104 protein-coding genes, 2 tRNA genes and 2 pseudogenes (2 of these 108 cut by a window edge) are annotated in these 115343 nt (G+C 68.4%); 48 read left to right on the top strand and 60 right to left on the bottom strand.

Translation table 11 applies throughout. The features are described 5' to 3' along the window. Together C471_RS15185 and C471_RS15180 are read left to right on the top strand one after the other, a co-directional pair. Positions 1-1569 carry the 3' portion of a nucleotide sugar dehydrogenase gene (locus tag C471_RS15185; protein WP_004050503.1) on the top strand. The gene continues 1182 nt to the left of window position 1, outside the view, so only the last 1569 of its 2751 coding nucleotides appear in the window; its start codon lies beyond the left edge, outside the window; the stop codon is at positions 1567-1569. Positions 1570-1628: 59 nt separating this feature from the next. After that, on the top strand, positions 1629-2519 hold the full coding sequence (locus tag C471_RS15180) for a DUF7847 domain-containing protein (protein WP_049909471.1): 891 nt from the start codon (positions 1629-1631) through the stop codon (positions 2517-2519). 56 nt (positions 2520-2575) lie between these two features. Here the strand turns inward: C471_RS15180 and C471_RS15175 are convergent, their stop codons facing one another. Continuing rightward, positions 2576-3922, bottom strand: a complete 1347-nt coding sequence (locus tag C471_RS15175) for an alkaline phosphatase family protein (RefSeq protein WP_004050500.1) — start codon at positions 3920-3922, stop codon at positions 2576-2578. Positions 3923-4135: 213 nt separating this feature from the next. On the opposite strand from C471_RS15175, the gene C471_RS15170 reads away from it, so the two are divergent. Next, positions 4136-5107: a phosphoadenosine phosphosulfate reductase family protein gene (locus C471_RS15170; protein ID WP_004050498.1), complete on the top strand. Its 972-nt coding sequence runs from the start codon at positions 4136-4138 to the stop codon at positions 5105-5107. Between the two features lie 125 nt (positions 5108-5232). On the opposite strand, the gene C471_RS15165 is transcribed toward C471_RS15170, so the two are convergent. Then, on the bottom strand, positions 5233-6156 hold the full coding sequence (locus tag C471_RS15165; protein ID WP_004050496.1) for an NAD-dependent epimerase/dehydratase family protein: 924 nt from the start codon (positions 6154-6156) through the stop codon (positions 5233-5235). 104 nt (positions 6157-6260) lie between these two features. Here C471_RS15165 and C471_RS15160 point away from each other — a divergent pair, with 104 nt between their 5' ends. Both C471_RS15160 and glmM read left to right on the top strand, forming a co-directional pair. Beyond that, positions 6261-8102, top strand: a complete 1842-nt coding sequence (locus C471_RS15160; protein WP_004050494.1) for an SLC13 family permease — start codon at positions 6261-6263, stop codon at positions 8100-8102. Positions 8103-8210: 108 nt separating this feature from the next. Further along, positions 8211-9533, top strand: a complete 1323-nt coding sequence (glmM, locus tag C471_RS15155) for a phosphoglucosamine mutase (RefSeq protein ID WP_004050492.1) — start codon at positions 8211-8213, stop codon at positions 9531-9533. Here the strand turns inward: glmM and C471_RS17520 are convergent. Further along, positions 9530-9697 (bottom strand): hypothetical protein, encoded by a 168-nt coding sequence (locus tag C471_RS17520; protein WP_160163155.1) that lies wholly within the window; start codon positions 9695-9697, stop codon positions 9530-9532. The two genes, glmM and C471_RS17520, sit on opposite strands and share 4 nt — an antisense overlap. A 337-nt stretch (positions 9698-10034) precedes the next feature. On the opposite strand from C471_RS17520, the gene C471_RS15150 reads away from it, so the two are divergent. Then, the gene (locus C471_RS15150) at positions 10035-11258 is read left to right on the top strand and encodes an orc1/cdc6 family replication initiation protein (protein WP_004050490.1); all 1224 of its coding nucleotides are present in this window, start codon (positions 10035-10037) and stop codon (positions 11256-11258) included. A 330-nt stretch (positions 11259-11588) separates the two neighbouring features. After that, entirely contained in the window at positions 11589-12818 is a 1230-nt protein-coding gene (gene glmU, locus C471_RS15145; protein ID WP_004050487.1) for a bifunctional sugar-1-phosphate nucleotidylyltransferase/acetyltransferase, read from the top strand. Positions 12819-12872: 54 nt separating this feature from the next. On the opposite strand, the gene C471_RS15140 is transcribed toward glmU, so the two are convergent. Next, a complete protein-coding gene (locus C471_RS15140) occupies positions 12873-15107 on the bottom strand; it encodes a hypothetical protein (RefSeq protein WP_152421918.1) in 2235 nt (744 codons plus the stop codon). Positions 15108-15362: 255 nt separating this feature from the next. Here C471_RS15140 and C471_RS15135 point away from each other — a divergent pair, with 255 nt between their 5' ends. After that, positions 15363-16478, top strand: coding sequence for a sensor histidine kinase (locus C471_RS15135; RefSeq protein ID WP_049909515.1), 1116 nt, complete (start codon positions 15363-15365; stop codon positions 16476-16478). A gap of 47 nt (positions 16479-16525) precedes the next feature. Here C471_RS15135 and C471_RS15130 read toward each other — a convergent pair whose 3' ends face one another. The 3 genes from C471_RS15130 to C471_RS15120 are packed head-to-tail and all read right to left on the bottom strand — an operon-like array spanning position 16526 to position 20108. After that, positions 16526-18478, bottom strand: coding sequence for a glycosyltransferase family 2 protein (locus C471_RS15130; RefSeq protein ID WP_004050481.1), 1953 nt, complete (start codon positions 18476-18478; stop codon positions 16526-16528). Next, on the bottom strand, positions 18475-19731 hold the full coding sequence (locus C471_RS15125) for a HEAT repeat domain-containing protein (protein WP_004050479.1): 1257 nt from the start codon (positions 19729-19731) through the stop codon (positions 18475-18477). The genes C471_RS15130 and C471_RS15125 overlap by 4 nt, the downstream gene beginning before the upstream one ends. Then, a complete protein-coding gene (locus C471_RS15120) occupies positions 19728-20108 on the bottom strand; it encodes a response regulator transcription factor (protein ID WP_004050477.1) in 381 nt (126 codons plus the stop codon). The genes C471_RS15125 and C471_RS15120 overlap by 4 nt, the downstream gene beginning before the upstream one ends. Positions 20109-20205: 97 nt before the next feature. Between C471_RS15120 and C471_RS15115 the strand changes: the two genes are divergently transcribed. The 6 genes from C471_RS15115 (at position 20206) to C471_RS15090 (ending at position 28753) form a co-directional block, all read left to right on the top strand. After that, positions 20206-21390 carry a sugar phosphate nucleotidyltransferase gene (locus tag C471_RS15115; protein WP_080505618.1) on the top strand — a complete coding sequence of 395 codons (1185 nt, stop codon included), beginning with the start codon at positions 20206-20208 and terminating at the stop codon, positions 21388-21390. 2 nt (positions 21391-21392) lie between these two features. Then, positions 21393-23273, top strand: coding sequence for a glutamine--fructose-6-phosphate transaminase (isomerizing) (gene glmS, locus C471_RS15110; protein ID WP_004050473.1), 1881 nt, complete (start codon positions 21393-21395; stop codon positions 23271-23273). A 74-nt stretch (positions 23274-23347) separates the two neighbouring features. Beyond that, positions 23348-23818: an FKBP-type peptidyl-prolyl cis-trans isomerase gene (locus C471_RS15105; protein WP_080505617.1), complete on the top strand. Its 471-nt coding sequence runs from the start codon at positions 23348-23350 to the stop codon at positions 23816-23818. Between the two features lie 319 nt (positions 23819-24137). Further along, a complete protein-coding gene (locus C471_RS15100; RefSeq protein WP_004050469.1) occupies positions 24138-24638 on the top strand; it encodes an MOSC domain-containing protein in 501 nt (166 codons plus the stop codon). Between the two features lie 301 nt (positions 24639-24939). Beyond that, positions 24940-27882, top strand: coding sequence for a PAS domain-containing protein (locus C471_RS15095; protein WP_004050467.1), 2943 nt, complete (start codon positions 24940-24942; stop codon positions 27880-27882). A 250-nt stretch (positions 27883-28132) separates the two neighbouring features. After that, the gene (locus tag C471_RS15090) at positions 28133-28753 is read left to right on the top strand and encodes a class I SAM-dependent methyltransferase (RefSeq protein ID WP_004050466.1); all 621 of its coding nucleotides are present in this window, start codon (positions 28133-28135) and stop codon (positions 28751-28753) included. A 281-nt stretch (positions 28754-29034) separates the two neighbouring features. On the opposite strand, the gene C471_RS15085 is transcribed toward C471_RS15090, so the two are convergent. Continuing rightward, positions 29035-31539: a heavy metal translocating P-type ATPase gene (locus C471_RS15085; RefSeq protein ID WP_049909509.1), complete on the bottom strand. Its 2505-nt coding sequence runs from the start codon at positions 31537-31539 to the stop codon at positions 29035-29037. A 378-nt stretch (positions 31540-31917) separates the two neighbouring features. Between C471_RS15085 and C471_RS15080 the strand changes: the two genes are divergently transcribed. Then, complete coding sequence (locus tag C471_RS15080; protein ID WP_004050462.1) at positions 31918-33360, top strand: FAD-dependent oxidoreductase; 1443 nt, start codon at positions 31918-31920, stop codon at positions 33358-33360. 30 nt (positions 33361-33390) lie between these two features. Here C471_RS15080 and C471_RS15075 read toward each other — a convergent pair whose 3' ends face one another. The 6 genes from C471_RS15075 to C471_RS15050 form a co-directional block, all read right to left on the bottom strand. After that, positions 33391-33927 (bottom strand): hypothetical protein, encoded by a 537-nt coding sequence (locus tag C471_RS15075; RefSeq protein WP_004050460.1) that lies wholly within the window; start codon positions 33925-33927, stop codon positions 33391-33393. Next, a complete protein-coding gene (locus C471_RS15070; protein ID WP_004050458.1) occupies positions 33924-34418 on the bottom strand; it encodes a phosphopantetheine adenylyltransferase in 495 nt (164 codons plus the stop codon). Before C471_RS15070 ends, C471_RS15075 begins: the two co-directional genes overlap by 4 nt. Before the next feature lie 60 nt (positions 34419-34478). Further along, complete coding sequence (locus C471_RS15065; RefSeq protein WP_004050457.1) at positions 34479-35108, bottom strand: winged helix-turn-helix domain-containing protein; 630 nt, start codon at positions 35106-35108, stop codon at positions 34479-34481. Positions 35109-35184: 76 nt separating this feature from the next. Continuing rightward, the gene (locus C471_RS15060) at positions 35185-36264 is read right to left on the bottom strand and encodes a glutamate--cysteine ligase (RefSeq protein WP_004050455.1); all 1080 of its coding nucleotides are present in this window, start codon (positions 36262-36264) and stop codon (positions 35185-35187) included. A gap of 128 nt (positions 36265-36392) precedes the next feature. Continuing rightward, positions 36393-37148, bottom strand: a complete 756-nt coding sequence (locus C471_RS15055; protein WP_152421917.1) for a hypothetical protein — start codon at positions 37146-37148, stop codon at positions 36393-36395. A 469-nt stretch (positions 37149-37617) separates the two neighbouring features. After that, positions 37618-38172, bottom strand: coding sequence for a DoxX family protein (locus tag C471_RS15050; RefSeq protein WP_004050450.1), 555 nt, complete (start codon positions 38170-38172; stop codon positions 37618-37620). A gap of 176 nt (positions 38173-38348) precedes the next feature. Here C471_RS15050 and C471_RS15045 point away from each other — a divergent pair, with 176 nt between their 5' ends. After that, on the top strand, positions 38349-38828 hold the full coding sequence (locus C471_RS15045) for a hypothetical protein (protein WP_004050448.1): 480 nt from the start codon (positions 38349-38351) through the stop codon (positions 38826-38828). A 146-nt stretch (positions 38829-38974) separates the two neighbouring features. Beyond that, a pseudogene (locus C471_RS15040) lies at positions 38975-40640 on the top strand (RNA-guided endonuclease InsQ/TnpB family protein). 177 nt (positions 40641-40817) lie between these two features. On the opposite strand, the gene C471_RS15035 reads toward C471_RS15040, so the two are convergent. Next, entirely contained in the window at positions 40818-41324 is a 507-nt protein-coding gene (locus tag C471_RS15035; protein ID WP_004050446.1) for a GbsR/MarR family transcriptional regulator, read from the bottom strand. Between the two features lie 145 nt (positions 41325-41469). Here C471_RS15035 and C471_RS15030 point away from each other — a divergent pair, with 145 nt between their 5' ends. Continuing rightward, positions 41470-41814, top strand: a complete 345-nt coding sequence (locus C471_RS15030; protein WP_049909468.1) for an ArsR/SmtB family transcription factor — start codon at positions 41470-41472, stop codon at positions 41812-41814. 109 nt (positions 41815-41923) lie between these two features. On the opposite strand, the gene nth is transcribed toward C471_RS15030, so the two are convergent. Then, complete coding sequence (nth, locus tag C471_RS15025; protein ID WP_004050442.1) at positions 41924-42607, bottom strand: endonuclease III; 684 nt, start codon at positions 42605-42607, stop codon at positions 41924-41926. Between the two features lie 111 nt (positions 42608-42718). Here nth and C471_RS15020 point away from each other — a divergent pair, with 111 nt between their 5' ends. From C471_RS15020 to C471_RS15000, 5 genes are all read left to right on the top strand, one after another. Continuing rightward, on the top strand, positions 42719-43084 hold the full coding sequence (locus C471_RS15020; RefSeq protein ID WP_049909466.1) for a hypothetical protein: 366 nt from the start codon (positions 42719-42721) through the stop codon (positions 43082-43084). Positions 43085-43166: 82 nt separating this feature from the next. Beyond that, complete coding sequence (locus tag C471_RS15015; protein WP_004050439.1) at positions 43167-44222, top strand: VOC family protein; 1056 nt, start codon at positions 43167-43169, stop codon at positions 44220-44222. After that, on the top strand, positions 44219-44929 hold the full coding sequence (locus C471_RS15010; RefSeq protein ID WP_004050437.1) for an alpha/beta hydrolase: 711 nt from the start codon (positions 44219-44221) through the stop codon (positions 44927-44929). Before C471_RS15015 ends, C471_RS15010 begins: the two co-directional genes overlap by 4 nt. Positions 44930-44996: 67 nt before the next feature. Next, the gene (locus C471_RS15005) at positions 44997-45539 is read left to right on the top strand and encodes a DUF2249 domain-containing protein (protein ID WP_004050435.1); all 543 of its coding nucleotides are present in this window, start codon (positions 44997-44999) and stop codon (positions 45537-45539) included. Positions 45540-45599: 60 nt separating this feature from the next. After that, positions 45600-45884, top strand: a complete 285-nt coding sequence (locus C471_RS15000) for a transcriptional regulator (RefSeq protein WP_004050433.1) — start codon at positions 45600-45602, stop codon at positions 45882-45884. Between the two features lie 16 nt (positions 45885-45900). Here C471_RS15000 and C471_RS14995 read toward each other — a convergent pair whose 3' ends face one another. Both C471_RS14995 and C471_RS14990 read right to left on the bottom strand, forming a co-directional pair. After that, the gene (locus tag C471_RS14995; RefSeq protein WP_004050431.1) at positions 45901-46578 is read right to left on the bottom strand and encodes a type 1 glutamine amidotransferase domain-containing protein; all 678 of its coding nucleotides are present in this window, start codon (positions 46576-46578) and stop codon (positions 45901-45903) included. A 104-nt stretch (positions 46579-46682) separates the two neighbouring features. After that, positions 46683-46967: a DUF357 domain-containing protein gene (locus C471_RS14990; protein ID WP_004050429.1), complete on the bottom strand. Its 285-nt coding sequence runs from the start codon at positions 46965-46967 to the stop codon at positions 46683-46685. 79 nt (positions 46968-47046) lie between these two features. Between C471_RS14990 and C471_RS14985 the strand changes: the two genes are divergently transcribed. From C471_RS14985 to C471_RS14965, 5 genes are all read left to right on the top strand, one after another. Beyond that, the gene (locus C471_RS14985) at positions 47047-47787 is read left to right on the top strand and encodes an RNase P subunit p30 family protein (RefSeq protein WP_004050427.1); all 741 of its coding nucleotides are present in this window, start codon (positions 47047-47049) and stop codon (positions 47785-47787) included. Beyond that, complete coding sequence (locus tag C471_RS14980; RefSeq protein ID WP_004050424.1) at positions 47771-48394, top strand: class I SAM-dependent methyltransferase; 624 nt, start codon at positions 47771-47773, stop codon at positions 48392-48394. Before C471_RS14985 ends, C471_RS14980 begins: the two co-directional genes overlap by 17 nt. Before the next feature lie 7 nt (positions 48395-48401). Continuing rightward, positions 48402-48881, top strand: coding sequence for an Rpp14/Pop5 family protein (locus C471_RS14975; protein ID WP_004050423.1), 480 nt, complete (start codon positions 48402-48404; stop codon positions 48879-48881). 4 nt (positions 48882-48885) lie between these two features. Next, on the top strand, positions 48886-49689 hold the full coding sequence (psmA, locus tag C471_RS14970) for an archaeal proteasome endopeptidase complex subunit alpha (RefSeq protein WP_004050420.1): 804 nt from the start codon (positions 48886-48888) through the stop codon (positions 49687-49689). 109 nt (positions 49690-49798) lie between these two features. Continuing rightward, positions 49799-50716, top strand: a complete 918-nt coding sequence (locus C471_RS14965; RefSeq protein WP_004050418.1) for an SDR family oxidoreductase — start codon at positions 49799-49801, stop codon at positions 50714-50716. A 29-nt stretch (positions 50717-50745) separates the two neighbouring features. Here the strand turns inward: C471_RS14965 and C471_RS14960 are convergent, their stop codons facing one another. Then, positions 50746-51255 (bottom strand): hypothetical protein, encoded by a 510-nt coding sequence (locus C471_RS14960; RefSeq protein ID WP_049909507.1) that lies wholly within the window; start codon positions 51253-51255, stop codon positions 50746-50748. A gap of 229 nt (positions 51256-51484) precedes the next feature. Between C471_RS14960 and C471_RS14955 the strand changes: the two genes are divergently transcribed. From C471_RS14955 to C471_RS14940, 4 genes are all read left to right on the top strand, one after another. Continuing rightward, on the top strand, positions 51485-53410 hold the full coding sequence (locus tag C471_RS14955; RefSeq protein ID WP_004050410.1) for a beta-CASP ribonuclease aCPSF1: 1926 nt from the start codon (positions 51485-51487) through the stop codon (positions 53408-53410). Positions 53411-53737: 327 nt separating this feature from the next. Further along, positions 53738-55501 carry a histidine kinase N-terminal 7TM domain-containing protein gene (locus C471_RS14950; RefSeq protein ID WP_004050407.1) on the top strand — a complete coding sequence of 588 codons (1764 nt, stop codon included), beginning with the start codon at positions 53738-53740 and terminating at the stop codon, positions 55499-55501. A gap of 32 nt (positions 55502-55533) precedes the next feature. Further along, complete coding sequence (locus tag C471_RS14945) at positions 55534-55905, top strand: methylglyoxal synthase (RefSeq protein WP_004050405.1); 372 nt, start codon at positions 55534-55536, stop codon at positions 55903-55905. A gap of 134 nt (positions 55906-56039) precedes the next feature. Next, positions 56040-56576 (top strand): DUF7332 family protein, encoded by a 537-nt coding sequence (locus C471_RS14940; RefSeq protein ID WP_004050402.1) that lies wholly within the window; start codon positions 56040-56042, stop codon positions 56574-56576. Here the strand turns inward: C471_RS14940 and C471_RS14935 are convergent. The 10 genes from C471_RS14935 to C471_RS14890 form a co-directional block, all read right to left on the bottom strand. Further along, on the bottom strand, positions 56573-57133 hold the full coding sequence (locus C471_RS14935) for a hypothetical protein (RefSeq protein ID WP_004050400.1): 561 nt from the start codon (positions 57131-57133) through the stop codon (positions 56573-56575). The two genes, C471_RS14940 and C471_RS14935, sit on opposite strands and share 4 nt — an antisense overlap. Before the next feature lie 71 nt (positions 57134-57204). Next, a complete protein-coding gene (locus C471_RS14930) occupies positions 57205-57525 on the bottom strand; it encodes a transcription factor S (protein ID WP_004050398.1) in 321 nt (106 codons plus the stop codon). A gap of 70 nt (positions 57526-57595) precedes the next feature. Beyond that, positions 57596-58495, bottom strand: coding sequence for an alanyl-tRNA editing protein (locus C471_RS14925; protein WP_004050396.1), 900 nt, complete (start codon positions 58493-58495; stop codon positions 57596-57598). A gap of 61 nt (positions 58496-58556) precedes the next feature. Then, positions 58557-59366: a DUF7289 family protein gene (locus C471_RS14920; protein WP_004050394.1), complete on the bottom strand. Its 810-nt coding sequence runs from the start codon at positions 59364-59366 to the stop codon at positions 58557-58559. Next, a complete protein-coding gene (locus C471_RS14915) occupies positions 59363-59818 on the bottom strand; it encodes a DUF7266 family protein (protein WP_004050392.1) in 456 nt (151 codons plus the stop codon). The genes C471_RS14920 and C471_RS14915 overlap by 4 nt, the downstream gene beginning before the upstream one ends. Positions 59819-59864: 46 nt before the next feature. Beyond that, entirely contained in the window at positions 59865-60857 is a 993-nt protein-coding gene (locus C471_RS14910; RefSeq protein WP_004050390.1) for a DUF7261 family protein, read from the bottom strand. Beyond that, positions 60845-61480 carry a DUF7288 family protein gene (locus C471_RS14905; RefSeq protein ID WP_049909462.1) on the bottom strand — a complete coding sequence of 212 codons (636 nt, stop codon included), beginning with the start codon at positions 61478-61480 and terminating at the stop codon, positions 60845-60847. Before C471_RS14905 ends, C471_RS14910 begins: the two co-directional genes overlap by 13 nt. Before the next feature lie 2 nt (positions 61481-61482). Beyond that, positions 61483-62052, bottom strand: coding sequence for a DUF7287 family protein (locus C471_RS14900; protein WP_049909460.1), 570 nt, complete (start codon positions 62050-62052; stop codon positions 61483-61485). Beyond that, positions 62042-64072, bottom strand: a complete 2031-nt coding sequence (locus tag C471_RS14895; protein ID WP_004050385.1) for a type II secretion system F family protein — start codon at positions 64070-64072, stop codon at positions 62042-62044. Before C471_RS14895 ends, C471_RS14900 begins: the two co-directional genes overlap by 11 nt. 27 nt (positions 64073-64099) lie before the next feature. Then, entirely contained in the window at positions 64100-67792 is a 3693-nt protein-coding gene (locus tag C471_RS14890) for an ATPase, T2SS/T4P/T4SS family (protein WP_004050383.1), read from the bottom strand. A 109-nt stretch (positions 67793-67901) separates the two neighbouring features. Here C471_RS14890 and C471_RS14885 point away from each other — a divergent pair, with 109 nt between their 5' ends. Continuing rightward, positions 67902-68603, top strand: coding sequence for a DUF1405 domain-containing protein (locus tag C471_RS14885; protein ID WP_004050380.1), 702 nt, complete (start codon positions 67902-67904; stop codon positions 68601-68603). Positions 68604-68709: 106 nt separating this feature from the next. Here C471_RS14885 and C471_RS14880 read toward each other — a convergent pair. Then, positions 68710-68782, bottom strand: a tRNA-Arg gene (locus tag C471_RS14880). A gap of 52 nt (positions 68783-68834) precedes the next feature. Next, complete coding sequence (locus C471_RS14875; RefSeq protein ID WP_004050378.1) at positions 68835-69110, bottom strand: Sec-independent protein translocase subunit TatA/TatB; 276 nt, start codon at positions 69108-69110, stop codon at positions 68835-68837. A 189-nt stretch (positions 69111-69299) separates the two neighbouring features. Between C471_RS14875 and C471_RS14870 the strand changes: the two genes are divergently transcribed. Further along, positions 69300-69770, top strand: a complete 471-nt coding sequence (locus C471_RS14870; protein WP_004050377.1) for a redoxin domain-containing protein — start codon at positions 69300-69302, stop codon at positions 69768-69770. Positions 69771-69780: 10 nt separating this feature from the next. On the opposite strand, the gene C471_RS14865 is transcribed toward C471_RS14870, so the two are convergent. The 5 genes from C471_RS14865 to C471_RS14845 form a co-directional block, all read right to left on the bottom strand. Continuing rightward, positions 69781-71820 carry an AMP-binding protein gene (locus C471_RS14865; RefSeq protein WP_004050374.1) on the bottom strand — a complete coding sequence of 680 codons (2040 nt, stop codon included), beginning with the start codon at positions 71818-71820 and terminating at the stop codon, positions 69781-69783. A gap of 51 nt (positions 71821-71871) precedes the next feature. Further along, positions 71872-72258, bottom strand: a complete 387-nt coding sequence (locus C471_RS14860) for a hypothetical protein (RefSeq protein WP_004050373.1) — start codon at positions 72256-72258, stop codon at positions 71872-71874. Between the two features lie 110 nt (positions 72259-72368). Further along, entirely contained in the window at positions 72369-74900 is a 2532-nt protein-coding gene (gene gyrA, locus C471_RS14855) for a DNA gyrase subunit A (protein WP_004050371.1), read from the bottom strand. Then, a complete protein-coding gene (gene gyrB / locus C471_RS14850) occupies positions 74897-76831 on the bottom strand; it encodes a DNA topoisomerase (ATP-hydrolyzing) subunit B (RefSeq protein ID WP_004050369.1) in 1935 nt (644 codons plus the stop codon). Before gyrB ends, gyrA begins: the two co-directional genes overlap by 4 nt. A 97-nt stretch (positions 76832-76928) precedes the next feature. Continuing rightward, the gene (locus tag C471_RS14845) at positions 76929-77840 is read right to left on the bottom strand and encodes a hypothetical protein (protein WP_004050367.1); all 912 of its coding nucleotides are present in this window, start codon (positions 77838-77840) and stop codon (positions 76929-76931) included. Between the two features lie 158 nt (positions 77841-77998). Between C471_RS14845 and C471_RS14840 the strand changes: the two genes are divergently transcribed. Next, the gene (locus tag C471_RS14840) at positions 77999-79198 is read left to right on the top strand and encodes an iron-containing alcohol dehydrogenase family protein (RefSeq protein ID WP_004050366.1); all 1200 of its coding nucleotides are present in this window, start codon (positions 77999-78001) and stop codon (positions 79196-79198) included. A 37-nt stretch (positions 79199-79235) separates the two neighbouring features. Here the strand turns inward: C471_RS14840 and C471_RS14835 are convergent, their stop codons facing one another. The 4 genes from C471_RS14835 to C471_RS14820 all read right to left on the bottom strand — a co-directional run bounded on the left by C471_RS14835 (position 79236) and on the right by C471_RS14820 (position 84379). Continuing rightward, complete coding sequence (locus tag C471_RS14835) at positions 79236-80738, bottom strand: MATE family efflux transporter (protein ID WP_004050365.1); 1503 nt, start codon at positions 80736-80738, stop codon at positions 79236-79238. Between the two features lie 101 nt (positions 80739-80839). Then, a complete protein-coding gene (locus C471_RS14830; RefSeq protein ID WP_004050364.1) occupies positions 80840-81268 on the bottom strand; it encodes an EamA family transporter in 429 nt (142 codons plus the stop codon). Positions 81269-81298: 30 nt separating this feature from the next. Then, entirely contained in the window at positions 81299-82984 is a 1686-nt protein-coding gene (locus C471_RS14825; RefSeq protein WP_049909458.1) for a histidine kinase N-terminal 7TM domain-containing protein, read from the bottom strand. Positions 82985-83191: 207 nt separating this feature from the next. Then, positions 83192-84379, bottom strand: coding sequence for a UbiA family prenyltransferase (locus C471_RS14820; RefSeq protein WP_004050362.1), 1188 nt, complete (start codon positions 84377-84379; stop codon positions 83192-83194). A 192-nt stretch (positions 84380-84571) separates the two neighbouring features. Between C471_RS14820 and C471_RS14815 the strand changes: the two genes are divergently transcribed. Further along, positions 84572-85342, top strand: coding sequence for a VOC family protein (locus C471_RS14815; RefSeq protein WP_004050361.1), 771 nt, complete (start codon positions 84572-84574; stop codon positions 85340-85342). 15 nt (positions 85343-85357) lie between these two features. On the opposite strand, the gene C471_RS14810 is transcribed toward C471_RS14815, so the two are convergent. From C471_RS14810 to C471_RS14770, 9 genes are all read right to left on the bottom strand, one after another. After that, positions 85358-88135 (bottom strand): hybrid sensor histidine kinase/response regulator, encoded by a 2778-nt coding sequence (locus tag C471_RS14810; protein WP_004050360.1) that lies wholly within the window; start codon positions 88133-88135, stop codon positions 85358-85360. Positions 88136-88185: 50 nt separating this feature from the next. Further along, entirely contained in the window at positions 88186-88587 is a 402-nt protein-coding gene (locus tag C471_RS14805) for a Zn-ribbon domain-containing OB-fold protein (RefSeq protein WP_004050359.1), read from the bottom strand. Next, positions 88584-89750 (bottom strand): thiolase domain-containing protein, encoded by a 1167-nt coding sequence (locus C471_RS14800; protein WP_004050358.1) that lies wholly within the window; start codon positions 89748-89750, stop codon positions 88584-88586. The genes C471_RS14805 and C471_RS14800 overlap by 4 nt, the downstream gene beginning before the upstream one ends. An 80-nt stretch (positions 89751-89830) precedes the next feature. Continuing rightward, the gene (locus C471_RS14795) at positions 89831-90583 is read right to left on the bottom strand and encodes a proteasome assembly chaperone family protein (protein ID WP_004050357.1); all 753 of its coding nucleotides are present in this window, start codon (positions 90581-90583) and stop codon (positions 89831-89833) included. Between the two features lie 75 nt (positions 90584-90658). Then, positions 90659-90841 carry an RNA-protein complex protein Nop10 gene (locus C471_RS14790; RefSeq protein WP_004050356.1) on the bottom strand — a complete coding sequence of 61 codons (183 nt, stop codon included), beginning with the start codon at positions 90839-90841 and terminating at the stop codon, positions 90659-90661. Between the two features lie 37 nt (positions 90842-90878). Then, positions 90879-91679, bottom strand: a complete 801-nt coding sequence (locus C471_RS14785; RefSeq protein WP_004050355.1) for a translation initiation factor IF-2 subunit alpha — start codon at positions 91677-91679, stop codon at positions 90879-90881. 18 nt (positions 91680-91697) lie between these two features. Then, the gene (locus tag C471_RS14780) at positions 91698-91871 is read right to left on the bottom strand and encodes a 30S ribosomal protein S27e (protein WP_004050354.1); all 174 of its coding nucleotides are present in this window, start codon (positions 91869-91871) and stop codon (positions 91698-91700) included. 2 nt (positions 91872-91873) lie between these two features. Beyond that, a complete protein-coding gene (locus C471_RS14775) occupies positions 91874-92155 on the bottom strand; it encodes a 50S ribosomal protein L44e (protein WP_004050353.1) in 282 nt (93 codons plus the stop codon). A gap of 82 nt (positions 92156-92237) precedes the next feature. Beyond that, on the bottom strand, positions 92238-92912 hold the full coding sequence (locus C471_RS14770) for a cyclase family protein (protein WP_004050352.1): 675 nt from the start codon (positions 92910-92912) through the stop codon (positions 92238-92240). A 212-nt stretch (positions 92913-93124) separates the two neighbouring features. Between C471_RS14770 and C471_RS14765 the strand changes: the two genes are divergently transcribed. The 4 genes from C471_RS14765 (at position 93125) to C471_RS14750 (ending at position 99472) form a co-directional block, all read left to right on the top strand. Beyond that, positions 93125-95788, top strand: coding sequence for an alkaline phosphatase PhoX (locus C471_RS14765; RefSeq protein ID WP_049909457.1), 2664 nt, complete (start codon positions 93125-93127; stop codon positions 95786-95788). 137 nt (positions 95789-95925) lie between these two features. Then, positions 95926-96648: a hypothetical protein gene (locus tag C471_RS14760; RefSeq protein ID WP_004050342.1), complete on the top strand. Its 723-nt coding sequence runs from the start codon at positions 95926-95928 to the stop codon at positions 96646-96648. Positions 96649-96717: 69 nt separating this feature from the next. After that, positions 96718-97182, top strand: a complete 465-nt coding sequence (locus C471_RS14755) for a hypothetical protein (protein ID WP_004050340.1) — start codon at positions 96718-96720, stop codon at positions 97180-97182. 58 nt (positions 97183-97240) lie between these two features. Continuing rightward, the gene (locus C471_RS14750) at positions 97241-99472 is read left to right on the top strand and encodes a S9 family peptidase (protein WP_004050338.1); all 2232 of its coding nucleotides are present in this window, start codon (positions 97241-97243) and stop codon (positions 99470-99472) included. A gap of 36 nt (positions 99473-99508) precedes the next feature. Here the strand turns inward: C471_RS14750 and mce are convergent, their stop codons facing one another. Continuing rightward, positions 99509-99895, bottom strand: coding sequence for a methylmalonyl-CoA epimerase (mce, locus tag C471_RS14745; RefSeq protein WP_004050335.1), 387 nt, complete (start codon positions 99893-99895; stop codon positions 99509-99511). 118 nt (positions 99896-100013) lie between these two features. Between mce and C471_RS14740 the strand changes: the two genes are divergently transcribed. Both C471_RS14740 and C471_RS14735 read left to right on the top strand, forming a co-directional pair. Beyond that, complete coding sequence (locus C471_RS14740) at positions 100014-100817, top strand: formate/nitrite transporter family protein (protein ID WP_004050333.1); 804 nt, start codon at positions 100014-100016, stop codon at positions 100815-100817. A 139-nt stretch (positions 100818-100956) separates the two neighbouring features. Next, a complete protein-coding gene (locus C471_RS14735; RefSeq protein WP_004050331.1) occupies positions 100957-101271 on the top strand; it encodes a YbjQ family protein in 315 nt (104 codons plus the stop codon). A 35-nt stretch (positions 101272-101306) separates the two neighbouring features. Here the strand turns inward: C471_RS14735 and C471_RS14730 are convergent, their stop codons facing one another. Beyond that, positions 101307-102983: an acyl-CoA mutase large subunit family protein gene (locus C471_RS14730; protein ID WP_004050329.1), complete on the bottom strand. Its 1677-nt coding sequence runs from the start codon at positions 102981-102983 to the stop codon at positions 101307-101309. A 142-nt stretch (positions 102984-103125) separates the two neighbouring features. Between C471_RS14730 and C471_RS14725 the strand changes: the two genes are divergently transcribed. Together C471_RS14725 and C471_RS14720 are read left to right on the top strand one after the other, a co-directional pair. Further along, positions 103126-103791, top strand: a complete 666-nt coding sequence (locus tag C471_RS14725) for an O-methyltransferase (RefSeq protein WP_004050327.1) — start codon at positions 103126-103128, stop codon at positions 103789-103791. 521 nt (positions 103792-104312) lie between these two features. After that, positions 104313-104984, top strand: coding sequence for a metallophosphoesterase family protein (locus C471_RS14720; RefSeq protein WP_004050325.1), 672 nt, complete (start codon positions 104313-104315; stop codon positions 104982-104984). Positions 104985-105025: 41 nt separating this feature from the next. On the opposite strand, the gene C471_RS14715 is transcribed toward C471_RS14720, so the two are convergent. Beyond that, positions 105026-105343 carry a hypothetical protein gene (locus tag C471_RS14715; RefSeq protein WP_004050323.1) on the bottom strand — a complete coding sequence of 106 codons (318 nt, stop codon included), beginning with the start codon at positions 105341-105343 and terminating at the stop codon, positions 105026-105028. A 157-nt stretch (positions 105344-105500) separates the two neighbouring features. Between C471_RS14715 and C471_RS14710 the strand changes: the two genes are divergently transcribed. Further along, positions 105501-106577 carry an NAD(P)/FAD-dependent oxidoreductase gene (locus C471_RS14710; protein ID WP_004050321.1) on the top strand — a complete coding sequence of 359 codons (1077 nt, stop codon included), beginning with the start codon at positions 105501-105503 and terminating at the stop codon, positions 106575-106577. Positions 106578-106903: 326 nt separating this feature from the next. Here C471_RS14710 and C471_RS14705 read toward each other — a convergent pair whose 3' ends face one another. From C471_RS14705 to C471_RS14690, 5 genes and pseudogenes are all read right to left on the bottom strand, one after another. Continuing rightward, a complete protein-coding gene (locus C471_RS14705; protein WP_004050319.1) occupies positions 106904-107254 on the bottom strand; it encodes a hypothetical protein in 351 nt (116 codons plus the stop codon). 141 nt (positions 107255-107395) lie between these two features. Further along, positions 107396-107833, bottom strand: coding sequence for a hypothetical protein (locus C471_RS17515; RefSeq protein ID WP_160163154.1), 438 nt, complete (start codon positions 107831-107833; stop codon positions 107396-107398). 196 nt (positions 107834-108029) lie between these two features. Beyond that, positions 108030-108379, bottom strand: a pseudogene (locus C471_RS14700) (type II toxin-antitoxin system PemK/MazF family toxin). Then, positions 108376-108747, bottom strand: coding sequence for a MarR family transcriptional regulator (locus tag C471_RS14695; protein WP_004050316.1), 372 nt, complete (start codon positions 108745-108747; stop codon positions 108376-108378). Before C471_RS14695 ends, C471_RS14700 begins: the two are co-directional and overlap by 4 nt. A 349-nt stretch (positions 108748-109096) precedes the next feature. Continuing rightward, positions 109097-109167: transfer RNA gene (locus C471_RS14690), tRNA-Gly, on the bottom strand. Positions 109168-109401: 234 nt separating this feature from the next. Here C471_RS14690 and C471_RS14685 point away from each other — a divergent pair. Both C471_RS14685 and C471_RS14680 read left to right on the top strand, forming a co-directional pair. After that, on the top strand, positions 109402-109926 hold the full coding sequence (locus tag C471_RS14685) for a DoxX family protein (protein WP_004050314.1): 525 nt from the start codon (positions 109402-109404) through the stop codon (positions 109924-109926). A 13-nt stretch (positions 109927-109939) separates the two neighbouring features. Further along, positions 109940-110230: a hypothetical protein gene (locus C471_RS14680; RefSeq protein ID WP_004050312.1), complete on the top strand. Its 291-nt coding sequence runs from the start codon at positions 109940-109942 to the stop codon at positions 110228-110230. 118 nt (positions 110231-110348) lie between these two features. On the opposite strand, the gene C471_RS14675 is transcribed toward C471_RS14680, so the two are convergent. The 3 genes from C471_RS14675 to C471_RS14665 form a co-directional block, all read right to left on the bottom strand. Beyond that, on the bottom strand, positions 110349-111017 hold the full coding sequence (locus tag C471_RS14675; protein ID WP_004050310.1) for a class I SAM-dependent methyltransferase: 669 nt from the start codon (positions 111015-111017) through the stop codon (positions 110349-110351). A gap of 73 nt (positions 111018-111090) precedes the next feature. After that, positions 111091-113250, bottom strand: coding sequence for a type II secretion system F family protein (locus tag C471_RS14670; RefSeq protein WP_004050309.1), 2160 nt, complete (start codon positions 113248-113250; stop codon positions 111091-111093). After that, complete coding sequence (locus tag C471_RS14665) at positions 113247-114908, bottom strand: type II/IV secretion system ATPase subunit (RefSeq protein ID WP_004050308.1); 1662 nt, start codon at positions 114906-114908, stop codon at positions 113247-113249. Before C471_RS14665 ends, C471_RS14670 begins: the two co-directional genes overlap by 4 nt. Before the next feature lie 175 nt (positions 114909-115083). On the opposite strand from C471_RS14665, the gene C471_RS14660 reads away from it, so the two are divergent. Beyond that, positions 115084-115343, top strand: partial view of a DUF5793 family protein gene (locus C471_RS14660; RefSeq protein WP_004050307.1) — the 5' portion only. 202 nt of this gene lie beyond the right edge of the window; 260 of the gene's 462 nt are visible here — the first part of the coding sequence; its start codon is at positions 115084-115086; its stop codon lies beyond the right edge, outside the window.

The following is a 115343-nucleotide window of genomic DNA, read 5'->3' as shown; positions in this document are numbered from 1 at the left end:
GATCCGGTCAGTCACTTCGACCTGATCGAACTCATTGCGGACGATCCGAACTTCCCGACTGACGAGGTGTATCTCAAACCCGACTTCGACCTCTCAGATCGGAAAGATCACTTGCGGAACGTACTCGACGGATACAACCGCCGGCATAGCTACGACCGGGTACACGAGTTCTGCCGGAACAACTACCTCTCACTCGATGTTTTCCTCGAATACGAGGATGAAATCGAGTTCGACCGAAAAGCTCTATCGCTGTATACGACGAGAGGCGGCGGTCAAACCTACGTCCCGGCGATCGTTTCCGCCGACGAAGCCTTCTGGCGGTTCATCGGCTACTACATCAGCGAGGGTCACGTCAACGACGACGAGTCCGGACACGGATCGACGACACGGCGACGCGTCGCCCTGAGTTTCCATCCCACGGATGAGCCGGAATACGTCTCGGATGTCGAGTCATTCTTCGAGTCACTGGGAATTCGACACATGACAAGGCAGCGGGAGACCACGACACAGATTGAAGTGTCGAGCCGGATCTTCGCACGATTCCTCGAACAGCTGGGTTGCGGAACAGGATCGTACACCGCGGCGCTCCCCGACGCGGTTTACCAGGAACCGGAGTCACATCGTAAAGCCGTCCTGTCAGGACTGTTTCGGGGCGACGGACACATCGCGTATCCGAGTCACTCGAACGCCGTCGTGTACGAGTACGGCTCCGTGAGCGAAGAGCTGATAGCCGGAATGCAACTGCTGTTACACAGTATCGGGATCATTCCCAGCTACAAGACATCGACATCCGCGAAGTCTACCAAGCCGGCACATTTTCTCAGGGTGAGTTCCAGCGAGCAGATCGACCAACTCAAAGAGCTGTTCTTGGACACCGATATCGCGAAGATCGATCGGCGACTGGACAGCTACGCGAAACAGATTGCCCCCACAGGCCACACGGACGGTGGATCACACACGGCGGTTCGCGTCCGGGATATCGAAACGGTCGATCTGGACGAACCGATATCCGTCTACTCTCTCGAAGTCGATGACGACCACACGTTCGTCACGACAGATGGAATCGCGGTCCACAACTGCTTTCCCAAAGACGTCGACGCCATCCGCGCCGCGGCCCGCGACGCCGGCTACGAGCCAGCGCTCCTCGACGCCGCGGTCGCGGTGAACGACGGGCAGCCGGAGCGCATGCTCGAACTGCTCGACGCTCACGTCGAGGTCGCGGGCAAGCGCGTCGCGGTGCTCGGGCTCGCGTTCAAGCCCGGCACCGACGACATCCGGAACTCCCGCGCGATTCCGATCATCGAGGGGCTGCAGGCGCGGGGCGCCGACGTGGTGGGGTACGACCCCGTCGCGACCGAGAACGCCCGAGAGCGGTTCCCCGACATCGAGTACGCGGATTCGGCCGCGGCCGCGCTCGACGGGGCGAGCGCGGCGCTCGCCGTCACCGACTGGGACGAGTTCGCGGCCCTCGACGACGCGTTCGACGCGATGGCGGATCCCGTCGTGATAGACGGCCGCCGAGTGATCGATCGGCGCGAGGGACTCACCTACGAGGGACTCACCTGGTAGCCGATCTCTCTTCGGTCAGACACCTGCTTATTTATATATCTCGAATGAAATAACCGGGTATGGCGGCCCTCCAATCCCTCCGTCCGGCGGTCAGCGGCGTCGTTCGCAACCCTATTTTGGTGCTCGTCACGGCGCTGTACGGGCTCTTTCAGCTCCCGAACCTGCTCGTGCAGTCGGCCGGTCCGCTGCTCGCGTCGGCGATTTCGCTCGTCACGTTCGGCGTGATGGTCCTCGTCCTCCCGTTCTTCCAGGGCGGTCTGCTCGGGATGGCCGACGAGGCGGTCGCGGGCACGACGCGTCTCGGCACGCTGGTCGCGGTCGGGAAGGCGAACTACGTCCCGCTCCTCCTGGGCTACTTCGCCCTGCTCGCGGTGAACATGGTCTTCGGATTCCTCGCGTTCACGGGCGCGATCGTCGTGGTCATCGGCGGGTCGATCGCCGGGATGAACGGCGGAACCGGGGGCGGAATGGGCGGGGCCGGCACGGGCGTCGATGCGCCCGCCTTCGGCTTCGATCCCACGCTGCTCGTGGTGGTGGCCGTCGTCGCGGTCGGCCTCGTGTTAGTCTACCTCCTGATCACCTTCTTCCTCCAGTTTTACGCCCACGCCGTCGTCCTCGACGACACCGAGCTCGTCGATGGGTTCCGCCGCAGCGCGGGGCTCGTCCGGTCGAACTTCCTCAGCGTGTTCGGCTACACGGTGGTGCTCACGATCGGCGGCGTGCTGGTCGGGGTGTTGGCCGCGGCCGGATCGCTCGTCTTCGGGCCGCAACAGCCCGCCGGCTCCCCGTTCGCGGAGGTCGTCTCGATCGATCCGACCCCGGCGATCGTCGCCGCCGTCGCCATCGGTTACGTCCTCCTGACCGGGATAGCCGGGGCGTTCTACGCGACGTACTCGGTCGCGTTCTACCGGGAGATTAGCGGGGGAGCGGGAGGCGACGCGCCGCGTTGACGCCGGGCGAGCGGCGGTCGCTTCTCTGGGAGCCCGGCTTCGGACGCTCTGACGGCTTACGTGTCTAGGAGGCTTTCGCCGTCGAAGTCGGCGTCGGCCTCGACGTCCATCAGATCGAGGATCGTCGGGGTCACGTCGAAGAGGTTCGAGCCCTCGACGTCGAGGTCGGCGTCGGTCGAGTAGAGCAGCGAGTTCTCGAACTTGTGCATCCCGTTGCGCGGGCCCTCGGTGAAGACGGCCTCCTTGCCGCTGAATCCGGACTTCAGGTCGAAGCCGTCCGCGGGGATGACCACGAGGTCGGGCGCGATCTCGTCGTTGTCGCCGTCGAAGACGGTCTCGCCCCGCACGATCCGCTTGCACACCCGCCGGCCATCGGGGCCGGTGAGCGATTCGAGGTCGTCGACGAGCTCGTCGCGGACCGCCTCGTACTCCGACTCGGGGACGACGCCATCCGGCTCGCGGCCCTCCAGATTGAGGTAAAATCGGCCGGGAATGAGCGAGTACGCGCGGGTCTCGTCGTCGATGTCGGTCAGCGAGTCGTGGTCGTCGTCCTCGTAGGAGAGCCACCCCTCGTCGGCGAGGAACTGGTTGCAGTTCACCTCCCACTCCAGCTCGGTGAACCCGTGGTCGGAGGCGACGACGAGCGTCGTGTCGTCGTCGAGCCGATCGCGGATCTCGCCGACGTACTCGTCGAGCGTCCGGTAGAAGTCGAGGAACTCCTCGGCGTACTCCCCGTCGTTCTCGTAGTCGCCGAACAGGAAGTGGTTGACCCGGTCGGTGCTCATGAAGACGCCGAAGAAGAGGTCCCAGTCGTCCTCCGCGAGGTAGTGAGTGAACACGTCGTAGCGGGCGTCGAGCGTCGCGTGCGCGTTCTCGACGAACTCGGTCTTGTCGTCGTCGTGACCGAGCTTCGCGTTCACGTCGATCTTGTAGTCGTGGTCCTCCAGCACCTGTCGGACCGCGTCGTCGCTCGCGGCCGCGTCGAGCGAGGGCGAGAGGAACCCGGAGACCTGCCGCTGGATCCGGCTCGACGGGGGGAACGTGACGGGGACGTTGAGCACGGTCGCGTCGCGGCCGTCGTCCGTGACGCGGTCCCACAGCCGCGTCGCCGACACGTGTTTCCCCATCGGAACGTACGTCTCGTAGGAGTCGACCTCGCGGTCTTGGAAGCCGTACACGCCGGTCTCGCCGGGGTTTTTCCCCGTCGTGAGGCTCGGCCAGCACGCGCTCGACTCGGGCGGCACGATGCTCTCTAACCGGCCCGCCGAGCCCGTCTCGGCGATGTCGGTCAGGTTCTCGAAGACGTCGGGGTGATCCTGCACGAGGTCGTACGGTACGCCGTCGATGCCGAGGAAGACCACGCGCTCGTCGTCGCCGCCGCGCAGCCGATCGAACAGTCCCATGGACGAGGGGTGACTTCGAGCCGACAAATCCCTTGTGTTCTGGCGAGTCGCGCCGCGATCCGCCGATTGCGGCGAGTCATGCCGGCGTCGGTCGCCGAGGCCGAGAGACGCCGTCGCCCGCCGTTCGCGGCGAATGACGCCGGGGTTCGCGCGCGCTGGCAAGCCGCGCCGATTCAGAAGGCCTATTCCCCTCCGCGGGGACATATCCGGCGTATGACCGACGACTTCCCGGCGAGCGTCGACGTCGACTACGCCGACGGCGAGGGCGAGGATCCGGCGGATTACCCGTCGCTGCAACACAAGATCGAGAAGGCGATCGAGGTCACGCGCCGCGGGTTAGAGCAGTACGACAACCCGGCCGTGATGTGGACCGGCGGGAAGGACTCCACGCTGACGCTGTACTTCATCAACCAGGTGGCCGAGGAGTTCGGTTACGAGAAGCCGACCGCGGTGTTCATCGACCACTTCCAGCACTTCGACGACATCACTGACTTCGTCGAGCGCTGGGCCGACGAGTGGGACATCGAGCTCGTGTACGCCCGCAACGAGGACGTGGGCGCGTACGTCGACGAGCACGGCTTAGAGCCGGGCGACGACATTCCGGTCGACGAGCTGAACGAGCAGAACCAGCACCACATCCGCGACATCCTGGAGTTCGAGGAGGACTCCTTCCCGTTCCTGCTCGACACCTACGTGGGGAACCACCTCCTGAAGACGGTCGCGCTCAACAACGCCCTCGAAGCGCACGACATCGACGGCGTCATCTCCGGCGTCCGCTGGGACGAGCAGGAGGCTCGCGCCGACGAGACGTTCTTCTCGCCGCGCCACGACCCCGACCTGTTCCCGCCGCACGACCGCATCCAGCCCATCCTGCAGTTCGCCGAGGCCGACGTGTGGGACGCCTTCTGGAACTACGTCGTCCCCGACACCGTCGAGGCGTTCCCCGACGAGGGGTACGTCCCGCAGGCCGACGACGACCTCCCCGAGGGCGTCACGCAGGAGGACGTGCCGATCTCGCCGAAGTACTTCGCCGGGTTCCGATCGCTCGGCAGCGAGGTCAGTACGGAGAAGACGACGGAGGAGCCCGCGTGGCTCCAGGACCTTGAGGACACGACCGAGCGCGCCGGCCGCGCCCAGGACAAAGAGGACCTGATGGAGCGTCTGCGCGACCTCGGCTACATGTAACGCCCGGCGAAATCGCTTCGTTTCGATACCGACCGTCGATCGGCTGACGCCCGGTTTCGATACCGACCGTCGATCGGCTGATGTCTGGTTTCCCGATCGACGCGAAAACCGCGCGTTGAGAGGGTTCAGCGCTCGCCGTCGAGGTAAGGTTCACAGACGAGTCGGACGCCCTCCTCGAAGTCGATTTGGGGCACCCAGCCGGTCGCCTCGTGGAACGCCGAGTAGTCGGCCATGGTGTCGTGGACGTAGTCGTCGAAGGGGCACTCGATGTACTCCGGATCGACGTCGGTGCCGAGCGCGTCGTTGATCAGCTCGACCATCTCGTTGAACGAGTACGCTTCTTCGGTTCCGACGTTGTAGACGCCCGTGAGCTCGTGGTCGGCGGCGAGCTCGCAGGCGCGGGCCACGTCGGAGACGTGGGTGAAGTCGCGGGTCTGGGTGCCGTCGCCGAACAGCTCGGGCGCTTCGCCCGAGGCGATCGCGTCCGCGAACTGCGCGACCGTGTTCGCGTACTCGCCTTTGTGCTCCTCGTTGCCGGCGAAGCCCTGGTACACGGAGAAGAAGCGGAGTCCCGCCACGTTCATCCCGTGGTGGTTGGCGTAGTACTCGGCGTAGCGCTCGCGCGAGAGCTTCGAGGCCTCGTAGGCCGTGCGCGCCTCCACCTCCATGTCGACGGGCGAGGGCTCGGTGCGGCTCCCGTAGATCGAGGAGGTCGAGGCGTAGACGACCGTCTCGCAGCCCTCCTGCCGGGCGCGCTCGACGGCGTTGACGAACCCCTCGACGTTGACGCGGCAGCCGCGCTGGGGGTCGTTCTCGTGCATGTTCCGCGAGGAGAGCGCGGCCAAATGAAACAGGACGTCGACGTCGGCGGGGTAGTCGTCGTCGAGCACGGAGGCCTCGACGAACTCCACGTCGGAATCGAGGTTATCGGCAGTCCCGAGATAAGTGTCGTCGACCGCGATCACGTCGTTGTCGGCCGCGAGGCGGTTCGCGAGGTTCGAGCCGATAAAGCCCGCCCCGCCCGTGACCAACACGCGCTTGTTCTGCATGCGCGTGTGTCGCCGGAGAAGGGGGATTATCGCTTCGGTTTCAACCACTCGATCGGGCCGGGTTCCGGGGGAACAGTGAAGGCGCCGACGCAAGTCGTTCGAGTATGCCGATTGCCGAGGTTTCGGGCGTCGCCGTCGTCTTCCTGCTCATCCTCGCCGTGCTGGCGGCGTTCGTCACCGAGGTCGTCCCAAACGATGTCACCGCGATCAGCGTCGTCGCCGCGCTCGTCGTCCTCGAACCGTGGACCGGCGTCGGAGCGCGCGCGGCGATCTCGGGGTTCGCGAACCCCGCGACGGTCACCATCATCGCGATGTACATGCTCAGCGCGGGCGTCCAGAACACGGGCGTCGTCGAGCGGCTCGGCGTCTACCTCGCGGAGTTCACCGCCGGGCGCGAGTTCCGGGCGCTCGTCGCCACCGTCTGTACGACCGGTCCGATCGCGGGGTTCGTAAACAACACGCCCGTCGTCGCCGTCTTCATCCCGATGGTCACCGGCCTCGCGGAGAACTCGGAGATGAGCCCGTCGAAGCTCCTCCTCCCGCTGTCGTACGCCGCCATCCTCGGCGGCACGCTCACCCTCATCGGGACCTCGACGAACATCCTCGCTAGCGACTTCGCGCGCCTGCTCATCGACGGCCGTGACGGCATCGGGATGTTCGAGTTCACGGGACTCGGCGCCGTCCTGCTCGCGGTCGGGGGCGCGTACCTGTTGACCGTCGGCTGGCGGCTCACGCCGGCCCGGGTCCCGGTGGACAGCGACCCCGTCACGGAGTTCGACCTCGACGACTACCTCGCGCATCTGTACGTTCGGCCGGGATCGGCCGCCGCCGGGCTGTCCGTGGAGGCGTTCGACGACGCGCACCCGGAGGTCCGCATCCTGCAGGTCCGACGCGACGGCGAGGCGTACGCCGGGCCTCACTCCGACCGGGTCATCGAGACGGGCGACGGCGTGGTCGTCCACGGCCCCCTGCAGGCGGTCGCCCGGTTCCGCGAGGAGGCGACGCTCGGGAGACGGCCCCGCGAGACGGTGACCGAGGAGACGTTCGAGTCGTCCGCTACCGACGGGATGCTCGCGAAGGCGGTGGTCCCGGACCAGTCGTCGTTCGTCGGCGAGACCGTCGGCGAGACCGGCCTCCACGACTACCACGAGACGAGCGTCCTCGCCGTGCGCCGCGGCGGCGACCTGTTCCGGACGGGCCTCTCCGACCGAACGCTGGAGGCGGGCGATCTGCTGTTGGTCCGGACGACGCCGGCGTCCGTCCGGTACTTCACGGACACCGGCGATCTCGTCGTCGCCGACGAGCGCGTGCTCGACCGGCTGGCGGACGCGGACATCGACGAGATCGCACCGCTGTCGCCGAAGACGCCGATCGCCGTGGGCGTGCTCGTCGGGGTCGTCGCGCTCGCCGCGCTCGACGTCCTCCCGATCGTGATCGCGGCGCTGGCCGGCGTCGTCGCGATGGTAGTCACCGGCTGTCTGACGACCGCGGACGCCTACGACGCCGTCTCGTGGAACGTGATATTCCTCCTGGCCGGGGTCATCCCGCTCGGGCTCGCGCTGGAGTCCACGGGCGGCGCGGCCGTCGTCTCGGCGTTCCTCGTCGCGACCGGCGGGTACCTCCCGACCGTCGGCGTCATGTTCGTCCTGTACGCCGTCGCCGGGGTGCTGGCGAGCGTCATCACGCCGGTGGCGACCGCGGTGCTGATGATCCCGGTCGGCGTCAGCGCGGCCGCGCAGCTCGGGGCCAACGAGTTCGCGTTCCTGCTGGCGGTGATGTTCGCGTCCGCGACATCGTTCATGACGCCCGTCGGCTACCAGACGAACCTCATGGTGTACGGCCCCGGCGGCTACGAGTTCACGGACTTCCTGCGCGTCGGCGGCCCGCTCCAGCTGCTCCTCGCCGTCGTCGCGACGGCCGGAATCACCGTTCTCTGGGGGGTCTGACCGCGCGTCGTCGGGCCGCGGAGAGAGCGAACCGCGGACCCGCGACCCGAACGCGAATCGTGGACCCACGACCCGAAGCGTCTTTTCGCCCGCGGATGAAGCCGCGGTATGTTCGGAACGAGCGGCGTCAGAGGCCGAGTCGGCGGGGAGATCACGGCCGAACTCGCGCTCCACGTCGGGCGCGCGCTGGCGACCGACGGCGCCGATACGGTCGTCCTCGGGCGAGACGCCCGGGAGAGCGGACGCACGCTGAGCCGGGCGGTGTCGGCCGGAGTCACCGAGTGCGGCGGAGACGTGATCGACGTGGGCGTCCAGCCGACCCCGACCGTCGCGCGGAGCGTCGTCCGGGAGGGGGCCGACGCCGGCGTCGTCGTCACCGCCTCGCATAACCCGGCGCCCGATAACGGGATCAAGCTCTGGGCGGCCGACGGCCGGGCGTTCGGTGAGGACGCGAACGATCGGATCGGCGAGATCGTCCGCGAGGGGGCGTTCGACCTCGCGGCGTGGGACGAGCTCGGCGAGCGCCGTGACGGGGGCGGAGCGCGAGACCACCACGAGCGCGCGCTCCGCGAGTCGGTCGCGATCCCGGACGACCTCTCCGTCGTCGTCGATCTCGGGAACGGCGTCGGGCGAGTCACCGCCGACGCGCTCCACGCGGCCGGCTGCGACGTGGAGACGCTCAACGGTCAGCGCGACGGGCGGTTCCCCGGGCGTCCGAGCGAGCCCACGGCCGAGAACTGTCAGACGGCGTGCGAGCTCGTCGAGGCGACCGGCGCGGACCTCGGGGTCGTCCACGACGGCGACGCGGACCGCATGATGGCGATCGACGAGCGCGGGCGGTTCGTCTCGGGCGACGCGCTCCTCGCGCTGTTCGCCCGGCGCGAGGCCGGAGACGGCGACCGCGTGGCGGTCCCCGTCGACACGAGCCTCCTCGTCGCGGACGCGCTCGCCGCGGTCGGCGCGGACGTGACGTACACGCGGGTCGGCGACGCGTACGTCGCCGCCGAGACCGCGAACCCGGACGTCGTCTTCGGCGGCGAACCGAGCGGCGCGTGGATCTGGCCCGAGCAGACGCGCTGTCCCGACGGCCCCCTCGCCGCCTGCACGCTGGCCGGACTGGTCGGCGCGGAGGGATCGCTGGCCGCGATGGTCGACGAGCTTCCGACGTACCCGATCCGCCGGGACTCGATACGGACCGAATCGAAAGGGACGGTCGTGGAGCGCGTCGCGGAGCGCGCCCGCGAGCGGTTCGACGACGTGTCGGCGCTCGACGGGATCCGAGTGGAGACGGAGACGGGCTGGTTCCTCGTCCGCGCGAGCGGCACCGAGCCGCTGGTGCGGATCACCGCCGAGGCGCGCGACGAGCGCGACGCCGACGAGCTGTTCGAGACGGCGCGGGGGCTCGTCGGGCGGGCCGGTGAGGCGGTCTAGGCGGAGTCGGGGAGTCGGCCGGCGGGATCGGTGACCCGGCCGGCGGGATCGGTGACCCGGCCGGCGGGATCGGTGACCCGGCCGAAAACCGCGAACGGCACTCCGTGGTGCGGGTCGCGGAGTGGCTCCGCGGTGCGGGTCGCGGAGTGGCTCCGTTCGCTCACCCCACCGCGTCGAGTGTTTTCGGTCCGTCGAACGCTCCGCTTTGACACCGGGAGACTCCGAGCCACCCCACCCTGTCGAGTGTTCTTTGAGGCGCTTAGCGGTGACAGAATGCGGGATCGCCGGCTTCGGTCAGGGTGACGAGCTCGCGACTAGACCGCTCTGACTCCCCTTCGCGATCACGTTCTCCCACTCCATGTGGTGTTTCCACTCCATGCTGTGGAGTTTCCACCCCATGCTGTCGAGTGCTATCTTCGGGAAGGCCGCCGATCTACAGATCACTCGAAACATTCGACACGGTGGTTTTATGACGATCACTGTTGTGGAATCATCAAACCGATGGCGACGTTCACTCGCGACACGGACATCTTCCGAGACGAGGACGTGCTCCGGGAGGATTACCAGCCGGACTCGATCACGGCGCGAGAGCAGGAGCTCGATGCCTACAAGACGGCCCTTCAACCGGTGATAAACGGAGCGCAGCCGCGGAACATCTTCCTCTACGGAAAAACGGGCGTCGGAAAGACCGCGGTGTCACGGTATTTGCTGAAACAGCTCCAGCGAGACACCGCCGCGTACGACGATGTCGATTTGTCCATCTTCTGGCTCAACTGTACGAATCTCTCGTCGTCGTATCAGGTTGCGGTTAACCTCGTCAACACGCTTCGCCCCGACGACGGTCGGATCAGCACGACTGGCTACCCGCAACAGCGGGTGTTCGACATTCTCTATGAGGAGCTCGATCGGGTCGGCGGAACGGTCCTCCTCGTCCTCGACGAGATCGATCACATCGGCAGCAACGACGAAATCTTATACGAGATTCCGCGTGCCCGCTCGAACGGGTATCTCGACGACACGAAGCCGGGCGTGATCGGGATCAGCAATGACTTCGGATTTCGTGACGACCTCTCGCCGAAAGTGAAGGACACGCTGTGCGAAGAGGAGATTCACTTTTCGCCGTACAACGCGCCGGAACTCGAAGCGATCCTCCGCGAGCGTGCGGACGGCGCCTTCTACGACGACGCGGCCGACGATGCCGTGGTGTCTCTCTGTGCGGCGATGGCGGCGCAAGACACCGGAAGCGCGCGACAGGCGCTGGACCTGCTGTACAAATCCGGCGAACTCACGCGGTCGGAAGGGGCAGACCGGATCACGGAATCGCAGGTGTATCGCGCCAAGGACGCCCTTGAACAGAGTCAGATCGAACACGGGATGCGCGAGCTAACGAAGCACGGACACCTCTCGCTGGTCGCGTCGCTCCAGTTAGCCCTCGAAGACGAGACGCCCGCGAGAGTCCGCGACGTGTTCCCGTTGTACCGACGTATCGCGGAACACTCCGACGTGGATCCGCTCGTTCGCCGACGGATGCACGACCATCTCGCTGACCTCGCGATGCTCGGTATTCTCGATCGACACGCGCGGAACGAGGGGCGTGCCGGCGGTCAGTACTACGAATACGAGTTCAACGTCTCCCTCGAGCTCGTTACCGGCGTGGTCAAGGATTTTGAAGACATCGCGTTCCCGCGAGAGGTGGCCCGCATGCTCGAAGAACACTCGACATAGTGGGGTGAGGGAACGTCGACCGCCCACGGAGGTTGCTCGGCGGAGCCCCGACGCGGACCTCTCACATCCCACCGATCTTCCGCTCGAGAACACTCGACAGGGTGGGGTGGGGTGGGGTGGGGTGGGGTGGTGTGGGGTGGGGTGGGGTGGTGTGGGAGACGGAGCTCTCGATCGCGAGCAGACCGCGGACACGTACGGGACGGAGACCCGTCCGCGACTCCGAAATCCGCGCTACTGTGTGCGGCGCTCTCCGCCGACCGCCTCACGCACCCGCTCCGCGATATTCTCCGACCGCAGCCGATAAGCCCCGTCCCACCGTCGGCTCCGGACATGTACGGAGTCGTGCTCGCGGCCGGCCGCGGGACTCGCATGCGACCGCTGACGGACCGTCGTCCGAAACCGCTCCTCCCGGTCGGCGATCGCTCGCTGCTCGAACGGGTGTTCGACACCGCCGCCGACGTGGTCGGCGAGTTCGTCGTCGTCACCGGCTACCGTGGCGAGGCGATCCGCGAGCGGATCGGCGAGTCGTACCGAGGGCATCCGGTCCACTACGTCGAGCAGGCGGAGGCGCTCGGGACGGCCCACGCGGTCGCGCAGGCGGAGCCCGTCGTCGACGACGACTTCCTGGTGCTCAACGGCGACGTGGTCGTGGACGCGTCGCTCGCGCGCGCGCTCGCCGAGGCGGAGGGAACGGCGGTCGCGGCGACCGAGGTCGCGGACCCGCGGGCGTACGGCGTGCTCTCGACCGCCGCGGACGGCTCGCTCGCGGGGATCGTCGAGAAGCCCGCGGACCCGCCGACGAACCTCGCGAACGTCGGCTGCTACGCCTTCGAGCCCGAGGTGTTCGAGTACATCGACCAAACGCCCGAGAGCGAGCGCGGCGAATACGAGATCACGACGACGATCGACCTCCTGCTCGACGACGGCCACCGGATCGACGTGGCGCCTTACGAGGGGACGTGGCTCGACGTCGGGCGCCCGTGGGAGCTGCTGGAGGCCAACGAGCTGGCACTCGCGGAGCTCGACGCGCGGGACGAGTCAGCGGACACGGCGGAGGCGGTCGCCGGCACGGTCGAAGAGGGCGTCCACCTGCGCGGCCCGGTCGCCGTCGAGGAAGGGGCGAGGGTCCGGTCGGGCGCCTACGTCGAGGGGCCGGCGCTGATCCGCGAGGGCGCCGACGTGGGGCCGAACGCGTACGTTCGCGGGTCGACCGTGATCGGTCCGGACGCGCACGTCGGCCACTCGGTGGAGATCAAAAACAGCGTGCTCATGGCCGACGCCTCGGTCGGCCACCTCTCGTACGTCGGCGACTCGGTGCTCGGCCGCGACGTGAACTTCGGCGCCGGAACGAACGTCGCCAACCTCCGGCACGACGGCGAGAACGTCCGGCTGACCGTCAAGGGCGACCGCGTCGACACCGGGCGACGGAAGCTCGGCGCGATCGTCGGCGACGGGGCGAAGACCGGGATCAACACGTCGCTGAACGCCGGGGTCAAGCTCGGCGCGGGCGAGACGACCGGGCTCGGAGAGGCGGTCACGCGCGACCGGCCGTCGGAGTAGCGCCGGGCACGATCCCGCGAATAGCGCCGTGCGCGATCCCGCCGACCCGACTCTTCACTCCCGCCCCGTGTACCGTTCGAAGACCTCACCAACCGCACGGCCCGACTCCTTGAGCCGCTCCGCGTACGCCGGTCGGTCCCACGTCGGCGGGGCGAACGACAGCGACCGCAGTTCCCCGTCCGCGACGCCGGGGACCGCGTGCGTGAGGTTCGTCGGGGCGTCGAGCGCGGTCGCCGTTCCCTCGGCGTCCGCCGGGACGTACGACGCCGCGGCGACCTCGATCGCCTCGAACGTCTCGTACGCGTCGAGTCCCTCGTTCCAGAAGTCGCCGAGCCGCCGGCGGCGGCTCGGGTCGGCGACGTTGAGCAGGAGCCACGGGAGCCGGACCTCGATCGCGTCGGTCGACGGCGAGGCGTGCACGTCCGCCAGCGAGTCGTACGCCGGGGAGTCAGGGTTCCCGTTGCCGTAGCGGAGCCGCCCCGTCTCGACCGATTCGAACGGGACGCGCTCGCCCGTCTCCGGGACGGTGTACCCGCGGTTGATCACCATCCGCAGCGGCGCGAAGACGCCGGGATCGGGATCGCGGTACCGGTCGAGGTCGAGGCCGGCCGCCGCGCCGTACTCGTACGCGAAGGCGTCGTAGCGCGGGTCGACGGTCACGCGAGAGGCGTCGGGGCCGCCGAGCCGGACGACGAAGTCGGCGGGCGCGGTCGCGGCCGTGTCGTACGGGAGGACCCGCGCCCCGCGGTCGGTGAGCCCGAGCGCGAGGAGGTAGTTCGTCTCGCTCCAGTCGACGCCCGCACCGAGGTCCGCGAATTCGAGCCGGACGGAGAGGTACGCCGCGTCGCTCGTGACCCGCACCGCGGTCAGCTCGCGGGCGTCGTCGCCCCCGTCGCCGATTCGGGTGGGGTCGCTCTCGGGGGTCGCAACCGCGGCGTCTTCCCACGCGTCGGGCGACCCGTCGAGCGGAACGGCGTCTGCCGGGTCGAACGAGAGAAGGCCGAACCGCTGTTCGGGCGTCTGGACGTTCGACCAGAACGGGCGGCGGTTGGGATCGGAGAAGGGGGCGAGGTTCCACGTCCGCTTGAACCACTCGTCGTGCCAGCTGAACACGACCCCGCCGGCGGTGTCGGCCTCGCGGACGTCCTCGTACATCGCGGCGAGTATCTCGCCCTGTTCGGCCTCCGTGTGACGGCCCTGATCGCGACCATGAACGTCTCTCTGTGCGATCCCGCGCGACGAGGGTACGCCGAACTCCGCGACGAGCAGCGGGTGATCGGTGGCGCCGACGAGGTCGTTCAGGTAGCCCGCGTAGCTGTTCGGCTCGCCGCGGTGGTCGACGTAGTCGACGTACTCGGGCGTCTCGTTCAGCAGGGGCGGGTAGTACGGATAGACGTGGTACGCCGCGAACGTCCCGGCGTCGTACGCGTCGGTCGCGGCGACCGCGTCGGGATCGACGCTGACCGCGTCCTCGTCGACGAACGGCTCGGAGGGGTGAGAGAGGGGATCGGTCGTCACCCAGTTGGTGAACGCCGCCGGCCGCTGCGCGCCGTACTCGTCGATCTCGTAGGCGACCCCGGCGTCGAGTCGCGCCGCGAGCCACCGTTCGAAGGGGGGCGCGTCCGGGGCGGTGAGGTACTGGCCCTCGGAGCCGTCCGGCTGGCCGACCCTATTCGTCTCCCTGACCACCGCCGGCGGCCACTCGATGCCGACGACGTACCCCAGGGCGTAGTCGCTCACGTCGGCGTCGTACGTCCCGCTCGCGTAGCCGGGCTCCGGAGCGACCGTCGTCGCGCCGTGGACGGCGTCGATCACCTGCCGAAACGAGCGGTCGAACGCGGCCGACACCGACGTGGCGTCGCCCGCCTCGCGGAGGGTCTCCTCGCCGATCCAGTTGCCGTGGAGGACGTAGATAGGCTCCGCGTGCGAGCGGTTGTACGCCGCGAGCGCCCGGTAGAACGCGGGCGGGTGGACGGTGTACACCCGGACGACGTTGACGTGCAGTTCGCCCATCGCCGCGAGCCAGCGGTCGTACTCCGCGCGGGTGATCGCCGCCTCGCCGGGGAAGCGTCCGGGCTTGGCCATGCCCAGATTGACGCCGCGGACGCCGAGTTCGGTGAACGGACCGTCGCCGACTGCGACCTCGAACCCGTCGTCGCCGATTCGGAAGCGGCGCGGGGTCGGCGCTTCGGAGGGATCTCCCGGACCACCGTCGCCCCGTGATCCGCAGCCGGCGGTGCCGATCGCTCCGGCGACGCCCACGCGACCGAGGAATCTGCGTCTGCGCACGACCCATCCACTCGCCGGACGGTCATAACGTTGGCCACGCCTCGGCGAGAGCCCGGTGTCGCCGAGCGCCGCCGACGAACGCGTTCGGACGCTCCGGGTCGCTCACGGGCGCTCCCGGGCACAGCGATGGGTTTTGGTGGCCCCGCAGGAACGGTGGAGACGTTCTCGACCATGACCGGCACCTCCGACCGCCCCGACCGTCCCGACCGTCTCGACCGCTCCGACCGCCCCGACCCGTTCGAGAGCCTGTTGCGGCTGACGGCGCGCGACCTGACCACCGACGAGCGGATCCAGCGGGCGATCGGCGTCGGCCGGGAGTACCTCGGGGTCGACAACGGGGTCCTCTCGTACACCGGCGAGGGACGGTACGAGGTGGTCGAGACGAACATCGAGGGCGGTCCGTACGCGCAGGGCGGCGTCGTCGACCTCGACGGGACGTGGTGTCGGCACGTCGTCGGGACGGGGGAGACGATCGGGTTCGCGGACGCGGTCGACAGCGAGTACCGCGACGACGCCGCGCTCGAGGCGACCGGCCTCCGCTGTTACGTCGGCGCAGAAGTCGACGTCGACGGCGAGACGTACGGGACGCTGTGTTTCTCCGACGACGAGCCCAGGTCCGACCCGATCACCGACCGGGAGCGCGACTTCGTCTCGGTGCTCGCGGAGTGGGTCGGCGCCGAGCTCGAACGACAGAAACACTACGCCGAACTCCGCGACCAGAACGATCGGCTCGACGAGTTCGCCGGCATCGTCGCTCACGACCTCCGCAATCCGCTGGCGGGCGCGATCGGCTTCACCGAGCTCGCGCAGGACGCGGTGTCCGGGCAGGTCGCGGAGTTCCTCGGCCGCGTCCGCAGCTCGCTGGACCGCATGGAGTCGATGATCGCCGAGTGCCTGCTGCTGGCGAAGGAGGGGGCCGACGTCGGCGAGCGAACCGAGACCGCGCTCGAACCGCTCGTCCGCGACGCGTGGGACACCGTCCAAACCCGGAACGCCACGCTGACGGTTGAGCTCGCGCCCGACACGACGGTCGTCGCCGACGAGATGCGCCTCCGGCGGCTCTTCGAGAACCTGTTCCGCAACAGCGTCGAGCACGGCGGGCCGACCGTCTCCGTGACGGTGACGGGGGACGGACGCGGCTTCGCGGTCGCCGACGACGGGCCGGGACTCCCGCCGGAAGTCGAGAGCGCCCTCGTCGAGGCCGACGCGGAGAACGTGAAGTCGTTCGGCCTCGGGCTGCTGGTCGTCCAGCGCGTGGTCTCCGGCCACGGATGGGACCTCTCGGTCACGAGTTCCGAGGCGGGGACCCGGTTCGAAGTGACGGACGTCAACGCCGCCGAGCCGATCCATCACGGCGTGGACGGCAACTGAGCGCGGCGCCCGTCGCGGCTCGGTCGTCGCGGCTCAGTCGTCGCGGCTCAGTTGTCGCCACCCGTGGCCGCACCGACGAGCCACACGAACCCGCCGTCGCCCGTCCCCTCCGCGAAGTCGCGGGTCCAGACGAACCCGCCGTCGCCGGCTCCGAGGTCGGGATCGGTCGTCCACACGAACCCGCCGTCGCCGAGACCGTCGGTGAAGTCCGCCGTCTCGACGAGCCGAAGCACGCCGTCCCCGTCGGACGCGATCGCGAAGCCGCCGTCCCCCGCGCCGTCCGAGGGATCGGTCATCCAGACGAACCCGCCGTCACCCACGCCGTCGGCGAAGTCGCGGGTCCAGACGAACCCGCCGTCTCCAACGCCGACGGCCGGATCGGCGACCGAAACGAACCGCCCGGGCGCCCCGTCGCTCGCGACTCGGTCGAGCCACCGAATCCCGTCGGTGTCGGGCGCCTCGGAGAGCCAGTCGATCCACACGAATCCGCTGGTGGCGGCGGAGTCGTCGGCCACGGTCTCGGCGCCGTCTCCTCTTGCGCCCGCGACCGGAGCCGCCGCGGCCGCCGCCGAAGTCTCGCCCTCGGATCCGAACCCGCGCCGCTCCATGACCCCCCACGACTGGTCGCCGCGCAGGTACTCGATCAGGCCGTGCCACGCGACGATCGTCTTCCACTGGCGGTAGCCGAAGTTCTCCAGGACGCCGTACCAGAGCAGGCGGAGCACGTCCCGCGGCGACTCGTACCGGTTGTAGCTCCACACCTCGCTGAACACGCCGAACCACGAGAGGAAGACCCCGACCCCGACGGTCAACAGCAGGAACGCCAGGAAAAACTCGACGTTCAGGATGCCCAGGTACCACGCGATCGGGAGCAGCACGTATCCGAGCCCCTCGATGAGCGGACCGAGCGCCTCGGCCGCGGTGAAAAACGGGAGGACGACCGTCCCGACCCGACCGTACCGCCGCCGGAAGAACATCCGACGGCTGGCGAACACTGTCTCTATCATCCCGCGGTACCAGCGGCGGCGCTGGCGGCCGAGCGTCCGCAGGTTGTCGGGCACCTCCGTCCACGCGACCGGCTCCGGGACGAACTCGATCCGGTAGTCGATGTCGGCGTCAGAGAGGTGTTCGTGGAGCCGGACGACCACGTCGAAGTCCTCGGTGATCGTGTCGTGTCGGTACCCGCCGATCTCCCGGACGCGGTCGGTCCGGAACACGCCGAACGCGCCGGAGATGAGGATCAGCCCCTTGAGCCGGGCGAGGCCGAGCCGCCCGGAGTAGAACGCCCGCAGGTACTCCATCACCTGCACGCCGGGAAGTCCCGTCTTCGGGAGGTTGACCTCCTTGACCTGCCCGTCCTGGACCACGCAGTCGTTGGCGACCCGGATGGTGCCTCCGCTGGCGACCGTTCGCGAGGGCTCCTCCAGGAACGGCGCGACCACGTCCAACAGCGCGTCGCGGTCGATCAGGGTGTCGGCGTCGACCGCGCAAAACAGCTCCTGTTCGGTGAGCCAGACGCCGGCGTTGAGCGCGTCGCTTTTCCCGCCGTTCTCCTTGTCGACGACCAGCAGGTCCTCGTGGATCGCCGAGCGGTACACGCCGCGGATCGGCTCCGAAGGCACGTCGTACGGGACCTCGGCGTCGACCGGGCGGAGCCCGAACGCCTCGACGAGCCGGTCGAGGGTGGCGTCGGAGGAGCCGTCGTTGACGACGACGATCTCCTGGTCGGGGTAGTTGAGCGCCAGCATCGACCGCACGCTCTCGACGATCGTCGTCGCCTCGTTGTACGCCGGCACGACCATCGCGACGCCCGGATAGAACGGGCTGTCGAACGCGCGGAACGACGGCTTCCACGCCGACTCGCGGACGTTGTCGCGGAGCTGGAGCAGCGCGAGGGCGTGGATCAGCAGGTAGCCGGCGTTGATCAGCAGGTAGTACGTGACGATGAAGAAGCCCGACCCGGCGATGACCGCCGTCGCGACCGATCCGAGCGTCGTCATCCGCGCACCTCCTCGTGGAGCCGCTCGCGCTCCGCGGAGATGTCCCGCGCGAGCCGGTCGAACCGTGCGTGTTCGGTCGCCCACGCCCACGCGGCGCCGAAGGGCTCGGTCTCAGCCGACTCGTCGGTCACGGAGGCGACGCCCTCGGGGCCGGCGACCCACTCGCTACCCGGAACTCGCCGGGACGGGGGATCGTCCGTCCCTCGGTTCGCGACCAGCGTCTCCGCGGCCGCGACCTGCGCGCGGGCGTCCGGGTCCGTCGTCGCCGCGGACTCGATCGCCGCGGTCGCCTCGCCGTCGCCCCAGGCGCCGAGCGCTCGGTACGCGTTCGCGCGGACGGAGGGGACGGGATCCTCTCCGATCGCCGAGAGGTCGACTCCGTCACGGAGGCCCCGGTCCCAGCCGTACGCGCCCAGCGCCCGCCACGCGGCCGACCGCACGCTCGGGTCCGGACTCGACAGCGCTCCGACGATCCACGATCGGTCGGCGCCGCCGACGACGGTGGTGAGGTGGCGGACCACGAGCAGCGCCTGTCGCTGGAGCGACGGCTCCCACTCGTCGAAGTCGGCGGCGACCCGCTCGAAGAACGGCGTCGGGTCTCGCTCCGCGACGCGGTAGAGCGTGTCGACGCCGAACACCGAGAAGGAACGGGGGTCGTCTCGCAACAGCAGGTCGACGCCGGCCGTCGCGCAGTCGTCCGTCCCCGCGGCGTACAACACCCGTGCAGCCGCAGCGCGTTCGCGGGACGTGTCGGTGCAGCGCGTCTCGAGGAGGTCGCGGTCCGGCGCATCGCGCAGTAGGGCGAGCCAGACGAGCGCGTGTAGCCGGTCCCAGTAGCCGCCGTCGGCGATCTCGCGGCGCGCGCGCTCGTCGATTCCCAACGCCGTTCCCAGCTCGGCCAACAGGTCGGCGTCCCCGCCCTCGAGCTCGCGCAGATACACGTCGAGCAGCGACTCGAGCTCGTCGCGTTCGAGCGCCGAGAGCCCGGCGACCCACTCGTCCCACGCCGGGTCGTCGCGCCCGTAGAGCCGGTCGAGCAGCTCTGACCGAAGGGTCTCGCGGGCCGGGGTCCGCCGTCGGCGGCTACGGGCCGCACGAAGGGAGTAGCCGACCGTCACGATCACTACCGCGAGCAGGAGCGACCCGAGGACGACCGCGGCGAGCGCGAGGCCCCGAGAGAGCGGCCCCGGCAGCGAGAGGAGGACCGGGGAAGAAAACGGCGGGAGAGGGACGCTCGACGGGTCCACGCTCATTCCTCGACCAGACGTTCGATCCGGACGAGGAGCTCGTTGGGGCTGAACGGCTTCGTGAGGTACTCGTTCGCGCCGGACTCGAGCCCCTCGAGCACGTCCGCCTCCTGGCCGCGCGAGGTGAGCATGACGACGGGAACGTCGGGGTCGACCGCGAGCTCTCCGCGCCGCACCGCCCGGAGCAGTTGGGTCCCCTTCAGCCGCGGCATCATCACGTCGAGGACGACGATGTCCGGGTCTGCGTCGGGGTCGTTCAGCGCCTCGCGGCCCGCTTCGCCGTCGTGGCACGCGGTGACCTCGAATCCCGCGTTCGACAGTTTGTACTCGAGGATCGACCGGATCGTCTCGTCGTCGTCCGCGATGACGGCCGATTTCGTCACGGGCGGTATACACGTCAGATCTACTTTACCTTGTCTCTACACCGCCCGGCGCGGGGGCCGCGAGCCATTTAACACCGGGGCGGGCGAGGGGTGACGTATGCGTGATGAGTCAGGAACCGCGGTGGTCCTCGCCGCGGGGGAGGGACGCCGGCTGGAGCCGCTGACGAACCGGCGACCGAAGCCGATGGTACCCGTCGCGAACCGCCCGCTGCTCGAACACGTCGTCGAGGCCGTGGTCGCGGCTGGCATCGACCGGATCGTCCTCGTCGTCGGATACAAACAGGAGCGGATCCGAAACCACTTCGGCGACGGCGACGACTGGGACGTGACGATCGAGTACGTCGAGCAGTCGACGCAACTGGGGACGGGACACGCGGTGTTACAGGCCGAACCCGTCGTCGACGGCCCCTTCGTGGTTCTCAACGGCGACCGGCTCGTCGACGCCGAGGCGGTGTCGGCCGTCCGCGACCGCCTCAGCGACGGCGACGCGCCGCTGGTGACCGTCACCGCCGTGGAGCGCCCGCGTGACTACGGCGTCGTCCGACTGGACGGCGACCGCGTGATCGACATCGACGAGAAGCCCGAGGGACCGGTCGACACCAACCGCATCAACGCCGGCGTCTACGGCTTCTCGCCCGCGATATTCGACGCGATCCGGGCGACGAACGCGACGGGGGAGCTGGCGATCACCGCGACGCTGAACGACCTGGCCGAGCGGGACGAGGTGACCGGCTTGGGCTACGACGGTCGGTGGCTCGACGTGTCGAACCTCTGGGACGTTCTCACGGTGAACGCGGCGCTGATCCACGACACCGACCACGCCCGCGAAGCCCCGACGACGGGACGGCGTATCGGCGACACCGTCTCCGTCGCGGACGACGTCGTCCTCGCCGGAAACGTTCGCGTCGGGCCGAACGCCACCCTGAGCGGGGCGACGGCGATCGGTAGCAACGTCACGATCGCGGCCAACGCGGTCGTCGAGAACACCGTCGTGTTCCCCGACGCCGTCATCGGGCCGGGGGCGGTCGTCCGCGACGCCGTCGTCGCCGGGAACGCGCAGATCGGGCCGAACGCGACGATCACCGGAGGGGTGTCGACGGTCGTGGTCGGGGACACCGTCCACCGCGACGTGACGCTCGGCGGCGTCGTCGGCGACAACGCGTCGATCGGCGGCGGCGCGACGCTCACCGACGGCGCCGTCGTCGGCGACGACGTGCGGGCCGACGCGGGCGTCGTGGTCGACGGGCGCGTCGAACCGAACGCCGTCGTCCGGAGGGGCTGATCATGTGCGGGATCATCGGCTACATCGGCGAGTTGCACGCGGCTGACGGCGGCGGTGAGACGACAGACGAGGAGACGCCGGGCAGCGTCGGCGAGATCGTCCATCGCGGCCTCAAGAACCTCGAGTACCGCGGGTACGACTCCGCGGGCGTCGCGCTCGTGGGGCCGGAGAGCGGACTCACCCTCGCGAAGCGGTCGGGAGAGGTCGACGCGCTGTCGGTGCCGGACGTGCCCGACGCGACGCTCGGCGTCGGCCACACGCGCTGGAGCACGCACGGACCGCCGACGGACGCAAACGCGCACCCGCACACGGACTGCGTCGGCGACGTGGCGGTCGTCCACAACGGCATCGTCGAGAACTACGAGGCGCTCAGAGCGGAGCTGGCGGACCACGAGTTCACCAGCGACACGGACACGGAGGTCATCCCGCACCTGATCGAGGAGGAACTGGCCGCCGATTCCGGCGGCGAGGAGGGCGGTGAGGGCGCGGACCTCCTCGCCGCGGTCCGGCGGGTCGAGGGGCGACTGGAGGGGAGCTACGGGATCTGTGCGGTCCGCGAGGGCGACGACCGGATCGTCGTCGCGCGCCGCGGGAGCCCCCTGGTGTTGGGCCGCGGCGAGGACGCGTCGTTCGTCGCCAGCGACGTGACCGCGTTCTTAGAGCACACCCGCGACGTGACCTATCTCGAGGACGGCGACGTGGCGGCGCTGTCGCCCGACGGCGTCGAGGTCTACGCTGACGGCGACGCGGTCGACCGCGAGACCGAGACGGTGACGTGGGAGGCCGACGCCGCCGAAAAGGGCGGCTACGAGCACTACATGCGCAAGGAGATCCACGAGCAGCCGACCGCGCTCCGGCAGACCCTCGCCGGGCGGTTGGACGTGGACGCCGGCGACGTGGATTTGGACGTGTCGTTCCCGCCGGGCTTTCTCGCGGACTTAGAGGAGATCCGGATCGTCGCCTGCGGGACTTCCTACTACGCGGGTCGGTACGCAGCGCAGTTGTTCGAGGATCTCGCGGGGGTGCGCGCGACCGTCGAGATCGCCAGCGAGTACGAGTTCGGTGCGGGGCGGACGCCCGACCGGACGCTGGTGGTCGCCGTGACCCAGAGCGGGGAGACCGCCGACACGCTCGGGGCGATCCGGCGCGCGAACGCCGCGGGCGCCCGGACGTTCGCCGTGACGAACACCCTGGGGAGCACGGTGACGCGAGAGGTCGACGGCACCGCGTTCATCCGCGCCGGCCCGGAGATCGGCGTGGCCGCGACCAAGACGTTCGCCTCGCAGGTGGCGACGCTCGCGATGCTCGGGGTGGCGATCGGGCGTGACCGCGGCGCGCTCGCGGCCGCCGACGCGCGCTCAGTCTTGGAGGACCTGCAGGGGCTTCCGGGCGCGGTCCAGCAGGTCCTCGACGAGGAGCAGCGGGTGCGGGAGGCCGCCCGAGAGTTTCAGGACAGCGAGGCGTTCTTCTTCGTCGGCCGGTCGCTCGGCGTGCCCGTTGCGTTGGAGGGCGCGTTGAAGCTCAAGGAGATCTCCTACGATCACGCGGAGGGGTTCGCCGCCGGCGAGCTCAAACACGGTCCGTTAGCGCTGGTGACGCCAGAGACGCCCGTGATCGCCGTGTTGACTGACGGGGCACGGGCCGACGAGACGATGAACAACGTCACCGAAGCGCAGACGCGGGGCGCGCCGGCGTTGGGGTGCGTCTCCGCGGGCGACGAGTACGACACCCTCGACGCGTCGTTCGACGTGCCCGACGTGGGCGTCGTCGAGCCGCTGGTGGCGAACGTGTACCTGCAGCTGTTCGCGTATCACGTCGCCAACGAGAAGGGGCGGCCGATCGACAAGCCGCGAAATCTGGCGAAGAGCGTCACCGTGGAGTGAGGCCCGCCCGACCCCGGCGACGGCGCCCGTCTCTCGATGCAATAACCTTTCCGTGTGGCACACCTCACGCTCGTATGACGATAGCTACTGGCGATTCTGTGACGCTGGAGTACACGGGACGGCTTGAGGACGAAACGGTGTTCGACACCTCCCGGAAGTCCGTCGCCGAGGAGACGGGGCTGGCCGAGGCTCAGCCCGAACGAGAGTATGCGCCGCTGACTGTCGAAATCGGCGCCGAACAGGTTATCCAGGGAATGGAGGAGGGCCTGATCGGCTTGGCGGCCGGGGAGACGGAGACCCTGACGATTCCGCCGGAGAAGGCCTACGGCGAGCCCAGCGACGACAACGTCGAGGAGTTCGACACCGAGGAGCTCCGGGAGATGCTCGGCGGCCAGACGCCCGAAGAGGGCTCCTACCTCGAGGCCCAGAACGGCAGCCAGGGCGAGGTCGTCCACGTCGACGAGGAGGTCGTCCGGGTGGACTTCAACCCTCGCCTCGCCGGCGAAACGCTGACGTTCGACGTCGAGATCGTCGACGTCAACTGAGGTCGGACGGAGGTATTTGAGGTCGGACGGAGGTATTTGAGGTCGGACGGAGGTATTTGAGGTCGGACGGAGGTATTTGAGGTCGGACNAGGTCGGACGGAGGTATTTGAGGTCGGACGGAGGTATTTGAGGTCGGACGGAGGTATTTGAGGTCGGACGGAGGTATTTGAGGTCGGACAGAGGTATTTGAGGTCGGACAGAGGCACTTTGAGGGCGGACAGAGGCACTTTGAGCGATCGGCGCTAGCGGCACGATGAGGGCTCGACCGGCCATCGGACGCACGGCCGTATTTATGTCGAACCGCGAGAGAGGCTCCGCTATGACGACTCCAGACGTGGAGGGACGCGAACTCTCCCGCATCGGGTCGGTAGAGGCGATACACACCATCCCGGAAACCGGCGGGGGTCCCGAACCGCGCGACTCGGTCGAAGCGGCCGCCGGTCGCGGACTCGAAGGAGATCGGTACTACAAGGGAGATGGAATTTATAACGAACGGGACGACCTCGAACCGAGCGACGTGACGCTCATCGAGGCGGAAGCACTCGCTGCGGCACACGAGGAGTACGGCGTCGATTTTGGCCCGGGAGAACACCGACGAAACATCACGACCCGCGAGGTCTCGCTCAACCACCTTGTCGGGGAGCAGTTTCACGTCGGAGAGGTCGTTTTGGAGGGGATCGGACTGTGTGAGCCGTGTGGGTATATGCAGTCGCTCGCCGACCAGCCCGACGCTGCGGAGGCGTTGACACACCGCGGCGGTCTCGACGCACGTATCATCGAATCCGGAACGATCGGCGTCGATGACGAGATCATCTGGTGAACTGTCTCCGATCGAGTTCCGAGCTCTCGGCGAGCCGCCTGCGGGAAGCCGCTCTGTGGCCGCCTCCGGGTGAGAGAACCGGGGCATTGCCCTCTGTAGGCCGGTGAGTCGACAGACAGCTAACACTTCGGCTATTATTTCGACGCCTCGGCCGTTATTTCGACACCCCGGTGACGGTTCCCCATCGCTGAGAGAACGCCCGATCGTCTCGCGATTCCCCGGTGGTTTCTGGAAATCTCGTGTTTAAACAACGAGCCGCTCGTTCACTACTTAAACCCGGGGCGTTTTGACACGTAGTAATATGAGTAGATCCGCCAACTCCATCCGCGTCCTCCACGTGGATGACGATCCGTCATTCGGTGAGCTGGTCGGCATTTACCTGAGCCGGGAGGACGACCGGATCACCGTTCAAACAGCGACCAGTCCGGGCGAGGGGATGGATCGCTTAGCGGCTCACGACATCGACTGCGTCGTCTCAGACTACGACATGGCCGAACAGAACGGGATCGAGTTTCTCGAATCCGTCCGCGAGCGGTATCCCGATCTGCCGTTCATTCTCTACACGGGCAAGGGCTCGGAGGAGATCGCCAGCGAAGCCATCTCGATGGGAGTCACTGAGTACCTTCAGAAGGAGTCCGGGACGAGTCAGTACACGGTTCTAGCCAACCGGATCAGCAACGCCGTCGAACAGCACCGCTCTCGGCAGGCGGTCCAAGAGACCGAACAGAAGCTCTCGGAAGTCGCCGAACGGACGGACGATGTTCTGTTCATGTTCAGCGGTGACTGGAGCGAACTGCTCTTTATCAACTCGGCGTACGAGGAGATCTGGGACGGATCGGTCGAGGAGCTCGGGGAAGACCCGACAGTGTTCCTCGACTACGTCCACCCCGACGACCGGGAACGAGTCCGTGCGTCGGCGGAACGGCTCGCGACGGGAGAAGCGTCTCAGATCGAGTACCGAGTGGTCCGGCCGGACGGCGAGCAGCGGTGGGTCCGCGGCGGCGCCCAGCCCGTTCTGGACGAAGACGGTGACGTGGCACGGATCGTGGGGCAAGTCCGCGATATCACGGAGCAGAAGGAGCGCACGCTCCACCTCGAGACGATCATCGGGAACCTCCCGGGGTACGTGTACCGCCACGAGTACGACCCGGAGTACCCGCTCCAGTTCGTCAAGGGCGACGCCGAGTCGATCACGGGCTACACGTCAGCAGAACTGGAAGACGACGTCGTCCTCGCAGAGGAGATTATCCACCAAGACGACCGAGAGGACCTCTGGTCCGATCACAGCGAGGGCATTGAAGCGACGGGACGGTTCGATTCGACGTATCGCATCGTCACCAAAGACGGCGACACGCGGTGGGTTCACGATCAGGGGCAACTGATCGAGGACCCGGTAACTGGAGAGGAGGTGATCGACGGGTTCATCACCGACGTGTCAGAGCACGTCCGACGCAAACGAGAACTCAAGAGCCAACAGGAGCTCATCAACGAAAGTCTGGGTGCGCTACAGGACGTCTACTACGGGTTGAGCGAAGCCGGCGAACTCCGCCGCTGGAACGATCGCATTCCGGAGATAAGCGGCTACTCGGAGGCGGAAATCGACGGGATCGACGTCACCGAGTTCTTCGTCGAGGAACACCGCGACCGGATCAGGGAGAGCATCGAGGAGACGGTCGAGACCGGTTCGGCGTCGGTTCGCGCGAACGTGATCACAGCGGAGGGCGAGTCGGTCCCGTACGAGTTCCGGAAGGCCCGCTTGTCGGTTCCCAACCGGGAGGGGATCGCGGTCGTTGGTGTTGGTCGCGACGTCTCCGAGCAGGCTGCACGCGAACACGAACTCGAACGAATTCGCGACTTCTTCACGGAGGCTGAGCAGTTGGGGAACCTCGGCGCGTGGGAGCTCAACGCGGATGGATCGCTCGTGTGGACGGCCGGGACGCGCCGGATTCACGGCGTCGACGAGGCGTTCGAGCCAACGGTCCACGAGGGGCTCGACTTCTTCCATCCCGAAGACCGGCCCGCGATCGAACGGGCGGTCGAAGCGGCGCTTGAGCACGGGGAATCATACGAAGAAGAGCTCCGCCTGATCACTGCCCAGGGCGACCAGCGGTGGGTGCGAATACGAAGTAAAGCGCTTGCCGACGGCGAGCAGCAAACCGTTCGCGGCTTTATCCAAGACATCACCGAGCAGAAAGAGCGCGAGCGAGAACTCCGGACCGCCAACGCTCAGTTAGAGAACGCGATCGAAGCGGGGGCCGTCGGTACGTGGGAGTGGCATATCACGGACGATCGGCTCGTTGCGGGGAAAGAGTTCGCGAGGACGTTCGGCGTGGACCCGGAGTCAGCCCAACGGGGAGTCGAACTCGATCAGTTCGTCGCGAAGATCCACGAAGACGATCGCGATCGGGTCGAAGATCGGATCGAGGCTGCGGTGGCGGCGTGTGGCGACTACGAGACGGAGTACCGTGTCTGGAACGCTGACGACGAGCTGCGGTGGGTACTCGCTCGCGGCCAGGTGGCAAGCGACGCGGACGGAGATCCGATCCGATTCTCCGGCGTCCTCGTCGATATCACCGAGCGAAAGCGGATGGAACGGCAGTTGGAACGGCACAACGAATCGCTTGAGGAGTTCACCGGCGTCGTGAGCCACGATCTCAGAACGCCGCTCAGCGTTATTCGGGGGCGCGTCGAACTCGCTCAGGACGACTGCGAAAGCGAGCACCTCGCGCAGATCGAGTCCGCGGCCGAACGGATGGAACAGATCATCGACGACCTCCTCTGGCTGGCTCGGGAAGGTCAAGATATCGGATCGGTGGACCGGGTGGTGATCGAGAACGTCGTCGACGACGCATGGTCGATCGTCGCCGACGGTGCGGCCGAAGCCACGCTCCAGTACGCAGACACGGATGAGCTACCGACGGCGATCGAGGCGGACGCGGATCGGCTTACCCAGCTCTTTGAGAACCTGCTCCAGAACGCTCGCCAGCACGGAGACACCGACGTCACGGTCACGGTCGGGGGGCTAGACGGCGGGCTTTACGTCGAAGACGACGGTCCCGGTATTCCCGAATCCGATCGCGAGACCGTGTTCACGACGGGGTACACGACCGCCGAAGACGGCGCCGGCTTCGGACTCCGCATCGTGGAACAGATCGTCGACGCCCACGGCTGGGAGATCGGCGTCACAGAGGGGACGGATGGCGGCGCACGATTCGAGATCACGGGTCTCGAGGTTACAGCGTAGGGGATTTTCGGCTCATCGGATTCGTCGACATCCGCCTCGCCAGCGGCGTTCGTCGGGTGATCGGGTGTCGGCCGTCATCGACCGCGCCTTCTGTGAAGGAGTACGACGAACAAACAGATCGCCGGTCGTGTTCACACCGCGGGAGAGCGGCCCGGCTCTAATTGCTGCCCGCACGTTGGTCTTCGCCTCCGTGTTCCATGATTAACCGCTCTCCGACGGCGTTTTACCTCTACGGATAAGGTCGCTACACGTGGATCCTGACACCGTCCGAGACACGTGGGAAAACCGGGCGGGCGAATACTCGCCGGCGTACTACGCATATTACGGTCCCAATGAGACGAGTACGCTGATCCGGGACAGTCTCGGTGAGCACCTCCCCCGTGACGCAACCGTCCTCGAACTCGGGTGTGGTTCGGGCCGTCACCTCGCACACCTCGCCGACCACGGCTTCGAGAACCTCTCTGGCATCGACATCAACGACGAGGCGTTCGACACGATGCGGGAGGCGTATCCCGCACTCGCCGCCGACGGAACGTTCCACTGCGACCCGATAGAGGACATCGTCGCGGAGTTCGACGACGGGCAGTTCGACGCGGTCTACTCGGTCGAAACGCTCCAGCACCTACACCCCGACGTCGAGTGGGTCTTCGAGGAAGTGGCTCGAATCACCGACGACGTTCTCATCACGGCGGAGATCGAGGACCCAATACGCGAATCGTCGTCGCCCGACCCGGACGTGAACTACGTCGACGACGACACCCCCCTGTACTACCGAGACTGGGGCCGCATCTTCACCTCGCTCGGTCTCGTCGAAGTCGATGTCGTCCGCGGGGACAGGGACACCACGCGGACCTTTCGCGTGTCTGACTAACTTCGAAACCCGAACGCCCCCGATCTCGGGCGGATCGCGGCCGAATGGGGGTGTGCGACGGCGAGTGTGAGCTACCGGCTGGCAGTAATCGCTGGGGACACGGAGGTGCCATTCAGCACCGATCCGGGAAAATCAGCCTCCGAGAGGCGTCTCCCCCCGCCACGATCGAAGACCGTCAGATCGCCGACGTGAAGGCGGCGGTCAGACGGCTCCGAGCGAACGCCGAGGCGTACGGCTTCGACCCCCACCCCGTCGCGGCGTGGGTCGGGCCTCGCGGAGTACTACCGGAGCAGCGTCCGCCGTGTGTTCGCGGCGACCAGACCACCGCCGACGATGACCGCGAACGCCGCCGACAGCGGGGTGAAGTACCCGGCGGCCAACGCCAAGAGGGCGATTCCGTTGTAGGAGAACGCGAGGGCGTTGTTCTGTTTCACGCGACGGCGAGCCGCGCCCGCCAGGTCGAAAGCGGTTTCGACGGAGCGGATGTCGTCGTCGACGATCGCGATATCGGCGGCGTCGGCCGCTAACGCCGTGCCGCCGCCCAGAGAAATGCCGAGGTCCGCGGCCGCGAGCGCCGGGGCGTCGTTCGTTCCGTCACCGACCATCGCGACCTGGCCGTCCGATTTGAGCCGCCGGATCGTCGCCGTCTTTCCCTCCGGTGGGACCGTCGCGAAGACGTGCGTCACGTCCTCGTGCCGCTTGAAGAAGTCCGTCGCTTCCTCGTCGTCGCCCGTCAGAACGACGACATCCGCGTCTCGCGCACCGAGCCGAGAGATCGTTTCGCCCCAGCCGTCCCGCGGCTCATCGCCCACGACGATCAGCCCCTCCGCGGCCCCGTCGCGACCGACGACGACCGGAAGCTGACCGAAGCCCCGAGCGTCGGCGACGCGAGAGCGGACGTCGTCCTCTACGGTCCATCCCCGTTCCGCGAAGAGCTCGAGGTTTCCGACGAGATACGCGGTTCCGTCGATCACCCCTTCGACACCGGACCGGTGGTTCACGAACTCGCTCACCCGGCCGGGGTGCTCCGTGTCGTTGTCGTCACCGGCTACCTCCGACCGATCGTCGAGGCCGTGGCCCGCCGCAGTCCCGCCGGCGAACGCCGTGGTGATGGCGTTTGCGGCGGGATGTGACGCCCGCTGTTCGAGCGATGCGACGGCGTCGAGAAGATCCGCGGGCGCGTCCGCCTCGATCACCTCCATCTCCCCGGTGGTGAGCGTCCCGGTCTTGTCGAAGACGACGGTGTCGATGTCTCGAAGCCGTTCGAAGACCGTCTCGTCGAAGATGATGATCCCTCGCCGCAGCGCGCTTGCGATGCTCTTCGCGACCGAGAGCGGCGTCGCGAGTCCGAGGGCCCACGGCGACCCGGCGAGGAGGACCAGCAGTGCGAGGAGAAACGCGTCTGACACGCTCCTGCCGAACGCGATCGCGCCGGCGCCGCTGATCGCGGCGGCGGCTCCGACGACGAGGAGGACCGCGTACGACGCGAGTCGGTCGGCGTGGCGTTGGACGCCGTGAGTCGCGCTCTGCAGGTCCCAGACGGCAGCCGTTATCCGATCGATGCTGCTCGTCACGTCCGGGCCGACGCGGACCAAGGCCGCGCCGTCGGTGACGATCGATCCCCCGATGACCTCGTCTCCGGCGCGTTTCGGCACCGGGAGCGACTCCCCGGTAACGATCGCTTCGTCGACGGTACAGCCGCCTTCGATCAGTTCCCCGTCCACCGGGACTCGTTCGCCCTGTCGGACGAGCACGACATCGCCCGAACCGAGGTCCTCGACGCGAACCTCCTGAGTCTCCCCGTCCGAGCCGTACGTCCGTGCGCGCTCGATCTGTGAGACCGTGAGCTCCGTAAGGCGATCGAGCGCGCGCTGCTTGATAGACGACTCGTAGAACGCAACCGCGGTGACCGCGGCCGTGACGACGATCGCGAGGTCGTAGAAAATGTCGTTCCGCCCGAGGACGACAGCGGCCGTGCTGTACGCATACGCGCTGATCGCGGTGATCGCCACCAACAGATCGGTGTTTGGACGCCGCATTTTAAGACTGATGTAGGCGCCACGCAACACCGGGAGGCCGGTAAAAACGAGAATGAGACCGGTCATGACGAAGTACAGCCGGAGGAACACGAACGCGCCCTGGCCGTTCAGCCGGAACGCACCCTCGAATATTTCGAGCGCTTGCCAGTCGAATATCGAGGCGAGGTGCGCGGGGTAGAGAATTGCGACGTACGGCACGAGCAGGAACGCACCGAAGAGGAATCCAACTGAGTATCGCATGCCCAAGAGTTGGTCGTCTCTGCGCTTTCGAATACCGTCCATCTCCCGTGCTCGGCGAGTCGTGCCACCGGTCTCGCCCGCCTCTGACGAGGCGTCGTCACGGAGGTATGCCGTGTACCCGAGCGTACTCAACGCGTCACGCAACGCGTCCTTCGAAGCGGTTTCCGGATCGTGGTCGACTCGGACTGTCTCCGTGACGTAGCTCGCTTCGGCGCTGATCACCCCCTTCTGGTTCTCGACGAGGGATTCGAGATACGCCTCACACGTCGCGGAGTACATGCCGTCGATCCGGAGGAACGTCCGAGAGCGGTGCTGATCGGAATGGATCGCGTCCGCCTCTCTGTCCGTCCCGTTCTCAGTCGAGGGCCCGGCCGCGTCGGAGGAGTCGGCCGCCCCGAGCGTCGTATACACGTCGTAGCACCCGCTCGAACAGAACGATCGTTCACCGACGGTCTCGAACGTGGGCGATCGGACCTCTCGACCACACAGGTCACAGCTATCGGTCATGATCAGAAGCGGTGAGTCCACCTGTCTGTCCGACACCGGACCAGTCTGAAGAGAGACGATGGTACATCCTCAATGTGATCCCCGAGTCGACCGATCGGGAGAGTGTCATCCGAATTTAGAAGATGAAAGGCAAAAACCCACGGCTTTGGCCGTGGACGGAGGGCGAGTCGTCGTCGCTTTCTCGTCCAAGTGCTCCCTGCGGTGACCAAACGTATCGGTGGTGAACGCCGCGCCTGCACGGAACCTCCGAACGTGTGGGGTCCCGACGGCGAGCGCGTCGAGCGGTTCGTCGCCGGCGAGACGATCGTCGACGCCGAGTAGTCGACCTCGTCCGCATTGCGGGGTGGCTTTTTACGACCTCCTGTCGTCGACCTATCTATGACCGATCCGTTCGTCGTCGTGGGTGCGGACGCGGCCGGGCTGAGCGCGGCCAGCAAGTTCCGCCGCGAGGCCCCCGACCGCGAGGTCGTCGTCTTCGAGAAGGGCCGGTGGATCTCGTACGCCTACTGCGGGATGCCGTACTTCATCGAGGGGCGCGTCGAGCGCATGTCGAACCTCCTCTCGCTGTCCCCGAGCGAGGTCGACGAGCGCGGGATCGACCTCCGGCGCGGCCACGAGGTCGTCGCCGTCGACCCGGACGCGAAGACCGTCGCCGTCGAGACCGCCGACGGCGACTCCGTCGAGCAGGCCTACGACGACCTCCTCGTCGCCACGGGCGGCCGCGCCTCGATAGGGTCCTTCGACGTGCGCGGACTGGACGGGTCGTTCACCCTCCACGACATGGACGCCGCGGCCGCGATCGACGCGTACATCGCGGAGCCGGACGCGTACGACTCCGACCGCGCCGACGTGAGCGCGGTCGACCGCGATCGCGTCGACCGCAACGCCGCGATGCCGGCCCCCGAGACGGGGGCGATCGTCGGCGGCGGCTACGTCGGCGTCGAGATGGCGGAGGCGCTGTCCGGCCGGGGGCTCGACGTGCACCTGTTCCACCGGTCCGGGCACCTCCTCTCGGACTTCGGCGAGGCGGTCGGCGAGCGCGTCGCGACCGAACTGGAGGCGAAGGGCGTGACGGTCCACACGAACGCTCCCGTCGAGGAACTGGTCGGCGACGACCGGATCGAGGGGATCGCGTTCGGCGGCGCGGACGGCCCCGAGACGCTCCCGGTCGACCTCGCGATCGTCGGCGTCGGAATCCGGCCCAACACCGAACTCCTCGACGGAACCGGCGTCGAGACCGGCGAGGGCGGCGCGATCCGCACCGACGAGTACGGGCGGACGAGCCTCCCCGACGTGTACGCCGCGGGCGACTGCGCGACCGCGATCCACGCCGTCACCGGCGAGGAGGCGTGGATGCCGCTCGGGCTCACCGCCAACCGGGCCGGGCGGGCGGTCGGCGCCACCGTCGCCGGCGACCCCTCGCCCGTGGGCGATATCGCGGGCACCGCGGCCGTGAAGGCGTTCGACATGGAGGCCGCCCGCGTCGGGCTGACCGAGGACGAGGCGGCCCGCGAGGCCGGCTTCGACCCGGTCCGCGAGACCGTGACCGCCGGCTCTCGATCCGGATACTACCCCGGTGCGGCGCCGACCGACGTGACGCTCGTCGCCGACCGCGACACGGGACGCCTCATCGGCGGGAGCATCGTCGGGCCCGATCGCGCGGCGATTCGGATCGACACGCTCGCGACCGCGCTGGAGGCGGACATGACCGTTCCCGAAGTCGAACGCTTGGACCTCGCGTACGCGCCGCCCTTCTCACCGGTGTGGGACCCGATCCTCGTCGCCGCGAAGGTGCTCAACGGGACGCTCGACGAGACGTAGCGGTTCGGATCAGTCGATCAGCGGTTCGGATCAGTCGTCCGCGTCCGCGCTGTCGTCCGCAAAGACCGAGTCGGGTTCCTCCTCGCTGCCCCCGATTCCGGCGACGACGCGCCCGACCGCGTAGCCGGCGACGCCGACCGCGACCGCACCGGCGACGGCGGCGCCGAGCGGTTCGGCCACGGCGACGACGAAGGGTACGGGGTCGGAGAGCGGGATCGCGTACGGTTCTGGGCCGGTCGTTCGCAGGAGCGCCGCCGCGAACGGGCCGTACGCGAGGAGTATTGCGGGGAGCACGCCCCCGCCGACCGCGGCGAAGGCGGCGACGCCGACCGCGGTCAGGACCGCGACCGCCCCGGCGACGGGAGCGACGAGACCCTGCGGGACCGCCGTCGCTCCCAGCGAGGCCGCCGTCGAGGCGGCGATCGAGGCGACGTCGAACGCGACGTACGAGACCGCGAAGCCGACCGCGCTCCAGACGGCGGCGCGTTCGAACCCCGCTTCGCCCAGCGCGACGCGAATGAGGGCGGCGAGGCGTCCGGAGTCGGGAGCGTCGTCGCCCGCGGTCATTCCGGACGAGTCGCGCCCCGGCCGTCCCGGTCGGGGGTGAGGTTGCCGTGTTCGTCTATCTCGCCGGCGACGATCCGCGTCGAGGAGATGCGCTCGCCGTCCTCGGCCGGGACGTGGTCGACTACGACGAGTTCGAGGGGGTCGTGGCCGCGCTCGCGGCGGATCTCGTTTATCTGCTCCCCGCCGCCTCTCGTCTCCGGAGAGACGATCAGCGCGTCGAACTCGGGCTCGACGGCGATGCCGGTGGGGTCCGTCAGCTCGCGGACCTCGAACTCGCGGTCGTGCTCGTCGGCGAGGACAGACAGCTCGGCTTCGAGGTCGCGCTTCCGGCGGTCGTACGGGCGGACGTACCGCTCGACGTGTCGGGTCTTCGGCGCGAGCTCGTCCGACGTGAGCCCGACGGTCACGTCACCCAGCTCGAACGCCCGTTCGAACAGCTTCCGGTGGCCGTCGTGAACGGGATCGAACGTACCGCCCAGCGCGACGTTCATGCATACCGGTTGCGCGGACGGGACTTAAAAGGTCTCGAAGCGGGGTCGGGCGAGCGAGGTCTACCGGTCGTCCGCTTCGTCGTCCCCGTCGTCCTCCTCGCCGTCGTCGTTCGCCTCCGTGGCCTCACTGCTCTCGTCGTCCTCGCTCTCGTCGCCGTCGACGGAAATCTGGACCGGCTCCGCGTCGCCGTCGGGCGACTCGCCGCCGAGCCGCCGGTCGAGGTTGAACACGGCGTTGAGTTCCCGCTGCACGTCGCCGACGACGCCCTGTACCAGTTCGCTCGGTGCGATCGCCTCGTACTCGTAGGGGTTGTTGCCGGCGCCGCTCGCCTCTCGCTTGTCGCGCTCGACGGTGCCCTCGTCGTGGAGGTCCGCGAGCGCCTCGCGGACCGTGCTCGGGTAGAGGCCGGTGCCGTCGGCGACCTCGTCACTGGTGCTGTTCGGGTTGTCGCGGAGGAAGACGTAGATCCGCGCGCGGGTCTCGGTGTCGAGCAGCCACGACAGGAGGTCGACGACGTTGTCGTCGAACCCCTTGACGGCCTTGTCCGCGCCCTCGCCGAGACGCTCCTTGGTCTTCCGGAGCTCCTCGCGAGTCCGCTCGGTCGGCGACTCGTCGGTGGCACCGCTCTCAGAGTCGCCGCCGTCAGCGGCGTCGAAAGCGGAATCGTCGTCGGGATCGTCCCTTGTCATACCGGAAACTGCGGTCCGCGCGCCCAAAAGGGTTTCTCGTCGTTTCGGTTCCGACGGAACGTCCCCGTCCTCTCACCTACGGCGACAACACGAGGTCCGCACAGAGCGCGTCGAGGCCGCCCGCCTCGCGGAGCCGTCGTTGGCGCCGCGTCCCGCTCTCGGCGTCGTACACGTCTCGGATCCCGTCGATCCCGAGGCGGTCGCACTCGTCGGCGACGACCTCGCCCAGCGAGACCGACTCCTCGCCGTCGCGGGCGATGAAGGAGGCGTCGTGGCCGTGCCGGATCGCTCGCCACTTGTTCTCGTCCAACAGCTCGCGGCGGAGCGTCGGCGGGGACTCGCCGTCCGCGTAGCGCTCGGCGTAGTCGACGACGAGGGCGTGGACGTACTCGACCATCGCGAGGGTGACCGCCGGGTCGCGCTGGGCGTCGGGCGCACGCACTTCGACCGTGCCGTGGCCGGTGTGGGGGCGCACGTCGAACCAGAGCTCGCCGCGGTCGTCGATGGAGCCCCGCTCGACCATCCGGCGCTCGAAAGCGTGGAAGGCGTCGAAGTCGTCGAACGCGGACGGAATCCCCGTGTTCGGGAGGTTCTCGAATATCTTCGCGCGGGCCGACGCGAGCCCGGTGTCGAAGCCGTTCCAGAACGGGGAGTTCGCCGAGAGGGCGAGCAGGATCGGACAGTGCCACCGAAGCCGGTTCGCGATCCACACCGCCTTGTCGGCGTCGTCGACGCCGACGTGGACGTGGAGGCCCGCCGTGGTGTTGCGGTGTTGCGGGTACTGGATCCGGTCCAACTGCGCCTGGTATCGCGGCTTCTCCGCGTGATCGAGCTCGCGCCACTTCGCGGCGGGGTGGAGCCCCGCGGCCGCGATCCGGTAGCCGTCGGCGGCGGCGTGGTCGACGAGCGCCTCCCGCACCGTCGAGAGGGCGTCGGCCGCGTTCGACGGGTCCTCGATAAGCTCCGTCTGCGCTTCGATGGTGCACTTGAACAGCTCGTGGTCGAACCCCTCCGGGACCTCCGCCGGGGGGTCGCGGCCGTAGACGAGATCGTCGGTCCCCGAGGTCGGGCGGCCGTCGGCATCGACGATGTAGAACTCCTCTTCGATGCCGAGCGTCCCCATCCGGGCGAACGCGTCCCGCGAACCGAGTTCCATTACCGCCCCGTACCGGCCGCGCGGTCTTATATGGATTGGAACCCGAAACGAGGCGCCGGTGTCGGGGATCGGGCGGGATCGACCCCGGCACGACCGCGCTCGACGGACTCGCCGACGCTTTTTCGGCTTTACTCCCCGCTCGCATCGCTGTTCAGCGTCGTCTCGCCCTCGGTACCGCCGCTGCTCGGGTTGTCCACGATGACGCCGTACTCGATGGTGTCGTAGGTGATCGTCGCCTCACTCCCACCCGAACTCCCGTCCCGCACATCGAGCGTGATGTTGATCGTGACTCGGGTGCCGGCCGCTTCGTCGTCACCGATCCCTTGGGGATAGAGCCCCGGCGAGAAGGAGCTGCTCGCGATACTCTGTTCAGCAAGGTTGACGGTTCCGGTCCCGCTCGCGTCAGTGAACGACGAGTCGCTGCCGGCGGTCACGTCGTCGACGTCGCTGTTCCCACTGCCGTCGGTGCCGAACTCGCTGCTACTGACCACGTCGACGGCGCTAGTTTTACTCGACTGGTTATTCCAGCTCGTTACGATCGTACCCGCATCGATCGATTGCCCGTCGGGGAGCAGGTCGTTCATCGCCTGCTCGTCGAGGCCCGCTTGGGTCGTCACGTCGACGTCGAGTTGGAAGTCGCTCACGCCGTTGGAGAAGTCGCTCCACTCGAACCCGATGTCCGGGGCGATCGTCACCGCCGTCACGTCCTGCTGATTGGAGTCGAGTTCCACCGTGGCCGCCGTGTCGACCTGCGTGGCCGCGGCGGCCGGCTGGGAGGCGTAGAGGATCGTTCCGCCGCCGATCGCGGTCCCGAAAACGGCACCGCTCCCGATCTTGAGCACTGTGCGCCGAAGCGTCCCTGAGGTGTCGTTTTGACTAGGCATAGTAATTCCGTGCCGGGGAGGGGCGGCCGCTCCGCCCCCACCGCCTGCTCCTCCTACCGGACACAGTACCGACGGCGGGGAAAGACCAGGACCTAACTGCCTCGGCGACCCGATTAGGCCGTCTGCCGTCACCCCGGAGCGACCGCTCTCAGGACTGCCCGTACCGATTGAATCGATCCGATCGGAACTGCTGAGACGCGGTGAGAAACGCTCTCTCTGTCTCTTTCGCACCCACCGAGACGCCGCCTCGAACTGGTCGACACTCCGGGTGCCGAGAAGCGCGCTCGGCGTCCCGTCGATTCACCCGGAAACGCGTCTACGCGATCGGGTTCCCAGAGTTCGTCCGCCGGAACGAGCGAAAAACGGACCGACCGGTTCGACGACGACAGTAAAAACGACGACGACAGCGAAAACGAGTCGGCGGCGCGCGGTTACGCGCCCGGTTCACCCCGCCCGATACCGTCCCCGTTCAGCCGAGGACGTACCGGAGCGCCGGGAACTTCTCGACGAGCGCCTGCCCGCCGACCTCGAACCGCTCGATGTAGGCGTCGAGGCCGAGGACGCGGCCCGCGCCGAACGCGGCGACCGTGAGGAACACGATCGCGTACACCAGCGTCGAGTCGAACAGCGCGAGCGCGTCGCCGCTCCACCCGCCGAGGTAGAACAGCGTCATCTGCATCGCGCCGCCGAGCGCGGCCAGCCGGACGAACGCCCCGGCGATGAGCGCGACACCGATGAGCACCTGCGTCACGGGTACGATCACGTTGACGATCTCCATCAGCGCCGCGTTCGACGCCATCGCGGCGTACAGCCCGCTGACCGGGCTCGCCGACCCGACGTTCGCGAGGTAGCCCGCGGCGTCGAACGGCCACTGCGAGACCTTTCCGAGACCGGCGAACAGGATCATCCCGCCGATGGTCGCCCGAAGCAGGACGATGAACAGCGCCGACAGCGAGTGCGCCTTCCCCAGGAGCGTGACGCCGCCGATCTCTCCGCCGAACTCGTTTGTGGTTTTCGTGGACATTGTGTCTCTCCTCACTTACGGATACGCCGTATGTATATATAAACCGGAAAGCGGGTTCCTCGCCGATGGGACGGATTCGTCCGGCTCCCCTCATCCGCGGGGAGTTCAAATACTCGTCCGGGTCTCCGGATCTCCACACCGAAGTTACTTTCCCGATCTGTACGTTGAACCACACAATGGCCACCTACGAGGCGTTTGACCGGGGCGTGGAGGTGAACGGTCAGACGGTACTGACGATCGTCGAGGAGGCGATGGGACGGTTCTCCGACGAGTATCGAGACCGGGCGCTCGACGCCCTCGCAGCCGAGGGTATCACCGATCCCGACCCCCAAGAGTGGTACCCGCAACAGACCTGGCTGAACGCGTTCGAGACGATCGCCGAGGAGCTCCAGCCGCACGTCCTCGATCGGCTCGGTGAACAGCTCCCCGCGGTCGCCGCGTGGCCGAAGGACTTCGACAGCGTTGCCGCCGGGCTCCGGTCGATCGACGAGGCCTACCAACGGAATCATCGCGGCGGCGACATCGGCTACTACGAGTTCGAACGAACAGAAGAGCGGGCCGGCGAACTCACAGAGGAACAAGGAGGAAGCCCACGGCTTCAGCCGTGGGAGGAATCCGACAATACTCGTCACGAACCACGAGCGATAGCAACCTGANTCACAGAGGAACAAGGAGGAAGCCCACGGCTTCAGCCGTGGGAGGAATCCGACAATACTCGTCACGAACCACGAGCGATAGCAACCTGACTCCTCACCACCAGCCGTAGAATTTATAAATAAATAGATCAAAATGTGAGATACAGATGGGGGATGTGATTCGGACCGTCAAAGTCAAACTCGACGTGCCCGGCGGGCGGTGCGACGACCTCCATCAGACGAACGATCAGTTTCTCCACTGTGCGAACACGACCGCGGAATGGGCGTGGAGACACCCGAACGAGTACTGTGTCACCTCGAAACAACAAGCCGAGAACGCGCTCTACGAACAACTCCGAGATGAGACGGAGTTGACGGCGAATCTCGTTCAGAAAGGGATTCGACGCGCCATCGAGGCCACGAAAAGCGGTGTNCTACGAACAACTCCGAGATGAGACGGAGTTGACGGCGAATCTCGTTCAGAAAGGGATTCGACGCGCCATCGAGGCCACGAAAAGCGGTGTCGCCCGACTCAAGAAAGGCGAGACCACTAGCCAACCACACTTCGACGCGTGGAGCGTCGTCTACGACAAGCGCAGCGCGACGTTCCACCGCGACCACGTGTCCCTTTCAACGGTGAACGGACGTGTCGAGTGTGAGTACGTGATTCCTGACGATCCCACGGGAACACCGATTGGTGAGTACCTGCTGAACGAGGACTACGAGTTCCGGATGTCCACGCTCCAGTACGACCGCTTGACCGACTCATTCAACCTCCACGCGCGAATGCGCCGCACCGAACACGACGAACACGAGCAGTCCACAGTTGCTTCTTCCGATGCCACGCACAGAACAGTCCTTGGCGTCGATCTGAACGTGGACGGCTCGCTCGCCGTGACGTCNGTCCACAGTTGCTTCTTCCGATGCCACGCACAGAACAGTCCTTGGCGTCGATCTGAACGTGGACGGCTCGCTCGCCGTGACGTCGACAGGCGCGTTCATCGGGAATGCCGACGAGATGAACCATCGACGCCGAGAGTTCGAGAAGACCCGCGGGTCGATGCAACAGGCGGGCACGCGGTCGGCACACCTGTCGATTCAGTCGATGGACGATCGAGAACACCGCTGGATACAGGACGAACTCCATCGCGCCTCGAACCAGATTCTCGACGAAGCTCGCGACCACGGCTGTACCCACGTCGCGTTCGAGAATTTGACAGATATTCGCGAGCGAATGGCTGGTGCGAAGCGATTCCACGCGTGGGCGTTCCGCCGTTTGTACGAGTACGTCGAATACAAAGCCGAAATGCTCGGTATCGAGGTCGAGCAGGTGAGTCCCGCGTACACGAGCCAGCGGTGTTCGAAGTGCGNTTGTACGAGTACGTCGAATACAAAGCCGAAATGCTCGGTATCGAGGTCGAGCAGGTGAGTCCCGCGTACACGAGCCAGCGGTGTTCGAAGTGCGGATTTACGCACGAGACGAACCGGCGATCGAAACACCAGTTCGTGTGTCAAAAGTGCGAGTACGAACTGAACGCGGACTACAACGCGAGCAAGAATATTGCTCGGAAACTTCTCAAACGTCTCCACTCGGGGCAGACGTCTTCGAGTGGAGGCGCACCCTGTCAGTGTGCGCTGACGTCAGGGACGCTGAACCTGAACGGCGGATTNCGTCTCCACTCGGGGCAGACGTCTTCGAGTGGAGGCGCACCCTGTCAGTGTGCGCTGACGTCAGGGACGCTGAACCTGAACGGCGGATTTACCGCCACCGTCGATTCGGCGGCAGAAGGGGAGTCCACTGACAAGCCCACGGCTTCAGTCGTGGGTCACTGACGTGTCACAACCCCTATCCCTGTCCGTTCGATCGCGGCCTCGTCCGCGGCGTCGCCAGGCGGTACGCCTCCGTCGACGCGTTCGTCTTCATCGAGGAAACGGGGGACGCCTGTCGTCGCGAGAGAGACGACACCTGCGAGTACACCGTCTACTGGTGACTACCGGTCACAGGGTTCGCTATCGGTCGTAGGATTCGAGGGCGTCCCGGAGCTCCGCGGCGGTGAACTCCGAGACGAGCGAGACGACCTCTTCGAGATCCTCGTACGTCGCTCGCAGTTCCTCGATCTGCTCCGTCTCGGGTTCGTTACCGTCGGGAAGTTGGGCCTGTGCGCGTTGGATCGTCCGCAGCGTCGTCTGAATCTCCCGCTGGACGTACTGTTGGAAGACATCCTGGAGGATGAACCAGATCTCACGCACGGCTGTGTAGCGAACGCGCCGTCCCCCGCCGTCAGAGGACCGGCGACGGACCATCCCGATCCGCGTCAACGTGCGGGTGACGTTGCTGATCGTCGACTTCGCGTAGCCTGTCTCGTCGACGAGATCCGGGATCGAGAGCGGCTCTTCGGAGAAGTACAACACGCCGTAGATGCGGCCCGCGCTCCGGCTGAGCCCGTAGACTTCCGCCGACTGCTCCATCGACTCGATGACGCGCTCGCGCGCGGCGGCGCGGTCTTCCTCACTCATGGCTCTCTGTCTTCCGCGCCGCGTGGTGGGCAGCCTGCCGTGTCATGTCTCCCTCGTGGACTCCGTAAGCATTAAATTGTTTGATTCGTTCATTCGGAGCGTACCGAACAAACTGAACCGTCCAGTCACGAGATCAGAACACTCCATGGCAAGCGCCTTCCCACACCAGCCTCCAGTCGACCACGCTCCCCGCGAACGAACGAGCGTCGTCGTCGATCGCGATGAATCTACCGACGTGCTCCAGGTCCTCTCCTCCGAGTCGGCACAAGAGATTCTGAGTACGCTCACGTCGGATCCCGGAACCGCGTCGGAGATCGCCAACTCGGTCGATCAGTCGGTACAGAACGTATCGTACCACCTCGATCGGCTCTGCGAAGCCGACCTCATCACGCCGACCAAGACGTGGTACTCCCAGAAGGGCCGGGAGATGACGGTGTACGCCCTCGCCACCGAACGACTCGTCGTCCAGTTCAGCGACAGCACCGATTGACATCCTCCCCGCGCTGAAGCGCGAGGCTTTCTCCTCGATTCTCCGTAATCGGCCGCACGTGCCTGTGCGGTGAATGACCGGCCACGAACGGACTTCGGCGGGCGCCGGATTACCACGCCTCGCCGCTCGCCAGGTCCACGTCGCCGTCGCCCTTCTCCGAGGGACACACGTCGGCGAGCACGCAGTCGCCGCAGTCCGGGTTGATCGCGGTACACGTCGCGCGGCCGTGATCGATCATGAGGTGCGTGAACTGTTGCCAGTCGCTCTCGGGAACGACCTCGAGCAGGTCCTGCTCTATCGACTCTGGGCGTTCCTCCTCCGTGATCCCGAGCCGGCGGGTGAGCCGTTGGACGTGGGTGTCGACGACGATTCCCTCCACCACGTCGTGGCCGTGTTGGAGCACGACGTTGGCGGTCTTGCGACCGACGCCCGCCAGATCGGTCAGCTCCGACATCGTGTCGGGCACCTCGCCGTCGTGTTTCTCGGCGATATCGGCGCACGCAGACCGGATGTACTTCGCCTTGTTGTTGTAGTAGGTGATCGAGTTGATCGCCTCCGCGAGCTCTTCTTGAGGCGCGTTCGCGTACTCTTCGGGCGTCTCGTACGTCTCGAACAGATCCGAACACACCTCGTTCACGCGCTCGTCGGTGCACTGCGCGGAGAGGATCACGGCGATGAGGAGCTCCAGCCGGTTCGAGTAGTTCAGCGAGATGGTCGAATCGGGGTACTCCTCGTACAGCCGGTCGAGGACCTCCTCGACCTGCTCCTCCCGTGGCTCCAGTGGCGTTCCCATGCCGATCCCTCCGCGCCGGCGCCATTGAACGATCCGGAAGCGGCGCGCCCTCCGCCCTGCCTCTCCGTTCCGAACCGGCAGATTCACGTCGACACCCCGACACGTCGAGACGTGTCCCGGTCCCGCGATCGGCGGCGGCGACGCCCGACGTACAGTCGTCGCCCTCAGGAGTTCTACTGGCTGTGGATCGCCGCGACGGCGACGTACGGCGTCGGCGACATCGTCTCGACGATCGCGTTCCTGGAATACGTCCCGACGATCGACGAGGCGAATCCGGTCGTCGCGCTCGCGCTCGACTCCTTCGGGCTCGGCGGGTTAGTCGTGTTGAAGATCGCCGTGTACCTGATCATGGTCTGGATCAGCGTCACCGGCGCCCGCGAGGGCGACGGACTCCTCTACTACTTCCCGCCCGTCCTGTTGACACTCGTCGGGACCTACCTCACCGCGAGCAACGTTCGGCTGCTGCTGCTCGCCTGAGGGCGGCCGGCGGCGGCCGGTCCCCCTATCGCTCGCTTCCGCCACCGACACCGGTTTGCGCCGGCGCGACCCACCGCTAGGCATGCTCTCGGACACCTCCGGCCTCCACCACGTGACGGGGATCGTCGGCGACCCCGGCGCACACGCCGCGTTCTACGCAGAGACTCTCGGCCTCCGGCTGCTGCGCCGGACCGTGAACTACGAGGACTCGCTCCAGTACCACCTCTACTTCGGCGACGCGACGGGCTCGCCCGGCTCCGTGTTCACCGTCTTCCCGGACCCGCACGGCGACCCCGGGCGCTCCGGCAAACCCGGGTACGCCGCCGTCGCCTTCGCGGTCCCGCCCGGCTCGCTCGGCTACTGGCACGAGCGGCTGGCCGACCGTGGGGTCGCGGTCGAAGAGGTCCCCGCCTCCGACCGCTTCGGCGACAGCGCGCTCTCCGCCTCCGACCCCTCCGGGACCCGAGTCGAACTGGTCGAAAGCGGCGGTGACGGCGACCCGTGGATCGGCGGCGCCGAGGGGACCGCGGCCGACTCGGGCGACGCCACCGCGGCCGACCCGGCTCTCGAGTCGGATCCGGTTCCCGAGTCGGCCGCGATCCGCGGGCTGTACGGCGTCACCGCGCTCCCGACAGACCCGTACGGCACCGCGAGCGTGCTCGACACGCTCGGCTTCGAGTACGAGGCGGAGGCCGGCGACCGGATCCGGTACCGCGCGCCGGGCGACCGCGCAACCGTCGTCGACCTCCTCGACCGGGACGCGCCGTACCTCCGCGAGGGGCCGGGCGCGCTCCACCACGCGGCCGTGCGCGTTCCCGACCGCGAGGCGCTGCTGGAGTGGCACGACCTGTTCCGCGACCGCGGCTACGACGTGTCGCGGGTGAAGGACCGCCACTTCTTCCACTCGCTGTACGTCCGCGGTCCGGGCGGGCTCCTCGTCGAGCTCGCGACGGAGGCCCCGACGCCCGACGGCCCGCAGACCCCCGGACTCGCGGACCCCGACGCGACCGGCCACGCGACGGAGCTGTACCTCCCGCCGCGGTTCGAAGAGGACCGCGAGCTGATCGAGAGCCAGCTCCCCGCCTTCGAGCTCGGAGGCGGAGCCGACGCGAACGCCGGGGGAGACGCCGAGCGATGACGCGGAAGCTCTCGGGCGTCGAGGGGGCGCACGCGGACGCCACCCTGGAGACTGCCGGCGCCCCGGCCGCGGCCGCGGAGGTCGCGGTCGTGCTCGTCCACGGCCGCGGCGGGACGGCCGAGGGGCTGCTCCGCCTCGCCGACGAGTTCTACCGGCCGGGCACGGCGCTTTTCGCCCCGCAGGCGGTCCGCTCGAACTGGTTCCCGGCGGGCCACGACGCGCCGATCGCCGCCAACGAGCCGGCGCTGACCTCGGCGGTCGACTGCGTCGCGGCGGCCGTCGACGCCGCCGGCGATATCGGGATCTCGTCCGAGCGCGTCGTGCTCGTCGGCGTCTCGCAGGGCGGCGCGGTCGTGAGCGAGTACCTCCGGCGTCGCCCGCGGCGGTACGGCGGCGCGTTCGTCGCCTCCGCGGCGCTTCCGGGCGAGCACCCGACGGAGCGATCGGTCGAGACTGAAGCGGAGAACGGTGACCTCGCGGGCACGCCCGTCGCGCTCGACAGCGGCGAGGACGACCCCTACGTCCCGGTCGAACGCGTCCGCGCGACCGCGGAGGTGTTCCGTCGGGCCGGCGTCGCGGTCGACCTCCGGATCGACGAGGGCGACGGTCACGGCCTCTCGGACGCGACGATGGCGCGTATCGGCGACCGGATCGCGTCGCTGATCGAGGGCGACGGCAACGGCGGCGACCCCTCGGACGGCGAGTGAGACCGGTTCGCAAACCCGAACGTGTTCGCGACGCGGCTCATCCCCCTCGGGGAGCGAGTAGCGGTCGATGACCGAACTAGATGTCAGACGGCTCCCGCCGAGCGAGCGACACGACCGGATCCACGAGGCGTTCGCCGAACTGGACCCCGGCGAGACGCTCACCGTCGTCAACGACCACGAGCCGACGCCGCTCTACCACGAGATGGCGGCGGAGACGCCCGCGTTCGACGCGGACGGCTACGCGGTCGAGCGCGAGGAGGCGTCCCGGTTCGTCGCCGAGTTCCCGAAGGTCGACCCCGAGTCGGGCGCGGAGAAGGTCCGGCTCGCCGACCTCGACGGCGAGCCGCACGCGGCGGCGTTCCCGGGGCGCGAGCCGAAGACCGTCCGGCTGTCGCTGGACGCCGAGCAGAGCGTCCCCGAGCACACCCACCCCGACCGGACCGTCCTCTTCCACGCGCTGACGGGCGCGTTCGACGTTCGCCTCGACGGCGAGGAACACGCGGTCGAGGCCGGCGAGATCGTCCGGTTCGACGGCGAGACGGCGGTCGAGCCGACCGCGACCGAGGACGGCACCGCGCTCGTGGTGTTGGCGCCGAACCCGGACGAGTGAGGCGGGGACGACGCTCGGAGCCGCCGTCGGCGTTTTATATGCCGCCGTCGAATCCGACCCATGGAGACGACCCGCCAGCGCATCGCCGACCGCCTCCGCGAGGGGCCGGCGACCGCGAGCGATCTCGGGGAAACGCTGTCGCTGCCGACGCCCGTCGTGTACGACCACGTGGAGCACGTCTCGCGGTCGATCGCGGACGACGGCACTGACGCGGAACTGCTGGTCGCGCCGCCCGAGTGCCGCGACTGCGGCTTCGACGGCTTCGACGACCCGATCAACGAGCCCTCGCGGTGCCCGGAGTGCAAGAGCGAGCGGATCGAGGAGCCGGCGTTCGTGATTCGATAGGGCCGTTCTCTCTGACTTACAGCTCCTCGAGCAGCGTTTCCGCCGCGTCGGCCGACGATCCCGGCCCGCGCGCGGTGATCAGGTCGCCGTCGACCGTGACGCTCGTGTCGGCGTCGAGCTCGGCGTCCCAATCGGCGCCCGCGAGGACGACCTCGTCTTCCACCCAGTACGGGAGCTTCCGGCCGTCGGGCATCACGTCGTCGTCGTCGACGATGTCCGCCTCCCACGCGTTCGGGAAGCCGGTGACGGAGCGTCCCTCGACCAGGGGCGTCCCGTCGGCCTCGCGCGTGAACGCCAAGATTCCGACCGCGTGGCAGACGACCAAGGCGACGCCCGCCTCGCCCGCGACCGCGTCGAGCAGGAGCTGGCGCGCGTGCCGGTCCTGGTTCACGTCCCAGACGGTGCCGTGGCCGCCGGGGAACACGACCGCGTCGTAGCCGTCGGCCGCGACCTGTGCGATCGGCTCCGGATCGTTCAGTCCCGGGTGCTCCTCGTCGACCTCGCGGAGCTCCGCGACCCGTTCTTCGCCCCCCGCGGCGTCCGGGTCGAGCGACCGCTCGTCGACGACCGGCGGCGATCCGGAGGGCGTCGCGACCGTCACGTCGACCCCCTCGGCTTCGAGCGTCGTCAGCGGCTCGATACACTCCTCGGCCCAGTACCCCTCTTCGCTCACGACGAACAGCGCGTCAGTCATGTGTGCCTCCCCGTTGACGCGCTCGACGGAAAAGGCGCCCGCGCCCGGAAGCGACGAGGGGCGTCGCGACATTTATAAGGAGTCGATCGGAACCCGGGGCCCGCTCACGTCGTGAACAGCTCGGTGTCGTCGGGGACGGCGAACAGCCCCATCCGGACGCCGGCGTCGAGCCAGCCGTAGCCGTACGAGTACGACGCGAGCGCGTTGACGGGGTCGCCGTCCTCGCGGAAGTGGCGCCCGTCGTCCAGATACGACTCCGCCATCTCCGCCACGTCGGCGGCGGCCTCGCCGAGGGGCGTGTCGGCGGGCGGGCGCGGCTCCGCGACCGCCAGCGCGTCTGCGAGCATCCGCTCGTAGCGGTCCGTCTTCTCCGCTAAGTCCGCGGCCATGCGAGCCGTTCCGGGGAGCGGTTCAAAAAGCCGTCGCCGAAGCGCAACCTCGATACCCCCGGAGCCGAAACGGGCGGACATGTACGAGGCCGTCCACGCCCGCCCCGACGGCGACGCGACCGCCGCCCGCCACGCCGCCACCGCGGCGCGGTACGGCTACGAGGGCGTCGTCGTCCGGACGCGGGAGGCGATCGACCCCGCCGGGGCAGGCGGGGGGGCCGGAACCGGCGGGCGGTCGAGCGACGCCGACGCGCTCCGCGAGGAGTACGGGATCGACGTGGTCGACGCGGTCGAGATCGACGCCGACGGCGCGACGAGCGCCTCGGGCGCGGTGGGAAACTACCGGTCCGACCGCACCGTGGTCTGCGTCGTCGGCGGCGACGACGGCCTCAACCGGTTCGCGGTCGAAGAGCCCCGCGTCGACGTGCTGGTCCGGCCGATGGACGGCTCGGGCGACTTCAACCACGTCCTCGCGAAGGCCGCCCGCGACAACGGGGTCCACGTCGAGTTCGACCTCGGCCCGCTGTTCCGCGCGACCGGCGGGAAGCGGGTCCGTGCGCTCGCCGACCTCCGGAAGCTCCGCGAGATCGTGACCTACTACGACGCGCCCCACGTCGTCAGCGCGAACCCGCGGTCGCATCTCGAACTCCGCGCGCCGCGCGAGGTCGTCGCCGCCGCCGAGGCGGTCGGGTTCGACGCCGAGTGGGTCCGCGAGGGGCTCCGCGCGTGGGGCGAGATCGCGGCCCGCAACCGGGAGCGCCGCTCCGAGGCCTTCATAGAGCCGGGGGTCCGACGTGGCAGGTATGAAGAAGACGGTTGAGGAGCACGCCGCGCGCTTCTCCGAGAAGGCGGCGGAGTACGACGACTCGAAGAGCGACGAGTACCACGCCTGCGCGAGCCTCGTCGTCGACTACGCGGACCCGAACGCCGACGACGTGGTCCTCGATCTCGGCGCCGGCACGGGCGCCATCGCGCTGGCGCTCGCGCCCGACGCCGAGCGCGTGCTGGCGCGGGACGTTAGCGAGGGGATGATGGACGAGGGACGCCGCAAGGCCGACGAGCGCGGCATCGAGAACGTCGAGTTCGCGTACGGCGAGTTCCGCGACCCCGAGGTCGCTCCCGACCGGCGGGTCGACGTCGTCACCTCGAACTTCGCGCTCCACCACCTCGCGGACGACGAGAAGCGCGAGGCGATCCGCGAGATGGCCGACACGGGCGCCCGCCGGATCGTCCTCGGCGACGTGGCCTTTTTCGAGGAGCCGGACCCGGAGGCGCCGTTCTACGGCCCCGAGGTCGACGATCCCGCTACCGTCGGCACGCTCGTCGAGGCGTTCACCGCCGAAGGGTTCGCGGTGACCGCGGTCGAACGCGTCCACGATCAGGTGGCCGTGATCGTCGCGGAGCGCGGGGACGCGCTCTCCGGGTGACTCCGCCGTGAAACACCTCCCCAAACACCTCCGACCGCGCTGGCGGTACCTCGCGGTCGGGATCGAGACGTGGCCCGACGCCGCCCTCGGGCGCCGCGCGTTCCAGCGCGCGCTGTGGTACGCCGCGGGCAACCTCCTCGGCGACGCCGGGAGCGCCGACGCCGACCTCACGCTGCTGTCCTTCTCGCACGGCGACGGCGAGGGGGAGGCGATCGTCCGGGCCCGTCACGGCCACGTCGACGACGCCCGCGCGGTGATCGGGTGCGTGAGCGAGGTCGACGACGACCCCGTCGGGATCCGCGTTCGTGGGATTTCGGGGACGGTGCGTGCCTGTGAGGAAAGATATATGGGTCGCGCGGGCGGTACTTCGACACAGCGAGACGTCGCGTTCGAAGGCGCCGAGCGGTCCGCGGTCGTGCGCGGCGACGCGCGCGACGTGCGGACCGGGTCGGGGTACGTCGGCGCGGCGGCGTTCGACACCGAGTGATATCATGCAGGGCCAATCCCAACAACAGGCGTACGACCGAGGAATCACAATCTTCTCTCCCGACGGCAGGCTCTACCAGGTCGAGTACGCCCGGGAGGCGGTGAAACGGGGGACCGCGAGCGTCGGCGTCCGCGCCGAGGACGGCGTCGTCCTCGCGGCGGACAAGCGCGCCCGGTCCCCGCTGATGGAGCCGGAGAGCATCGAGAAGCTCCACAAGGCCGACGACCACGTCGGCGTCGCGAGCGCCGGCCACGTCGCCGACGCCCGCCAGCTCATCGACTTCGCGCGCCGCCAGGCGCAGGTGAATCGCCTGCGCTACGGCGAGGCGATCGGCATCGAGACGCTCACCAAGAACATCACCGACCACATCCAGCAGTACACGCAGGTCGGCGGCGCGCGCCCCTTCGGCGTCGCGCTGATCGTCGGCGGGATCGAGAACGGCGAGCCGCGCCTGTTCGAGACCGACCCGTCCGGCACCCCCTACGAGTGGCAGGCGCTCTCGATCGGCTCCGACCGGAGCGACCTCCGCGACTACCTCGAAACCGAGTACGAGGAGGGCCTCTCGATCGACGAGGCGGTCGGGCTCGCGCTCGACACCCTCGCGCAGTCGAACGACGGCGAGCTGTCTCCCGACGGGGTCGGCGTCGCCACGATCACGGTCGACGACGAGGAGTACGCGGAGCTTCCGGCCGACGATATCGAGGAGGTCCTCGCCGATCGCGACCTGCTCGCGGGCGACGACGAGGCCGATGACGACGAGTCCGGAGACGCGGACGCGGACGCCGACGAGACCGACGACGAGGAGTAACGCGGCGGCAGTCGTCCGCGGGCGCGCTTCCGGCTTTTCCAGTTTGGGTGTCCGCTTCCAGTTTGCGTGTCCGCTTCCAGTTTGAGTTTCGCCGGCGGTCGGGAGAGTTATGCCGCCGGGGACCGACCGACGACGCGTGCAGAAGACGGTACTCATCACCGGCTGTTCCTCGGGCATCGGGCGTGCCGCGGCGCGCGCGTTCCTCGACGAGGGGTGGACCGTGTACGCGACCGCGCGGAACCCCGCGGACATCGAGACGCTCGGCGAAGCGGGCTGCGAGCTTGCGACGCTCGACGTCACGGACCAGGACGACGTGGACCGCGTCGTCGATCGAATTCTCGACGAGGAGGGCGCGATCGACGCGCTGATCAACAACGCCGGCTACGGCCAGTTCGGCCCGGTCGAGGACGTGCCGACCGCGAAGGTCCGCGAGCAGTTCGACGTGAACGTGTACGGTCCCCATCGGCTCATCAAGGCCGTCCTCCCCGGAATGCGTCGCGAGCGCGACGGGACGATCGTCAACGTCTCGTCGGTCGCCGGGCGGGTGTCGTTCCCCGGCGGCGGCGTGTACAGCGGCTCGAAGTTCGCGGTCGAGGCCATGTCGGACGCGCTCCGCAACGAGGTCGCGGAGTACGGGATCGACGTGGTCGTCGTCGAGCCCGGCCCCGTGCGGACGAACTTCTCGAAGCGCGCGGAGCGAGAGGCGGGTGGCGATGACGCGGACGGCGAGGCGGCCGACGGCGGCGGGGGCGAAGGCGACGGGACCGACGACGGCGGCCTCGACCGCTCCGGCGCCTACGAGGAGTTCTACGAGCTGTTCGAGGACACGCAGCTGATCGGCGGCGACGGCCCCGGCGCGATCGAGCCCGAGGTCGTCGCCGACGCGATCGTCAACGCCGCGAGCGCGACGCAGCCGCCGGCGCGAGTCCAGCCCGGCGCAGTCGCCCGGATCGGCGTGCTCGCGCGATTTCTGCCCGACGCGATCCTCGATCGGGGGTACGAGTTCGTCCGGAAGTACACGAGCTGACCGCGGCTCGGCGGCGGTCGAACCGACCGCTACTCGTCGCGACCCGCACCGACCGCGAACGGACTCTCTCCCTCCCGCCACTCCCAGCCGGGGAGCCGCGTCTGGAACCCGGCCGCGAGCGCCGCGTCGAGGTCGTCGGCGCCGGCCGCGCCCGCGCCGTCGGCGGTCTCGTCCTCCGCGACGTGCACGTCGACGAAGTGGAACGTCGCCTGCGCGAGCAGCGAGAGCGGGCGGCCGCCGGCGATCGTCGCGGCCAGCTCGCGGCCGAGGACCTCGTCGACGACGAATCCGGGGTAGTCGCCCGCCACGTCGAGGTCGCGGAGCAGGGCGGCGCAGCCGGCCACGTTGACCGCGGCCTCGCCGTCGGCGAACACCGCGTCGACCTCGCGTCGGTACGCCTCGGGGGTGACCGAGTCCACCTCGGTCTCGAAGAGCCGGCCCAGCCGCTCGCGGGTCTCGTTGATGACGGGAACGACGACCGGGGCTCGATCGCGGGCCCAGGCGTGTTCGTCGCGGACGGTCTCGGGCGTGATACGCATGTACTCGCCGTTCGCGGTCGGGAGGTTTCCCATTTGCGAAGGGGTTTTATAACGACCGGGCTAATTATCGGGCAAGCGGGTTTTCGCTGGCTGTTCCCGCACGGAACCACCTACGGACAGTACTACCACTATGCCTACCCCGTCACGGTCGACCGTTCGGCGTCGATCCGCGTCCCGATACACGGCGCGACTCGACGACGACGGCGGTCCCGACGACCCGCAGTGAGATATGAGTCAAGTCGATAAGCAACTCGATACCCTGAAATCAGAGATCGAACAGGAGATTCCGAACGACATCACGGTCACCGACGTGAAATACGAAGGGCCGGAGCTGGTCGTGTACACGCGCGACCCCAAGGAGTTCGCCGGCGACGGCGATCTCATCCGACGGCTCGCTTCCAAACTCCGGAAGCGGATCACGGTCCGTCCGGATCCGAGCGCCCTCTCACCCCCGGCACGCGCCGAGGAGGAGGTCCGGTCGGTGATCCCGGAGGAGGCCGGCGTGACCGACCTCGACTTCCACGAGGACACCGGCGAGGTCGTCATCGAGGCCGAGAAGCCCGGCATGGTGATCGGTCGCCGCGGCTCGACGCTCCGGGAGATCACCCAGGAGGTCGGCTGGACCCCCGAGGTCGTTCGGACGCCCCCGATCGAGTCCTCCACCGTCTCGAACGTGCGCGGATTCCTGAAGAACGAGCGCGAGGAGCGACGCGACATCCTCGAACGCGTCGGCCGGCAGATCCACCGCGAGGAGATGTCCGACGACGAGTGGGTCCGGATCACGACGCTCGGCTGCTGTCGCGAGGTCGGGCGCGCCGCCTTCATCCTCTCGACGCCCGAGACGCGGATCCTGATCGACTGCGGCGACAAGCCCGGCGCGGAGGGCGAGGTGCCGTACCTGCAGGTCCCCGAGGCGCTCGGGGCCGGGGCCGCGACCCTCGACGCGGTCGTGCTCACCCACGCCCACCTCGACCACTCGGCGCTCATCCCGCTCCTCTTCAAGTACGGCTACGACGGCCCGATATACACGACGGAGCCGACCCGCGACCTGATGGGGCTTCTCACCCTTGACTACCTCGACGTCGCCGCCAAGGACGGACGCACGCCGCCCTACGAGTCGTCGCAGGTCCGTGAGGCGATCAAACACACGATCCCGCTGGAGTACGGCGACGTGACCGACATCGCGCCGGACGTGAAGCTCACCTTCCACAACGCGGGCCACATCCTCGGCAGCGCCGTCACCCACTTCCATATTGGCGACGGCCTCTACAACGTCGCCTTCTCCGGTGACATCCACTACGAGGACACCCGCCTGTTCAACGGCGCCGTCAACGACTTCCCGCGGGTCGAGACGCTCGTGCTGGAGTCGACGTACGGCGGTCGCGACGACTACCAGACCGACCAGGCCGACTCGGAGGAGGCGCTGAAGGAGGTCATCAACGAGACGTACGAGCAGGGCGGGAAGGTCGTCATCCCCGCGTTCGCCGTGGGGCGTTCCCAGGAGATCATGCTCGTCTTAGAGGAGGCGATGCGGAACGGCGACATCCCGGAGATGCCCGTCCACCTCGACGGCATGATCTGGGAGGCGACCGCGATCCACACCACCTACCCCGAGTACCTCAGAGACGACCTCCGCGACCGGATCTTCCACGAGGACGAGAACCCGTTCCTCGCCGACCAGTTCAACCACATCGACGCCGGCGAAGACGAGCGGCAGGAGGTCGCCGACGGCGACGAGTGTATCATCATCTCCACCTCGGGGATGATCGAGGGCGGTCCGATCATGTCGTGGCTCCGCCACATCGGATCGGACCCGAAATCGAACCTCGTGTTCGTCGGATACCAAGCGCAGGGGACGCTCGGCCGCCGGATCCAGAACGGTTGGGACGAGATCCCGGTCGACGGCTGGGGCGGCGGCGGCCGCGGCGACACGCTCACCCTGGAGATGGGGACGGAGGTCGTCGACGGCTTCTCCGGCCACGCGGACCGACAGGGGTTAGAGAACTTCGTGAAGACGATGAATCCGCGCCCCGAGAAAGTGCTCTGCGTCCACGGCGACGAGCGCTCCGTACAGGACCTCTCGTCGGCGCTGTACCACGACTACAACATGCGGACGTTCGCGCCGAAGAACCTGGAGACGTTCCGGTTCAAGTAGGACTCCGACGGGCGACACGGCCGGTCCGGTCCGCCGAGAGATGACTTTCGGATCCGTTCTCAACCGCTACAAATACAGACATAGATATTTTAATACGGACTCTTGTGTTTCACCACGAGGGCACAGACACATGACCTCGCCGCGCGTAGCGGCGCTGTTGTGCTCTCGTCGGGAACGCACGTCGATGGTACATATGAGCGGCTGCCCCCGACTCGCGGGGATTCTCGCCGCTCGGTTTCGCCCGCAACGCGCCCGAGGCCGAGAGTCCGCTGACCGGTCCGCGTCCGGATCCGCCGTCGACGAACACGAAGGGAAAAAAAGTCCGACATGTCTGTACATCACGTCGCCTACGTCCTCCTAATCGCCGTCGCCGCTGGGCTGTCGGCGTTCCTCTCGGTCGTCGCCCTGCGCAACCGCGACATCGCGGGTGCGCTACCGCTCGGCGTCCTGCTTGTAGGCGTCACGGTTTGGGCAGGCGGGAAGATCGCCGAGCTCGCGAGTCCGGGGCTGTCGGCGTCCGTGTTCTGGGCGAACGTCCAGTATTTCGGGATCGTCGCCGTCATCGCGATGTGGCTGCTCTTTGCGCTCGCGTACACCGGTCGGAGCCGGTGGCTGACCGGCCGCACCGTGCTCCTGTTGGCCGTCGAGCCGGTGCTCGTGTTGGTCGCTATCTGGACGAACGGGCGCCACGGGCTGTTCCGGACCGGGACGGACCTCGTGTCGCACGGATCGCTCACGGGCGTCACGTCGATCCCCGGCCCGGCGTTTTGGATACATACGGCGTACTCGTACCTCCTCCTGTCGGTCGGAGCGGTACTCATCGTCCGGCTGTTGGTCCGGTCAGATCACCTGTACCGCAGCCAAGCTATCGGGGTGCTGCTCGCGGTGTGCTCCCCGTGGATCGGCAACGGAGTGTTCCTCCTCGGCGCCACGCCGCCCGCGATCGACACGACGATCATCGGCTTCTCGATCACGGGCGTCGCGTTGACCGTCATCACCGTTCGTCACCGGTTGTTCGACATCGTTCCGGTGGTCCGCGAGGTGGCCCGCGACAAGGTGATCGAGAGCATAACCGACGCCGTCGTCGTCGTGGACCACCGGGGCCGACTCGTCGACGGCAACCCGGCCGCCGAGGCGCTCTTGGACCGAGATATCACCGACGTGATCGGACGGCCGCTGGCGGAGGCGTTTCCCGATCTCGCCGCCGCGATAGACGGGGGTGCGATGGACGGGGACGCCACGGACACCGACGCGAACGGCCGAGACGCGGATGAGGAGAATTCGTTCCAGACGGAGTTCGAACGAAAGAAGGGGAGTGCGGTCCGCTACTACGACGTGCGGGTCTCGCCCCTTCAGCGCGGCTTCGGAGCGCTGACCGGGCGACTGATCAGCCTCCGGGACATCACCGATCAGCGACAGCGGGAGCAACAGCTGGAGGTGTTAAACCGGTTATTGCGTCACAACTTCCGCAACGACGCGACCGCCATTCAGGGGAACGCATCGCTCCTCAGGGACGACGTCACGGACCCCGATGCTCTGCGGCACCTCGAAACGATCGAACGGACCGTCGAGACGATGATCGAGCGCAACGAGCGGTTCTCTCACCTGATGGGGCGTCTAGACGACTCCGCCCGCGAGTCGATCGACCTCACGGCCGAACTCAAAGAGCTGGTCGCGACCAAGCGCCGCCGACATCCCGAGGCCGCGATTGCGTTCGACCGCACGGAACCGGCGTGGGTCGACACCGGCGGAATCGTCGTCTCGGCGCTCGACGAGCTGCTCACTAACTCGATCAAGCACAACGACGCCGACCGCCCGCGAGTGCAGATCGCGATCACGACGCCGGAGCGACGCGAGAGCGACACCGTCCGGCTTCGGATACGCGACAACGGTCCGGGGATCCCCGACCGCGAGATTGGACCGATCGACCGGGGGACCGAAACGCCGCTCGAACACGCGAGCGGTGTCGGTCTCTGGCTGGCGACGTGGATCATCCGCGAGGTGGACGGGTCTCTCAGCTTCTCCGAGACCGAGGACGGAACCGCGGTGACGGTGTCCCTTCCCGCGGATCGATCGACCGAGTTCGCGTGAGGTTTTAACCACCGCGGTCGAGTACACCACGTATGCGAATCGCGCTCATTGCCCACGACGAGCTGAAAGACGAGATGGTCGAGTTCGTCACCGCTCACGCCGACGCGCTCGGCCAGTGTGAACTCGTCACCACTGGAACGACGGGTAAACGCATCGCCGACGAGACGGGACTGGCGGTGAATCGACAGGCCTCGGGGCCGTACGGGGGGGACCTCCAGATCGGAGCGAAGATCGCCGACGGGGCGATAGACGGGGTCGTCTTCCTCCGCGATCCCCTCACCGCGCAGGCCCACGAGCCCGACATCTCCGCGCTCCTGCGCGTCTGCGACGTGAAAGACGTCCCGCTCGCGACGAACGTCGCCTCCGCGGAACTGCTCGTCGACGGACTCCTCGGCGAGGCGTGACCGCGGGAGTGACGCCGCTCGGCGCGAGTGCCTCTCGGAGCTCCCCGCGTCTCCCGCGGACCTCTCTCGGTCGAGTATCAGACCGGATAACCGGGAGGACGCCGTTTTTACCCGACCGGCCGTAGCCCTCCCTGATGACGCGCCGATCCCGGACCCGACTCGCCGCCCTCGCCGCGATCTCCGCCGCGCTGCTGCTCTTCTCGGCGACCGTCGCGAGCGGGGCGGTCGTCGGTGTCGCCGTCGCGACGCCGGGCGGCGGAGATGCGGACGCGGGTGGCTCGAACGGTGGAGTCGCCGAGGGCGACGGCGACCGTGTCGATCCCCCGACACGGTGCTTCGCCGGCGAGGGGTACCCGATCTCCATCGGCGATCAGGGGGCGGCGATCGAGACGCTCGTCCACCTCTCCGTGCTGACCGATCCGGCCGCGGGCAACGAGTTCGGGATGGAGGCGGCGGGGACGCTCGACGGCGATCCGATCGTGACGCTCGCCGCCGGCGTCAGGCTGACCGCGCGCGAAGCCGTCTCGAACGGCGTCGATCCGTTCGCGGCGTTCGACGTGCTGTACGCCTACGAGCTCCGGCTCCCGATGTTCTCCGGCTCCGTCGGCGATTCGGAGTACCGCGACGACGGCTCGCCGATCGAGTCGAGCGCGGGCGCGGTGCCCTGCTAATCGGCCCCGTCGCGGTCGGCAGGCGATTCGATCCCCCGGACGATTCCCAGGAGCTCTCGGCGCGCGTCCGCCGGGCTCCCCCCAGAGGGGTACGGACCCTCGCCGATGGGGTACGCCCCGCCGCCGAGGAGGTACTCACCGGACTCCCAGACCGCGAGCAGCGCCTCGATCGGCGTGCGTCGCTTCTCGGTTCCGACGCGCGCGACGCCGCGGAACGTCGAGAGCGTCGCCCGCGACGCCCTCGGATCGTCGACCGCGATCGCTCGGTCGCCGCGGTGTTCCACTTCGGCGATGTCGCGCTCGGCGAGCCGTTCGCGGAACCCCGACCGCGCCCGTCGCTCGACGAGCGCGGTGAGGACGGCGTTCGGCGGGGTCTCCGGACGAATGTGCAGGCGACTCGCGAAGCAGAACGGGCGCGGCGGCCTCGCCGCGGCGCGCTCGTACCGCACCGTGCTCGCGTCGACCGAGACGGGGCCGGCGGCGAACGCCCGCTCCGTCGTCTCGTCGACGCGCTGCCAGTCGCCGAGGCGCTCGCGGGGGACGACGGGCGGATCCATGGGCGGCGTTTCCCGCCGGGGGAAGTAAAAGGGATGCGGCGATCAGCGGAGTTCGACGGCTTCGGGCCGCCTCAGTGGTCGTCTTCGCGCCACTTGTGTTCGCACTCGGTACAGACGAAGAACCGGGTCTCGGACTCGTCTGCCGACCGGATCTGCTGCATGTACCAGTACGCGCGGTCGTTCCCGCACTCCGGGCAGTGGGCGGTCGTCTGCGGGAGCCCCTTGTCCTCGGCGTCGCTCACGTCGACGATCTCCGACTCGACCTGCGACTCGGTGGTCCACTCGTCGTCCTCATCCTCGCGTCCGATCTCGTAGCCGCAGGAGTCGCATACCCAGTGGTCCTCGCCCTCGCCGGACTTCATCATCGATCCGCACTCGTCGCAGAACTTCATGGCGGAACCAACCGCGGATCGTATATAAACGGCGGGATCGCGGCGCGAGAGAGACGCTTCCCGTCGCCCGTCACCGCCCGGCGTCGACGTGCTCGGCGAGCGCGAACCGGACGCGCTCCTCACCGCTCCCCTTCGTCTCGCGACCCGTGACGACGATCCGACCGATATCGGCCGTGTTGCCGACGTGCGTCCCGGCGCAGGCGGTGCGGTCGTAGGGCGCCTCGTCGGTCCCGACGCCGTCACCGCCGTCGCCGCCGTCGCGGTCCTCCGCGCCACCGACACCGCCGATCTCCACGATCCGCAGTTCCGCGATCGACTCGGGAAGCAGATCGATCCGGGTGCGGTCGGTGTCGAGCGTCGCCTCCGCCTCCGCGCGGTCCATGCTGTAGCTCCGCACGGGGCGCCCGTCGGCCACGAGCTCGTTGAGCCGGTCCTCGATCCGCGCGAGGTCGCCGTCGTCGAAGCGGTCGTAGGCGGCGTCGAGGTGCGCGTGGTCGTCGTAGAGCTGATTCCCCGTCGTCGTCGCGTCGAACTCGGACAGCAGCAGCGCCGACAGCAGGTGCTGTGCGGTGTGGTACCGAGAGTGCGCGCGTCGCCGCGCCGCGTCGATCTCGCCCACAACGGTCGTCCCCGGCTCGGGAGAGGAACCGGCGTCACCGTTCGAGCCCGCCGGTTCGAGGGTGTGATAGACGGTGTCTTTCTTCTGTACGTCGACGACGCGCCAGCGTCGGTCAGCGGCGTCGCCCTCCGCGGTGTCGTCGCCCTCCGCGGTGTCGTCGCCCTCCGCGGGGTCATCGCCGTCGGTCGCCGCCCCGTCCGCGACCCGGAGCGTTCCGGTATCGTGGGGCTGTCCCCCGCCCGTGGGGTAGAAGTGCGTCCGGTCGAGGACGACGCGGTCGTCGAGCGCGCGCTCCACGGTCGCCTCGAACGTCGTCACAGTGTCGTCGGCGAGGTACAGCTCCTCGGTCATACCGAGACGGTGCGGCGCCGCGGGCTTCAGTGGTGCGTTCGAGGATGTGACGAGACACCGATCAGCGCTGGAGCCGGATGTTGACGGCCGCGTCGGCGATGAACACCTCGTCGCCGTGATCGAGATCAGCGACGACGGTCCCGTTGGCCGTGTCGGTCGCGGTCCCGTTCACCGAGAACCCGTCCGTCCGCTCGAAGTACCGGCTCCACGCCTCCGCGTACGGCGACTCGATCCGCAGATCGAATGGGCCGTCGTCGGCGCCGGCAGTGGCGACCTGCACGAGGTTCGGCTTGGAGGTCCGGCTCACCGCCACCTGCACCGTCCCGTCCCGGTCGACGGTCTCGGGGCCGAGCGGGTACAGCCGGACGATCGGAAGCGTCGTTCGCCCGTCGGCCGCGACGAACCGCGGCTCCGAGCGCATCACCGCGCTGCCGCCGTCGCTGCGGAACCACGCCCCGCCCTCGTACGCGATGGTCGTGTCTCCGTTCGCGTACGTCAGGGCCCGGAACTCGAACCCCCGGACCACGCCGTCAGACGCGTTTCGCAGCTCCACGCCGGTCGTCTCCGCGACCGACAGCGTCCCGCCGCTGAGTCGGATCTCCGTCGATCGGCTCGGGTCGCCGTAGCGCTGAACGTCCCGGAGGTTGTCGTCGAACACGTCGAATGCGCGCTCGACGTTCGCGACGCGCGCGGCCTCCTGTCTGTCCTCGAGTCCGGTGATGCCGACCGCGAACACCGTTCCGATCGTCACCGTGACGAGCGAGAACACCAGCACGTAGCCGACGACGTTGCTCACGCCGCGCTCGTCGTCCGCGAGCGCGGCGAGCCCGCCATCACCGATCGAAACGGTCGGTCGCCGGCGGTCGCTCATCGTTCGACCACCGTCAGGTTACCGGTGCCCGCTCCGCCGTGGTCGTATTCGATCCGGATCGGCCCGCCGCGAACGGTCGTCGGTGTAACGTTCACTCGTGCCGTGTGAGCGATCTCCATCGCCGCCTCGCGGCGGTCGGTGCGTAGCGTCACGGCGTCGTCATCGACCGCGATCCGATAGGGGATCCCCGCCACTCGGGTCGGGAGGTCGACGGCGACCGCGACGGTGGCGTTCGTCGCGCCGGTCGCGTTCGATCGGCCGGCCTCTGCCGCACGCGCGAGGCGGTCGGCGCTCTCGACGTTCGCGGCCGCGGTCTGTCCGAGGACCGAGAGATCGCTCTGAACGGCCCGATCGGTCTGTGAGTCGACGACGCCGCCGACCCCGATGACGACACCGGAGAGCAACATCGCCCCGATCGCGAGCGTCAGGACGTATCCGACGGTGACGCTCACTGCGCGATCGTCGCTCAGGAGCCGTGTTCTCCCCGACCCAGGGCCCTCACGCATCGGGCTCACCCGGGGCGACCCGAACGGCGGTCTCGAACCGGAGCTCCGCGGTCCGGTAGCGGAGTTCGATCGACGCCCCGTACACCGCCGGCGTCGCCCCGAAACCGGGATCGGCGGTGACGGTGTCCCCCGAGACGGGCCGCGCGGTCGCCGTCACCTCACCGCCGGCCGCGCTCGCGTTCATGAGGGCGATGTCGTAGGCGTCGTCGGGCGCGACGAGCGTCGTCGGCCAGATCCCCGGACAGGGGCGGTCGCCGAGCCGCTCGCCGGTCAGGTCGACGGCGACGCGACCGCGCCCGTCGGGCGGCACTGCACACCGAGCCGCCGGAACGCTCCCGTTCTCGCCGACCGCGACGGTGACGTTGCCGTCGGATCCGTTGTACACGTACACCTGTCGGCTTCCGCCGGTCGAGTTGTCGAGGTCGACGTGGAACGCGTCGTCGACGGCGCTGGTCGCGTTCGCATCGGTGAGGTTCCCCGGGTCGACGTCGAGCACGAAGCCGCGTGTTCGGTCGACGTCGCGGGCGAGGGTCGACGCGTTCGGATCGCCCGTGGCGTTCCCGGTGATGGCCCCCGTGATCCGGGTCCCGTTCTGGACCCCCAACAGTTCGAGGTGCGTCACTCCGCCCCGTTCCGCGTACGAACGGGACATCTCCGCGTCGAGGTCGGTGACGCCGTCTCGGACCGTCTCGGTCGCGTTGCCGTGGCCCCCCGGCCCCGCGCGGTTGGTGGCGTCGATCAGTTCGCCGGTCCCGTCGACCGCGGTCGCTCTCACTTCTAGCGCCTCCCCGTCGGCCGACGCGACCCCGCGGGTCGCGACGTTCTCGCTGTAGATGGTCGCGTTCAACAGGACGACCAGCGTCACGAGCGAGACGGCCATCACCAGCCCCGCGACGAGCAGGAGCTGGCCGCGGTCCGCCTCGCTTGCGTCCTCGCCGCCGAAGAGGCGGTCGCGGTCCGGGGGGCCGAGGCTCACATCCGCCATACGACGATTCGCACCTCCACGTAGGTAAACAGCGGATCGGTCGCGGTCTCGGTCGCGTAGAACTCTCCGTCGGACAGCTCTCCGAGCGTCGAGTCGGTGTGGTTCGGAGCGGTCAGGTTCGCGTCGTCGGCGAGCGCGACCGTCCGCGTCGCGCTCACCGCGTTGTCGCTCGGCGTCCCCATATCGATCAGCGGCGTCGTGAGTCGCTCCGTCCGGGCCGACGTGTTGTAGTGGCGCAGATCCACGTTGACGGCGATCTGCCGGTCGGCGAACGCCCGATTCAGCGCCTCGCCGAAGCCGCCGAGCGCGGCGTCGAACCCGTTCGGCCCGTCGGCCTGCGTGTAGGCCGGGCCGTCGACCTCCGGCGGGCTCGACGCAAACGCCTGATTCGTCGTGTTCCAGCGCAGCACCGCGGCCTCCAGATCGCCGTTCTCGGCGCTCGTCGCCAACAGGTCGTTCGCGACCGCTCGCTGCTGGTTCTCGATGTGCTGATTCGACGTGCTGGCCGACAGGGGGGTCACCGCGGTCGCCTGCAGGGCGAACGTGAGGCCCGCGACGAGCAGGATCGCCGCCGCGAACGCCTCCAGGGTGTGCGCCTGCGCCCGGTCGTTTCTCGTGTTCATGGTCACCACACCCGCACCGTGAGCCGGTACTGCGTCCCGCCGATCGAGACGAGTCGCTGTGAGACGGTGACGTCTTCGCCGGTCGGGTCGGTCGTGTCGGCGGTGGTCCGGTCCGGCTCGACCTCGAACCGGCCGTGACGCGTCGCGATCGAGAGGTTCGACGCGTTCGTGCTCGGGTTCCGCCGGTCGAGCTCGTGGATCACCACCTGCACGTCGCCGTCGATCCCGAAGTGGGTCGCCGGGTTTTCGGCGACGTCGGGATGGCAGTCGGCGTCGGTCCCGAGCGTCGCGTTCGCGCTGAGGAAGGCGACCGTACAGGCCGGCGACAGCACGCCCGGTTCCGCCGGCGACGCCGCGAGCAGGTCGCCGGCGACGCCGGCCGCGACGCGATCGCTCACCACCGGCGAAGCGGTCGACGCCGCCGAGAAGGGGTCGAAAAGCGTCGGCACGAAGGCGATCACGAACGCGAGCGTCAACAGGAACACGCCGGCTCCGACCGCGAAGTCGATCGGGGTCTGTGCGCGGGCGGCCGGCGGGCCTCGGGACGCCGACGAGCGTCGCCTACCCCACATAGATCCACACCCCCAGCGCGAGCGTCATCAGGACCACGGCGAACTTGACGCCGGAGACGATGTCGGCGTTCCGGATGTACCCGCTGATGAACCCGGAGAGGATCGCCTGCAGCGTCACGGCGTGGAAGAACAGCAGCGAGAGTACCTCCGGGTCGACGCCGCCGCCGCCCCCGAAGCCGGCGCCACCGCCGCCGCCCTCGGCCTGCGAGGAGAGTCCGCCCATCACGTCGATGAACTGGGTCTGGAGGATCGCCATCACGCCGAGCAGGGTGACGTACGTCATCACGATGATCGCCACCTGCATCCGGGTTTGCGAGATCCGATCGCGCTCGATGTCGTCCTGGTTCTCCGACGCCTGGGCCGCCGTGGTCAACACGTCCGTGATCTGCGAGGAGGCCTCCTGCGCCTCCGAAATGAGCTTCACCGTCCGGGCGAGCCGCGGGACCGCGTACTTGTTGTTGAACTCCACCAAGGCGTCCCGCAGGCTCATCCCGTAGTTCACCTTCGAGTGGACGACCTCGAACTCCTCGGCGAGCTGTCCGGTCGACGTCTCCGAGACCGTCTCCACCGATTCGAGCAGCGTCTGTCCGGTGTCGTTCGCGGAGGAGAGCTTCCGGAGGCTCTCCGAGAGCTTCCCGGTGATCGCCCGCTTGGTCCGCTGGCTCCACTCGTGGAACACCGCGAGCGGCGCCATCACGAGGTACGCGGGGACGTACACCCAGACGAACGTCGACCACACCGGGCGGTCCACCCAGCCGTCGAACGTCGTCGGCGCGTTCCCCGAGACGACCGCGATGCCGACGATGACGAGCGCGGTCGGCACGGTTAACGCGAGCGTGTACAGCGGGTTATCCCGGAGGAAGACGTGCGGCGCGGAGAGGATCTGTTTGGTCTTGTACGTCCCCTCTCGGTCCCGGATCCGATCGAAGACGCCGAACTGACCGACGAACGCCTCGATCAACCCGAAGTGGAGCAGTCCCTCTTTGCTCGTCTGCCGGAGCCGCTCGCTGCCGCCGTCGGGGCGAAGGTAGCCGTCGCCGGGCTCGTCCTGCTTGACCGTGGAGACGAGCACGAGGAAGCCGACGCCGGTCAGCGGGATGAGGGCGTACACGGTCGCGTACAGCAGGCGCTCGTCGGACTCGCCCATCATCCCCATGATGACGAGGATGATGATGAGGAGGAGGGGGAACAGAGAGAGCGTCATGTACATCTCGCCGAACAGCTCCAGCGTCTCTAGGGTCATCTCGCGCTCCTGTTTCGACGTGCGGAGGTGTTTCTCCTTTTTGTCCTTCAGGAAGCTCTCCATGTCGCCGCCGGAGTTGACGATCGAGAGCATGTCCGCGAGGAACTGCGAGAGCTCGTCCGAGGGCGTCTCCATCGACTGCTGGCGGATCGCGTTCCGGTAGTCGGTGCCGAAGTACTCCGTCTCGTTGACGATGCTCTGGAACTCGCGGGACACCTCGCCGTAGGTGTCCTCCGCCGTCGCCATCGACCGTAGAATCTCCAACTGGTTGAGCCCCCCGACAGACAGCGCGTACATGAACGACACCGAATCGGCCAGCAGGAGGTTGATCTCGCGTTCCCGCGCCGACGCCCGCGAGTAGGGAATCGCGACCACGCCGCCGAAACCGATCGCGAAGCCGATCGACCCGAACACGAGTCCGCTGACGAGGACCGCGGTGGGCACGACGAGCGACCGCAGGAGCTCCTGGATAGCCGGCGTCGGCGCGGGCATGCCGAGCGAGAGCGCGCTGGGGTCGATCAGCCCGAGGGAGAACACGCCGTAGCCGATCAGCGTCCCGAGCGCCCAGAGGGCTCCGCCGACGAGCAGGCCGACCCCGAGCGCTCTGGAGACGTACATCTCCACCGGGTCCGGCATGCGCGCTTCGGCGAGTTTACGCTCGACGTCGCCGACGAAGTCGCCGTCGGCGTCGAACAGCAGCTCGAAGGCGGGGTAGAACACCCCCGCGAGGAGGTTCCCGTCGACGGATCCCTCGCCGACGCCCGTGTCGAGGCTCACGCGACCCACCTCGCTTCGACCATGGGGCTACCGCTCCCCCCGGGATTCGACGGAACCGAACCCCCAGTCGTTGATGTCGTCGGCGTCGTCCTCGTTCCCTTCGTCGTCCTCGCCCTCGCCCTCCGTGGTGAGGTCGTCTTCTCCACCGGCTCCGGTTTCGGTGGCGTCCCCGTCTCCGCTCTCGACTTCGACCTCTCCGCCGTCGACATCCGCCCTAGTACCGGAATCGGTCTGTCTCGGATCCCTCGACGGTTCGGATTCCGGCGCCGGCTCCGAGTCGAGCACGTCGATCCCCTCGTCGAACGGCTCGTCGAAGTCGATGCCGCCGTCCGCGTCGTCCGTCCCCTCCATGTCGTCCGCGCCGTCCGAGTCGTCCGGCTCCGGCCCCTCCATGTCGTCCGCGTCGTCCGAGTCCGGCGCGTCGCTCGTGTCACCTCCCCCTTCGACTTGGCTCTCGGCGGTCTCAGCAGTCTCGGCGGTCTCAGCAGTCTCACCGGCCTCAGCAGTCTCGGCCGCCTCGTCGACCACCTGCGCGAGCGCCTCGCGTTCGGATCCGGGCTCCGCCTCCACGTCTCGGGCCGGCGCGACATCGAGGAGGGCGTCGGCGACGGATTCGGGCATCCGACCGCGGTACTCCGCGAACAGGTCCTCGGCCTCCGCCAGGATCTGCTCGACCTCTTCGCGACCCGCCTCGTCGGGCTCCGGCCGCGGCACCATCTCCTCCTTGTCGCGGTCGACGTTGATCAGCACCGACTCCATCTCGCGGAGGTCCTCCAGCGACCGCTCCAGTCCCTCGTTCGCCATCAGCGCGAGCACCGTCTCCGGGTCGTTGATAAACGCCTGAAACGTCGCCGCCACCTGCGCGTAGCTGTTGAGGCCGCGGTCGATGAGATACGCCAGCACGACGCGGCGCTTCCGCAGCTCCTGGTCGAGCGTCTCGCGGCTCCACCCGCGGTCGAACATGATGTCTTCGAGGGTGTTCGAGTCGCCCATCTGGAGGAACTCGTCCGTCTCGGCCTGCCACTGGAACACGTCTTGGACGTTGATCTCGTCGTTCTCGGCGTCGTAGTGGTTGATCTCGGTTAGCGACTTGTTCCGGCGCACCTTCTTGCCCTGCACCCGCGTGGAGGTCTGGACGGAGACCAGATCGAGGGCGGTGAACATCGTCTTCGAGACGTTGATCGGGTCGGTGGTGAACCGCTTGAGCACCTCGCCGACCGTGTCGGCGTGGAACGTGGTGTAGGTGGTGTGGCCCGTGGACATCACCTGGAAGGCCGTGCGGCCCTCCTCGCCGCGGATCTCGCCCATCACGATGTAGTCGGGACGCTGGCGGAGCGCGGCCTCCAACAGGTCGAACTCGTCGATGTCGCCCTTGTCGTCGTCGGAGAAGGAGGGACGGGTGACCGAGGCGATCCAGTTGCGCTGGGGGAGTTCGACCTCGCGGGTGTCCTCGATCGAGACGATCTTCGCGTTCGAGGGGATAAACAGCGAGACGGCGTTCAGGCTCGTCGTTTTCCCGGAGGCGGTGCCGCCCGCGAAGATCAGGCTCTTGTGGTTCTCGATCGAGAGCCAGAGGAAGGCCATCTCGTCGAGCGAGAACGTCTTCCAGTTGATCAGGTCGATCGGGGTGAACGGGATCTCGTTGAACTGCCGGATGGTGTAGTTGGTCCCGTGGTCCGACACCTCGCGGCCGAGCGTGAGCTGGGCGCGGGAGCCGTCCGGGAGGGTCGCGTCCACCTGCGGGCGGCGCTTCGAGATCCCCTTTCCGGAGCGCTGCGCGAGCTTCACGACGAAGTCGTCGAGCTCGTCGGTCTCGTGGTAGACGTTGGTGATGATCTGCTCGTAGTCGGAGTGGTAGACGAAGACGGGCGAGTTGTACCCGTCACAGGAGATGTCCTCGACGTTGATGTCGTACTTGATCGGGTCGATGCGCTCGTAACCGATGAAGTCCCGTTTGAGGTAGTACAGCAGCTTCTCGACCTGATGCTCCGAGAGCGTCTCCGGGTCCTCCGCGATCACCGCGGGCTCGGGGCGGGCCAGCACCTTCGCTGGCGCCGGACTCGACTCCGTCGGCGGCTCGTACCCGAGCGACTCGGAGATCCGCCCGGCGATCCCCTCCGTGAGGTCGAAGCCGAAGCGATCGACGAGGTCGTCCACGAGTTCGTCGACAGCCCCCCGGTCGTCGTCCGTGCGCTCGTAGAGGTCGTACCGGTCGAGCAGCGTTAGCGTCTCGTCGACGATCACGCCCTCGCGGAACTCCTCGTCCCCGCCCGCGATTGACTCGTCCGCGTACTTGATCGACGTCCGGAGCTTTCCGGTCAGGAACTCCACGAGGTCGGTCTCGATCTCGGTCCGGTACGGCTGGACCGCGTAGTACTTCACCTCGTTCTCCTTCGTCGACCGGAACACGATCACGAACGCGTACGGCTTGTTCACCCAGTACCGCTCGATCTCGCGGAAGTGCTGCTTCTTCGGCATCGGCACCGCCTTCTCCAGGTCGTACCGGTTCGCGAGGGTGGTGTCGCCCCCCTCCGTCGAGAAGAACGCGTCCTCGTCGACCTCCGGGTTCACGTCGACCGTTCGCTCGTCGACCAGCTCCGCGAGGTCGGCCGCGGCGACCCCGCCCGCCCCAAGCAACGCTTCGGTCCGGTCGGGGTCGAACCCCAGCGCCTCGACCTTGTCGTCGTGCGTGAACTCCAGCGGCACCTCCTCCCCCTCCTCGTTCTCCTCGGTCGGCGGGTTCCCCTCCTCGTCGAGGAAGTACTCGTCGCGGTAGTCGTCCCACGTGTAGTACCCCTTGAGCACCGGCACCTCGTAGAGGTTGTACCGAGCCGAACACAGGTCCCAGAGGGCGTCACCGACCGCCGCGGCCGCGCCGACGCGGTACCCCGTCTCCGACGGGTCGAACCCGAGGAACTCGCTCGGATCGACGCCGATCCGGTCCCACTCCTCGCTCGTCGGCGCTCGCCGGGGAAGCGACTCCACGTCGGCCCCGGCGGCGATCACGGCTCCCGGGACCCCCGCCCCGTCGGCCGAGATGCCGGGGCGATCTTCCGGCTCGTTTGGCTCGTCCGTGCCCCCCGCGTCCTCCAGATCTGAACGGTCGCTTTCGGTCTGGTCGTCCGCCGTTTCGATCGGGTCGTCGACTTCGGCGGCTTCGGCGGATTCGGCGGCTTCGCCGTCGTCCCCCACCTCGCCGCTGTCCCCGCCCCCGTCCCCACCGACGTCGCCTTCGCTATCGCGCCCCTCGCTGTCGCCTTCCGACCCTCCGTCGTCTCCCGAGTCCGCGTCGTCGGGTTCCGTCGGTCGGTCGACCGGCTCCGCCTCTGACTCGGGAGGCGCTGCGGTCGAGGTCCCGGCGGGGACGACCGCCGCGCCGCTGAGGACGACGCGGTCGGGACCGATTACGACGGTGCCCGCTTCGGGCGTCCCGTGTCCCGGAACGGCGGTGTCGCCGTCGGCCGTGTACGGCTCGTCGACGCCGGCGGCGCGGATCACCCGATCGACACCCTCCTCGAAGTGGGCGTCGACGGCGGTCGCCGGGACGACCGGCTCCTCACCGATATCGGCGTACAGATCGGCCGCGGCGTCGTCGTGACCGCGGTCACGGAGGAACGAGCGCCACGAGTATCGTCCCACCGACACCGGGGGATCGGACGCCGGCGATCCCGCCGTCTCGTCGGGCGGGGAGAACGAAGGCTCGGCGTCCTCGGTTGTCATACGTGCGCCCACGATTCGCCCGTTGAAAAAGGTGTCTCGCAAAACACCGCGACTGATAATCCCCGGACGGAGCGGGCGGCTTTTAGGTTATCCCGGTCGAATCGGGCGTGTGACACGCTCTGACCCCCCCGATCGGCTCCGGTCACTCGGTCGGCTCCGGCGCGCGCCCGTCCGGCGGCGCGTCCGCGACGCGATCGCCGAGGAGCTACTCGGCACGCCGCGGAGCCTCGCCGTCGTGCTCGGGTTCACCGCGTTTATGCTCGCCGTCGGGATCGGATACTACGCGCCGACCGCGGGGGAGGTGCCGCTCCCGCTGTGGCCCTTATACGCGGACTCCGCCGTCGCGGTCGCGCTCGGCGGGATCGCCCTCGTGAGCCTCGTTCCGACGGTGCGCCGCGGGGGGCGCGTGACCGCGGCTCCGGTCTCGCGGGGGCTCGCGTATCTCCAGACCGTCGCGTTCGTCTGGCTGGTCCAGTTCGGACTCTGGCCGCTCGTCTCCCTGAACCTCGCGTTCGGCGAGTACGTCTCGGCCCCCGACGCGTGGATCTACTACTGGGGCGTGCTCGGGACGCACCTGCTGTTCGTCGGGCTCGCGCTGCTGTTCCCGGCGTTCGGACGGACCACCCGCGGCGCGTTGGCCCTCGCGCTCGCGCTCGCCGTCGGCAACGTCGCCCTCGACTACGGCGTCGGCTATCACCCGCCGCTCCTGTACGAGCCCGGCCCTCTGCTGGCCGGCGCGACGCTCGCGATCGGCGTCGGGGCGGTGTGGCTCGCGAGCCGGTCGTTCCGGCGGCTCGGCGACGACGACTAACGAGAACGGTTGAAAATCGAAGCGATCGGGCACGGCGGGATCCACGCGAGCGAACGCAGTGAGCGAGCGTGGAGCCAGTCGCGCTCGTGACGAACGGAGTGAGGAGCGGGCGCGACGGGATTCGAACCCGCGATCGAGAGGTTAGGAACCTCTCGCCCTGTCCGCTAGGCCACGCGCCCGAAGCGGCGTAAAAAACGTCGTTGCGGAGATCGATCGGCGCCGCAGAGCCGATTACGCTCTGGTCTCTTTCTCGGTCTCGATCTCGTCTTCGTCGTCGATCGTGGAGCCGGCCTCGATCGGCGCCTCGTCGTTGTCGTCGCCCTGCATCTCCTGTAGTTCTTCCTCGACCTGTTCACGTCCCTTCTTGAATTCGCCCATTGCCTGACCGGTCGACCGCGCGAGCTTCGGGATCTTGTTCGCCCCGAACAGCAGGACCAACACGAGCAGGATGATGAGGAGCTCCGGGCCCGCCGGGATGCCGCCGATCAGTGGAATCGCACTTGCCATCTCTACACCACCGTAGCTCTCTGGCTACTATAGTCTTTTTGCCTCGATGAACGATTCACGGGATTCCGACTGAACGCCCCCGTACCTATTGATGTCCGCGGTCTCGCGTTCGGTGATATCTCCCTGGAACCGGGGCGAACTCGCTGCCGACGGCGAAACGGTGATACCGCAGCACTGCGACCGATCGGTATGACCGAAGTCGGCGACGACGCCCCGGCGTTCACCGCCTCGATCGTGACCGACGAGATCGAACCGTTCGACCTGTCGGACCGCCTCGGCGACGAGCCGGTCGTGCTCGCCTTCTTCCCGGCCGCCTTCTCGAACACCTGCACGGACGAGATGGAGGCGCTCCGAGACGGGTTCGACCGCGACGACTGTACGCTGTTCGGGGTAAGTACCGACCTCCCGCACGCGCTGGCCGCCTACCGGGCGCAGTACGACCTCCCGTTCGCGCTCCTCGCCGACCCGGCCCACCGCGCGATCGAGGCGTACGACGCGATAGAGTCGTTCGAGCGCTACGGCGTCGACACGGTCGCACAGCGCGCCGTGTTCGTGATCGACGCCGACGGCGTCGTGACCTACCGGTGGCTCGCGGACGACGCCGGACGGGAGCCCGACTACGACGCCCTCGACGCGGCGGTCGACGAGGCGACCGTCTGAGAGGGCGCTCTCACGCCGGATCGCGCAGGTCCTCCAGCGCCTCCGGGTTCTCCATCGACGAGAGGTCGCCGGGGTCTTCGCCCCGATACACGGACTCGATCGCGCGCCGGATGATCTTCCCGGACTGCGTCTTCGGGAAGGCGTCGACGAACAGCAGCTCCCGCGGGCGGAACGGCTTCCCGTGCTCTTCGCCGACCAGCGCCCGGAGCGCTTCTCGGAGGTCGTCGCTCGGCTCGACCCCGGGGTCGAGAACGACGTACGCGACCACCGCTGTCCCGGTGGTGTCGTCCGGGACGCCCACCGCGGCCGCCTGGTTGACGGCGTCGTGGTCGATGAGCACGCCCTCGATCTCGGCCGGCCCGACCTTCCGGCCGGCGACGTTCAGGGCGTCGTCGGCGCGTCCGTGGAGGAACCAGAACCCGTCCGAATCCTTCTGCGCGAAGTCGCCGTGGTCCCACAGGTCCTCCCACGTCGACCAGTACTCCTCGATGTAGCGCTCGTCGCCGGACCACAGCGACGTGGTCATCGAGGGACACGAGTCGCGCGCGACGAGGAACCCGCGCTCGCCCGCTTCCCTGACCGACGCGCCGGTCTCGTCGGCGATGTCGACGTCCATCCCGAGTCCCGGTCCGCCGAGGGTGCAGGGTTTGAGGGGTTGGTTCGGCATCGGCATCAAAAAGCAGCCGCAGATCTCGGTACCGCCGGAGATGTTGATTATCGGGGACTCGCCGCCGCCGACCGCGTCGTAGAACCATCGCCACGACTCGGGGTCCCACGGCTCGCCGGTGGAGCCCAGGATCCGAAGCGAGGAGAGGTCGTGACTCTCGACCCACTTGTCTCCATGTTTGCGGAGCGCCCGGATCGCGGTCGGCGAGATGCCGAACTGGGTGATTCCGTGTCGGTCGATCATCTCCCAGAAGCGGTCGGGCTCCGGGTGGTCTGGCGCGCCCTCGTACATCACCACAGTCCCGCCGAACGCGTGGTTGCCGATCAGCGTCCACGGCCCCATCATCCAGCCGATGTCGGAGACCCAGAAGAACCGGTCCGCGGGCTTCTGGTCGAAGCCGAAGTGGATCTCCTTGGCGCACTGCGTGAGGACGCCCGCGTGGGTGTGGACGATCCCCTTCGGCTCGCCGGTGGTCCCGGAGGAGTACAACAGCAGTGACTCCTGATCGCTGGGGAGCCGCTTCGTCTCGTATCCGACCGGCTGCGACCCGATCGCCTCGTCCCACGTCGCGTCGCGGTCTGGGTGCCACGGGACGGGGTCTCCGGAGTCGCCGGCGGCGCCCTCGGTGTCCCCGTCGCCCGCGGGCGTCGCCCCCAGCCGGTCGTACACAACGGTGTGCCTGACGTGTCCCGCCTGCTCGATCGCCGCGTCCGCGGTCGCTTTCAGCCGCACCTCGCTCCCCCGGCGGTAGAACCCGTCGCCGGTGAAGAGGACGGTGGGCTCGGCGTCCGCGATCCGGGTCGCGGTCGCCTCCGTGCCGAACCCGGAGAAGATCGGCACCGCGATCGCGCCGACCTTCAGGCAGCCGTAGAGGATCGAGACGACCTCGGGCACCATCGGCATGTAGAGCCCGACCGTGTCTCCCGTCTCGATCCCAACGGATTCGAGATAGTTGGCGACGCGGTCGCTCTCGCGTTTGAGCTCGTGGAAGGTGACCTCCCGCACGTCGCCGGGCTCGCCCTCCCAGATCAGCGCGACGCGGTTGCGGTCCGGCGAGTCGACCGCGGCGTGTCGGTCGACGACGTTGTGCGCGACGTTGATCTCGCCGCCGGGGTACCAGTCGGTGAACTGCGGGCCGCCGCTGTCGTCTCGGACCGCGTCGTAGTCGGTGTAAAACTCGATGTCGAGGTAGTCGACGATCTCGTCCCAGAACCAGTCGACGCCGGACTCGGGCTCGCCCGCGACCTCCGAGGTTGTGCGTTCGATCAGCGCCTCGTAGTCGTCGATCCCGTACTCGCGCATGAACGCGGCGACGTTCGTCGACTCGGCGAACGCCGCGCTCGGCTCGTGTACGATCTCGTCTATCCCCTCGTACTCGTCCATCTCGTCCGGCCGTTTTCGCGGTGACCGTAAGTAATTTTCCTGAACGTTCGGCTACCGCGGATCGACGCACTCGCCGGCGACCGAGACGGTCTCGGCGTCGACGGCGACCGTCCCGTCGTACAGGGCGCAGGTCCCGGCGTCCCACGCGACCACCCCCTCCCAGTCGGCGCCCGTCACGGCGGCCTCGTGGCGCCCCGCCGTCCCGACCGCCGCCTCGAACGCGCGGGCGACGCCCGGGTCGATCCGGTCGGTCTCCTCCGCGTACAGCGTCCCGTCGTCACCCTCGACGACCACGTCGACGTCGACCGCCTCGTCGCCGTCGTTCCGGACCGTCAGGTCGAGCCGTCCGGGGCCGGCCTCACCGAGTCCGAGACAGCCTGCGGTCGCCCCTACGGTCACGGTCGCGGCCGTCGCCGTGAGGAGTTCGCGTCGATGCATAGTGGTGACTCGTCGCTGTAGGACTAGAACCCCGTACACGCGGCTCTCCGGGCGGGGACCGGAAGAACGCGACGCGAGGTCCGCAAAAGCGGTCGGTGTGACCGATCCGCCTACTCGGCGTCGGAATCGACCGGCTCGTCAGCGTCAGGGCCGCTTGCCGAGTCGTCCTCCTCCGCCGTCTCCTCGTCGGCGTACGCCGACTCGGGGACGATGTCGACGGAGGCGACAGCGTCGTCCGGATCCAGGTTCATCACGATGACGCCCTTCGTGTTGCGGCTCACGGTCGAGATCTCCTCGACGCGGGTCCGCATGATCTGGCCGGCGTCGCTCATCGCGAGCAGGTGGTCGCCGTGGGTGACCGCCTCGATGGCGACCGCCTCGCCGTTGCGGTCCCCGGTCTTAATGTCGATCAGCCCCTTCCCGTTGCGGGACTGCAGGCGGTACTCGTCCAGGTCGGAGCGCTTCCCGTACCCGTTCTCGGTGACGGTGAGCACCCAGTTGTGGTAGTCGTCGTCGATGGCGGCGACGCCGGCGACCGCGTCGCCCTCGCGGAGGTCGATACCGATCACGCCGCGGGCCGTGCGGCCCATCGCGCGCGCCTCCGACTCGTCGAAGCGGATCGCCATCCCGTTCCGGCTCCCGATGACGATGTCCCGGTCGCCGTCGGTTACCTCGACGTCGACGAGCTCGTCGCCGTCCTCCAGCCGGATCGCGCGGATCCCGGTCGACCGGATGTTGCCGAACTGGTCGACGGCGGTCCGCTTGATGTACCCGTCGCGGGTGACCATCGTGAGGAACTCGTCGTCGTCGAGGTCGTCGGTGTTGACGACCGCCTCGATCTCCTCGCCGTCGTCGAGGTCGAGGAGGTTGACCGCGGACTTGCCGCGGGCGGTCCGGGACATCTCCGGGATCTCGTAGGTCTTCAGCTCGTAGATCTGCCCGCGGTTGGTGAAGACGAGCAGGTAGTCGTGGGAGTTGGCGGCGAACACCGAGGAGACGCGGTCGCCCTCCTTCAGGTCGGTGCCGATGATCCCCTTCCCGCCGCGGTTCTGGGCGCGGAACGTGTCGAGCGACATCCGCTTGATGTAGTCGTCCTCGCTCATGGCGACGACGCACTCCTCCTCGGGGATGAGGTCCTCGTGAGTCACGTCGCCCACGTCCTCGATGAAGCTCGTGCGGCGCTCGTCGTCGTACTCGTCTTTAATCTCCCGGAGCTCGTCGACGATCACCTGATCCAGCTCGTCGGGGTCGGCGAGGATCGTCTCTAACCGCTCGATCCGGGCGGTCACGTCCTCGTACTCCGACTCGATCTCCTGTGTCTCCATCGACGTGAGCGACCCGAGCTGCATCCGGACGATGTGGGCCGCCTGCGCCTCCGAGAACTCGTAGTCGGCTTCGAGCGCGGCCTTCGCGGCGTCGCGGTCGTCGGAGTCCTGGATGGTTTCGACCACGTCGTCGACCTGTTCGAGCGCCTTCAGCCGCCCTTCGAGGATGTGCGCGCGGTCCTCGCGCTCCTCGAGCTCGTGTTCGGAGCGCCGCCGGACCACGTCGCGGCGGTGCTCGACGTAGTGTTCGAGCGTCTCCTTCAGGTTCAGCACCTGCGGCGAGCCGTCGACCAGCGCGAGGTTGATGACGCCGAACGTGCGTTCGAGGTGGCTCTCCAACAACTGGTTCTTGACGACCTCTGCCATCGCGTCGCGCTTGAGCTCGACCACGACGCGGATCCCGTCGCGGTCGGACTCGTCGCGGAGGTCGCGGATCCCCTCGATGGAGCCCTCGTTGACGTCCTCGGCGATGCGCTCGACGAGGCGGGACTTGTTCTGCTGGAAGGGGAGCTCCGAGATGACGATCCGACCCTCCTCCTCGTCGACCTCGAACTCGGCGCGGACGCGGAGGCGGCCTCGCCCGGTCTTGTACGCCTTGTGGACCGCGTTCCGGCCGACGATGTTCGCGCCGGTCGGGAAGTCGGGGCCCTTGACGTGCTCCATCAGGTCCTCGACGGTGCAGTCGGGGTTCTCGATCAGCTCGACGGTGGCGTCGATCACCTCGCCGAGGTTGTGCGGCGGGATGTTCGTCGACATCCCGACCGCGATCCCCGAGGAGCCGTTGACGAGCAGGTGTGGGAGCGCCGCGGGCAACACCTCGGGCTCTTCGAGCCGGTCGTCGTAGTTCGACGTGAAATCGACCGTGTCGCGATCGATGTCGGCCAACAGCTCCTCGGCGATGGGGGCCATCCGGGCCTCGGTGTACCGCATCGCGGCCGGCGGGTCGCCGTCGACGGAGCCAAAGTTCCCCTGCCCGTCGACGAGCGGGTACCGCATCGAGAAGTCCTGGGCCATCCGGGCGAGCGTGTCGTAGATGGCGCTGTCGCCGTGCGGGTGGTAGTCACCCATCGTCTCGCCGACGACGGAGGAGGACTTGCGGTGCGAGGAGTTGCTGGTGACGCCCGCCTCGTGCATCGCGTAGAGGATGCGCCGGTGGACGGGTTTGAGCCCGTCGCGAACGTCGGGGAGCGCGCGGCCCGCGATCACCGACATCGCGTAGTCGATGTACGACTGCTCCATCTCGTCTTCGATGCGGGCGTTCGTCACCTGCGCGGCGCGGACGTCGTCGGGGTCGACGTCGGGCACGTCCGAGCTCATATGTCCACCCACTCCGCCTCGGTCGCGTGCTCCTTGATGAACTGCTTGCGCGGCTCGACCGCGTCACCCATCAGCACGTTGAACATGCGGTCGGCGGCGGCCGCGTCGTCGACGTTGATCCGTTTGAGCCGCCGGTTCTCGGGGTCCATCGTCGTGTCCCACAGCTGGTCGGGGTTCATCTCGCCGAGCCCCTTGAACCGCTGGACCTGGTCCGGGTCGCCGTCGCACTTCTCCGCGACGATCCGGTCGCGCTCTTCTTCCGTCATCGCGTCGTACGTCTCGCCGCGGTTCCGGACGCGGTAGAGGGGCGGTTGGGCCGCGTACACGTAGCCCGCCTCGAGGAGGGGCTTCATGTGGCGGTAGAGGAGGGTCAAGAGGAGCGTCCGGATGTGGGCGCCGTCGACGTCGGCGTCCGTCATGATGATGATCTTGTTGTACCGGACGTCGTCGATGTCGAACTCCTCGCCGATCCCCGCGCCGATGGCGGTGATCAGCGCGCGGATCTCGTCGTTCTCCAGGATGCGGTCGAGCCGGTGTTTCTCGACGTTGAGGATCTTCCCTTTGAGCGGGAGGATCGCCTGGTTCTCGCGGTTGCGGCCCTGCTTGGCCGAGCCGCCGGCCGAGTCGCCCTCGACGACGAACAGCTCCGCCTCGGTGGGGTCGCGGGTCTGACAGTCGGCGAGCTTGCCGGGCAGCGCGGTCGACTCCAGCGCCGACTTCCGTCGGGTCAGCTCCTCGGCCTTCTTCGCCGCCTTGCGCGCTCGGGCGGCCTCGGCGGCCTTGTGGACGACCTTCCGGGCCGTGTCGGGGTTCTCCTCGAAGAAGGTCCCGAGCTTCTCGTGGGTCGCGGACTCGACGATGCCGCGGACCTCGCTGTTGCCGAGCTTCGTCTTCGTCTGCCCCTCGAACTGCGGGTCGGGGTGTTTCACCGAGATGACCGCGGTGAGCCCCTCGCGCACGTCCTCGCCCTTGAGGTTGGCGTCGAGGTCGTCGACGAGGCCGTGCTCGTTGGCGTAGTCGTTGACGGTGCGGGTCAGGGCGGTCTTGAAGCCGGTGAGGTGGGTGCCGCCCTCGCGGGTGTTGATGTTGTTCGCGAACGCGTGGACGGAGCCCTGCAGCTCCTCCGTCGCCTGCATCGCGACCTCGACGTGGATGTCGTCCTGCTCGTCCTCGAAGTAGATGACCTCGTCGTGGATCGGGGTCCGCGTCTCGTTGAGGTAGCCGACGAACTCCCGAATGCCGCCCTCGTAGCGGAACGTCTCCTCGTCGCCCGCGTCGTCGACGGCCCCCTCGTCGCGCTCGTCGACGAGCGAGACGGCGACGCCGGAGTTGAGGAACGCCAGCTCGCGCAGGCGGTTGGCGAGCGTCGAGAACTCGAAGGCGGTCGTCTCGAAGATCTCCTCGTCAGGCCAGAATCGGATGTAGGTGCCCGTCTCCTCGTCGTCGAGGTCGCGCACGCGCTCGAACCCGTCCTCGGCGGGCTCGCCGCGGTGGAACTCGTGGCGGTAGACGCCGCCGTCGCGTTTGACCTCCACTTCGAGCCGCTCGGAGAGGGCGTTGACGACGCTGACGCCGACGCCGTGCAGTCCCCCGGAGACCTGGTAGGACTTGGAGTCGAACTTCCCGCCGGCGTGGAGGACGGTCATGATCACTTCGAGCGCCGGACGGTCGTACTTCTCGTGGGTGTCGACCGGGATCCCCCGGCCGTCGTCGCTGACGCTGACGGAGTTGTCGTCGTGGATCGTGACGGTGATCTCGTCGCAGTACCCCGCGAGCGCCTCGTCGATGGAGTTGTCGACGACCTCGTAGACGAGATGGTGGAGCCCTCGACCGTCCGTGGACCCGATATACATCGCCGGACGTTTACGGACGGCCTGCAGGCCCTCGAGGACCTGTATCTGGCCGGCTCCGTAGTCGTTCTGCTCTGGCATAGAACTTGACTGAGGTAGTTGGTGGCGGGTTATAAAGGCGGCGCACGCGCGCGGGCGTGTGAGCGAGGACCACCACGTAACTACCGAACCCGGCAATCTATCGCTCGTCGAGAACCACTCGGGCCCGCTGGATGACCACGGCGCGGAGTCGGTCCGGGTCTGCGCCCGCGCCGGCTCCGAACCGAACGGGGGTCTCCCTCGCGATCGACTCGATCGCCCGGTCGGCGACCGCGTCGACGGTCACCCGTTCTCCCCGCCGCTTGAGGTCGTCGACGACGCGCTCGAACCGGTCGTCGGTGGCGTACGCCGCGGCGATCGCGTCGGGGCCGTCAACCGTCGGCGCGTCGGAGCCGTCGACCGTCGGCGCGTCGGGGTCGCCGTCCTGATCGCCCTCGCCCGCGTCTGGCGCCGCCCCCTCCGCGAGGAGCTTCCCCCGGCCTCCGCGCTTGTTGCGCACGACGACTCCGGCCGCCCGCCCCTCGCGCCACGCCGATTCGGGGATCGCGTACCTCTCCGGGTCGAAGTCGCGGGCGTTCACCTCGCGCTCGACCGCGTTGACCGGATCGAGCCCGACGCCCTCGAAGATGGCCGCGGCGGCGTCCGGCGGTCGGAACGCCCCCGCCCGCTCCGGCGGCGCCGACTCTCCGTTCCCGATCCACACGTCGGTTCCGAGGAACGTCGGGAGCCGGTCCCAGTCGTAGTCGGTCCCGCGGTGGCCGGTGGCGACGCCGAAGAAGACCACGCCCTCCGAGTCGTCGACCGCGTCTCGGAGGGCCTCGCGGTCGAACCGCTCGCGAATCTGCCTGACTGCGGGTCGGAGCGCGACCGGGACCGCCTCGGGATCCGCGTACGTCGTTTCCGGATCACCAATTCGAAGGAGCCCAGAGTCGTCCATCCGGAACCGGAGCCCCGTTCCGTCGATCAGTTCGAGGAGCCAGAGGTGGCCGTCGAGGAGGTCGTCGGGGGCCCGCGAGCCGCGAACGTCGGGGAGGGGTGGAAACGAGCGCATGAGTGGGCGACGGTTGGTCGTCGAAGCGTGCGTGCCGGAGCGGGTTGGCTCTTTGGGGTCGCCTCCCGCTCCGCCCGCGGAAGACCTGCGGCCGCTCCCGCTCGAACGCGCCGTTCGTTCCCACAGCTACAAGCCGCCGCCCGGCCTAGCGGCGTTCGATGCTCCCGATCGCGGACGCCTTCGAACACGATTATCAGGGGTGTGAGATCCGCTACGGCCGCGGGCGCGTCGCCGACCTCGGCGACGCCCTCGACGAGCGAGACCTCGGGGACGCGCTCGTCGTCTGCGGCTCGAACGTCGGCGCCAACGACGACCTCATGGACCCGATCCGCGAGGGGCTCGGCGACCGGTTCGCCGGCGTCTTCGACGGAACGACTCCCGACAAGCGCGTCGAGGAGGCGTTCGACCTGCTCGATCGACGGGCCGAGGTCGGGGCGGACTGCCTCGTCGCGGTCGGCGGCGGGAGCAGCCTCGACGTGGCTCGACAGGCGACGGTTCTCGATGTCGACGGGCGCGACCTTGCCGACCTTCGCGCGGACGCGGAAGAGGGCGCAGAGGCGCTCGGCGACCTCGCGCCGGGGACCGATCCCGCGCTTCCGGTCGTCGTGATTCCGACGACGTTCGCGGGCGCGGACGTCTCCACCGGCGGCTCGCTGGAGGTACTCGACGCGGACGCGTCGCCCACCGGTCAGCCGATGACCGTCAGCGGCGGGGGCGCGATGCCTGCGATCGACCTCGCGGACCCGGCGCTGTTCGAGACGACCCCGAAGTCGGTGCTGGCGGGGTCGGCGATGAACGGGTTCAACAAGGGGATCGAGACGCCGTACGCGGCCGACGCCTCGCCCGTGAGCGACGCGACCGCGGTCCACGGGACGCGGCTCCTGCGGGACGCGCTCCCGCACGTCGCCGACGACCCGGCGGCGACCGACCGCGCCGTGGTCGGCGTCCTGCTCGTCCAGCTCGGGCGGAAGATATCGGTGATCCACGCGTTCGGGCACGGCTTCGCGCGCCGGTACGACGTACAGCAGGGCGACGTTCACGCGGCGGTCGCGCCGCACGTCCTCGCGTACCTCTTCGACGAGGTGGACGCGAGCCGGCGAGCGCTCGCCAACGGCCTCGGCGTCGCGACCGCGGGCCGCGACGACGCCGCGATCGCCGAGGACGTGGTGGACGAGGTCGCCGCCGTCCGCGACTCCCTCTCGGTCCCCTCGCGGCTCCGCGAGCTGGAGCCGGTCGAGGAGGCCGACTTCCCCGCGATCGCCGAGTACATCGCCGACGACTGGTCGATGGACCGCGCCCCCGAGGCCCTCGACGCGACGCCCGAGGCGATCGAGGGCGTGCTGCGCGAGGCGTGGTGAGAGTCGTTCGGGAGGCGGTCTTCCCGTCGACCGCCTCCTACTCGTCGGCGGGCGCGTCCGGGCGGTACGCCTCGCTTATCTTCTTCCACTTCCCGGAGTGGAACCGCCAGTAGTTGATCGCGGCGGGGATCGTCGTCTCTGCGAGGAACGCGAGGTACACCCCCCACAGCCCGATCGCGGGGAGCGAGACCTCCGGGATCGTCACGGCGAGCCCCGGTACGTCGATCGCCGGCGTCGCCTCGCGGGCCCCGACGTACGCCAGCGGGATCGACACGCAGAACATCCCGAGGAACTGGCTCGCGAAGGGGATCTTCGTGTCCCCGGCCGCGTCGAGCGGCCCCGCCGCACCCCCGGAGATCCCCTGGAACACGACCGCGACGCAGGCCGCGTACACGAGGTTCACGGCGATCGGGATCTCGGGGCTCTCCGGCGTCTCGGCGAACAGCGTCACGAGATCCGCCGCGAAGACGGCCGTCAGCGCCGCGAATACCATGTACGTCGCCACCGAAAAGCGGATGATGTCGCGGGCGTACGCCTCCGCCTCCGCGGGGTCTTCTCCGCCGAGCTCCTGGCCGACCAGACTGGAGGAGGCGAGCCCGAAGCCCCAGCCGGGGGCGTTCATGATCCCGTAGATGCGACGGGCGATGACGAACGCGGCGACGGTGTTCTCGCCGAACACGTCGAGGATGGCCAACATCGGGAACTCCGCGGCGGTCCACACGAGGTTGCGCGCGCCGACCGGCACGCCGATCTCCACGAGGTCGCGGAGCATGTCCGGGTTCACGTACGAGCCGAGCGGATCGATCGAAATCGGGAACTCCCCGATTCCTGGAACCCGCCCCCGGACGAGTCCGATCGTGAACGCGGCGACGGCGATCACGTTCGAAAGGACGGTGCCGACCGCCGCGCCCTCGACGCCCCACCCGAGTCCGAAGATGAACAGCGCGCTCAGGACGATGTTCGCGACCGCACCGCCCGCCCGGACCTGCATCGCGGTGTAGGCGTCGTCGCAGCCGACGAGCACCCGGCTGCCGACGAGGTTGAGCGCGGCGAAGGGGACGCCGAGCCCCACGACCCGGAGGTAGTCGGCGCCGAGCGCGATCGCGTCCTCGTTGCTGCTCAGCACGTCGATGAAGCGCGTCGGGAACGTCCAGAAGGTGGCCGAGACGGGGATCGTGATGAGGGCGGCGAGGAGGACGCTCGATCGGACGGCGTCGCCCAGCTCCCCGTACGCCTCCGCGCCGAAGCGCTGGGAGACCAGGGCGATGGTGCCGCCGGCGACGCCCCCGCCGAGCGCGAACGCGAGCCCCCAGTAGGGGCCGGCGAAGCCGACGCCGGCGACCGCGCTGGTGCCGACCGAGACGCCGACCATCGCCACGTCGACCGCGTTCTTCGACATCCGGGCGATCCCCGTGACGATCCGCGGCCACGCGAGGTCCGTGGTCCGGACCACGCGGTGCCGGTCGATCAGCCCCGCCTTCGCGAGGGCGAAGCCGATGTATAAGATTAGCGCGCGGAAGGGGTTCGGGAGGCGAGCCACTGCGGGTACGGTCCTTTCTCCGTGGGTAGTAAAGGAATTTCGTCACGCGGCGGGCGTTTCCGGATCGGGGGACCGAAGCGCGGCGTCGCCTCCGTGCCGGCTCACGCCCCCGACACGAGGTACACCGACGCCACGGCGAACGCGATGCCCAGCGCCTTCCGCGCGCTGAACGACTCGCCTAGAAGGAGGAATCCGATCACGGAGGAGAACACGAGGAACATCGCGAATATGGGCGTCACGACGCTCACCGGGCCGAGCGCGAGCGATCGGTACAGCGCCAGGATACCGATCCCGAGGAAGACGCCGGCCGCGAGCACGTGAACGATCTTCGGCGAGGCGAGGTGTTCGGTGAACCCCTGTCCGGTGTACGCGAGCACGCCCACGGCCATGCAGATGAGAAGCGAGTTCGAGACGACGACCGCGACGTCGCTCGGGATCGCGTCGGGGCCGGTCGTCGCGACGCGCATCAGCGGCGAGACAAGCGCGTACGCGCCCATCGCGAGGAGCGCGTACGGGAGATACGTGTTCATGTTTCGGACTGGACGGCGGCGAACAAGTGCCTACCGACCTGCGTCTCCCCTGACCGGCACCGAAACGGTGACGACCGTCCCGCGCGGCTCCCGGTCCTTGAACTCGACGCTCCCGCCGACCTGATCGACGCCCCACTTCACGATCCACAGCCCCAGTCCGCTGCCGTGTTCCAGGGGCGTCTCGGTGCCGCGTTTCAGGACCTCGCGCTCCGCCTCTTCGATCCCGGGGCCGTCGTCGGCCACGGAGAGTTCGACCCACCCGCCGTCCGCGGCGGCACCGAGCCACACGGAGGGGGACTCGCCGTCGTTGTGTCGGACCGCGTTCGAACAGAGGCTCTCCGCGACCGCCCGCAACACGGCCGGGACCCGGACCGCCGGCACGTCGCCCTCGACGGAGACGTTCGCCTCCGGGAACTCGGTCCGAAGCGCCGCGGTCACTTCCTCGACGAGCGCGTCGAGCGCGACCGGCGGCGGCGACTTCGCCATCGGATCGAACAGCTCGCTCGCCGTCCGGGTGCGTTCGCTGAGATCGAGGATGCGCGAGGCGCTCTTCTTGACCACGTCCAGCGCGTGCTCGTCGGTCGGGTCGTCGCGAAGCTGGTCGGCGTACCCGTAGATCAGGTTCGTCTCCGTCCGCACGTCGTGTCTGAACACCCGGTTGAGCACGTCCAGCCGCTGCTGTTGACCGAGATACTCGCCGATGTCGTGGAACACCACTACCTCGCCGGTCGGCCGATCGTGTCCGTCGGCGATACACCTGACGGTGACCTCGTAGGGGCGCCGACCGTTCGGACCCGCGATCGAGACCGGGGACCGGTCCGAGCCTTCGACCGAGATGTCGTCGTACCGCGGAACGATCGCACCGGCCGGCTCCCCTACCGCGGATCGCCGGTCGATTCCGAAGGTGTCCGCGGCGCTCTGGTTCAAGTCGATCACGTACCCCTCGGTCCCGACCACGAACGCCGGATCGTGGAGGTGTTCGAACACCAGTTGCCGCGCGCGCCGGCGCGGTGCCGGCGCGAGCGTGAGCAGCCGGAACCGGGAGAGCGCGAGGAGGTACGCGACCCCGGACACCGCGAACGCGAGCGGGGTGGGGTCCAGTCCGGAAATCGGGAAGGTCCCGGTGAGGTGGAAGACGCTGCTGGCCCACGGCGCCGCCGTCCCAACGATCAGCGCGGCGCTCTGCCCCCGGAAGGGCCGCGCGTCGTCGCTGACGAGCTGGAGGATCGGGATCGACCCGAACAGCCCGAGCAGATAGGTGTACCCGGCGATGACGTAGTACCACGTGCCCGGGTCGACGCGGAGGAACGAGCCGACCGCGGTCGCCGCGACCTCCCGGTCGGCGACCACGAGCCCCCACGGATCGCCGGTGGCCACGACGCCGATCGTGACGGCGGGCACGACGAGAAGCATCGCCACGACTCGCGGCGTCACGTACCGTTCCCGTCCCGTGTACTCCAGCGCGAACAGCAGCCACCCCACGGGGATGATCACGACTCCGATCCACTGCACGTCGTACCACAGCGACTTCGCCGCGAGGGTCGGCGCCTCCAGCTCGAAGACGAGGAACGTCGTCCACCAGACCTGCCCGACGAGCAGCGCCGTCAGCCACGTCGCGCCCGCCTCCGGCCGCTCGCGCCACGCGAGGATCGCCGCGGACGTGCCGGTAACGACCGCGGAAAGCAGCGCGACAGAAAGCGGACTCAACCCGATCACAGTTATTTACACAGGACCACAATATAAATCATTTTGCTCCGGCGGCCAGAGATTCCCGTCCCCGCGCAGGGTCGCCAGCCTGTCTCTTATACACATCTCTGATGGCNAGACGGCGGGCGAAAGACGGCGGGCGAAAGACGGCGGGCGAGACGTGGGAGGGGGCGAGACCGCGTCGCCACCGGTCTCCCTGTCGGGTCCGTCGGTTGGTCAGGCCGCGGTGAGCACCAGCGCCGCCGCGACGACGAGGTAGCTGCAGTCGGGAGCGACGCCCAGCACCGCGCCGTCGTCGACGCGACCGGCGAGCGCGGTGACCGCGAGGGACGCCGCGACCCCGAGGCCGAGCGCCGCGGCGATGCCCGGCGCGAGAACCCCGGCCAGCGTCGCCGCCGCCAGCGTCGCCGCGGTGGCGAGGTCGACTCCGTACAGCACGCGGCGGGTCCGAGCGACGCCGAGGACGGTCGGGAGCGTCGCGACCCCCGCAGCGGCGTCCGCGTCCACGTCCCGGACGTTCGGGAGCTCGGTGTCGACGAACGACCGCAGGAGGAAGTACGCCATCGCGACAGCGACGATCGGTTCGCGTGGTGCCGCACCGAGAGCCGCGGAGCCGAGAGACGCTGAGCCGGCGAACGCCAGCGGAAGGAGCGTGACCGCGAGCGTCCACCCCGCGGCGACGACGACGGAACTGAGGACGGGCACCTCCTTCAGTCGCGGGAACCGCCGGTTGGCCGCGAGACCGCCCTCAGGCGCGAGCGATCGGACGGCCCGTCCGACGTTCGGGAGCCAGTCGGAGGCGTACGCGACCCAGAGCGTTCCGGGAAGCAGCGCGACGCCCAGCGCGAGCGGTCCGCCGAGGGTCGAAAGCGCCACGGCGAGCCCGTAGGCGAGGGCGGCGCCGATCATCAGCTGGTCGCCGTACCGGCGCGCGATCCGCGCGCGTTCGGGCGTGGACCGAGCGTCCGCCTCCGCGTCGGCGACGTGGTCGACCGTGTACACCGCGAACGTCACGAGCCCGACCACGGCCGGCGCGGGCGAAAGCGGCACGCCGAGCAGGACGGTCGCGATGACCGTCTCTATCGCGGCGATCGCCGCCACGAACGGAGAGCCGGAGGCGAGTTCGATGAGCGGCCCCAGGCGGTCGACGGCGTCGGCCGGCTCGGTCGGAACCGCTTCGGGTCGTGCCGCCTCGGCCGGTGTCGCCTCGACCGGTCCCTCCTCGGCCGGTGTCGGATCTGCGGGAACGGCCGATCCGGCCGAGGCCGGTCCGCCCGAACCCGTCGTTTCGGCACCGGTTCCCCTCGGTTTGGGGACCGATTCCGCGTCGGGAGTTGGCTGCGTGTGATACGACTCGTCGGTACCGTCGATCGGGGTCGACGGCGGGTCTCGTGTGTCTTGCATCGGTCGGCGAGCGACGGCGGCCGCTGCGTCTCCCGCCACCTACGTATCACCCCTCGACAACCATCTATTAACTAGAAGATAACTGCAGAAAACCCTGGCCGCGTTTGTCATGGCCCGTCGCGCGGCGTCGGATCTCGACCACCCTCGCCCCGCTTCAGTACGCTTTTGGGGCGAGCGGCCGACGGATCGAGCATGGACGGAACCTTCGATCACGTGATGATCCGCGTCGAGGACCTCGAGGAGAGCCTCGACTGGTATCAGACCCATCTGAACTACGAGGAGAAGGGCCGGTGGGAGGCCGACACCTTCACCAACGTCTACCTCGGTCCCGAGGGCGTTCACGAGGACGGCGCGCTCTTAGAGCTCACCTACAACCACGGCGACCACACCTACGAGATCGGCGACGCGTGGGGGCACATCGCCGTTCGCGTCCCCGAAGACGCGCTTCAGGAGTCGTACGACCAGCTGATGGCGGAAGGCGTCGAGGACTACCGCGATCCCGAGTCGTGCGGGAACCGCTACGCGTTCGTGAAGGATCCGGACGGCCACGAGATCGAGATCGTCAAGCGCGACTACGGAGAGAAGTGGAGCATCGACCACACGATGATCCGCGTCGAGGACGCCGACGAGGCGCTCGGCTACTGGACCCGCAAGTTCGAGTACACGGAGCAGCCGAGCGGCCGGTGGGAGGCCGACAGCTTCTCGAACTACTTCATGGCCCCCGAGGACGCCGCCAAGGAGGCGATGAAGCTGGAGCTCACCTACAACTACGACGGCCGCGAGTACACGATGGGCGACGGCTGGGGCCACCTCTGCGTCCGCGTCGACGACCTCGACGAGGCCTGGGACACGCTGATGACCCGCGAGGCGCCCGACTACCGCGATCCGGAGTCCTGTGACCACAACTACGCGTTCACGAAGGACCAGGACGGCCACGAGATCGAACTGCTCGTCCGCGAGTAACGACCCGCTATTTCGTCACTCGCCCGCCGGCTCCACGCCGGTCACCTCGAACCGGGCGCCGCCGTCGCGACCCTCCACGACTCGGACCCCCCATCCGTGTGCCGTCGCCACCTGCTCGACGATCCGCAGGCCGAAGCCGGTCCCCTCCTGCGAGGTCGAGTAGCCGGCGTCGAACACCTCCTCACGCTTCGCCTCCGGGATTCCCGGTCCGTCGTCCTCGACGAAAAACCCGACCTCGTCGGTCGTCCCGTCGCTTGCTCCGCCTTTCCTCCCCGCCCCCTTCCCGTCGCCGAGCACGCCCACGGCGATCGCCACGTCGTCGCCGCCGTGCTCGACCGCGTTCCGCATCAGGTTCTCGACGAGCTGTCTGAGCCGGCTCTCGTCGGCCCGGAGCCACAGGTCGTCCTCGACGGTCAGCGTCGCGTTCGCGGTCTCGACCGTCCGCCAGCAGGAGTCGACGACCGCGGAGAGCCGGACCGGCTCCGTCTCGCTCACCCGCTCGCCCTCGCGGGCGAGCGTGAGCAGGTCGGCGATCAGCGTGTCCATCCGCTCGTGGGCGCCCGCGACCGCATCGAGGTGCTCGCTGTCGCACTCGTCGCGGACCAACTCCACCCGCCCCTGCGCCACGTTCAACGGGTTTCGGAGGTCGTGGGAGACGACGCTGGCGAACTCCGCCAGCCGGTCGTTCTGCCGCTCCAGCTCCGCGCTCCGCTCGTGGAGGCGGCTGGCCCGCGCCGCGGCGTTGAGCGCCGTCTCGGCCGCCGTCGCGAGGATCCGCGCGAGGTGCTCGTCGGTCTCGTCGAAGACTTCGGGATCGGTCTCGCCGACGGAGATGGTCCCGTGTTCGCCGACCGGGAGGATCATCAGGCTCCGGAGCCCCGTGCCGGTGTCGACCGCCCCCGCCGTCTCGATGTCGTCGTACACGCGCGGCTCGCCCGCCTCGAACGCCCCCCAGTTGAGGCTGCCGCCGTCGGGGGTGAACACCACCCTCTCGGGCAGTATCTCTCTGACCGCCCCCGAGACCGCGACGGGGACGAGCCCGCCCGCGTCCTCGTCGTACAGCCGGACGGTGACCACGGAGAACCCGAGCACCTCCTCGGCGGCGTCGACGACGCGCTCGGCGATCTCCTCCGGGGAGTCCGCCCGGATCAGATTCCGGGTCGCGTCGTGGAGCCGCTCCAAGCTGGTCTCGCGCGCGACCCGGTCCAACGCGGCTTCGAGGTGGTTCGCGAGGATCTCCGCGATGAGCACGTCGGTCTCGGTGAACGCGTGCGGCTCCGCCGAGGAGATGACGAACAGCCCGTGGTCACCGATCGGGTGAAGGACGATGCTCTCGGCGGGGGTCTCTTCGTCGAGCGGGTCGAACGCCGACAGGTCGCCGACGCGGAGGGGCTCGTCGCCGCGATACGTCTCCCACGCGAGGGCCGCGCGCGTTCCGGCGGAAGCGTCCCGCTCGTAGGAGGGCTGGTCGTCGAAAAAGGAGGGTACGGACTCGGCGAGCGCGACCGGTTCGAGCGCGTCGCCGGCCTCGTTCACGAGGTGGATCCCGCTCAGTCCCGCGCCGACGACCTCGTCCACGGCGTCGACGGCCAGCTGCGTCGTCTCGTCGACCGTCCGCGTGTAGTTGAGGTCCCGCGTCCACTCGCGGAGCCGCGCCAGTTTCTCCTCGCGCCGCTTGCGGTCCGAGATGTCGCGGGTGTTGATCACGAACCCGCTGACTCCGTGTTCGTCGAGCCGGTTGCTCCCGACCGACTCCACCCACAGGTACTCCCCGTCGGCGTCCTCCAGCCGGTACTCGACCGTCGGGTCGGGCTCCTCGCCGGTGATCGACCGCGCGAACGCCTCGACGACCCGCTCGCGGTCTTCCGGGTGAACGTACGAGAACGCGTACTCGCCGACCAACTCCGCCGGGTCGTGGCCGAGGATCCACTCGATCGAGGGGCTCGCATACTGGAACGTCCCGTTCGCGTCGAGCGCGGTGACGATGTCGCTGGACCGCTCCACGAACGCCTGGTGTCGCTCCCGCTCCGTCACGTCTCGGAGGATCCCGACGAACCGGCGCTCGCCGTCCTCCTCGAACTCCCCGAAAGAGATCGACAGCGGAATCTCGCGGCCGTCTCGGTGCGCCCCCGGGAACTCGACGGCCGACCAGTCCATCGATCGCTCGCCGGTCTCGCAGTACCGCGCGAGGGCCTCGTGGTGCGCCTCCTCCTTCCGGTCGGGCATCAGCGTCGCCAACGGTTCGCCTTCCAGTTCCGCGGGCGCGTACCCGAACAGCCGCTCGACCGCCGGGTTCGCGAACCGGATCCGGCTGTCGGCGTCGATGGTGACGATCGCGTCCATCGAGTGGTCGGTGATCGCCTGCAGATGCGCCCGCGTCCGGTCGGCCTCGCGCTCGATCCGACGCTTCTCGACCGCTTCGACGACCCGGTTGGCCAGGATCTCGTACTGCTCGGTGCCGCCCCCCTTCTGGAGGTAGTCCGTCACGCCCGCGGAGATCGCCTCACTGGCGACCGACTCCGACCCCTTCCCGGTGTAGAGGATGAACGGGAGGTCCGGGTCGCGTTCGCGGACGGCCTCTAAGAACTCGATCCCGTTCGGGCCCGGCATGTCGTGGTCGGAGACGATACAGTCGACTCCGGTGTCCGGGTCGTCGAGGCGATCGAGGCCTTCGGTGGCGTTCGAGGCGGTCTCGACCGCGATCCGCGAATCCTCGCGTTCGAGGAACGACGCGGTGACCTCCGCGAGATCCGGGTCGTCGTCGACGTGGAGCACGCGGATGCGGTCACCCATGGGGTCGGGATACTCGTGACGCCGGCATAACCGTTTGGACCGGACGACTCCTACTCCCCGCCCGCCGGCCGGAAGGCGACGAGCGGCGCCCCGTCGGTGGCGCGCTCCTCGACGCCGACCGCGACCCGGTCGCCGACCGCGACCGCGTCGGACCCGGGCTCGACCCCCCGCAGGACGCCCGTGATCCGGACCGGCCCGAAGTCGGCGACGGCGGTCACGTACGGGGTGTCGTCGGCGAACTGCGGCCCGGCGACGTGGACGACGCTGTACGTCTCGACGGTTCCGGTCCCCGCGAGCCGCTCCTCGGAGAGCGTCGCGGACCCGCACTCCGGACACACCCGCCGCGGGGGAAGCGACCCGTGGCCCTCCGGACAGACGAGGGCGTACCCCTCGCCGTCGCCGAGGGCGTCGAGCCACTCGTCGTACGCCCCGTTGCTCGCGGGAGCGCTCATTTCGCCACCTCCAGTACGTGGACGACCGCGCTGGCCACCGTCCCACCGGCGTTGTGGGCGACCCCGACCTCGGCGTCGGCGACGCGCTCGCTGTTCGGGTGGTCGCCGCGTAACAGTCGAGTCAGCTCCGCGATCTGCGAGCCGCCGGTCGCGCCGACCGGGTGCCCCTTCGCCTTCAGCCCGCCCGAGAGGTTCACGGGGAGGTCGCCGTCGGCGGTCGTGACGCCGTCGCGAGCGGCCGAGATCCCCTCTCCGGGGTCGAAGAAGCCGAGGGACTCCAGCGCGAGCACCTCCGCGATAGTGAAACAGTCGTGGACCTCCGCCACGTCGACGTCGCCCGGGCCGACGCCGGCGTCGGCGTAGGCCGCGTCGGCGGCGTCGTCGGCCGCGGGAGTGCGAGCGAGGTGCTGGCGGTCCGCGAGCGACATCCGGTCGGTCCCCTGCCCGGTGCCCGTCACCGCGACCGGGGCGTCCACGTCGTGCTCGGCCGCGTACTCCTCGGAGACGATCACGAGCGCGCTCGCGCCGTCGGTGATCGGGCAGGCGTCGTAGAGGTGGAGCGGCTCCGCGACGGGCGGGGCGTCGAGCGCCTCCTCGACGGACACCTCCTTGCGGTACTGGGCGTACTCGTTGGGGACCGCGTTCGCGTGGTTCTTCGCGGCGACGTGCGCGAGGTCCTCGCGCTCGCCGCCGTACGCGTCGAAGTAGGCGGTCGCCATCAGCGCGTACGCCCCGGGGAACGTCACCCCGGCCCGCACCTCGAACAGGTCGTCGGCGGCGATGGCGAGCCCCTCGGTCACCTCGTCGGTCGGGAGGTTGGTCATGCGCTCCATCCCGCCGGCCAGGGCCACGTCGGCGTCGCCGGCGCGCACGGTCCGGACCGCCTCGCGGACCGCGACGCCGGCCGAGGCGCACGCCTCCTCGTAGCGGGTCGACGGGCAGCTCACGCCGGCCGCCTCGGCCATCAGCGGCGCCTGGTGGCCCTGGTGCTCGGCGAGCGCGCCCATGAAGTTGCCGTAGTTCAGCTCCTCGACGTCCTCGCGAGGGACGCCGGCGTCCTCGAACGCCCGCAGCGCGGCCGTCGCGAAGAGGTCGCGACCCGTCCGGTCCGGGTGGCTCCCGAAGCGGGTGAGCCCGACCCCGGCGACGCGTACGTCAGTCATACACGATCGATTATTCGGGTCCGATTTAGCCTTGCCGGAACGCGCGGCCGCTGCCGCTTACAAATCGGCCGAACCGAGCCTCATCCGATGTACCGCAGGTCGTCGTCCGGCACCGCGGGTCCGTCCTGCATCTCCTGGATCTTGCCGACGACCTCCTCCATCTCCTCGGCGCGGTCCTCCAGGCTCTCGTAGCCGACGGAGAAGTCGAGGCGGTCAGCGAGCACTTCCAGCACCGCCTGCGCGCTCTTCGGGTCGACGAGATAGCCGCTCGTCTCGCCCATCAGGCAGGCGGCGTCGAACCCGCGTCGGCCGCCGAGCCCGAGCACGAGCCCGGAGACGCCGACGATGCCGCCGGCTGGCTCGTCCGGGCGGAACTCGACGCCGATCTCCTCCAGTTCGTCGAGGAGGTCGCCGTCGGAGACCGCACCGAGCACGGTGTACTCCTCGACGAGTTCGCCGGTCGGCACGCCGCCGAGCGCGAACGCGCGGGTCGCACCGAACTCCTCGGCGATGTCGAGGAAGGTCGTGGTGAGCGTGTAGTGGCCCTTGTTCGAGCCCGCCTGGTGGTCGCCGGTCAACACGAGCAGGTCGGCGCCGTCGGTCTCGACCGCGTGAAACTCGGCGCAGGTCAGCTCCGCGACGCCGTCGCCGTCGACGCTCACCTGCGGCGGGAACTCGGTGGTGTACACGCGGCGGACTAACTCGCCGTCGAACTCCTCTAACAGGTGTTCGGCCGCGAGCTTCCCCACGTGGCCGACGCCCGGCAGTCCCTCGATGAGCACCGGGTCGTCGAGCTCCGGCGTCGCGACCTCGTCGATCTCGATGTCGTCCATACCGATTCCATCCGGGCGGGGCTCACAAGAGGGTGGCTATTCCGGCGTTGCGGACGGGGCGCGGTCGTGAGTGAGCTACTCCGACGCCCGCCGCCGCGCCCGACGCCGGTACTCTCCGTACGGGTCCTCGGGGCTGAACGGCGCCGGCGCGCTGTTCTCGGTCGGGCCGTCGCACTCCGGACAGCGATCGCCGAGCGCGTACACCGGTCGGTCGTGGGCGGTCTCCCAGTTCGCGCAGACGCGGATGTCGGATTTCACGGGTTAGGGAAAAGCGGTGGGAACAGGCCGGAGGCGACTACTCGTCGTCCTCGCGGCGCTCGCGGTGGAACTCGCCGGAGCCGCCGGCGGCCTCGATGGCCTCGCGGGCTCGGCCCGCGGCGGCCTCCAGCTGGTCCTCGGCCGTCTTGTAGTCGGGCGCGCGGACCTTGATCCGGTACTCGGGCGAGCCGACGTAGCCGACCTCGAGGTCGACGCCGTCCGGGATCTCGCCGTTGCCCTCGGCCGCGGTGAGCGCCTCTTTCACGTCGTCGACGCCGTCTGGGGCCGCGGACTCCAGGTCGACGTAGCCGGTCACGTCGACGTACGGGACGGAGACGTTGTCGCGGGCGGCCTCGACGACCGCGTCGAGGGCGTCGTCGTCGATGTCGACGTCTTCGAGCGCCTCCTCGCCGCTGATCGCGGCCGCCTCGAAGGCGTCGTACAGCGAGTCGTACTCGGCGAGCAGCGCGTTGGCGACCGCGGTGTAGCGGTCGTCGTCGACGTCCTCGCCGAGCGCGATCAGCATCCAGTTGTCGGCCTTCTGCGAGTTCTTCCAGGCCTGTATCTTGTCCTTGCGCTGGTGTTCGTTGACGTCTTTGATCGAGAGATCGATCTGGTTCGACGACTCGTCGACGTCGAGCACCTTCGCGACGACCGTCTGTCCCTCGCGGACGTGGTCGCGGACGTTCTTGATCCAGCCGGAGGCGACCTCGCTGATGTGACAGAGGCCGCGCTTGTCCTCGTACTCGTCGAGGTCGACGAACACGCCGAAGTCGGCGATTTCGTCGACGTCGCCGACCACTAACTCGCCGGGTTCGGGCCAGCCGCTGTACTTCATACGGGGGTGGTGAGGCGGTTACCGCGCCTCAACGGTTTCGACGATCTCGCCGTGGAGCTCGGCCTCCCCGCCGGTCGGGGTCGCGAGGGTCGTGCCGCAGACCGCGCACGACACCGTCGATGAGGCTTTGCCGAAGACGACCTGTTCGTTCTCGCAGTCGCCGCAGGCGACGCGGTGGAAGCTTCCCGCCATGCTTACTCCTGGAACGTGAGCCGGCCGGCGCGCCATCCCTCGCGCATGTGGGCCTTGCCGCAGTCGCCGCAGCGGTACTTCAGGTGGGTCTTCTTGGTCGGCTTGTCGCCACCGGGCACCTTCGAGTACCCGCCGGCGTTGCCGATCGTCGCGAGCGCGCGGCGCTGCTGGCGCGCGTCGCGTTTCATTCCGGTCGCCCGACCCGATCGAACCTTCTCCACTTCGTGCTCCTGGTGGGAGTCACAGTGTGGACAGTACGTGTTGAAACGACGTGGCATCTCCATGGATATCGACCTTGAATCGCGGTTCGTCGCCGACGCTTAAAACGGGTTTGGTCTGGCTCGGGTGCGGCGGCGCGTCTGCCCCTCACTCCTCCCACTCCGCGACAGCCCGCACCGGCGACCCGTCCCCGTCGCGGAGCCGGAGCGGGAAGGCGTACAGCCGGAACCGCTCGGGGAGGCCGTCGAGCCCGCAGAGGTTCTCGACGATCGGCAGCGAGTCGCGCAGGAGGGCGTCGTGGGCGGGGGTGCCGCCGGGCTCGCCTCCGCGGGGCGGTCCGGTATCCTCCGCCGATCCGGGCGGCGTCGGATCCGGCCCGAACGCGTCGAGGCCGACCCCGACGCCCAGCGCTCGGCACCGTCTCGCGGCCGCCGCGGTCAGGTACGGGTGATCGCGGTACCGGTCGGCACCCCAGTGGGACGCCCAGCCGGTCCGGAGGACGAGGAGGTCGACCGCGGGGTCGAGGGCGTCCGGCTCGGGAAGCGCCTCGGCCGCGATCGGCTCTCGCGGCTCAAGTGGCCGGCAGTCGACGAGGCGGGCGTCGAACGCGAACCGCCCCACGTCGGCCCCGTCGATCGGCTCCCCGTCCGGGAGCGCGTGTCGCGGCGCGTCCACGTGGGTCCCCGCGTGCGTCCCGGCCCTGAGCTCGCTCGTCGCGTAGCCGTCCTCCCCGTGAGTCGCGTCGGGGGAGAGCGTCACGTCGGGATCGCCCGGATACGTCGGCATCCCCGTCTCGATCGGTCGCGAGAGGTCGCGGAACACGGTGACCTCTGACGCCGGCGACCCTTAAACACCGGCGTGGAGGTGTCGATCGCGACCGGCGATCCCCGGCACGTCGGCGCTTCGAAGAGATATATACCGGAACAGAGACCAACAGATACGTTTATTGAAATATTACCCGACACAGATAGAATTACAACGTATATATAAGAATTATAAAACTTCTTGCCGGTTACCTCGCCACTCTCACTCGCATGGTGGACATGAACCGCCGAGGGTTGATGCGTGTGTCAGTCGCCGCCGCGCTGGGAGCCAGCGTCGCGGGCGTAGCAAGTGCGGAGGAGGTATCGGAGTCGGACACTCCGGGCGCGCCGAGCGTCCGGGGCGATCTGAAGCGCTTCTCGACGACCGCCTTCGGCGCGGAGGTGACGGGGCCGTTCGTGTTCGATGACGGATCGCTTCTGTACAGCCTGCAACATCCCGAGGGAGGAAACCCGGAGCCGTTCGGACGTGCGGCGGTGGGGTACTTCAGCGGGTTCCAGTTCGAGTTCAACGGGGACAACGACGACTTCCCGGAAGTCGGCGTCCCGGACACCGAGGAGAAACAGCGGCAGGTGCGGTCGGCGGCGGGCGACTACGAGGTGCTCGTCCAGGGGAAGGAGCCGATTCAGGCCGGAAGCGAGCGGCTCGGCGTCCCCCAGACCCCAAACGGGACGGACCTCACCGAGTTCGAGGGGACGAGCGGCGGGTACGGGAACAACCCCGACTGCAACCAGTTCGTCGCGACCGACGACGAGGGGACGGAGGGGTACCTCTTCACCAACTGGGAGAACTACCCCGGCGCGATCTCGCGGGTGCCGCTCAGCCGGGACGAGCCCGGCGAGTGGAGCGCGGACACCGACTCCGAGGAGGCGATCAACGTCGTCAACACCGAGCCGTTCCGCGACATCGGCGGCACGTGGGTCAACTGCTACGGGGACCTGAGCCCGTGGGGCACCATGATCTCCGCCGAGGAGAACTACAGCCACCCCCGCGTCTCGTACACCTACACCGTCGGCGACATCGTTGAGTCCGGAACGGGCGTCGGCAAGATCGGTGGCTGTCAGTTCTGGAACCGACCAAACCCCAGTGAGATCGGGAACGCCCTCGGCGACTACGTCGACGACGGCGAGATCGACGAGGTGTTCACCATTCAGGGCTCGTGGTCGCAGTCGGGCATCGAGAAGCTCGCGTACTACCTCGGCGCGGAGCCCGTGGATCAGACCGGCGACGGCAATCTCGCGACGACGCCGATCGCCGACGTCTACCCGAACCCGTACCGGTACGGCTACTTCGTCGACATCCGCGACCCGGCGGGCGACCCGCCGAACCCGATCAAGTACTGGGTGATGGGCCGCGCCGCGTGGGAGGCGCCCGACATCCAGGGCGACCGCCGGACCGTCTACGGCTGCTCGGACGGCGACAGCAAGGGGATCTACAAGTTCGTCGCCGACGAGCCGATCGACGAGTACGATGACACCGACGACATCGCAGGGACGCTGTTCGCCCCGAAGATCACCAACGACGCCGCCAACGCGGCGGAGGCCGGCGAGCGCAACTCCCCCGCCCAGACGCCGCTCGACGTCGAGTGGCTCCCGCTCGGGAGCGCCACCAACGGCGAGGTCGAGTCGTGGATCGCCGAGTACGACGACGTGACGCAGGCCGACTACCTGGAGACCCACGCCGACACCGACTGGCAGACCGACCCGGCCGCCGCGGTCCGAGAGGCCGACCTCGAGGTCATTCGCAACGGCAACCGGAACTACATCACGAACGAGGAGATCGTCGAGTGGGCGGCCCAGTACGAGGAGAACGGGCCGGCGGGCGTCGACGAGGAGCTCCGGCGCGTCCCCTTCCTGGAGACGCGCGCGGCCGCCAAGGAGATCGGCGCCTCCATCGAGTTCAACAAGGCCGAGGGGGTCGACAGCGTCGACGACTCCGAGCCCGGCGACTTCGTCTACTTCGGGATCTCGGAGCTCAACGACGCGCTCGCCGACGACGAGGGCGACGTGCAGCTCGACCGCGTCGACGGCGGGGTCGTCTACCGCGCCGAGCTGGAGCCGGACTACAACGTCTCGACGCTCGAACCGGTCATCACCGGTCCGGACTTCACCGACTCCCCGGAGGACGCCGACGACGCGCTCCGCAACATCGACAACGTGTACACGATGCGCGACGGCCGCGTGCTCTGCTGTGAGGACGGGTTCGGCGGCCCCGCCCGCTCGTACCCGAACGACGGACTCTACGTCTTCCAGCCGAACGTCCGCCTCGACGTCAGCTCCGTCGCCGTCGGCCAGGGCGACGCCGTCGAGGCCGAGGTCGTCGCGCGGAACGTCCCCGAGGGGATCGCCGGCGGCGAGTTCACCGTGAGCGTCGCCGACCCCGACGTCGTCGGGATCACGAGCGCGAGCTACCCTGACTCCGTCGGGCTCTCGGAACCGCCGACCGTCACCGACGACGGCGCGACGGCCTCCTTCCGGTTCGCCGACGTCGACGACGCGATGGAGCCGGCCGACACCGACTTCACGCTGGCGACGGTCACCCTCACGGGTCGCGGCGCCGGCGTCACCGACATCGACACCGCGGGGTCGCTCGACGACGACGACGGCGAGGCGGTCGACGTCGAAGCGCGGTCGGGGCTCGCGATCACCGGTCCCGCGAACGTCGGCTCCGGCGGGGACTCCCCCACGGACCCCGACGGCGACGGCTACTACGAGGACGTGAACGGGAACGGTCGCGTCGACTACGCCGACGTGGAACTGCTGTTCGACAACCTCGAAAGCGACAGCGTCGCGTCCAACGCACGGGCGTTCGACTTCAACCAGAACGACCGGCTCGACTTCGACGACGTGGTGAGCCTCTACGCGGAGGTCAACTAGTCGTCTCGACGCGCTCCCGCGGCTCACGCCGGGTCCCCGCCTCGCTCGGCACGGTCCCGCTCCGCATCCGCGCGCTTCGCGCCTCTCTGAGACACCCACCCAGACACACCAATGCCGAAACGCACCCATCCACGCGAATGACGAAACGAACCCAGACGCGCTCCGACGCCTTCGAAACGCCACCTCGATCGACGGTGACGGTCCTCGCGGTCGCCCTCGCGGGGCTCGCGGCCCTCGCGCTCCTCGGCGCGGGAGCGGGCCTCGCGACGGCCCAGGCCGACGGTCCGACGGTCAGCGTGACCGACACGGAACTCTCCCCGTCCGGCACCGCCACCGTCGACGTGGTGCTCACCTCGGCGCCGAACGGGCTCGCGGGGTACAACGTCGTCCTGACCGTCGACGACCCCGACGTGGTCCGCATCGAGTCCGCGAGCTACCCCGACCGGTTCGGTCTCACGACCGATCCGGCGATCGGCGACGAGGGGCGGACGGTCACGCTCGAAGCGGCCGACACGGGGTCGACGATCGACGCCGGGGCGTCGGACGTGACCCTCGCGACGGTCGAGATCGCCGGCGACGCGCCGGGGCAAGCCGAACTGGCCGTCGATCCCCGCCAGGTCGACGCCAACGACGGGGACCGGGTCCGGCCCGCGGACCGCGCCGGGGCCCTGACCGTCGCGGCCGACTCGTCGTCGGCGTCGACGTCCGGCGCCCGGGGCGCGGAGTCGCCCTCGACGGGACCGATCGACGAACTCGGCGGGAACGCCGACGGCCTCCCGATCGGCCTCGTCGTCTTGCTCGGCGCCGTGGCCGCGATCAGCGCGCTCTCGGCGCTCGCCGTCTCTCGGCGGCGCTCGTAGCGGTTCCGTAGCGTTCACGCCGACCGCGGCGCGGTCCGCGGCCGGCGCGAAGCGACCACCAGACCCACGATGTCACGACCGAACCACGCGACCACAGACGACTCGGCGAACCGCAACGCACCGACGAACAGCGACAGACCGATACACGAGTCCTACGCCTTCGGCGTGCGGATCCGCGAGGGGACGTCCGCGGACGGCGATCCGATCTACCGGTTCGAGGCCCCGACCCACGAGGGGATCGCGTTCGACGACCCCGACACCGCGGAGCTGTACGCCGACGTGTACTTCGACGTGAACGGCTTTCAAGAGGCCGGCACGGGCGACCGGGGCGTCCCCCCGACGATCATCCAGGCCGGTCGCGACACGCTCGTCGGCTACCTCCTCACGCAGCCGGACACCGGCCGCCACTGGGTCGCCTCGTACTACGGCGAGAAGCCCGAGAAGATCGACCGCTACGTCGCCCGCGTCCGGAAGCGCGCGCGGCTGATACGCGAGCGAGCCGCGGAGCGCGGCGTGGCCGAGACCGAGGGCTGAGACCGAACGGGGTCCCGCGTCCCGAACGTATTTCTCCCGCCCACCGCTCGATGGGCGCATGTCGGAACTGCCGCTCGACGCCTACTACGACCTGACCCGGATCGGCGAGGTGGCCGTCTCGCCCGCCGGCGACCGCGTCGCCTTTACCGCGACCGAGTACGATCAGGTCGCCGACGAGGCGGTCGCATCCCTCTTCGTCGTCCCGACCGACGGCTCTCGCGACCCGCACCGACTGACGAGCGCGTCGGGCGCCTCCTCGCCGTCGTGGGGGCCCGACGGCGATCGGCTCGCGTTTCTAGCCGCCCGCGACCGCGACACCGAGCGACGGGTCGGTTGGCGGGACCGGGACGAAGAGGGCGACGAGGCTGACGAGGAGAGCGAGGCCGACGAGGCTGACGAGGAGAGCGAGGCCGACGAGGCTGACGAGGAGAGCGAGGCCGACGAGGAAGAAGAACAAAAAGACGACGAACCCCTCGAAGACGGCGACCAGGAGCCGACGCCGCAGGTGTGGCTGTTCGACCTCGCGCTCGGCGGCGACGCCCGACAGATCACTGACCGCGAGGAGGGCGTCGCCGGCTTCGACTGGTCGCCCGACGGCGACCGACTGGTGATCGAGTCGCGCGACCCGACCGACGAGGAGTCCGACTACCTCGATCGGGTGCGCGAGGAGGGCGGGCCCATCGAGACGACCCGGCTCCAGCACAAGGTGAACGGGACGGGGTGGACCGACGACGTGACGACGTACCTCTTCGTGGTCGACCTCGACGACCCCGACGGGGACCCCCGCCGCCTCGACGACGCGTACGGCGGCGGCGCATTCCAGGACGTCGCCGGCATGGACCCCGCGTGGGGGGAGGGCGGCCGGATCGCGTTCACGTCCTGTCGGCTCGACCGCCCCGACGACACCACGGTCCGGGACCTCTACACGATATCCCCCGACGGCGGCGACGCGGAGCGACTCACCGACGGCGATCTCACCCACGGTGCGCCGGCGTGGCGGCCCGGAGGCGAGGAGGTCGCGACCGTCGCGAGCGACCCGGACGACCCGCCAGCCCCGGCCGAGGTGTACCTCGTAGACGGTGAGAGATCGGTCTCCCTCACCGCCGACCTCGACCGGACGGTCGCCCGCGGCGGGGGAATCGAGTGGGTCGACGGCGCGATGTACACCCGGATCGGCGACAAGAGCCACACCCGACTGGCTCGCGTGGAGACCGACGGGACCGCGGAGCGCGTCTTCGAGGCGCAGGGACGCGACCGCGCCATGGCCGCGTTCGACGTCGCCGCCGACGGGTCGACAGCGGTGACGGTCCTCTCGGACCCGGAGGAGGGAAGCGACCTATACGCCGTCGCCGTCGACGACCTCGACGCGGGGACCGACGGGCGCCGCGCAGGTGACGACGCGGGGACCGACGGGCGCCGCGCAAGTGACGACGCGGCGACCGAACCCGACTCCTTCCGGCGGCTCACCCGCGTCAACGCGTCGCTCATCGACGAGTTCGCGATGCCGACGGCCAGCCGCGTCGAGTGGGAGTCGGACGGCTGGACGATCGACGGCGTGCTCTACCACGACCCGGACGTGGATCCCGAGGAGGGCGAGCTCCCGCTGGTGGTGGCGATCCACGGCGGGCCGATGTCGTACGACGAGCCCGTCTTCAGCTTCGTGCACGCCGCGTTAACGAGCCGCGGGTACCTCGTGCTCCGGCCGAACTACCGTGGCGGAACCTCCCGCGGCCGGGAGTTCACCGCCGAGCTGACGGGCGCGTGGGGGACCGCCGAGGTCGACGACATCGCGGCGGGCGTCCGGGCGCTCGCGGACCGCGAGTGGATCGATCCCGACCGCGTGTTCGGCCACGGATTCTCCTACGGCGGGATCGCACAAGGGTTCCTGGTCACGCGGGAGCCGGAGCTGTTCACGGCCGCCGCGCCCGAGCACGGCATCTACGACCTCCGGTCGGCGTTCGGCACCGACGACACCCACGCCTGGCTGGAAGCGGAGTTCGGGCTCCCGTGGGAGGACCCCGAGGCGTACGACGCAGCGACGGCGGTGCTCGACGCGGGCGACATCGAGACGCCCCTACTGGTGATGGCCGGCAGCGAGGACTGGCGATGCCCTCCCTCGCAGTCGGAGCAGCTGTACGTCGCCGCCCGGAAGCGGGGGATCGACGCCGAACTGGTGGTCTATTCGGACGAACACCACGACATCGGCGATCCAGACCGCGCGATCCACCGGTTGGAGAAGATCCTCGACTGGTACGAGACGCACGACCCGGCGGTCGACGGGGACGACTGAGGGAAGGCCACCGCCGCCGAACGCAGAGCCGCGCCCTCAGTGCTCGACGAACTCCACGAGCACTCCGCCGGTCGAGCGGGGGTGGAGGAAGGCGACCTCGTGGCCCCACGCCCCGGGGCGCGGCTCCTCGTCGACGAGGTCGATCCCGAGGTCGCGGACGCGGTCGAGCGCCCCGGAGATGTCGCCGGTCGCGAGCGCGACGTGGTGGATCCCCGGCCCCTCCCGGTCGAGGTAGTCGTCGATCGCGCCGCCCGCGGTCGGTTCGAGCAGTTCGAAGTAGCCGCCGTCGTCGAGTTCGAGGAAGACGATGTCCATCCCGTCGAACGTCTCCTCGTGGGCGACCGGCGCGTCGAGCAGGCCGTCGAACAGGTCCGCGAGGTCCGCGGCGTCGCGGGTCGCGACGCCGACGTGGTCGAATCGCATGCGTCTCGGATCGAGCGCCGACGACTTATAACGCCCGAGCGGGGGAGATCACCCACCCTCCCCGCCGGGACCCAAAGGTTTGGGTGTGGCCCGCGAGTAACCGAGAGCGACTCTATCAGTGAGCGACTCAGAGACCGACCCGGCGACGGAGCAGATGACCTCGCGGAGCATCCTCGACTCGCTGCTCGAGAGCGGGCTCCACGAGATGAATCGAGAGCGGTCCGGCCTCCTGCTCTCCGGACTATCGGCGGGGCTCGACATCGGGTTCGGTCCGCTGATGATGGCGGTCGTGTTGACGCTGTCGCCGGGGAGCTTCGGCGACCTCACGACCGAACTCCTGCTCGCGAGCGTCTACTCCATCGGCTTCATGTTCGTGATCTTGGGTCGCTCGGAGCTGTTCACCGAGCACACGACGCTGGCCGTGATCCCGGTCCTCGACGGACAGGCCTCGGTCCGAGAGCTGGGCCGGCTCTGGGGGCTGGTGTACGTCGGGAACCTCGTCGGCGGCCTGCTGTTCACGCTGCTGGTGATCCTGTTGATGCCGGAGCTCGGCGTCGTCGCGCCCGAGTCCTTCGAGACCATCGCGCTGAAGCTCGTCGATCACGACCTCCCGTGGCTGTTCGTCGGCGGCGTCTTCGCCGGGTGGCTGATGGGACTCCTGGCGTGGCTCGTGACGGCGGCGCGGGACACGACCGCTCGGCTCCTCCTCGTACTGATCGTCGCCGGCACGATCGGCCTCCTCCACCTCCCCCACTCGATCGCGGGCAACGTCGAGGTGCTGTTCGGGCTGTTCATCTCGCCCGCGATCACGCTCGCCGACTACGTCGGCTTCCTCGTGTTAGCGACCTTCGGCAACGCCTTCGGCGGCGCCGTGTTCGTCGCGCTGCTGAAGTACGGGCACGTCGTCCGCGGCGCGAACTGAGCGCCGCGACCCTGGCGAAACGGTGTGGCGACCCGGGCGGAACAGTGCGGCGACCCGGGCGGAACGGTGCAGCGACCCGGGCGAAACGGCGAGGGGTCGCCGGCAACAGTTACGTTCTCACCCGTCGAACCGAAGTGACATGGAGCTCTCCAACACCGAGTCGGTCGCCGGCAGGGAAGTGACCGAAACGCTCGGACTCGTCCGCGGGAACACGGTCCGCGCTCGCAACGTCGGTCGCGACATTACTCAGGGACTCCGCAACCTCGCGGGCGGCGAGCTGAAGGGGTACACCGAGCTGATGACCGACGCCCGCGACCAGGCGCAAGAGCGCATGATCGAGGAGGCGGAGGCGCTCGGCGCCGACGGCGTGGTCAACGTCCGGTTCACGACCTCTTCGATCGCCGACAGCGGCGCGGAGATCCTCGCGTACGGGACCGCGGTGCGACTGCGGTAGCGGGGGCGACGGCCCAAGTGGCGCGTCGGACCGACCTACCGCCCCGGCTTGTACTCCCCGAACTCGTCGCGGAGCACGTCCGAGATCTCTTGGACCGTCGCGTACGCCTTCACGGCGTCGACGATGTGGGGCATCACGTTCTCGGAGCCCCGCGCAGCCTCTCGGAGCGACGCGAGCGCGTCGTCGACCGCGTCGCCGTCGCGGTCGGCCTTCACAGCTTCGAGGCGCTCGCGCTGGTTCTGCTCCTGTTCGGGGTCAACCTCCTCTAGGTCCATCTCCGGCTCCTCGTCCACCTCGAACCGGTTGACGCCGACGATGACGCGCTCGCCGTCCTCGATCTCGCGCTGGCGCTCGAAGGCCACGTCCTGGATCTGCCGCTGGACCCACTGGCTCTTGACGGCCTCCAGCATGCCGCCGCGGCGGTCGACCTCCTCGATGATCTCGAAGGCGTCCTCCTCGATCCCGTCGGTGAGGTTCTCGACGTAGTACGAGCCCGCGAGCGGGTCGATCGTGTCCGCCGCGCCCGACTCGTGCGCGAGGATCTGCTGGGTGCGGAGCGCGGTGCGGACGGACTTCTCCGTGGGGAGCGCGAGCGCCTCGTCTTTCCCGTTCGTGTGGAGGCTCTGCGTGCCGCCGAGCACCGCGGCGAGCGCCTGATAGGAGACCCGGACGACGTTGTTCTCGATCTGTTGGGCGGTGAGCGTGGATCCGCCGGTCTGGGTGTGGAACTTGAGCTGCTTCGATTTCGGGTTCTGCGCGTCGAACCGCTCTTCCATGATCTGCGCCCACATCCGGCGCGCGGCGCGGAACTTCGCGGCCTCCTCGAAGATGTTGTTGTGGGCGTTGAAGAAGAAGGAGAGCTGCGGGGCGAACTCGTCGACGTCGAGCCCGGCGTCGATCGCGGCCTGCACGTACTCGATCCCGTTGCCGAGCGTGAACGCGACCTCCTGGGCCGCGGTCGAGCCCGCCTCGCGGATGTGGTACCCCGAGATGGAGATGGTGTTGAAGTTGGGCGTCTCGGCCGCACAGAAGTCGAATATGTCCGTGATGAGCCGCATCGAGGGCTCGGGCGGGTAGATGTAGAGGTTCCGCGCGACGTACTCCTTCATGATGTCGTTCTGGATGGTCCCCCGAAGTTCCTCGCGCGGGACGCCCTGCTTGTCCCCCATCGCGACGTACATCGCGAGGAGGACGCCGGCGGGGGCGTTGATCGTCATCGACGTGGACACCTCGTCTAAGGGGATCCCGTCGAAGACGGTCTCGAAGTCGTCTAAGGTGTCGATGGCGACGCCAGACCGCCCCACCTCGCCCTCGGCCATCGCGGCGTCGGAGTCGTACCCCATCTGGGTCGGGAGGTCGAACGCCATCGAAAGCCCGGAGGAGCCCTGATCGATGAGGTAGTTGAACCGCTCGTTCGTCTCCGCGGCGGTGCCCATCCCGGCGTACTGGCGCATCGTCCAGAGCCGCCCGCGGTGCATCGTCGAGTAGACGCCGCGGGTGTACGGCTCCTCGCCCGGATTACCCAGGTCCTCGCGGTAGTCGTGGTCGGGGATGTCGGCCGGCGTGTACAGCGGGTCGACCTCTTGTCCGCCCGTGTCGGTGGTGAACGCCTCCTTGCGCTCCCCGAACCGGTCGACCGTCTCGCCGTAGGTCCCCTCCTCCCACGACTCCTTGGCCTCACGGATCGCGTCCAGTTCCTCAGGATCGTACATTAGTAAACCGGTCGCGCGAGCGCGACTTAACACTTTTCGGCGACGGGATTTCGGGCTGCTCGGAGGTCCGCCGCCGAAGGCCCGGAACGGTTCGGTCCCCGCCGACGGCCGGTTTCAAGTGTCGCCCGGTCGAACGCGAGACATGGACGTTCTCGCCGACACCACCGAGCGCTTCCTCGCCGCGACGGCGCCCGAGCACACAGCGACGCAGGCGGAGATGGCCGCCCTCGCGGACGAGTGGGGCTTCCCCACCATCGGGCCGGAAGCGGGAGCGGTCCTCCGGCTCCTCGCTCGCCTGACCGACGCGGATCGCGTCTTCGAGTTCGGCTCCGGCTTCGGCTACTCGGCGACGTGGTTCCTGCGCGGCGGCGCCGACGCCGTGATCTGCACCGAGTTCGACGAGGACGAGGCCGAGCGCGGCGTCCGGTTCGCCGCCGACGGCGGGTACGCCGACCGCGTCACCTTCGAGGTCGGCGACGCGATGGAGACGATCGAACGCTACGACGGCCCCTTCGACGTCGTCCTCATCGACCATCAGAAGCGCCGGTACGCCGACGCCTACCGCACCGTCCTCCCGAAGGTCCGAACCGGCGGGGTGATCGTCGCCGACAACATCACCAGGGGGCCGATCGACTTCGGCGACCTCGTCGCGCACTTCGAGGAGGGCGCACCGCTGCCGGACCGCGAGGTCGACGGGGAGACGCGGGGGATCGGCGAGTACGTCGGCACCGTGCGCTCCGACGACGCCGTCGAGACCGCGATCCTCCCGGTCGGGTCCGGGATTGCTGTGTCGACGAAGGTGGTGTGAGATCGCGGCGTCGCGGATATTTATAAATGAAGCTGCGGTCGGCGCACCCCGGTGAGCGGCCCGAAGGGCCGCGAACCGACGGTGCGAGGGAGTCGGTCGNGTGCGGTGGCGCGCCCCGGTGAGCGGCCCGAAGGGCCGCGAACCGACGGTGCGAGGGAGTCGGTCGCCCGGAGCAGCGCGGAGGGTGACCGACGAGGCTGGGGAGGTGTGAGGTGCGGTTGCGGCGCGGATGGGCGGGACTCAAAGGGGCAGCAGGCGAGGACGACGCTCGGCGTGCACGAGAGCTCCGCTCTCGTGCGCCAACCAGAACGCAAAGCGTTCTGGTGGCGACGCAAGCACTGCAGGGAGCGAACGAAGTGAGCGACTGAAGCGCGCAGCGAGCCGTGCGAGTCGTCGCCTGCTGGGGATTTGGAGGTGTTCGATGTCGATCTATGGCTAATCGCTTCTACCCGATTGACCGCATCGTACACCACCACCGATAGGCCGAACCTATTCGGGCGTCGCTCCCGAATCACGATCCGATGAAGGTAGGGCTCATCTCGGACGTTCACGCCAACCTGCCGGCGCTCGAAGCCGTCCTCGACGACATGCCCGCGGTCGACCGGACCGTCTGCGCCGGCGACGTGATCGGGTACAACCCGTGGCCGGCCGAGTGCGTCGAGCGCGTGCGCGAGGTCGCCGCCATGACCGTCCGCGGCAACCACGACCGCACCGTCGGCACGCCCGAGCGCTACCGGGCCAACCGCATGGCCGAGGCCGGTCTCGAACACGCGAAAGACGCTCTGTCGGACGACCAGCGCGGGTGGCTCGACGGCCTCCCGCGCGCCGAGTCGTTCGCGGGCGACCGGTTCCTCCTCGTCCACTCACACCCCGCGGCGGAGCGCGAGGACGCCTACGTCTACCCGGAGGAGTTCCCGAACCTCGACCGACACATGAGCGACTACGACGGGATCGTCCTCGGACACACCCACGTGCAGGGGACGCGGTCGGTCGCGGGCGGGGTCGTGGTCAACCCGGGGAGCGTCGGCCAGCCGCGCGACGGCGACCCCGACGCTGGGTACGCCGTGCTCGACACGCAGACCGGCGAGGTCGACCTGCGGCGCGTCGCGTACGACATCGATCGCGTGAGCGAGGCGGTCGCCGACGCCGGCCTTCCCGAGCGAACCGCCGCGAGGCTTTATAAGGGTGAGTGACGGGAGAGAGACGATCGGCGGTCGGGCAGCGAGCGACCGAATCACGGCCAGACGCCCGCCACGAAGAGGACGTTCCGCACCGCGGTCGCGAGCGACAGGACGCCGACGCCGGCGCACATCAGCGTCGCGACGAGCCGGCGGGTCCCGCCAGCGACCGCGACGGGGATCCCGATGAGGACCATTCCGGCGGCCTTGGTGAGCAGCATGCCGGGGACGAGTCCGAACGCCGCGATGAGCGTGGCGCCGACCGGCGACCCCTCGACGTACTGCCCGCCGGAGATGGCGACGTACGTCGAGGCGATGTCGGCGACGGCGCCGACGGAGAGGAGCGCGACGGCGGCAGCGAGTCGCGAGGGCACTGCCACACCGGAGGCGATGGACCGTAATAAGCTTCCGGGGGTGCGCGGAACGCGGGACGCAACCCCGTCGGACGCTCTGTTCGAGTGAACGCGGGCTGGTCGCGGCGCGCGCACAGCACGACGCCATTTAAACCTCCGCGACGCGTACGATCGGGTAATGAGTTCGTCCGACGACGAGTACGACATCGCGGTTGTCGGCGGTGGGCCGGCCGGGCTGACGACCGCCCTGTACGGCGCCCGGCTTGGCCACGAGACGGTGCTGATCGACCGCGGCGGCGGACGCGCGGCGATGATGGCCGACACCCACAACGTGATCGGCGTCACCGAGGACACCTCCGGCAACGAGTTCCTCGCCACGGGCCGCGAGCAGGTGGAGTCGTACGGCGGCACCTTCGAGCGCGGGTTCGTCACTGACGTCGAGCGCACCGGCGACGACCGGTTCCGCCTCTCGACGAGCGACGCCGAGCTGGTCTCCGAGCGGGTCGTCCTCGCGACCGGCTTCTCCGACGAGCGCCCGGACCCGCCTCTACCCCGGACCGGGAAGGGGCTCCACTACTGCCTCCACTGCGACGCCTACATGTTCGTCGACGAGCCGGTGTACGTGATGGGCCACGGCGAGGCCGCCGCCCACGTCGCGATGATCATGCTCAACGTGACCGACGACGTGGACCTGCTGACCCGCGGCGCGGCGCCGACGTGGAGCGACGAGACCGCAGAACAGCTGGCGGCCCACCCCGTCGATATCGTCGAAGAGGACGTGACGGGCGTGGAGAACGACCCCGACTCCGGCTGGCTGGAGGCGCTGGAGTTCGAGGACGGCACGCGCCGCGAGTACCGCGGCGGCTTCCCGATGTACGGTTCCGACTACAACACCGCGCTCGCCGAGGGGCTCGGCTGCGACCTGACGGAGGGCGGCGAGATCGACGTCGACGACCACGGCCGCACCAGCGAGGACGGCGTGTTCGCGGTCGGCGACATCACGCCCGGCCACAACCAGGTGCCGGTCGCGATGGGACAGGGCGCGAAGGCCGGCCTCGCGATCCACAAGGAGATTCGCGAGTTCCCGCGCTCGCGGGAGGCGATCGAGGCGGACGGCCCGGTCGACCCCGACGAGGTACCCGCCATCTCGCCGGAGCTCATGGCGACCGCGGTGGCCCACGAGGGCCACGCCGGCGGCCCGCGGGGAGAAGTGGCTGAGGCCAAAGGGAGGACGCCCGCGGCAGACGACGACTGAGGGACGCGCGATCACGCGCGTCCGGTCGCGGACCCGCGATACCGACCAGTTTTGATCCGTCCGCTCCGACCGCTCCCATGGGAACCACCGGCGCGGACTTCGACGGCGAAACGGTGTGAACCGACGGCGGCGCGAGTCTGTAGGGTGCGACGACAAACTGGTCGAACCGGTGTCCCTGACGGGTGACGCAGTCGCTCGAGAAATGCGCCGGCCGGGACCCTCGCTCACTCACCCGCCCCCTCTATCGACTGTTCGCTAATACAGAGGCGAGCGTAACGTTGCAATCAGCCGTGGAATGAACGTCTACCGGAAGGAGAGCGTGTCATTCAGTAAATGTCGTGTTGGTCGAGTTCGTGGCTGACCTCCTCCTGGCTGTCCCTCACGTTATCCACCAGTTGAATCAGCGCATCGAGGTCGATATCCTCCTCTCTGTCGATCTCGTTGCGTATTTCTTCGAGGAGTTTCTGTTGCGATTCGACGAGCCTCTGAATGTTCTCCGCGTCGGGAGTGTTCGGCGGTCGGAGCTGATCGAGAGTCCCCGTGTAGTCAGCCACGAGTAGTCGTACGAGTTCGCTGACGCTGTCCACTTTCGGATTGGCTTCTGCTTCCTCTTCCAGTCGCTCGATCTGCTCGGGATATAATGAGACTCCGATACGTCGAGGCTCCTCGATGGTCATGTGACTGGCGGGGTGGCGAAGCACGAAATATCCACGGGTAACGGAATGTCGAGGCGGTCTTTGAGACAAGAGGAACATTATGGAGAGAATACGTCACACGCAACGTTGAATGATTGACTCAGTGGAGGAGTGCTTACGCTTCTATTTTTTCTCAGATACTACGGAAGATCGGTTCGGGGCAAGTCGCCGTAACACATACGCAATAGTAGATGTTATAATCCCTATTGGTACACCATACATAACTGCTGTCCCCACGCCGGTCAAAAGTCCATAGTCAGGTTGGGGGTGATTAAGAGAGATGACACCGTACAGTGTATAGCCGCTCATGATGATGACGGCGACAGCAGTACCCATTAATATTCCGTCGTTTCGGTATGTATGTATCCCTGCCAGAATAATCGCTGATACTGTGACTCCAAGTGGACTCATAAGTAAACTAGATGAATTTCCCATCTCGAGATTCCCAGCCAGATAGAGTTGACCGAAGAACAAGGCCATGAGAATAACCGAGTACCCGAGATACCGAAGCGATAGTTTCAACGACTTTCCAAGAAGAAACGATTCTAACCGCGAGTCCATACATGTCGATAGTTCACTGGTTGTATAAGCTTTTCATCGAGAAGGATCGCGGGAAATAAGATATATAGATAGTAGGGAGCTGTTGAATTTTCAGAAATTTACATTTTCACACTCTCAATCGCTCAGTACACCACATCTACCTAACGGCGATTTCAGTGGAAGACCGTCGAATACATAGAATCTCAACGGGTCTCCACTAGTGTAGTTCTTCGACGAGCGCAGCAACCGCCTCGTCGACGAGATCGCTGTCAAGGCGACCGTGCCAGAAGTCGATATCCTCGTGGTCGATTGATTGGACTCCCCACGGGACGATCCGACTCACATCCGGGATCCCACCACGAAGCAACTCCCACGAGGAACGTCGATCAGGCCGTCCATCCAGGATTTCGACGTCAACGTGAGCGCGATACACTGCTCGCCGTGGAACGGTCGGCCTTCATGATTCGAGAGAATGAGCCAGGGCCGAGCATCTTCCTCGCCTTTGAACGGATCATCCCCGCAAACGATGTCGCCACGCTCGAAAATCGGTCTTCCTTCGTCGGTCACCGTTCGTCCTCGACGCTCGGATGTGGTTCCTCGGGTGCGTGTTCGCGCCAGGACTCCTTGTCCTCTGTACCGAGTCGCTGGTTGAACAGGGCGGTCGCTCGTTCGTACCCGCTGTATCCGTCGAGTCGCTCTGTGTCGTCGGTTATCGCCCAGTACGTCGCTTTGTGTTCGACGAGATCGCGGTCCTTCAGTCTCGAGAGCGCGGTGCTGACCGCGCCCTCATCGAGACCGATCTGAGAGGCGATTTCGCGGGCCTTGAACGCGCGATCATCGTTGGCGGCGAGAAATCCGAGGACCTGATCCGGGACGGAAAGTTCCTCGAGTTCGTCCTCGCTCGTCTTCTCGAAGGTATCCCGGTCGATGGACATCGTTGAGCAGAAATACGGTGTCAACCGTAATGAGTGTTAGGTGTGAAAGCAACGAAATTTCTGAAGGAGATACTCCGCCCCTAGCCTCGTCGAAGTTTTGACAGATATTCTTTCCGATAGCACTGGATAGAGAATTGACGACAGAGAAGTTCTCTGTCGGAGAGTGCGCCGGCCGGGACCCTCACGAGCGAACAGCGTGAGCGAGCGAGGGTACGGGCGGCGCACGAACGAAGTGAGTGCGCCGGCCGGGATTTGAACCGGAATCAGACGTGCTCGCTCGCTTCGCTCGCTGCGCGCGACTGATAGGGTTCAAATTCTGCGGCGATTTCTCTCACTTCGTTCGAGAAAATGCGCCGGCCGGGATTTGAACCCGGGCCATGAGCTTGGAAGGCTCAGGTCCTACCACTAGACCACCGGCGCGCGAGTGCGTCCGTCGATGACGCGTCTACACCTAGGCCGAACAGTTCTCATAAACGTTCCGTGTTCCTGACGACGGAAACGCCGCCTCGACGACAACGATCGCCCACACTCATACTTAATGGCCCACAATATTGAGGGGTGTTCCCGCGCAGTTAGAACAATTTTCAGAGGATTAGAAGCGTTCTGGGTACATATGTTGGTACGCGTCCAACGTACACCCGTAAGGTGACGACAATGTCATACCAATCGAGCAATCCCCTGGTCGACGAGGTCGAGTTCGCACTGGACGGCCCGTGGGCGGCGTACTGGATCGCCTTCCTGCGCGTCGCCACCGGATGGTGGTTCTTCCACGCCGGGATCACGAAAGTGATCGAGAACGGGTTCGCGTTCACCTCCGGCCCGGGCTACATGCGGGGCATGACCGACACGGCGCTCGGCGGGATCCCCGTCTGGATGGGGAACAACCTCGCGTGGCTCATCGAGCCGGGCGTCCCCCTGTTCGAGACCCTGATCGGGCTCGCGCTGATCGCCGGGGCGTTCACTCGGTTCGCCGCGTTCGGCGGGGTCATCTTCATGGTCCTGTTCTGGGTCGGCAACGCCGGGTTCGGACACGGGCTCGTCAACAGCGACTTCATGGGTCTGCTGTTGTTCATGACGATGATCGTGCTCTCGGCCGGCCGGTACTACGGCCTCGACGCGCTCATCGAGAAGCTCGACGTGGTCGAACAGCACCCGAAGCTCCGCTACCTGCTCGGTTAAGAGGTGACATCCAATGACTGACACGGACATCATCGACAAGGCGGCGATGGCGCTGAGCGCGGGACTGATGCTGCTCGGACTCGTCGGCATGGGTCTCTTAGAGATCCTCGTCGGCGCGCCGTACAGCCCGGTTCCGATGACCAACGAGGCGGGCGACGTGATCGCGGCCCCGCTGTTCTCGCCGCAGCTCCGCACCGGGGTCGTGCTGGCCGGCATCGCGGTGCTCGGGCTCTACGCGGCCTACAAGATCGTGACTCCGCTCGCCGACGACACGCGGACCGGCCACGAGACGGTCGCCGACTGAGCCGACCCGAGACCCGACCGCCGCGAAAGGCGGCGCGGCTACTCTTCTGCGGTCCCGCCCGACCGCCCGTCGAGTCTCGCGTCCGTCTCGTCCGCCCCTACCGGATCGGTCGCGGCACTCAGTCGCCGGACGCGGTGACCGTCGCGTAGCAGTTCCCGCTCGACACGTCGACCTCGACGGGTTCGAGATCGCTTCCCGCGAGGTCGGCCTCGAACTCCGCTGGCGAGTAGATGTGATAGTACCGCGGCACCGTCTCGCCGCCCGGAAGGGTCCAGTCGACGGTCGTGTCGAACCCCTCCTCCCGATCGAACCGGTCGTGGGCAGTGCTCCACGCGCTCACCAGCGCGGTTCCGCCCGGCGCGAGGACCCGCGCGAGCTCGTCGAGGCTCCGGATCCGGTCCTCGCGCGCCGGGAGGTGGTGCAGGGTGGCGACGTAGACGGCGATCCCGACCGCGTCGGTCGCGATCGGCAGGCTCGCGGCGTCGCCGTGGACGAACGAGACGCTCGCGTCGAACCCGCGATCGCGGGCACGAGAAACCGCCTCGCGGAGGAGCGCACGACTGAGATCGACGCCGACGACCGCGTCCGCGCGCTCGGCGAGCAGCTCCGCGTGGCGGCCGTTGCCGCAGCCCAGGTCGAGCGCGCGCGTCGCAGCGCGCCCGTCGAGGAACGACTCGACCTCCGGCCACGCGTACTCCCTCGTCTTCGAGAAGTGCGCGGCGATGCGGTCGTACGTCGACTGGGGGTCGGCACCGGTCTCGCGGTCGCCTCCCGGCTCGGGGTTCATGTCGGCCGGTCGTTCCGGACCGATTTAGGTCCGGTGGCCGCGGCGACGGCGCCGCCGCTCGCCCGACGGGAACTCACACCATGTCGATGACGAGGAACGCGGCGAGCGTCAACACGAGCAGGACGACGACGTGTTTCGCGCCGTCCCTGACCGATCCCTCGCCGAGTTGGCCGGCGACGATCCCGGAGCAGACCGCCTGTATCGCGGCGGCGTGGAAGAACAGCTGCTCGTAGGCGCTCGCGTCGATGTCCCCGAGCCCCTCGGTGATCCCCGTGGGACCGCCCGTCGCGCCCGGGAGGTCGCCGGCGGCGCCGGAGCCGGAAATCGCCGCCTCCTCGATCGCGGGGATGAACGACGCCGACAGCGAGGCGATGATGCCCAGGAACACGAGGAAGGAGATGTAGATCACGATAAGATACGTTAACATTACTTGCTGTCGCTCCCGGCGGAGCGACCACGTCGCGCGCGCCTCGTCGGCCGCGATCCGGAGTACGGGGCCGATGTCGCCGCTGGCGCGCATCGCGTTCGTGATCAGCGCGACCGCCCGCGAGGTCATCGGTGACCGGACCCGTCTCTCCAGCCGCTGGAGGGCGGTGGCCACGTCTGCCCCCCAGTCGATGTCGCGTCGGGTGCGCTTCAGGTCCTCCGTGAGCGCCTCCAGGTTCGAGTCCGCGACGCGCCGGACGCTCCCGACCACGGAGGTGCCCGCCTCGTTGACGCTGGCGAGCCGGTCCAGGAGGTCGGGGACCGCCGACTCGATCGCTCGGACTCCGCGCTTGCGCGCCTCGTAGACGACGGCGTAGCTCGCGAGCACGAGCGCGGTCGCGGCGACGATCGGCGTCTCGACCTGCGCGACCATCTCGGTCGGCGGTCCGAGGGTGATCGGGAACGCGGTCACGAGCAGGCCGACGACCGCGAGCGGGACGGAGAGGAGAAACACCGTGGACGGCCGGTCGAGCACGCTCTCGACCGGCGACGCGACCCACCGCCGCAGCGTCCGGACCCGGTCGTACGCCCGGAGGCGCTCGCGGCTCGCCGCCCACCGGTCGCGCGCGGACGGCCCGCGCGTCACGCCGCCGTCGGCCTGCGGGCGGCCGTCGGCCCGCACCGCGTCGCCCGCGACGCCGGTGCCGCCGGCGTCTCCCGCCGCCGGCTCCTCTTCGATCGCGTCGGAGAGGTCGACGGTCTCGGTGCCGCCGACGCCCTGGGTGACGCTGTCGACGTAGACCACGAACCCGAACGTCGCCAGCGGCACGCCGAGGTAGACCACGGCGCGCAACAGGGGAAGGGTGTCCTCCAACACGAGCCCGATCACGACGAGGATGGTGATGAAGAACAGCGGGCCGGCGACTAAGGCGGTGACGTACGCCTCCGCGAACGTCGAGAGCAGTTCGAGGTACTGCTGCTGTTTCGCCTCGGCCTCCTCCTGATACAGCTCGTACTGGTCGCTGAGGAACGCCGAGATGGGCTGACCGGTGCCCAGCACGGACGCGAGGTTCTCCGCGAAGTCGGCCAGGTCGTCGCTGGGAGTGCGCCGGGAGGTGCGCTGAAGCGCGGTGAGCGCGTCGGTCCCGAAGGCGTTCATGTCGCGGACGGCGACCGACAGCTCCGTCGCCGCCTCGCCGTACACCGCCTCGTTCTCCGCGAGAGTGTCCATGACGCGCGGGAACGGCATCCCCGACCGCGAGAGCGCGTACATGAACGCGACGGTACGGGGAAGGGTGGCGTCGATCTCCGTCCCCCGGGCGTGGGCGCGCTGGTCGAGCAGCTCCCACCGACCGTAGTACGTCCCGATCGCGAGCGCGGAGCCGAGCGTCGCCGACGCCAACGTCAGCAGGAGGAACACCGTCGGAAGTCCGACCTCCGTGAATCGAGTCACCTCCGCGACGAATCCGAGCGACGCGGGAAGCGTCTCTCGCAGGGCCGTCTCGCTCACGTCGAGCGCCGAGAGGAGGCCGGCCGCGGCGTACACGCCGATGACGCTGCCGGCGACGCCGAGCACGCCGGCGTACAGGAGCGTCTTGGCGGCGTACGTCCGGTGCGTGCCCGCGATGTGGGCGGCGCGCATCAGGTCGCGCTGGCGCCGGCGTCGCGGCCCCTCCTCGCCGACGTAGCTGCCGAAAAGCGACAGTGCGATGCGGGTGACGACCAGATCCGCCCTGTCGACGACCGCGGGCAACAGCAGCGCCAGACAGCACCCGAGCGCGGCGATCAGGGGGAGGTACGCGATCATCGGTCGCTCTGCGGTTCGAGGCCGTCGTCGCCCTCTCCCTTGGCCCCGTCGCTCCGGTCTTCGAGCCGTTCCATCACGCGCTCGGGGTCGGCGTAGTACTCGTTGACGAGGGCGGTGAACGCCCGGTAGTCGGTGACGCCGAGCGCGCGGAGCAGTTCGAGGAAGCGCTCGCGCCGCCGGACCTCGCGAAGTAGCTCCGACCGGGACCAGCCGCGCTCGTCGGCGATCTCCTCCATGAGCGACGAGTCGTTCCGGCGGAACTCGTCGGTCTCGGCGTCCCACTCGAACGCCGAGGAGTAGTCGAGCTCCCCGGTGCGCTGGTCGATCCCGCCGATCTCGCCGATCGTCTTCGCGCGTCGGACGCGCTGGTCGCCCGAGCGGGTCAGCGTCTGGATCGACAGCATGTCGAGCGACTGGACCATCGCGCGCGGGACGTTGATCGGCTCGTTCTCCAGCCGGTTGATCACCGTCTCGATCGAGTCGGCGTGCATCGTCGAGAAGGTGGTGTGGCCCGTGTTCATCGCCTGGAACAGGGTGATCGCCTCCTCGCCGCGGACCTCGCCGACCACGATGTACTCGGGGCGGTGGCGCAGCGCGGACCGGAGCAGGTCGTACATGTCGATGTCGGCGCCCTCGTAGCGGCGCTCGCGGGTGACCGACGAGAGCCAGTTGTCGTGGTATAAGGAGAGCTCGCGGGTGTCCTCGATGGTGAGCACCTTCGCGCGCGGCGGGACGAACATCGACACCGCGTTCATCGAGGTGGTCTTCCCGGAGGCGGTGCCGCCCGCGAAGATGAGGCTCTTGTTGTGCTCGATACAGAGCCAGAAGTACGCCATCTGCTCGACCGAGAACGTGCCGTACTCCACCAGATCGATCGGCGTGAACGGGTCCTCGGCGTACTGGCGGATGGTGAACGCGGAGCCGCGCGGCGTCACCTCCTCGCCGAGCGCGAGCTCCGCGCGCGACCCGTCCGGCAGCGTCGTCTCCACCATGGGGTCGCCGACGGAGATGTGGCGCCCGGACTGCTGGGCGAGGCGGATCACGTAGTTGTCGAGCTCCGACTCCCCGAACGAGACGTTGGTCTCGATGTCGGTGTAGTCGTCGTGGTAGACGAAGATCGGGAGGTCGTAGCCGTCACAGGAGATGTCCTCGATGTGGCGGTCGTTGAGGAGCGGGTCGACCTTCCCGTAACCGCGGAAGTCGCGGTAGAGGTAGTACGAGAGCGCGTGGAACGTGTCCATCTCGATGTCGACGCCGTATCCCTCCAACAGCTCTTCCAGCTCGACCCTGAGGGTCTCCTCGTCGGTCCGCCCGGTCCCCTCGCGGTACAAAAGCGGGTCCCGGATGTCGTCGACGACGCGCTCGAGGAGGTCGCGCTCGAACCGGTCGAGGTCCGGCTCGACCGCGTAGTACCGGTGTTCGCTCTCCGCGTCGTCGTACGTGATCACGACGTACGCGTACGGCGCGTTCACCCAGTACCGGTCGACCTCGCGTTCGCCGTCGGGGATCGCGAAGTCGGAAAGCGGGCCGTCCGCGCCCGGCCTGAAAGGCCGAACGTCGATGTCGGACCCACGAAGCACCTCCCACGTCCGCGAGAGCCGTCGCCGGAGGGCCTCGATGTGGTCCTCGGCGTCATCCTCGCGTGCGTCACTCGCCATCGTCGTTACGGAGCCGTATGCGCCGTGACGGTTTAAAATCCCCCCGGCGATTATCAGCGGCGACATCGGGGAGGCGTCGCGCGCGTCGCCGTGGCCGGTCCCCCACGTCGGCCGGCTCCGTCACCGGTCGGCCCGTTACGTTCATACGGGACGACCGCAAAGTACCGGACAGGCAATGCGGCGTGACTACTTCGAGTTGACCGTCGAGGGCGTCGACGACGACCCCGACCAGCCGGCGACGCCGCTGGTTCGTATCGACTTCCACGGACCGGACGGGCTCCTCCGCGACCGGCTCTCGGGGACCGACGGCGACCTCCTCGACGCCGACGACGTCGACGTGGCGTTCCGACTCCGCGAACCCCTCTCGACCGCGGACGACCCGGAGGGCGTGGTCGGCGTGACGAACCGCTACACCGGGGATTTCGTCCTCGAACT

Source organism: Halorubrum saccharovorum DSM 1137 (assembly GCF_000337915.1).
In the GTDB taxonomy this organism is placed as follows: domain Archaea; phylum Halobacteriota; class Halobacteria; order Halobacteriales; family Haloferacaceae; genus Halorubrum; species Halorubrum saccharovorum.
Note: the sequence above shows the minus strand (reverse complement) of the source record. Positions and strands in the feature narration are given on the sequence as shown.

Coding starts and splice junctions, on each gene's coding strand:
- C471_RS14890 (WP_004050383.1), bottom strand. CDS start 67,792: ATGACAACCGAGGACGCCGAGCCTTCGTTCTCCCCGCCCGACGAGACG.
- C471_RS15160 (WP_004050494.1), top strand. CDS start 6,261: ATGCCGATTGCCGAGGTTTCGGGCGTCGCCGTCGTCTTCCTGCTCATC.
- C471_RS15095 (WP_004050467.1), top strand. CDS start 24,940: ATGAGTAGATCCGCCAACTCCATCCGCGTCCTCCACGTGGATGACGAT.
- C471_RS15005 (WP_004050435.1), top strand. CDS start 44,997: ATGACCGAACTAGATGTCAGACGGCTCCCGCCGAGCGAGCGACACGAC.
- C471_RS14935 (WP_004050400.1), bottom strand. CDS start 57,133: ATGGATCCGCCCGTCGTCCCCCGCGAGCGCCTCGGCGACTGGCAGCGC.
- C471_RS14860 (WP_004050373.1), bottom strand. CDS start 72,258: ATGCATCGACGCGAACTCCTCACGGCGACGGCCGCGACCGTGACCGTA.
- C471_RS14955 (WP_004050410.1), top strand. CDS start 51,485: ATGAGTCAAGTCGATAAGCAACTCGATACCCTGAAATCAGAGATCGAA.
- C471_RS14985 (WP_004050427.1), top strand. CDS start 47,047: ATGTACGAGGCCGTCCACGCCCGCCCCGACGGCGACGCGACCGCCGCC.
- C471_RS14805 (WP_004050359.1), bottom strand. CDS start 88,587: ATGAGCGCTCCCGCGAGCAACGGGGCGTACGACGAGTGGCTCGACGCC.
- C471_RS14980 (WP_004050424.1), top strand. CDS start 47,771: ATGAAGAAGACGGTTGAGGAGCACGCCGCGCGCTTCTCCGAGAAGGCG.
- nth (WP_004050442.1), bottom strand. CDS start 42,607: ATGGGAACGCCACTGGAGCCACGGGAGGAGCAGGTCGAGGAGGTCCTC.
- C471_RS14780 (WP_004050354.1), bottom strand. CDS start 91,871: ATGGCGGGAAGCTTCCACCGCGTCGCCTGCGGCGACTGCGAGAACGAA.
- C471_RS15100 (WP_004050469.1), top strand. CDS start 24,138: ATGACGACTCCAGACGTGGAGGGACGCGAACTCTCCCGCATCGGGTCG.
- C471_RS14775 (WP_004050353.1), bottom strand. CDS start 92,155: ATGGAGATGCCACGTCGTTTCAACACGTACTGTCCACACTGTGACTCC.
- C471_RS15115 (WP_080505618.1), top strand. CDS start 20,206: ATGCGTGATGAGTCAGGAACCGCGGTGGTCCTCGCCGCGGGGGAGGGA.
- mce (WP_004050335.1), bottom strand. CDS start 99,895: ATGCGATTCGACCACGTCGGCGTCGCGACCCGCGACGCCGCGGACCTC.
- C471_RS14695 (WP_004050316.1), bottom strand. CDS start 108,747: ATGTCCATCGACCGGGATACCTTCGAGAAGACGAGCGAGGACGAACTC.
- C471_RS15150 (WP_004050490.1), top strand. CDS start 10,035: ATGGCGACGTTCACTCGCGACACGGACATCTTCCGAGACGAGGACGTG.
- C471_RS14900 (WP_049909460.1), bottom strand. CDS start 62,052: ATGTGGGGTAGGCGACGCTCGTCGGCGTCCCGAGGCCCGCCGGCCGCC.
- C471_RS14730 (WP_004050329.1), bottom strand. CDS start 102,983: ATGTACGATCCTGAGGAACTGGACGCGATCCGTGAGGCCAAGGAGTCG.
- C471_RS14735 (WP_004050331.1), top strand. CDS start 100,957: ATGGAGCTCTCCAACACCGAGTCGGTCGCCGGCAGGGAAGTGACCGAA.
- C471_RS14995 (WP_004050431.1), bottom strand. CDS start 46,578: ATGACTGACGCGCTGTTCGTCGTGAGCGAAGAGGGGTACTGGGCCGAG.
- C471_RS14810 (WP_004050360.1), bottom strand. CDS start 88,135: ATGGGTGACCGCATCCGCGTGCTCCACGTCGACGACGACCCGGATCTC.
- C471_RS15170 (WP_004050498.1), top strand. CDS start 4,136: ATGACCGACGACTTCCCGGCGAGCGTCGACGTCGACTACGCCGACGGC.
- C471_RS14910 (WP_004050390.1), bottom strand. CDS start 60,857: ATGGCGGATGTGAGCCTCGGCCCCCCGGACCGCGACCGCCTCTTCGGC.
- C471_RS14795 (WP_004050357.1), bottom strand. CDS start 90,583: ATGGACGACATCGAGATCGACGAGGTCGCGACGCCGGAGCTCGACGAC.
- C471_RS14680 (WP_004050312.1), top strand. CDS start 109,940: ATGACTGACACGGACATCATCGACAAGGCGGCGATGGCGCTGAGCGCG.
- C471_RS14945 (WP_004050405.1), top strand. CDS start 55,534: ATGCGAATCGCGCTCATTGCCCACGACGAGCTGAAAGACGAGATGGTC.
- C471_RS15070 (WP_004050458.1), bottom strand. CDS start 34,418: ATGAACGTCGCGCTGGGCGGTACGTTCGATCCCGTTCACGACGGCCAC.
- gyrB (WP_004050369.1), bottom strand. CDS start 76,831: ATGCCAGAGCAGAACGACTACGGAGCCGGCCAGATACAGGTCCTCGAG.
- C471_RS15075 (WP_004050460.1), bottom strand. CDS start 33,927: ATGACCGCGGGCGACGACGCTCCCGACTCCGGACGCCTCGCCGCCCTC.
- C471_RS15105 (WP_080505617.1), top strand. CDS start 23,348: ATGACGATAGCTACTGGCGATTCTGTGACGCTGGAGTACACGGGACGG.
- C471_RS14875 (WP_004050378.1), bottom strand. CDS start 69,110: ATGGCAAGTGCGATTCCACTGATCGGCGGCATCCCGGCGGGCCCGGAG.
- C471_RS14685 (WP_004050314.1), top strand. CDS start 109,402: ATGTCATACCAATCGAGCAATCCCCTGGTCGACGAGGTCGAGTTCGCA.
- C471_RS14720 (WP_004050325.1), top strand. CDS start 104,313: ATGAAGGTAGGGCTCATCTCGGACGTTCACGCCAACCTGCCGGCGCTC.
- C471_RS15125 (WP_004050479.1), bottom strand. CDS start 19,731: ATGAGCGTGGACCCGTCGAGCGTCCCTCTCCCGCCGTTTTCTTCCCCG.
- C471_RS15015 (WP_004050439.1), top strand. CDS start 43,167: ATGCTCTCGGACACCTCCGGCCTCCACCACGTGACGGGGATCGTCGGC.
- C471_RS14965 (WP_004050418.1), top strand. CDS start 49,799: ATGCCGCCGGGGACCGACCGACGACGCGTGCAGAAGACGGTACTCATC.
- C471_RS14725 (WP_004050327.1), top strand. CDS start 103,126: ATGGACGTTCTCGCCGACACCACCGAGCGCTTCCTCGCCGCGACGGCG.
- C471_RS14905 (WP_049909462.1), bottom strand. CDS start 61,480: ATGAACACGAGAAACGACCGGGCGCAGGCGCACACCCTGGAGGCGTTC.
- C471_RS14950 (WP_004050407.1), top strand. CDS start 53,738: ATGTCTGTACATCACGTCGCCTACGTCCTCCTAATCGCCGTCGCCGCT.
- C471_RS14865 (WP_004050374.1), bottom strand. CDS start 71,820: ATGGACGAGTACGAGGGGATAGACGAGATCGTACACGAGCCGAGCGCG.
- C471_RS14840 (WP_004050366.1), top strand. CDS start 77,999: ATGCTCCCGATCGCGGACGCCTTCGAACACGATTATCAGGGGTGTGAG.
- C471_RS14785 (WP_004050355.1), bottom strand. CDS start 91,679: ATGAAGTACAGCGGCTGGCCCGAACCCGGCGAGTTAGTGGTCGGCGAC.
- C471_RS14675 (WP_004050310.1), bottom strand. CDS start 111,017: ATGAACCCCGAGCCGGGAGGCGACCGCGAGACCGGTGCCGACCCCCAG.
- C471_RS15085 (WP_049909509.1), bottom strand. CDS start 31,539: ATGACCGATAGCTGTGACCTGTGTGGTCGAGAGGTCCGATCGCCCACG.
- C471_RS15030 (WP_049909468.1), top strand. CDS start 41,470: ATGGCAAGCGCCTTCCCACACCAGCCTCCAGTCGACCACGCTCCCCGC.
- C471_RS14765 (WP_049909457.1), top strand. CDS start 93,125: ATGGTGGACATGAACCGCCGAGGGTTGATGCGTGTGTCAGTCGCCGCC.
- C471_RS15010 (WP_004050437.1), top strand. CDS start 44,219: ATGACGCGGAAGCTCTCGGGCGTCGAGGGGGCGCACGCGGACGCCACC.
- C471_RS17515 (WP_160163154.1), bottom strand. CDS start 107,833: ATGGACTCGCGGTTAGAATCGTTTCTTCTTGGAAAGTCGTTGAAACTA.
- C471_RS14755 (WP_004050340.1), top strand. CDS start 96,718: ATGTCACGACCGAACCACGCGACCACAGACGACTCGGCGAACCGCAAC.
- C471_RS14940 (WP_004050402.1), top strand. CDS start 56,040: ATGACGCGCCGATCCCGGACCCGACTCGCCGCCCTCGCCGCGATCTCC.
- C471_RS14800 (WP_004050358.1), bottom strand. CDS start 89,750: ATGACTGACGTACGCGTCGCCGGGGTCGGGCTCACCCGCTTCGGGAGC.
- C471_RS14925 (WP_004050396.1), bottom strand. CDS start 58,495: ATGACCGAGGAGCTGTACCTCGCCGACGACACTGTGACGACGTTCGAG.
- C471_RS14750 (WP_004050338.1), top strand. CDS start 97,241: ATGTCGGAACTGCCGCTCGACGCCTACTACGACCTGACCCGGATCGGC.
- C471_RS15050 (WP_004050450.1), bottom strand. CDS start 38,172: ATGTCCACGAAAACCACAAACGAGTTCGGCGGAGAGATCGGCGGCGTC.
- C471_RS14830 (WP_004050364.1), bottom strand. CDS start 81,268: ATGAACACGTATCTCCCGTACGCGCTCCTCGCGATGGGCGCGTACGCG.
- glmM (WP_004050492.1), top strand. CDS start 8,211: ATGTTCGGAACGAGCGGCGTCAGAGGCCGAGTCGGCGGGGAGATCACG.
- C471_RS14820 (WP_004050362.1), bottom strand. CDS start 84,379: ATGCAAGACACACGAGACCCGCCGTCGACCCCGATCGACGGTACCGAC.
- C471_RS14670 (WP_004050309.1), bottom strand. CDS start 113,250: ATGATCGCGTACCTCCCCCTGATCGCCGCGCTCGGGTGCTGTCTGGCG.
- glmU (WP_004050487.1), top strand. CDS start 11,589: ATGTACGGAGTCGTGCTCGCGGCCGGCCGCGGGACTCGCATGCGACCG.
- C471_RS14990 (WP_004050429.1), bottom strand. CDS start 46,967: ATGGCCGCGGACTTAGCGGAGAAGACGGACCGCTACGAGCGGATGCTC.
- C471_RS15180 (WP_049909471.1), top strand. CDS start 1,629: ATGGCGGCCCTCCAATCCCTCCGTCCGGCGGTCAGCGGCGTCGTTCGC.
- C471_RS14930 (WP_004050398.1), bottom strand. CDS start 57,525: ATGAAGTTCTGCGACGAGTGCGGATCGATGATGAAGTCCGGCGAGGGC.
- C471_RS14845 (WP_004050367.1), bottom strand. CDS start 77,840: ATGCGCTCGTTTCCACCCCTCCCCGACGTTCGCGGCTCGCGGGCCCCC.
- gyrA (WP_004050371.1), bottom strand. CDS start 74,900: ATGAGCTCGGACGTGCCCGACGTCGACCCCGACGACGTCCGCGCCGCG.
- C471_RS15080 (WP_004050462.1), top strand. CDS start 31,918: ATGACCGATCCGTTCGTCGTCGTGGGTGCGGACGCGGCCGGGCTGAGC.
- C471_RS15065 (WP_004050457.1), bottom strand. CDS start 35,108: ATGACAAGGGACGATCCCGACGACGATTCCGCTTTCGACGCCGCTGAC.
- C471_RS15055 (WP_152421917.1), bottom strand. CDS start 37,148: ATGCCTAGTCAAAACGACACCTCAGGGACGCTTCGGCGCACAGTGCTC.
- C471_RS15045 (WP_004050448.1), top strand. CDS start 38,349: ATGGCCACCTACGAGGCGTTTGACCGGGGCGTGGAGGTGAACGGTCAG.
- C471_RS14920 (WP_004050394.1), bottom strand. CDS start 59,366: ATGAGCGACCGCCGGCGACCGACCGTTTCGATCGGTGATGGCGGGCTC.
- C471_RS15060 (WP_004050455.1), bottom strand. CDS start 36,264: ATGGAACTCGGTTCGCGGGACGCGTTCGCCCGGATGGGGACGCTCGGC.
- C471_RS14870 (WP_004050377.1), top strand. CDS start 69,300: ATGACCGAAGTCGGCGACGACGCCCCGGCGTTCACCGCCTCGATCGTG.
- C471_RS14815 (WP_004050361.1), top strand. CDS start 84,572: ATGGACGGAACCTTCGATCACGTGATGATCCGCGTCGAGGACCTCGAG.
- psmA (WP_004050420.1), top strand. CDS start 48,886: ATGCAGGGCCAATCCCAACAACAGGCGTACGACCGAGGAATCACAATC.
- C471_RS15165 (WP_004050496.1), bottom strand. CDS start 6,156: ATGCAGAACAAGCGCGTGTTGGTCACGGGCGGGGCGGGCTTTATCGGC.
- C471_RS14960 (WP_049909507.1), bottom strand. CDS start 51,255: ATGCGTATCACGCCCGAGACCGTCCGCGACGAACACGCCTGGGCCCGC.
- C471_RS14760 (WP_004050342.1), top strand. CDS start 95,926: ATGACGAAACGAACCCAGACGCGCTCCGACGCCTTCGAAACGCCACCT.
- C471_RS15000 (WP_004050433.1), top strand. CDS start 45,600: ATGGAGACGACCCGCCAGCGCATCGCCGACCGCCTCCGCGAGGGGCCG.
- C471_RS15130 (WP_004050481.1), bottom strand. CDS start 18,478: ATGACGACGCTCGGATCGGTCGCGACGGCGGTCATCGCCGGGTCGGGC.
- C471_RS15035 (WP_004050446.1), bottom strand. CDS start 41,324: ATGAGTGAGGAAGACCGCGCCGCCGCGCGCGAGCGCGTCATCGAGTCG.
- C471_RS14705 (WP_004050319.1), bottom strand. CDS start 107,254: ATGACCATCGAGGAGCCTCGACGTATCGGAGTCTCATTATATCCCGAG.
- C471_RS14665 (WP_004050308.1), bottom strand. CDS start 114,908: ATGGCGAGTGACGCACGCGAGGATGACGCCGAGGACCACATCGAGGCC.
- C471_RS15175 (WP_004050500.1), bottom strand. CDS start 3,922: ATGGGACTGTTCGATCGGCTGCGCGGCGGCGACGACGAGCGCGTGGTC.
- glmS (WP_004050473.1), top strand. CDS start 21,393: ATGTGCGGGATCATCGGCTACATCGGCGAGTTGCACGCGGCTGACGGC.
- C471_RS14710 (WP_004050321.1), top strand. CDS start 105,501: ATGAGTTCGTCCGACGACGAGTACGACATCGCGGTTGTCGGCGGTGGG.